This is a genomic window from Streptomyces sp. GQ60 (assembly GCF_059758875.1).
Genome location: NZ_JCAXEG010000007.1, coordinates 1 through 113454, shown reverse-complemented (window position 1 = coordinate 113454; position 113454 = coordinate 1). Strand labels below are relative to the sequence as shown.

98 protein-coding genes, 14 tRNA genes, 1 other RNA gene and 3 pseudogenes (1 of these 116 only partly in view) are annotated in these 113454 nt (G+C 72.1%); 67 read left to right on the top strand and 49 right to left on the bottom strand.

What is annotated here, in order from left to right; genetic code table 11:
* The 14 genes and pseudogenes from AC6CKD_RS19315 to AC6CKD_RS19250 all read left to right on the top strand — a co-directional run.
* A protein-coding gene (locus tag AC6CKD_RS19315; protein ID WP_498328689.1) for a LysR family transcriptional regulator crosses the window boundary here: on the top strand, positions 1 to 725 show its 3' portion. Its footprint begins 181 nt before the window's first position; only the last 725 of its 906 coding nucleotides appear in the window; its start codon lies beyond the left edge, outside the window; it ends in the stop codon at positions 723 to 725.
* Positions 726 to 833: 108 nt separating this feature from the next.
* Positions 834 to 1388, top strand: a complete 555-nt coding sequence (locus AC6CKD_RS19310; protein WP_498328688.1) for a cysteine dioxygenase family protein — start codon at positions 834 to 836, stop codon at positions 1386 to 1388.
* Entirely contained in the window at positions 1388 to 2446 is a 1059-nt protein-coding gene (locus tag AC6CKD_RS19305; RefSeq protein ID WP_498328687.1) for a YeiH family protein, read from the top strand. The genes AC6CKD_RS19310 and AC6CKD_RS19305 overlap by 1 nt, the downstream gene beginning before the upstream one ends.
* A gap of 134 nt (positions 2447 to 2580) precedes the next feature.
* Positions 2581 to 3534: a trypsin-like serine peptidase gene (locus AC6CKD_RS19300; protein ID WP_498328686.1), complete on the top strand. Its 954-nt coding sequence runs from the start codon at positions 2581 to 2583 to the stop codon at positions 3532 to 3534.
* A gap of 57 nt (positions 3535 to 3591) precedes the next feature.
* Positions 3592 to 3676: transfer RNA gene (locus AC6CKD_RS19295), tRNA-Ser, on the top strand.
* A gap of 612 nt (positions 3677 to 4288) precedes the next feature.
* Positions 4289 to 4687 (top strand): DUF6344 domain-containing protein, encoded by a 399-nt coding sequence (locus AC6CKD_RS19290; protein ID WP_498328685.1) that lies wholly within the window; start codon positions 4289 to 4291, stop codon positions 4685 to 4687.
* 730 nt (positions 4688 to 5417) lie between these two features.
* Positions 5418 to 5729, top strand: coding sequence for a hypothetical protein (locus AC6CKD_RS19285; protein WP_478687658.1), 312 nt, complete (start codon positions 5418 to 5420; stop codon positions 5727 to 5729).
* Between the two features lie 182 nt (positions 5730 to 5911).
* Positions 5912 to 7069 (top strand): acyl-CoA dehydrogenase family protein, encoded by a 1158-nt coding sequence (locus tag AC6CKD_RS19280; RefSeq protein WP_498328684.1) that lies wholly within the window; start codon positions 5912 to 5914, stop codon positions 7067 to 7069.
* Positions 7066 to 8121 (top strand): bifunctional MaoC family dehydratase N-terminal/OB-fold nucleic acid binding domain-containing protein, encoded by a 1056-nt coding sequence (locus AC6CKD_RS19275; protein ID WP_498328683.1) that lies wholly within the window; start codon positions 7066 to 7068, stop codon positions 8119 to 8121. The genes AC6CKD_RS19280 and AC6CKD_RS19275 overlap by 4 nt, the downstream gene beginning before the upstream one ends.
* Positions 8121 to 9191, top strand: a complete 1071-nt coding sequence (locus tag AC6CKD_RS19270) for an acyl-CoA dehydrogenase family protein (protein ID WP_498328682.1) — start codon at positions 8121 to 8123, stop codon at positions 9189 to 9191. Before AC6CKD_RS19275 ends, AC6CKD_RS19270 begins: the two co-directional genes overlap by 1 nt.
* Positions 9188 to 9586 (top strand): MaoC family dehydratase, encoded by a 399-nt coding sequence (locus tag AC6CKD_RS19265; protein ID WP_498328681.1) that lies wholly within the window; start codon positions 9188 to 9190, stop codon positions 9584 to 9586. The genes AC6CKD_RS19270 and AC6CKD_RS19265 overlap by 4 nt, the downstream gene beginning before the upstream one ends.
* Positions 9583 to 10749 (top strand): lipid-transfer protein, encoded by a 1167-nt coding sequence (locus AC6CKD_RS19260; RefSeq protein WP_498328680.1) that lies wholly within the window; start codon positions 9583 to 9585, stop codon positions 10747 to 10749. Before AC6CKD_RS19265 ends, AC6CKD_RS19260 begins: the two co-directional genes overlap by 4 nt.
* A 145-nt stretch (positions 10750 to 10894) precedes the next feature.
* Positions 10895 to 11427, top strand: a pseudogene (locus tag AC6CKD_RS19255) (SigE family RNA polymerase sigma factor).
* A gap of 140 nt (positions 11428 to 11567) precedes the next feature.
* Positions 11568 to 13217, top strand: a complete 1650-nt coding sequence (locus tag AC6CKD_RS19250) for a long-chain fatty acid--CoA ligase (protein WP_498328679.1) — start codon at positions 11568 to 11570, stop codon at positions 13215 to 13217.
* Positions 13218 to 13229: 12 nt separating this feature from the next.
* Here AC6CKD_RS19250 and AC6CKD_RS19245 read toward each other — a convergent pair whose 3' ends face one another.
* From AC6CKD_RS19245 to AC6CKD_RS19235, 3 genes are all read right to left on the bottom strand, one after another.
* Positions 13230 to 13808, bottom strand: coding sequence for an antibiotic biosynthesis monooxygenase (locus AC6CKD_RS19245; protein ID WP_422523459.1), 579 nt, complete (start codon positions 13806 to 13808; stop codon positions 13230 to 13232).
* 13 nt (positions 13809 to 13821) lie between these two features.
* The gene (locus tag AC6CKD_RS19240; RefSeq protein ID WP_498328678.1) at positions 13822 to 17283 is read right to left on the bottom strand and encodes a PAS domain-containing protein; all 3462 of its coding nucleotides are present in this window, start codon (positions 17281 to 17283) and stop codon (positions 13822 to 13824) included.
* Positions 17284 to 17402: 119 nt separating this feature from the next.
* A complete protein-coding gene (locus tag AC6CKD_RS19235; protein WP_498328677.1) occupies positions 17403 to 17831 on the bottom strand; it encodes an SSI family serine proteinase inhibitor in 429 nt (142 codons plus the stop codon).
* Positions 17832 to 18017: 186 nt separating this feature from the next.
* On the opposite strand from AC6CKD_RS19235, the gene AC6CKD_RS19230 reads away from it, so the two are divergent.
* The 11 genes and pseudogenes from AC6CKD_RS19230 (at position 18018) to AC6CKD_RS19180 (ending at position 25059) form a co-directional block, all read left to right on the top strand.
* Positions 18018 to 18108: transfer RNA gene (locus AC6CKD_RS19230), tRNA-Ser, on the top strand.
* 245 nt (positions 18109 to 18353) lie between these two features.
* Positions 18354 to 18426, top strand: a tRNA-Arg gene (locus AC6CKD_RS19225).
* 239 nt (positions 18427 to 18665) lie between these two features.
* Positions 18666 to 19031 carry a PH domain-containing protein gene (locus AC6CKD_RS19220; protein ID WP_254381969.1) on the top strand — a complete coding sequence of 122 codons (366 nt, stop codon included), beginning with the start codon at positions 18666 to 18668 and terminating at the stop codon, positions 19029 to 19031.
* Between the two features lie 102 nt (positions 19032 to 19133).
* Positions 19134 to 19568, top strand: a complete 435-nt coding sequence (locus AC6CKD_RS19215; RefSeq protein ID WP_498328676.1) for an Lrp/AsnC family transcriptional regulator — start codon at positions 19134 to 19136, stop codon at positions 19566 to 19568.
* Entirely contained in the window at positions 19565 to 20458 is an 894-nt protein-coding gene (locus AC6CKD_RS19210) for a DUF2797 domain-containing protein (protein WP_498328675.1), read from the top strand. Before AC6CKD_RS19215 ends, AC6CKD_RS19210 begins: the two co-directional genes overlap by 4 nt.
* Positions 20459 to 20563: 105 nt before the next feature.
* The gene (locus AC6CKD_RS19205; protein WP_498328674.1) at positions 20564 to 20905 is read left to right on the top strand and encodes an antibiotic biosynthesis monooxygenase family protein; all 342 of its coding nucleotides are present in this window, start codon (positions 20564 to 20566) and stop codon (positions 20903 to 20905) included.
* Positions 20886 to 21767, top strand: a complete 882-nt coding sequence (locus AC6CKD_RS19200) for an amidohydrolase family protein (RefSeq protein WP_498328673.1) — start codon at positions 20886 to 20888, stop codon at positions 21765 to 21767. The genes AC6CKD_RS19205 and AC6CKD_RS19200 overlap by 20 nt, the downstream gene beginning before the upstream one ends.
* Positions 21768 to 21843: 76 nt before the next feature.
* The gene (locus tag AC6CKD_RS19195) at positions 21844 to 22611 is read left to right on the top strand and encodes a response regulator transcription factor (protein ID WP_498328672.1); all 768 of its coding nucleotides are present in this window, start codon (positions 21844 to 21846) and stop codon (positions 22609 to 22611) included.
* 173 nt (positions 22612 to 22784) lie between these two features.
* On the top strand, positions 22785 to 24413 hold the full coding sequence (locus tag AC6CKD_RS19190) for a sensor histidine kinase (RefSeq protein ID WP_498328671.1): 1629 nt from the start codon (positions 22785 to 22787) through the stop codon (positions 24411 to 24413).
* Positions 24349 to 24510: pseudogene (locus tag AC6CKD_RS19185) on the top strand (glycosyltransferase family 2 protein); the annotation flags it as partial. The gene AC6CKD_RS19190 and the pseudogene AC6CKD_RS19185, both read left to right, overlap by 65 nt.
* A gap of 12 nt (positions 24511 to 24522) precedes the next feature.
* Positions 24523 to 25059, top strand: coding sequence for a TetR/AcrR family transcriptional regulator (locus AC6CKD_RS19180; RefSeq protein WP_498328935.1), 537 nt, complete (start codon positions 24523 to 24525; stop codon positions 25057 to 25059).
* Between the two features lie 9 nt (positions 25060 to 25068).
* On the opposite strand, the gene AC6CKD_RS19175 is transcribed toward AC6CKD_RS19180, so the two are convergent.
* Together AC6CKD_RS19175 and AC6CKD_RS19170 are read right to left on the bottom strand one after the other, a co-directional pair.
* Positions 25069 to 26604 (bottom strand): MDR family MFS transporter, encoded by a 1536-nt coding sequence (locus AC6CKD_RS19175; RefSeq protein WP_498328934.1) that lies wholly within the window; start codon positions 26602 to 26604, stop codon positions 25069 to 25071.
* A gap of 83 nt (positions 26605 to 26687) precedes the next feature.
* Positions 26688 to 27095 (bottom strand): MarR family winged helix-turn-helix transcriptional regulator, encoded by a 408-nt coding sequence (locus tag AC6CKD_RS19170; RefSeq protein ID WP_498328933.1) that lies wholly within the window; start codon positions 27093 to 27095, stop codon positions 26688 to 26690.
* Between the two features lie 233 nt (positions 27096 to 27328).
* Here AC6CKD_RS19170 and AC6CKD_RS19165 point away from each other — a divergent pair, with 233 nt between their 5' ends.
* A complete protein-coding gene (locus AC6CKD_RS19165; protein ID WP_498328670.1) occupies positions 27329 to 27568 on the top strand; it encodes a hypothetical protein in 240 nt (79 codons plus the stop codon).
* 18 nt (positions 27569 to 27586) lie between these two features.
* Here AC6CKD_RS19165 and AC6CKD_RS19160 read toward each other — a convergent pair whose 3' ends face one another.
* From AC6CKD_RS19160 to AC6CKD_RS19115, 10 genes are all read right to left on the bottom strand, one after another.
* The gene (locus AC6CKD_RS19160; RefSeq protein WP_498328669.1) at positions 27587 to 28390 is read right to left on the bottom strand and encodes a hypothetical protein; all 804 of its coding nucleotides are present in this window, start codon (positions 28388 to 28390) and stop codon (positions 27587 to 27589) included.
* Between the two features lie 85 nt (positions 28391 to 28475).
* The gene (locus AC6CKD_RS19155) at positions 28476 to 29330 is read right to left on the bottom strand and encodes an RNA polymerase sigma factor SigF (RefSeq protein ID WP_243341827.1); all 855 of its coding nucleotides are present in this window, start codon (positions 29328 to 29330) and stop codon (positions 28476 to 28478) included.
* Positions 29331 to 29576: 246 nt separating this feature from the next.
* Positions 29577 to 30515, bottom strand: coding sequence for an RNA polymerase sigma factor SigF (locus AC6CKD_RS19150; RefSeq protein WP_498328932.1), 939 nt, complete (start codon positions 30513 to 30515; stop codon positions 29577 to 29579).
* A gap of 355 nt (positions 30516 to 30870) precedes the next feature.
* Positions 30871 to 31032, bottom strand: coding sequence for a hypothetical protein (locus tag AC6CKD_RS19145; protein WP_214954785.1), 162 nt, complete (start codon positions 31030 to 31032; stop codon positions 30871 to 30873).
* Positions 31033 to 31420: 388 nt separating this feature from the next.
* A complete protein-coding gene (locus tag AC6CKD_RS19140; RefSeq protein ID WP_498328668.1) occupies positions 31421 to 31741 on the bottom strand; it encodes a hypothetical protein in 321 nt (106 codons plus the stop codon).
* 143 nt (positions 31742 to 31884) lie between these two features.
* Positions 31885 to 31971: transfer RNA gene (locus tag AC6CKD_RS19135), tRNA-Ser, on the bottom strand.
* Between the two features lie 57 nt (positions 31972 to 32028).
* Complete coding sequence (tadA, locus tag AC6CKD_RS19130) at positions 32029 to 32457, bottom strand: tRNA adenosine(34) deaminase TadA (RefSeq protein WP_498328931.1); 429 nt, start codon at positions 32455 to 32457, stop codon at positions 32029 to 32031.
* Between the two features lie 77 nt (positions 32458 to 32534).
* Complete coding sequence (locus tag AC6CKD_RS19125) at positions 32535 to 33119, bottom strand: tRNA adenosine deaminase-associated protein (protein ID WP_498328667.1); 585 nt, start codon at positions 33117 to 33119, stop codon at positions 32535 to 32537.
* Positions 33120 to 33406: 287 nt separating this feature from the next.
* The gene (locus tag AC6CKD_RS19120; RefSeq protein WP_243341832.1) at positions 33407 to 33580 is read right to left on the bottom strand and encodes a hypothetical protein; all 174 of its coding nucleotides are present in this window, start codon (positions 33578 to 33580) and stop codon (positions 33407 to 33409) included.
* A gap of 198 nt (positions 33581 to 33778) precedes the next feature.
* The gene (locus AC6CKD_RS19115; protein ID WP_498328666.1) at positions 33779 to 34732 is read right to left on the bottom strand and encodes a universal stress protein; all 954 of its coding nucleotides are present in this window, start codon (positions 34730 to 34732) and stop codon (positions 33779 to 33781) included.
* 192 nt (positions 34733 to 34924) lie between these two features.
* On the opposite strand from AC6CKD_RS19115, the gene upp reads away from it, so the two are divergent.
* Positions 34925 to 35560 (top strand): uracil phosphoribosyltransferase, encoded by a 636-nt coding sequence (upp, locus tag AC6CKD_RS19110; protein ID WP_250738518.1) that lies wholly within the window; start codon positions 34925 to 34927, stop codon positions 35558 to 35560.
* Positions 35561 to 35642: 82 nt separating this feature from the next.
* On the opposite strand, the gene AC6CKD_RS19105 is transcribed toward upp, so the two are convergent.
* Together AC6CKD_RS19105 and AC6CKD_RS19100 are read right to left on the bottom strand one after the other, a co-directional pair.
* Positions 35643 to 36287, bottom strand: coding sequence for a LytR C-terminal domain-containing protein (locus AC6CKD_RS19105; protein WP_498328665.1), 645 nt, complete (start codon positions 36285 to 36287; stop codon positions 35643 to 35645).
* Positions 36288 to 36442: 155 nt separating this feature from the next.
* Positions 36443 to 36739 carry a type II toxin-antitoxin system VapB family antitoxin gene (locus AC6CKD_RS19100; protein ID WP_112446725.1) on the bottom strand — a complete coding sequence of 99 codons (297 nt, stop codon included), beginning with the start codon at positions 36737 to 36739 and terminating at the stop codon, positions 36443 to 36445.
* Between the two features lie 88 nt (positions 36740 to 36827).
* Between AC6CKD_RS19100 and AC6CKD_RS19095 the strand changes: the two genes are divergently transcribed.
* Together AC6CKD_RS19095 and opcA are read left to right on the top strand one after the other, a co-directional pair.
* Positions 36828 to 38399 (top strand): helicase HerA-like domain-containing protein, encoded by a 1572-nt coding sequence (locus AC6CKD_RS19095; protein WP_498328664.1) that lies wholly within the window; start codon positions 36828 to 36830, stop codon positions 38397 to 38399.
* 62 nt (positions 38400 to 38461) lie between these two features.
* Entirely contained in the window at positions 38462 to 39397 is a 936-nt protein-coding gene (opcA, locus tag AC6CKD_RS19090; RefSeq protein WP_498328663.1) for a glucose-6-phosphate dehydrogenase assembly protein OpcA, read from the top strand.
* On the opposite strand, the gene AC6CKD_RS19085 is transcribed toward opcA, so the two are convergent.
* Both AC6CKD_RS19085 and AC6CKD_RS19080 read right to left on the bottom strand, forming a co-directional pair.
* On the bottom strand, positions 39343 to 39819 hold the full coding sequence (locus AC6CKD_RS19085; RefSeq protein WP_498328662.1) for a cupin domain-containing protein: 477 nt from the start codon (positions 39817 to 39819) through the stop codon (positions 39343 to 39345). The two genes, opcA and AC6CKD_RS19085, sit on opposite strands and share 55 nt — an antisense overlap.
* Positions 39820 to 39873: 54 nt before the next feature.
* Entirely contained in the window at positions 39874 to 40530 is a 657-nt protein-coding gene (locus tag AC6CKD_RS19080) for an HhH-GPD-type base excision DNA repair protein (RefSeq protein WP_498328661.1), read from the bottom strand.
* Between the two features lie 108 nt (positions 40531 to 40638).
* Between AC6CKD_RS19080 and AC6CKD_RS19075 the strand changes: the two genes are divergently transcribed.
* From AC6CKD_RS19075 to AC6CKD_RS19065, 3 genes are all read left to right on the top strand, one after another.
* The gene (locus AC6CKD_RS19075) at positions 40639 to 41451 is read left to right on the top strand and encodes a VOC family protein (RefSeq protein ID WP_498328660.1); all 813 of its coding nucleotides are present in this window, start codon (positions 40639 to 40641) and stop codon (positions 41449 to 41451) included.
* A 283-nt stretch (positions 41452 to 41734) separates the two neighbouring features.
* Positions 41735 to 44500, top strand: coding sequence for a PKD domain-containing protein (locus AC6CKD_RS19070; protein WP_498328659.1), 2766 nt, complete (start codon positions 41735 to 41737; stop codon positions 44498 to 44500).
* A gap of 169 nt (positions 44501 to 44669) precedes the next feature.
* Positions 44670 to 45587 (top strand): universal stress protein, encoded by a 918-nt coding sequence (locus AC6CKD_RS19065; RefSeq protein WP_498328658.1) that lies wholly within the window; start codon positions 44670 to 44672, stop codon positions 45585 to 45587.
* A gap of 24 nt (positions 45588 to 45611) precedes the next feature.
* Here the strand turns inward: AC6CKD_RS19065 and AC6CKD_RS19060 are convergent, their stop codons facing one another.
* The 5 genes from AC6CKD_RS19060 to AC6CKD_RS19040 all read right to left on the bottom strand — a co-directional run bounded on the left by AC6CKD_RS19060 (position 45612) and on the right by AC6CKD_RS19040 (position 51246).
* Positions 45612 to 47312, bottom strand: a complete 1701-nt coding sequence (locus tag AC6CKD_RS19060; RefSeq protein WP_498328657.1) for an aspartate:alanine exchanger family transporter — start codon at positions 47310 to 47312, stop codon at positions 45612 to 45614.
* 157 nt (positions 47313 to 47469) lie between these two features.
* Positions 47470 to 48246: an SDR family oxidoreductase gene (locus AC6CKD_RS19055; protein WP_498328656.1), complete on the bottom strand. Its 777-nt coding sequence runs from the start codon at positions 48244 to 48246 to the stop codon at positions 47470 to 47472.
* 92 nt (positions 48247 to 48338) lie between these two features.
* Positions 48339 to 49232 (bottom strand): RNA polymerase sigma-70 factor, encoded by an 894-nt coding sequence (locus tag AC6CKD_RS19050; protein WP_498328655.1) that lies wholly within the window; start codon positions 49230 to 49232, stop codon positions 48339 to 48341.
* Positions 49233 to 49252: 20 nt separating this feature from the next.
* The gene (locus AC6CKD_RS19045) at positions 49253 to 49942 is read right to left on the bottom strand and encodes a histone deacetylase (RefSeq protein WP_498328654.1); all 690 of its coding nucleotides are present in this window, start codon (positions 49940 to 49942) and stop codon (positions 49253 to 49255) included.
* 404 nt (positions 49943 to 50346) lie between these two features.
* Positions 50347 to 51246, bottom strand: a complete 900-nt coding sequence (locus tag AC6CKD_RS19040; RefSeq protein ID WP_498328653.1) for a DUF4365 domain-containing protein — start codon at positions 51244 to 51246, stop codon at positions 50347 to 50349.
* A gap of 293 nt (positions 51247 to 51539) precedes the next feature.
* Here AC6CKD_RS19040 and AC6CKD_RS19035 point away from each other — a divergent pair, with 293 nt between their 5' ends.
* Positions 51540 to 51941, top strand: coding sequence for a hypothetical protein (locus AC6CKD_RS19035; protein ID WP_498328652.1), 402 nt, complete (start codon positions 51540 to 51542; stop codon positions 51939 to 51941).
* Positions 51938 to 52366, top strand: coding sequence for a type II toxin-antitoxin system VapC family toxin (locus tag AC6CKD_RS19030; RefSeq protein ID WP_498328651.1), 429 nt, complete (start codon positions 51938 to 51940; stop codon positions 52364 to 52366). The genes AC6CKD_RS19035 and AC6CKD_RS19030 overlap by 4 nt, the downstream gene beginning before the upstream one ends.
* A gap of 133 nt (positions 52367 to 52499) precedes the next feature.
* On the opposite strand, the gene AC6CKD_RS19025 is transcribed toward AC6CKD_RS19030, so the two are convergent.
* Positions 52500 to 52587: transfer RNA gene (locus tag AC6CKD_RS19025), tRNA-Ser, on the bottom strand.
* A 151-nt stretch (positions 52588 to 52738) separates the two neighbouring features.
* Between AC6CKD_RS19025 and ffs the strand changes: the two genes are divergently transcribed.
* From ffs to AC6CKD_RS18995, 6 genes are all read left to right on the top strand, one after another.
* An RNA gene (ffs, locus tag AC6CKD_RS19020) (signal recognition particle sRNA small type) lies at positions 52739 to 52837 on the top strand.
* 121 nt (positions 52838 to 52958) lie between these two features.
* Positions 52959 to 55223, top strand: a complete 2265-nt coding sequence (locus tag AC6CKD_RS19015) for a DNA polymerase III subunit gamma and tau (RefSeq protein ID WP_498328650.1) — start codon at positions 52959 to 52961, stop codon at positions 55221 to 55223.
* 60 nt (positions 55224 to 55283) lie between these two features.
* On the top strand, positions 55284 to 56537 hold the full coding sequence (gene purD / locus AC6CKD_RS19010; protein ID WP_498328649.1) for a phosphoribosylamine--glycine ligase: 1254 nt from the start codon (positions 55284 to 55286) through the stop codon (positions 56535 to 56537).
* A 309-nt stretch (positions 56538 to 56846) separates the two neighbouring features.
* Complete coding sequence (locus tag AC6CKD_RS19005) at positions 56847 to 58463, top strand: hypothetical protein (RefSeq protein ID WP_498328648.1); 1617 nt, start codon at positions 56847 to 56849, stop codon at positions 58461 to 58463.
* Between the two features lie 288 nt (positions 58464 to 58751).
* Positions 58752 to 60239, top strand: coding sequence for a N,N-dimethylformamidase beta subunit family domain-containing protein (locus AC6CKD_RS19000; RefSeq protein WP_498328647.1), 1488 nt, complete (start codon positions 58752 to 58754; stop codon positions 60237 to 60239).
* 121 nt (positions 60240 to 60360) lie between these two features.
* A complete protein-coding gene (locus AC6CKD_RS18995; RefSeq protein ID WP_498328646.1) occupies positions 60361 to 61263 on the top strand; it encodes a phosphoribosylaminoimidazolesuccinocarboxamide synthase in 903 nt (300 codons plus the stop codon).
* A gap of 109 nt (positions 61264 to 61372) precedes the next feature.
* Here AC6CKD_RS18995 and AC6CKD_RS18990 read toward each other — a convergent pair.
* From AC6CKD_RS18990 to AC6CKD_RS18965, 6 genes are all read right to left on the bottom strand, one after another.
* A tRNA-Gly gene (locus AC6CKD_RS18990) sits at positions 61373 to 61445 on the bottom strand.
* Between the two features lie 24 nt (positions 61446 to 61469).
* Positions 61470 to 62081 (bottom strand): response regulator transcription factor, encoded by a 612-nt coding sequence (locus AC6CKD_RS18985; protein WP_266907114.1) that lies wholly within the window; start codon positions 62079 to 62081, stop codon positions 61470 to 61472.
* A complete protein-coding gene (locus tag AC6CKD_RS18980) occupies positions 62078 to 63322 on the bottom strand; it encodes a sensor histidine kinase (RefSeq protein WP_498328645.1) in 1245 nt (414 codons plus the stop codon). Before AC6CKD_RS18980 ends, AC6CKD_RS18985 begins: the two co-directional genes overlap by 4 nt.
* A gap of 128 nt (positions 63323 to 63450) precedes the next feature.
* Positions 63451 to 63523, bottom strand: a tRNA-Gly gene (locus AC6CKD_RS18975).
* 78 nt (positions 63524 to 63601) lie between these two features.
* A tRNA-Gly gene (locus AC6CKD_RS18970) sits at positions 63602 to 63673 on the bottom strand.
* A gap of 86 nt (positions 63674 to 63759) precedes the next feature.
* The gene (locus AC6CKD_RS18965; protein WP_356511550.1) at positions 63760 to 64077 is read right to left on the bottom strand and encodes a histone-like nucleoid-structuring protein Lsr2; all 318 of its coding nucleotides are present in this window, start codon (positions 64075 to 64077) and stop codon (positions 63760 to 63762) included.
* A gap of 355 nt (positions 64078 to 64432) precedes the next feature.
* Here AC6CKD_RS18965 and purS point away from each other — a divergent pair, with 355 nt between their 5' ends.
* From purS to AC6CKD_RS18935, 6 genes are all read left to right on the top strand, one after another.
* Positions 64433 to 64684 (top strand): phosphoribosylformylglycinamidine synthase subunit PurS, encoded by a 252-nt coding sequence (gene purS / locus AC6CKD_RS18960; protein WP_008740952.1) that lies wholly within the window; start codon positions 64433 to 64435, stop codon positions 64682 to 64684.
* Positions 64685 to 64686: 2 nt separating this feature from the next.
* A complete protein-coding gene (gene purQ / locus AC6CKD_RS18955) occupies positions 64687 to 65391 on the top strand; it encodes a phosphoribosylformylglycinamidine synthase subunit PurQ (RefSeq protein ID WP_388509088.1) in 705 nt (234 codons plus the stop codon).
* Complete coding sequence (purL, locus tag AC6CKD_RS18950) at positions 65388 to 67637, top strand: phosphoribosylformylglycinamidine synthase subunit PurL (protein WP_498328644.1); 2250 nt, start codon at positions 65388 to 65390, stop codon at positions 67635 to 67637. Before purQ ends, purL begins: the two co-directional genes overlap by 4 nt.
* Positions 67638 to 67759: 122 nt before the next feature.
* Positions 67760 to 68299 (top strand): hypothetical protein, encoded by a 540-nt coding sequence (locus tag AC6CKD_RS18945; protein ID WP_498328643.1) that lies wholly within the window; start codon positions 67760 to 67762, stop codon positions 68297 to 68299.
* A 42-nt stretch (positions 68300 to 68341) separates the two neighbouring features.
* The gene (locus AC6CKD_RS18940; RefSeq protein WP_498328642.1) at positions 68342 to 69133 is read left to right on the top strand and encodes a maleylpyruvate isomerase family mycothiol-dependent enzyme; all 792 of its coding nucleotides are present in this window, start codon (positions 68342 to 68344) and stop codon (positions 69131 to 69133) included.
* Between the two features lie 48 nt (positions 69134 to 69181).
* The gene (locus AC6CKD_RS18935) at positions 69182 to 70009 is read left to right on the top strand and encodes an META domain-containing protein (RefSeq protein WP_498328641.1); all 828 of its coding nucleotides are present in this window, start codon (positions 69182 to 69184) and stop codon (positions 70007 to 70009) included.
* Between the two features lie 103 nt (positions 70010 to 70112).
* Here AC6CKD_RS18935 and AC6CKD_RS18930 read toward each other — a convergent pair.
* Both AC6CKD_RS18930 and AC6CKD_RS18925 read right to left on the bottom strand, forming a co-directional pair.
* A pseudogene (locus tag AC6CKD_RS18930) lies at positions 70113 to 71539 on the bottom strand (sulfatase-like hydrolase/transferase).
* 140 nt (positions 71540 to 71679) lie between these two features.
* A complete protein-coding gene (locus AC6CKD_RS18925) occupies positions 71680 to 71775 on the bottom strand; it encodes a putative leader peptide (protein ID WP_323187867.1) in 96 nt (31 codons plus the stop codon).
* Positions 71776 to 71923: 148 nt separating this feature from the next.
* On the opposite strand from AC6CKD_RS18925, the gene purF reads away from it, so the two are divergent.
* Both purF and purM read left to right on the top strand, forming a co-directional pair.
* Positions 71924 to 73441, top strand: a complete 1518-nt coding sequence (gene purF / locus AC6CKD_RS18920; protein WP_243341158.1) for an amidophosphoribosyltransferase — start codon at positions 71924 to 71926, stop codon at positions 73439 to 73441.
* A 161-nt stretch (positions 73442 to 73602) separates the two neighbouring features.
* A complete protein-coding gene (purM, locus tag AC6CKD_RS18915; RefSeq protein WP_498328640.1) occupies positions 73603 to 74673 on the top strand; it encodes a phosphoribosylformylglycinamidine cyclo-ligase in 1071 nt (356 codons plus the stop codon).
* Between the two features lie 151 nt (positions 74674 to 74824).
* Here the strand turns inward: purM and AC6CKD_RS18910 are convergent, their stop codons facing one another.
* Together AC6CKD_RS18910 and AC6CKD_RS18905 are read right to left on the bottom strand one after the other, a co-directional pair.
* Positions 74825 to 75091, bottom strand: a complete 267-nt coding sequence (locus AC6CKD_RS18910) for a DUF3073 domain-containing protein (protein ID WP_266878982.1) — start codon at positions 75089 to 75091, stop codon at positions 74825 to 74827.
* Between the two features lie 299 nt (positions 75092 to 75390).
* Positions 75391 to 76485 carry a Leu/Phe/Val dehydrogenase gene (locus AC6CKD_RS18905; protein ID WP_498328639.1) on the bottom strand — a complete coding sequence of 365 codons (1095 nt, stop codon included), beginning with the start codon at positions 76483 to 76485 and terminating at the stop codon, positions 75391 to 75393.
* A 196-nt stretch (positions 76486 to 76681) separates the two neighbouring features.
* Here AC6CKD_RS18905 and AC6CKD_RS18900 point away from each other — a divergent pair, with 196 nt between their 5' ends.
* Both AC6CKD_RS18900 and bldC read left to right on the top strand, forming a co-directional pair.
* On the top strand, positions 76682 to 77536 hold the full coding sequence (locus tag AC6CKD_RS18900) for a DUF8083 family protein (protein ID WP_498328638.1): 855 nt from the start codon (positions 76682 to 76684) through the stop codon (positions 77534 to 77536).
* A 646-nt stretch (positions 77537 to 78182) separates the two neighbouring features.
* Positions 78183 to 78389 carry a developmental transcriptional regulator BldC gene (gene bldC / locus AC6CKD_RS18895; RefSeq protein ID WP_003949541.1) on the top strand — a complete coding sequence of 69 codons (207 nt, stop codon included), beginning with the start codon at positions 78183 to 78185 and terminating at the stop codon, positions 78387 to 78389.
* Between the two features lie 776 nt (positions 78390 to 79165).
* Here bldC and AC6CKD_RS18890 read toward each other — a convergent pair.
* A tRNA-Asp gene (locus AC6CKD_RS18890) sits at positions 79166 to 79239 on the bottom strand.
* A gap of 69 nt (positions 79240 to 79308) precedes the next feature.
* The gene (hrpA, locus tag AC6CKD_RS18885; RefSeq protein WP_498328637.1) at positions 79309 to 83244 is read right to left on the bottom strand and encodes an ATP-dependent RNA helicase HrpA; all 3936 of its coding nucleotides are present in this window, start codon (positions 83242 to 83244) and stop codon (positions 79309 to 79311) included.
* Positions 83245 to 83403: 159 nt separating this feature from the next.
* Here hrpA and AC6CKD_RS18880 point away from each other — a divergent pair, with 159 nt between their 5' ends.
* From AC6CKD_RS18880 to AC6CKD_RS18870, 3 genes are all read left to right on the top strand, one after another.
* Positions 83404 to 83877 carry a hypothetical protein gene (locus AC6CKD_RS18880; RefSeq protein ID WP_498328636.1) on the top strand — a complete coding sequence of 158 codons (474 nt, stop codon included), beginning with the start codon at positions 83404 to 83406 and terminating at the stop codon, positions 83875 to 83877.
* 72 nt (positions 83878 to 83949) lie between these two features.
* Positions 83950 to 84699 carry a DsbA family protein gene (locus tag AC6CKD_RS18875; RefSeq protein WP_498328635.1) on the top strand — a complete coding sequence of 250 codons (750 nt, stop codon included), beginning with the start codon at positions 83950 to 83952 and terminating at the stop codon, positions 84697 to 84699.
* Positions 84696 to 85538, top strand: a complete 843-nt coding sequence (locus AC6CKD_RS18870; protein WP_498328634.1) for a cytochrome c biogenesis CcdA family protein — start codon at positions 84696 to 84698, stop codon at positions 85536 to 85538. Before AC6CKD_RS18875 ends, AC6CKD_RS18870 begins: the two co-directional genes overlap by 4 nt.
* A 42-nt stretch (positions 85539 to 85580) precedes the next feature.
* Here the strand turns inward: AC6CKD_RS18870 and AC6CKD_RS18865 are convergent.
* From AC6CKD_RS18865 to AC6CKD_RS18850, 4 genes are all read right to left on the bottom strand, one after another.
* Positions 85581 to 85657 (bottom strand) — tRNA-Phe (locus tag AC6CKD_RS18865).
* Between the two features lie 22 nt (positions 85658 to 85679).
* Positions 85680 to 85753 (bottom strand) — tRNA-Asp (locus AC6CKD_RS18860).
* Between the two features lie 39 nt (positions 85754 to 85792).
* Positions 85793 to 85865 (bottom strand) — tRNA-Glu (locus AC6CKD_RS18855).
* Between the two features lie 122 nt (positions 85866 to 85987).
* Positions 85988 to 86338: a metallopeptidase family protein gene (locus AC6CKD_RS18850; protein WP_498328633.1), complete on the bottom strand. Its 351-nt coding sequence runs from the start codon at positions 86336 to 86338 to the stop codon at positions 85988 to 85990.
* A gap of 173 nt (positions 86339 to 86511) precedes the next feature.
* On the opposite strand from AC6CKD_RS18850, the gene AC6CKD_RS18845 reads away from it, so the two are divergent.
* The 6 genes from AC6CKD_RS18845 to AC6CKD_RS18820 all read left to right on the top strand — a co-directional run bounded on the left by AC6CKD_RS18845 (position 86512) and on the right by AC6CKD_RS18820 (position 91768).
* Complete coding sequence (locus AC6CKD_RS18845) at positions 86512 to 87015, top strand: FluC/FEX family fluoride channel (RefSeq protein ID WP_498328632.1); 504 nt, start codon at positions 86512 to 86514, stop codon at positions 87013 to 87015.
* On the top strand, positions 87012 to 87386 hold the full coding sequence (gene crcB, locus AC6CKD_RS18840; protein WP_498328631.1) for a fluoride efflux transporter CrcB: 375 nt from the start codon (positions 87012 to 87014) through the stop codon (positions 87384 to 87386). The genes AC6CKD_RS18845 and crcB overlap by 4 nt, the downstream gene beginning before the upstream one ends.
* A gap of 203 nt (positions 87387 to 87589) precedes the next feature.
* Positions 87590 to 88072 (top strand): hypothetical protein, encoded by a 483-nt coding sequence (locus tag AC6CKD_RS18835; protein WP_498328630.1) that lies wholly within the window; start codon positions 87590 to 87592, stop codon positions 88070 to 88072.
* A 280-nt stretch (positions 88073 to 88352) separates the two neighbouring features.
* Complete coding sequence (locus AC6CKD_RS18830) at positions 88353 to 90821, top strand: DEAD/DEAH box helicase (protein ID WP_498328629.1); 2469 nt, start codon at positions 88353 to 88355, stop codon at positions 90819 to 90821.
* Between the two features lie 417 nt (positions 90822 to 91238).
* Positions 91239 to 91538 (top strand): hypothetical protein, encoded by a 300-nt coding sequence (locus tag AC6CKD_RS18825; RefSeq protein WP_498328628.1) that lies wholly within the window; start codon positions 91239 to 91241, stop codon positions 91536 to 91538.
* Positions 91539 to 91695: 157 nt separating this feature from the next.
* Positions 91696 to 91768: transfer RNA gene (locus AC6CKD_RS18820), tRNA-Lys, on the top strand.
* A 137-nt stretch (positions 91769 to 91905) separates the two neighbouring features.
* Here AC6CKD_RS18820 and AC6CKD_RS18815 read toward each other — a convergent pair.
* Complete coding sequence (locus AC6CKD_RS18815) at positions 91906 to 92775, bottom strand: S41 family peptidase (protein WP_498328627.1); 870 nt, start codon at positions 92773 to 92775, stop codon at positions 91906 to 91908.
* Positions 92776 to 92835: 60 nt separating this feature from the next.
* On the opposite strand from AC6CKD_RS18815, the gene AC6CKD_RS18810 reads away from it, so the two are divergent.
* The 4 genes from AC6CKD_RS18810 (at position 92836) to AC6CKD_RS18795 (ending at position 96341) form a co-directional block, all read left to right on the top strand.
* The gene (locus AC6CKD_RS18810) at positions 92836 to 93351 is read left to right on the top strand and encodes a GNAT family N-acetyltransferase (protein ID WP_498328626.1); all 516 of its coding nucleotides are present in this window, start codon (positions 92836 to 92838) and stop codon (positions 93349 to 93351) included.
* A gap of 233 nt (positions 93352 to 93584) precedes the next feature.
* Positions 93585 to 93658, top strand: a tRNA-Met gene (locus AC6CKD_RS18805).
* A gap of 154 nt (positions 93659 to 93812) precedes the next feature.
* Positions 93813 to 94994, top strand: a complete 1182-nt coding sequence (locus AC6CKD_RS18800) for a PP2C family protein-serine/threonine phosphatase (protein WP_498328625.1) — start codon at positions 93813 to 93815, stop codon at positions 94992 to 94994.
* A gap of 282 nt (positions 94995 to 95276) precedes the next feature.
* On the top strand, positions 95277 to 96341 hold the full coding sequence (locus AC6CKD_RS18795) for a M23 family metallopeptidase (RefSeq protein ID WP_498328624.1): 1065 nt from the start codon (positions 95277 to 95279) through the stop codon (positions 96339 to 96341).
* Here the strand turns inward: AC6CKD_RS18795 and AC6CKD_RS18790 are convergent.
* From AC6CKD_RS18790 to AC6CKD_RS18775, 4 genes are all read right to left on the bottom strand, one after another.
* The gene (locus AC6CKD_RS18790; RefSeq protein ID WP_498328623.1) at positions 96292 to 97596 is read right to left on the bottom strand and encodes a PrsW family intramembrane metalloprotease; all 1305 of its coding nucleotides are present in this window, start codon (positions 97594 to 97596) and stop codon (positions 96292 to 96294) included. The two genes, AC6CKD_RS18795 and AC6CKD_RS18790, sit on opposite strands and share 50 nt — an antisense overlap.
* Positions 97597 to 97639: 43 nt before the next feature.
* Positions 97640 to 98395: a tRNA (guanosine(46)-N7)-methyltransferase TrmB gene (gene trmB, locus AC6CKD_RS18785; RefSeq protein ID WP_498328930.1), complete on the bottom strand. Its 756-nt coding sequence runs from the start codon at positions 98393 to 98395 to the stop codon at positions 97640 to 97642.
* Between the two features lie 196 nt (positions 98396 to 98591).
* Complete coding sequence (gene lhgD / locus AC6CKD_RS18780) at positions 98592 to 99791, bottom strand: L-2-hydroxyglutarate dehydrogenase (protein ID WP_498328929.1); 1200 nt, start codon at positions 99789 to 99791, stop codon at positions 98592 to 98594.
* 81 nt (positions 99792 to 99872) lie between these two features.
* Positions 99873 to 101423 carry an NsdA family TPR-like regulatory protein gene (locus tag AC6CKD_RS18775; RefSeq protein ID WP_498328622.1) on the bottom strand — a complete coding sequence of 517 codons (1551 nt, stop codon included), beginning with the start codon at positions 101421 to 101423 and terminating at the stop codon, positions 99873 to 99875.
* A 647-nt stretch (positions 101424 to 102070) separates the two neighbouring features.
* Here AC6CKD_RS18775 and AC6CKD_RS18770 point away from each other — a divergent pair.
* A complete protein-coding gene (locus AC6CKD_RS18770) occupies positions 102071 to 104416 on the top strand; it encodes an asparagine synthase-related protein (RefSeq protein WP_498328621.1) in 2346 nt (781 codons plus the stop codon).
* Positions 104417 to 104474: 58 nt separating this feature from the next.
* Here AC6CKD_RS18770 and AC6CKD_RS18765 read toward each other — a convergent pair whose 3' ends face one another.
* Together AC6CKD_RS18765 and AC6CKD_RS18760 are read right to left on the bottom strand one after the other, a co-directional pair.
* The gene (locus AC6CKD_RS18765) at positions 104475 to 106442 is read right to left on the bottom strand and encodes a sigma-70 family RNA polymerase sigma factor (protein ID WP_498328620.1); all 1968 of its coding nucleotides are present in this window, start codon (positions 106440 to 106442) and stop codon (positions 104475 to 104477) included.
* A gap of 200 nt (positions 106443 to 106642) precedes the next feature.
* Positions 106643 to 107443 carry a TetR/AcrR family transcriptional regulator gene (locus AC6CKD_RS18760; RefSeq protein ID WP_498328619.1) on the bottom strand — a complete coding sequence of 267 codons (801 nt, stop codon included), beginning with the start codon at positions 107441 to 107443 and terminating at the stop codon, positions 106643 to 106645.
* Positions 107444 to 107789: 346 nt separating this feature from the next.
* Between AC6CKD_RS18760 and AC6CKD_RS18755 the strand changes: the two genes are divergently transcribed.
* Both AC6CKD_RS18755 and AC6CKD_RS18750 read left to right on the top strand, forming a co-directional pair.
* Complete coding sequence (locus AC6CKD_RS18755) at positions 107790 to 109181, top strand: NAD(P)/FAD-dependent oxidoreductase (RefSeq protein WP_498328618.1); 1392 nt, start codon at positions 107790 to 107792, stop codon at positions 109179 to 109181.
* Positions 109182 to 109328: 147 nt separating this feature from the next.
* Positions 109329 to 111164, top strand: coding sequence for an ATP-binding SpoIIE family protein phosphatase (locus AC6CKD_RS18750; RefSeq protein ID WP_498328928.1), 1836 nt, complete (start codon positions 109329 to 109331; stop codon positions 111162 to 111164).
* 74 nt (positions 111165 to 111238) lie between these two features.
* Here the strand turns inward: AC6CKD_RS18750 and AC6CKD_RS18745 are convergent, their stop codons facing one another.
* Positions 111239 to 112525 (bottom strand): MFS transporter, encoded by a 1287-nt coding sequence (locus tag AC6CKD_RS18745; protein WP_498328617.1) that lies wholly within the window; start codon positions 112523 to 112525, stop codon positions 111239 to 111241.
* Between the two features lie 111 nt (positions 112526 to 112636).
* Between AC6CKD_RS18745 and AC6CKD_RS18740 the strand changes: the two genes are divergently transcribed.
* Complete coding sequence (locus AC6CKD_RS18740) at positions 112637 to 113173, top strand: MarR family winged helix-turn-helix transcriptional regulator (RefSeq protein ID WP_327253600.1); 537 nt, start codon at positions 112637 to 112639, stop codon at positions 113171 to 113173.
* The last annotated feature ends 281 nt before the right edge of the window (positions 113174 to 113454 follow it).

Here is a 113454-nt window from a genome sequence, read left to right as displayed (position 1 = left end):
CCGGGGAGTCCATGTCCCGGCACGCCGAGACCATCCTCGGCAGTCTCTCCGCAGCCGAGGCCCAGCTGAAGGCGTACGCCCGGCTGCGGACCGGCCGCGTCCGGCTGTGCGGCTTCCCCAGCGCCAACGTCACCCTGGTCCCGGAAGCACTGAGCAGCCTGGCCAAGGAGCATCCGGGCATCCAGGTCGAGCTGCTGGAGGGGGAACCCCCGGACTCCTTGCGCCGGCTGGAGCGGGGCGAGTGCGACATCACCCTCGCCTTCACCTATCCCGGCCTGCACGAAGAGGTGCCGGAGGAGGTCGCCGAGGTCAGGCTCATGGAGGACCAGCTGACGGTGCTGCTGCCGACCGGGCACGCGCTGGCCCGGCGCCGGGCCGTGCACCTCGCGGACCTCTCGGAGGAGCGGTGGATCGCCGGCTGCCCGCGCTGCCGGGCGAACCTGCTGCACGAATGCGCGGAACTCGGCTTCGTCCCCGACATCCGGTTCGCCACCGACGACAACCTGGTGGTCCAGAGCCTGGTCGCACAGGGCCTCGGCGTAGCCATGATGCCCGCGCTGGTGCTGCCCTCGCTCTCGCTGAGCAAGGTGTGCGGGCGGCCCCTGCTTCCGGCCGCCCGCCGTCACATCGCCGCGCACGTGTACCGCGACCATCTGCGGGTCCCGGCGACGGCCGTGGTGCTGGACGCCCTGAAGCAGGCGGCCTCGAACCGCGTGGGCTGCTGAACCGGCCCACTGGAGGATCCGGCTCCGCTCCCACCCATAAGCCGGTCTTGGGATTTCACCTCATAACTGTCGTTGGACGTGATGGGTGGGCTCCTCGACGCTCCCCATATGACCACCAGCACGCCGGCCCGAACGACCGCGAGGATGGCCGCCCTCGTCCATGAGATACGTACCGTCGTGGAGCGGGGGCTGGCCCCCGACCTGACCGCCTACCTGGTCGGCGAACGCCTCGCCCCGCACCTTGGGGTGGCCGGTCTGCTCGCCGCCGAGCAGCGGGAAGGGCATCCCGACCGCTACCGGCAGCACGTCCTGCACGCGGAACCGGACGGCAGTTTCTCCGTGGTGGCCCTGGTGTGGCTGCCGGGCCAGGAGACGGCGATCCACGACCACGTCTCGTGGTGCGTGGCCGGGGTGCACGAGGGCGAGGAGAGCGAGCTCCGCTACCGCCTGGCGCCCGCCACGGCCACTACCGGCGCCCGGCTGGTGGCCACCGAGCACGTGGTCAACGGCCCGGGTGACGTCTGCGGGTTCGCCCCGCCCGGAGACATCCACAAGGTCCGCAACTCCTGTCGCACCAAGGCGATATCCCTGCACGTGTACGGCGCCGACGTCGTGCGCCTGGGCAGCAGCGTCCGCCGCGTCTACACGCTTCCGACCGACTGATGGCCCTGCTGAACCGCCCGGTGCGCGGGGCGGAATCACCGGATCCGATCGTTGTTTCACGTGAAACACCGTCATCGTGGCCCGGGTTGGGCCTCGCGGCGGCCGGGGTCCTGGTGGCCTGGTCGGCGCACCGGCTGGCACCTTGGGCGCCGATGCTGACGATCTCGGTGGTGCTCGGCATCGCCGCGGCTCACCTCCCCGGCCTGCGGGGTTTCGTACGGGGCCCCGCGCGCCCGGGCCTCTCCCTGGCCGGTCGGCGCCTGATGCGGATCGGCATCGTCCTGCTGGGCCTGGCCCTGGGTCTGGACGAGGTGCTCCGGCTGGGTTGGGCCACCGTGGCGATGGTGGCCGCGGTGGTGGCGGCGACCTTCCTCGGCACCCTCTGGCTCGGTCGGCGGCTCGGGCTCCCCGGGGATCAGCCGCTGCTGATCGCCACCGGGTACTCGATCTGCGGGGCCTCCGCCATCGGCGCCGTCAGTCAGGTGTCCGGCAGCGACGAGGAGGACGTGGCCTCCTCGGTGGCCCTGGTCACCCTGTGCGGCACCCTCGCCATCGCGGTCCTCCCGCTCCTCCAGTCCCCACTCGGCCTCTCCGACCCGGACTTCGGCCGCTGGGTGGGCGCGAGCGTCCACGACGTCGGCCAGGTGGTGGCGGCCGCCCAGACGGCCGGCCCCGGCGCCCTCGGCGAAGCGGTGCTGGTCAAACTGATGCGCGTGGCGATGCTGGCCCCGCTGGTCGCGGCCGTGGCCTTCTCGGTACGGTCCCGCAGGCGCGGGCTGCGCACGCCCTCGGGCCGCAGGCCGGCTCCGGTGCCGCTGTTCGTGGCGGGGTTCCTCGCGGCGGCCGCACTGCGCGCCACCGGGGTCCTGCCCGACGTAGCGCTGGAATGGGCGCACACCGCCCAGGAACTGCTGCTGGCCGCCGCCCTGTTCGGCCTGGGCAGCGCGGTCCACCTGCCCACCTTGTCCCGTACCGGCGGCCGGGCCGCCCTCTTGGGCCTCGCGGCCTGGGTGGTGGTGGCCGGAGCCTCGTACGCGGGTGTTCTCCTCACCACCTAGCCGGAGTTGGCCATTTCCTGGCCGGAACCGACCGAACGTTCCGACTGGTGCCTGACATCTCGCTCCCGGCATGCCACTCTGCCCCCGATCCGCACCGACAGCTCTTCATCCGGACACGGCAGAAGGAGTCATGCGTGAATCGCCATCGGACAGCCATATCGGTCCTCCTCGCGACGGGATCCCTGCTCGCGGGCGCGGTGACGGCGGCCTCTCCCTCGGCCGCCGAGCAGCGCCCCGCCCCGGGCGCCTGGACGGCCGAGCGGATGCGGGCCGCCACCCCGCTGGACATCACGGCGGCCCCGGGCACGGCCGCCCGTACGGCGCCCACCACCGCGGAGCGCCCCACGACGATCGCCCCGACCCCCGCGAGCGCCTCCCCCGCGGTGTCCGCCGTCTCCCCCGCGGCCTTCCCGCAGCCGGGCGGAGCCTGGGCGTCCGGTGGCGCGGTGGTCAAAACCTCGGGCCGGGTCTTCTTCACCTTCAACGGGAAGAGCGCCTCGTGTTCGGGTGACTCGGTCACCAGCGCCAACGGCAGCACGGTGATCACCGCCGGCCACTGCGTGAAGTACCAGGGCGCCTGGCACACCAACTGGATCTTCGTCCCGGGATACGACAACGGGAACGCGCCCTACGGGCAGTGGACGGCCACCAAGACCTTCGCGACGGACCAGTGGGTGGCGAGCGAGGACATGAACATGGACGTCGGCCTGGCGGTCGTCGCCCCGCTGAACGGCCGGACCCTCAGCCAGGTCGTCGGAGCCCAGGGCATCGTGTTCAACGGCGGCTACAACAAGAAGATGTACGCCTTCGGCTTCCCGGCGGCGGCCCCGTACGACGGCAGCAAGCTCGTGTACTGCAGCGGCAACACCGGCAAGGACTTCCTGCTGACCAAGGACCACAGCATGCCGTGCAACATGACCGGCGGCTCCAGCGGAGGCCCCTGGTTCCAGGACTTCAACGAGGCGACGGGCCTGGGCACCCAGGTCTCGGTGAACAGCTTCGGCTACACCTTCCTGCCGAACCGGATGTACGGCCCGTACTTCGGCAACGAGGCGAAGGCGGCCTACGACAAGGCCCAGACCGCCTGACCCCCCGAGAATCCCCAGCGCCGCCCACCCCCACCGCCCGGTACTCTGTACCCGCCAGGTGGGTTGCCCGAGCGGCCTAAGGGAACGGTCTTGAAAACCGTCGTGGCGCGAGTCACCGTGGGTTCAAATCCCACACCCACCGCACCAGGCAGGGCCGAGGCCCCGCCCGGAAGGGGTGCCACCGATCAGGTGGCACCCCTTCCGCGTTCGGCCTTGGCCGTCATCCGCTCCTTGCCCGGCAGGGGTGTTCGAGGGGCCGATCTTCTGGTTCTCGTCCGCGAAGCGGCACATCTCGCGTTCGTACCCCGCGAAGCCGGTGCCGTGGTCGCCGCGTAGTAGCCGAGGTCCCGGATGAAGTGCTCCTCGGGGCCGAAGACCAGCGGACCGACGTCCGGGCCGGCTCCATCGTCAATGCGGCGGGCAAGCGGGTGGCGACCATGGACGGCGACACTTCGCCGGCCGAACCTGGTCCCCCGACCATGAGAACAAGATCCGCCGCGCCGTGGTGGAGCGTGCTGCGCGGGCTGAGTGGATGTCAACAGCCGCCTGTAGATCGGGATATGGCTACTTTGCCGCGGAGGTTCGTCCCGGCTTCACGTGGGGGTTCAAAGGGTGCGGAATTATGCGATTAGACCCTTTGGGTGGTGTTTGTCGGAAGATCGGCGCGGGGCGTGGAGGCGCTCCGCTTGCGCCCGCATCATGACGAATGTATTCAGATCCACCCGTCGGAACATCGCGAAACGAGGGACCCGTCATGGCTCACCGCAGCACCATCACGTCGATCTGGACCACCGTCCTCGCGGCCCTCGTGGCCCTCCTCGCCTCCCTCGGCTTCGGTGGCAAGGCCGCCCAGGCCGCCGCCACCCCGCTCTCCTCCTCCCCCGCCGCCGCCCCCGCGGCCGTCGCTGCGAACCGGCCGGCCTTCATGGCGCGGCGGACCTGGCGGGCCATGATGCGCGGCGGTTCGCTCCCGCCCACCATCAAGCAGCGCATCCGCGCCGAGGCCCACGGCAAGACCCCGTCCGTCCGCCGCTCCACCACCGCCCTGGCCGCCGGCTCCGAGCCCGGTGTGGACGACGGCGTCCGTAGCGCCGCGATCACCGCAGCGGTCCGCGTCGGAGCCGCCCGCCGGGAGATGGCGCTCGCCGCGTAGCGCGCGTCACGGAGTGCGCATACCGCGCAGACGCGGGACCCGTCGACCGCAGGACCCGTCGACCGCAGGACGCAGGACGCAGGACGCAGTGCGCGCAGGTGCAAGGTGTAGGGCCCAGTGCGCGGCGCCCCGTACGCAGGACACGACGGCACCCCGTACTCGTACCGGTGCCGGTAACCAGACACCCCCAGCAGGCCGCACCGCGCAGGATCGGCGCAGGATCAACGCAGGAGCAAGGCAGCAGAACGCGAGAGCAACGCAGCGCAGGCGCTGGAGCCCGGTCGGTCGGTGTGTGTGGGCCGCGACCGCGGATCGCGCCGTGAAGGTGCCCCGGAGCGGGGCACAGCGGAATGGCCCCGGCGAGCGCCGGGGGCGTGCAGGGGGCGTGAAGCTTGGCAGCGCAGGGCCGCAGGCCCGGGAGACGGTGGGGTTCCCGGACGGCGCGGCCCTTTCGGCATGTCCGGGGCCGGACGGTTTGGCGGAACGGTTCGCCCCTTGCGCGGCAGGGGTTTCAGCGGGTCGCACGGCGTTGACCTGGGGCGCCGGGGGCGCGAAGGGGGTTTATCCGATGTTGGTCATGCTTGCGGGGGAATAGAGGGCTCCGGGGTGGTTCGCCGGGGATTCGGTGGGCAACTCTGGTCTCGCGACGTCGTCACCACACGGAACGACCGAGGCGGTCGGCCAACTGCCTTGGAGCACACCCCACTTCGGTTTTCTGGAGGATAAAGACATGGCAAGCATCCGTACCGCCCGCGTCATCGCCGCCGTCGCCGCTCTCCCCCTCGCCGTCGCCCTCTTCGGCGGGGTGGCATCGGCCGACAACGGCTCCTTCGCGAACGACGGATCGAATGCGAGCGTCGCCAGCATCATCGGCAGCGGCGTGGGTGGCAACAACCACGGCAACTCCTCCACCTCGCAGCAGGTGGCCACCGGGTCCGGCGCGTCCAACCAGAACAACACCGCGCAGGTCAACGGCTCGGCCTTCACCGCGATCGATCAGCACAACTCCAACGTCTCGGTGAACTTCTACCCCTGGTGGTAGCCGCGGCCTGAGCCGCACCGACTGTTGAGGGCGCCCGTGCGACCGGACCGGCTGGGGTCCGGTAGTGCGGGCGCCCTCGGGCGTTCTCCGTGCTCCGTCACAGCGCCCCGGCCTTGACATCCACCCGGAATCTGACGGACAGTCAGTTCCACTTGATGATGTGATGCCGGGAGGCCAGCGCCGTGCACCTCGCCCCTACCGAAGGCCAGTTGCGGCTCCGCGCAGAGCTGCGGGAGTACTTCGGAAACCTGCTGCCGGACGGGGTGCCCGAGGGCCCCGCCGAGCAGCGCGCCCTACTGCGCCGGATAGGCGCCGACGGACTCCTCGGCCTCGGCTGGCCCGTCGAGTACGGAGGCCAGGGCCGAGGCCCCGACGAGCAGTTCGTGTTCTTCGACGAGGCCTACCGGGCCGGCGCCCCCGTCTCCATGGTCACCCTCAACACCGTCGGCCCGACCCTGATGAAGTACGGGACGCAGGAGCAGAAGGACTACTTCCTGCCCCGGATCCTGAAGGGCGAGCTCGTCTTCGCCATCGGCTACTCCGAGCCCGAGGCCGGCACCGACCTCGCCTCGCTGCGCACCAAGGCCGTCCGGGACGACGGGGGCTGGGTGATCGACGGCCAGAAGATCTTCACCTCGAACGCCCAGAACGCCGACTGGATCTGGCTCGCCTGCCGCACCGATCCGCAGGCCCCCAAGCACAAGGGCATTTCCATCATCCTGGTGCCGACCGACGACCCCGGCTTCTCGTGGACCCCGATCGACACCGTCGGCGGGCTGACCACGACGGCCACGTACTACGACTCCATCCGCGTGCCCGCCGGCAACCTCGTCGGCCCCGAGCACGGCGGCTGGGGCCTGATCACCAACCAGCTCAACCACGAGCGCGTCGCCCTCGCCGCCATCGGCATGCAGGCCGAGGACTTCTACCGGGGGGCGCTCGACCACGCCCGCACCCCGGACCCGGTCACCGGCGACCGCCCGGCCGACCGCCCGTGGGTGCAGTCGCGGCTCGCCGAGGCCCACGCGCGCCTCGCCGCCGTACGCCTCCTCAACTGGCGCCTCGTCCAGGACGTCGGCGCCGGAACCCTGGCACCGGGCGACGCGAGCGGCGTGAAGTTCCTGGGCACCGAGTCCACCGTCGAGGTGTACCGGATCTGCCAGGAGGTGGTGGGGGAGGAGGCGCTCATCCGGGGACCGGGACCCGCGGTCTTCGCGGGCGGCGAGCTGGAGCGGATGAACAGGGCCGCCCAGATCAACACCTTCGGGGGCGGCGTCAGCGAGGTCCAACGGGAGATCGTCGCCATGATGCGGCTCGGCATGAAGGGAAGGAAGCGATGACCGCCAGGCCCGCCCCGCCCGCCACCGGAGCGTCGAACGCGGAGACGGAAGCCGCGCGCTTCCACACCCTGCTCGCGTCCTTCGAAGGACAGCCCGCCGCCATCGCCGGCCGGGGCAAGGACGTGGTCAACGAGCCGATGATCCGCCACTGGTGCGAGGCGATGGGCGATGCCAACCCCGCCTACGCCGGGCCGGACGCCATCGCCCCGCCCACCATGCTCCAGGCCTGGACGATGGGCGGGCTCTCCGGACACGGCGACCGCTCCTCGGCCTACGACGAGCTCCTCGCGCTGCTCGACGGCGCGGGCTGCACCTCGGTCGTCGCCACCGACTGCGAGCAGGAGTACCTGAGGCCGCTGCGCCCCGGGGACGCGATCACCTTCGACGCCGTCATCGAGTCGGTGTCGCCGCGCAAGACGACCAAGCTGGGCACCGGCCACTTCGTGACCACCCGCATGGACCTCCGCGCGAACGGCGAGCTCGCCGGGACGCACCGCTTCCGGATCCTCAAGTACGTCCCGGCGGCGAAGAAGCCGGCCGAGCCGAGCAGCACCACCAAGCCGAACAGCACCACCGAGCCGAACAGCACCACCAAGCCGAACAGCACCACCGAGCCGAGCAAGTCCACCGAGCCGAATAAGCCCGCCAAGCCCGCCCAGCGCCCCCGCCCCGTGATCAACCGCGACAACCGGGGCTTCTGGGACGGAGTCCGCGAGCACAGACTGCTGATCCAGCGCTGCACCGCCTGCGCGGCGCTCCGCTTCCCCTGGCTGCCCGGCTGCAATACCTGCGGGAGCCAGGCCTGGGACACGGTCGAGGCGTCCGGCGCCGGCACGGTGTTCTCGTACGTGGTCATGCACCATCCGCCCTTCCCCGCCTTCGACCCGCCCTACGCGGTGGCTCTCGTCGAACTCGCCGAAGGGGTCCGCATGGTCAGCAACATCACGGGTGTCCCGTACGACAAGGTCCGCATCGGGCTGCCCGTGCGGCTGGAGTTCCTGCGCGTGGACGAGGAACTGGAACTGCCCGTCTTCCGGGGGAGCGAAGCCTGATGGATTTCCACCCCACCGAGGAGCAGGCGGCCGCGGCCGGACTGGCCGCCCGGATCTTCGGCGACCTTGCCACCCACGACCGCCTCGGCGCCGCCGGCACCGGCAGCGACGCCGAGCTGTGGAAGGCCCTCACCACCGCCGGACTGACCGCCGCCGTCGAGGACGTCGGCCTGCTCGGCCTGGTGCTCCTGCTGGAGGAACAGGGCCGCACGACCGCGCAGGTCCCGTACGCCGCCACGTGCGTCTACGGGATCCTCGCCCTGACCCGGCACGGCAGCGACGAGCAGCGCGCCCGGCTGCTCCCCGCGCTCGGCGCCGGCGACGCGGTCGCCACCGGAGCCTTCCCGGGCCGCGGCCGGATCACCGCCTCGCCGGACGGACGGCTCACCGGCGGCGCCCCGGCCGTGCCCTGGCTGCGCGAGGCCACGCACGTCCTGGTCCCGGACACGGGGGGAGCCCTGTGGCTCGTACGGACGGACGCGCCCGGGGTGCGCACGGAGCCGGTGGAGACCACCGCTCCCTGGTCCGCCGGAAGCCTGACCCTGACCGACGCCGAGGCGGAACGGGTCGGCGGGAAGGGCGCCTACGCGGACGTTCTGGCCGTCGCCCGGACCGCCTTCGCCGGCCTCCAGGCGGGCGTCTGCGCGGGCTCGCTGGCCCGCGCCGTGGAGTACACCTCCACCCGCGAGCAGTTCGGCCGGCCGCTCTCCACCAACCAGGGGGTCATGCTGCGCGCGGCCGACGCCCACATGGACACCGAGGCGATACGCGTCACCGCGTACGAGGCGGCCTGGCGCGTCGACGAGGGGCTCCCGGCGGGCGAGCACGTGCTGACGGCGGCCTGGTGGGCCTCGGAAGCCGGCAAACGGGTCGTCCACGCGGGCCAGCACCTGCACGGCGGCATGGGCGCGGACCTCGACCACCCCGTCCACCGGCACTTCCTGTGGGGACGCCAGCTCGACGCGTACCTGGGCTGCGGCAGCGAACTGCTGGCCGAGCTGGGAGCGGCCCTGTCCGAAGACACGCCCGAAGACACGCCCGAAGAAACGCCCGAGGGGGACGAGGCATGAACATCGGCGACACACTGCCGCCGCTGGAGATACCGGTCAGCCGCACCCTGATCGTCGCGGGCGCGATCGCCTCCCGGGACTACCAGGACGTGCACCACGACGCGGTGCTCGCGCGGGAGAAGGGCTCCCCGGACATCTTCATGAACATCCTGACGACCAACGGTCTGGTCGGCCGGTACATCACCGACCACCTCGGCCCGAGCGCGGTCCTGCGCAAGGTCGCGATCCGTCTCGGTGCCCCGAACTACCCCGGCGATACCATGACGCTGACCGGCACCGTCACCGCCCTCGACGGGAACACCGCCGAGATCCGCGTGGTCGGCGCGAACGGCATCGGCCACCACGTCACGGGCACCGTCACCGTCACCCTCGGCACCCCGGAGGACACGGCATGAGCGTCCGCACCCGTGACCAGCTCGGCGGCCGCGCCGCCATCGCCGGCATCGGCGCGACCGAGTTCTCCAAGGACTCCGGCCGCAGTGAGCTCAAGCTGGCCGTCGAAGCCGTGCACGCGGCCCTCGACGACGCCGGGCTCACCCCCGCCGACGTGGACGGCATGGTCACCTTCACGATGGACACGAGCCCCGAGATCACCGTTGCCCAGGCGGCCGGCATCGGGGACCTCTCCTTCTTCTCCCGCATCCACTACGGCGGCGGCGCGGCCTGCGCCACGGTCCAGCAGGCCGCCCTCGCCGTCGCCACCGGTGTCGCGGAGGTCGTGGTCTGCTACCGCGCCTTCAACGAGCGCTCCGGCCGCCGCTTCGGCTCCGGCGTCCAGCAGCGCGAGCCCTCGGCGGAGGGCGCGGCGCTCGGCTGGTCGCTGCCCTGGGGGCTGCTCACCCCGGCCTCCTGGGTGGCCATGACGGCCCAGCGCTACCTGCACGCCTACAACCTCACCCCGGAGGCGTTCGGCCACGTCGCGGTCACCGACCGCCGGCACGCCGCGAACAATCCGGCCGCGTACTTCTACGGCAAGCCCATCACCCTCGCCGACCACGCCGCCTCGCGCTGGATCGTCGAGCCGCTGCGGCTGCTGGACTGCTGCCAGGAGACGGACGGCGGCCAGGCCATCGTCGTCACCACCGCCGAACGGGCCCGTGACCTGCGGCAGAAGCCCGCCGTGATCACGGCGGCGGCCCAGGGCGCGGGCCGCCGCCAGGAGGCCATGTCCTCCTTCTACCGGGACGGCCTCACCGGGCTGCCGGAGATGGACGTGGTCGCCCGCCAGCTGTGGCGGACCAGTGGGCTGCGGCCCTCGGACATCGACGTCGGCATCCTCTACGACCACTTCACGCCGTTCGTGCTGATGCAGCTGGAGGAGTTCGGCTTCTGCGCACCGGGGGAGGCGGCCGATTTCGTGGCCGCGGACGCGCTGCCGCTCAACACCCACGGAGGCCAGCTCGGGGAGGCGTACCTGCACGGCATGAACGGCATTGCGGAGGCGGTCCGCCAGTTGCGCGGCACCTCCGTCAACCAGGTCTCCGGAGCCGCCCACACCCTGGTCACCGCCGGTACCGGGGTCCCGACCTCGGGCCTGATCCTGGGCGCGGACGGCTGACGCCGCCTGCCGACCCCTCCGGGCGGCCGCCCACCTCCTCCACCTTCAGGAGGTGGGGCAGGCCCCACCCCTACAACCTGAGATGGATCCCGCTTCGGCACTTGCGGCCGATCCGGTGGGGCCGCGCCGCTCCTAGCGTGGAGGCATGACCACGCCTGTGTGCACGCTCGCCTCGAATCCGACGCCCTACCCGTCGTTCTCGGCGTACGTCCGGACCCGCGGCACGGTCCTGATGCGCACCGCGCGCTCGCTCACCGCCAACCCCTGCGACGCCGAGGACCTGCTCCAGACGGCACTGGCCAAGACCTACGTGCATGGGACCGCATCGAGGACCACCGCGCCCTGGACGGCTACGTCCGGCGGGCCCTGGTCAACACCCGCACCAGCCAGTGGCGCAAGCGCAAGGTCGACGAGTTCGTCTGCGACGAGCTCCCCGAGGCCGACGAACCGCCGGCCGCCGACCCCGCCGAGGCACAGGCGCTGCGCGACGCGATGTGGCGCGCGGTGACCCGGCTGCCCGACCGGCAGCGGGCGATGGTCGTCCTGCGCTACTACGAGGACATGAGCGAGGCCCAGACCGCCGAGCTGCTCGGAGTCTCCGTGGGCACCGTCAAGAGCGCCGTCTCCCGGGCGCTGGTCAAGCTCCGCGAGGACCCCGAACTGACACCCGTCCGCTGAGTCCGGCCCCTCCGCCCGATGTTTCACGTGAAACAGCGGCCGTGTTTCTACTCTTGGGTAGTGACATGCCGACCGGTACGTGCGCAGAATCGCAGCATCCGTAGCCGCCGCAGCGCCGCAGCGCCCACCGGGAGGACGCTTTGCTCAGCACCATGCAGGACGTACCACTCCTCGTCACCCGCATACTGCAGCACGGGATGACGATCCACGGGAAGTCCCAGGTCACGACCTGGACCGGAGAGGCCGAGCCGCACCGCCGCAGCTTCGCCGAGATCGGGACCCGTGCCACGCGCCTGGCCAACGCCCTGCGCGACGAACTGGGTGTCCAGCAGGACGACCGCGTCGCGACCCTGATGTGGAACAACGCCGAGCACGTCGAGGCGTACTTCGCGATCCCCTCCATGGGGGCCGTCCTGCACACGCTGAACCTGCGGCTCCCTCCCGAGCAGCTGGTCTTCATCGTCAACCACGCCGCCGACAAGGTCGTCCTGGTCAACGGCACCCTGCTGCCGCTGCTCGTCCCGCTCCTGCCGCACCTGCCGACCATCGAGCACGTCGTGGTCGCGGGCATCGGCGACCGCTCCGCGCTGGAAGGCCTCGGCGCGCGCGTGCACGAGTACGAGGAACTCCTGGCGGGCCGCCCGGACACCTACGACTGGCCCGAGCTGGACGAGCGCCAGGCCGCCGCCATGTGCTACACCTCCGGCACCACCGGGGACCCCAAGGGCGTCGTCTACTCCCACCGCTCGATCTACCTGCACTCGATGCAGGTCAACATGACCGAGTCGATGGGCCTGACCGACAAGGACACCTCCCTCGTCGTCGTCCCGCAGTTCCACGTCAACGCCTGGGGCCTGCCGCACGCCACCTTCATGACCGGCATCAGCATGCTGATGCCGGACCGCTTCCTGCAGCCCGCCCCGCTCGCCGACATGATCGAGCGGGAGAAGCCCACGCACGCGGCGGCCGTCCCCACGCTCTGGCAGGGGCTGCTCGCCGAGGTCACCGCCAACCCGCGGGACCTGACCTCGATGAAGCACGTCACGATCGGCGGCGCGGCCTGTCCGCCGGCCCTGATGGAGGCCTACGACAAGCTCGGCGTGCGCCTCAACCACGCCTGGGGCATGACCGAGACCTCGCCGCTGGGCACCATGGCGCACCCGCCGGCCGGGCTGACCCCCGAGCAGGAGTGGCCGTACCGCATCACCCAGGGCCGCTTCCCGGCGGGCGTCGAGGCCCGCCTGGTCGGCCCCGGTGGCGACCTCCTGCCCTGGGACGGCGAGTCGGCGGGCGAGCTGGAGGTCCGCGGCAGCTGGATCGCGGGCGCCTACTACGGCGGCGTGTCCGGCGAACCGACCCGTCCCGAGGACAAGTTCGGCGCGGACGGCTGGCTCAAGACCGGAGACGTCGGCGTGATCAGCCCCGACGGCTACCTCACCCTCACCGACCGCGCCAAGGACGTCATCAAGTCCGGCGGCGAATGGATCTCCAGCGTGGAGCTGGAGAACGCGCTGATGGCCCATCCCGACGTCGCCGAGGCGGCGGTCGTCGCCGTCCCCGACGAGAAGTGGGACGAGCGCCCGCTGGCCACCGTGGTCCTGAAGGAGGGAGCCACCGTGGACTACGCGGGACTGCGCGCCTTCCTCGGCCAGTCGATCGCCAAGTGGCAGCTTCCGGAGCGCTGGGCGATCGTCGAGGCGGTGCCGAAGACGAGCGTCGGCAAGTTCGACAAGAAGGTGATCCGCAAGCAGTACGCGGAAGGCACCCTCGACGTCACCAAGCTCGACTGAGCCCCACCGGGGCTACTGCCCGCGCGTGAGCCAGGGCCGCAGCAGCTTGCTGATCGCCGGCATGGCCACGTAGGTCATCAGGGTGCTGAAGACGACGGCGAACGCGGCCGTCCGCAGCACGAAGTTCAGATTCACCAGGTACGGCCCGAGCAGCGCGTTGCCCGCGAGCGAGATCGGGAAGATGGCCAGCCCCGAGCTGATCGCCATCTTCCACCGCGGGGGCGCGGGCCGGGCCGTACCCGGCTTCGCGAACCAGGTCTCCATGCCGTGCAGTTCGCGCCGGGCTATCTCGGTGTGGTGGTGTCCGAGGCAGTTCGAGAACCAGGCGGCGCGCTCGGCCGAGTCCTGCCACCGCTGGAAGGCCGCCTGGTTGCGGAACCGGTGCACCAGGAACCAGGGCCCGCCCTCGACGGCCGGCCGGAACAGCCCGTACCCCAGGTGGTCGGGGAAGGCCGAGGCCGTCTCCAGGATCCCGTGGGCCCAGGCTTCGAAGTTCTCCTCGTGGCCCGGATCAACCTGTCGCGCGATGAGCAGGCTAACCTCCCCGTTGTCTGCGGGGACGGTCTGCTCGCTCGTGTCGATGATGGCCATGCGGCCAGAATGACTAGTTGGTGCCGATCTTGGCCAGCAGGTCCACGATGCGACCCTGCACATCGGCCGAGGTGGACCGCTCGGCGAGGAACAGCACGCTCTCGCCCGAGGCCAGCCGCGGCAGTTCGGCCGGCTCGATCCCGGTGGCCGTGTAGACGACCAGCGGGGTGCGGTTCAACTGCCCGTTGGCGCGCAGCCAGTCCACGATCCCGGCCCGGCGGCGGCGCACCTGCATCAGGTCCATCACCACCAGGTTCGGCCGCATCCGGGTCGCCAGCTCCACGGCGTCCGTATCGGCGTCGGCCCGCGCGACCTGCATGCCGCGCCGCTCCAGGGCCGCGGTCAGCGCGGTCGCGATCTCGTCGTGCTCCTCGATCAGCAGCACCCGGGAGGGGTGCTGCTCGCTGTCGCGGGGCGCGAGCGCCTTGAGGAGCACGGCCGGATCGGCGCCGTACGCGGCCTCACGCGTGGCGTGCCCCAGCCCGGCCGTCACCAGTACGGGCACCTCGGCGGCCACCGCGGCCTGGCGCAGCGACTGCAGGGCGGTCCGGGTGATGGGCCCGGTCAGCGGGTCCACGAACAGCGCGGCGGGGAACGCGGCGATCTGCGCGTCGACCTCCTCGCGGGAGTGCACGATCACCGGGCGGTAGCCGCGGTCGCTGAGGGCGGCCTGCGTCTGCGCGTCGGGAGCCGGCCACACCAGGAGCCGGCGCGGGTTGTCCAGCGGCTCGGGCGGCAGCTCGTCGTCCACGGGACGCGGTACGGGCCGGTTGACCACCTCGACGGCGCCACCGGGCCCGTCCAGCGGCTCGGGACCCTCCGCGGAGCCGGCCTCGGGGGCTCCTATGGCGAAGGCCCTGCCTTCGGGCGCGGGCTCCGCGAGCCGCCGCCGCCGGCCGGAGCCGTTGGTGTCGGTGGCCCCGCCGCCCTGGCCGAGGCTGCCCAGCGCGCGGACGCTGATCGGCGCCCCGGCGGCCTCGGCGGGGGTGTCCTGCGGCTGCCGGGCTCCGGGTACGGCGAGCTGCCCGCTGCCCGCCTCGTCCTCGGGGGCGGTACGGGCCGCCGGAACCGGCCAGGCCGGGGTGGCGGGCAGCGCACGCCGCCGCCCTGTGGGATGCGTCTCGGGGGCTACGGGGCCCTGCGCGCCCGCGTCCGGCTGCCCGGCGGCGGCTTCGGCGCCCTCGGAGCCGGTGCCGGGCGCGCCCAGTACCCGGCGCCCGCGCCGCCCGCCAGAGGCTTCGGCGTCCGCCTCGGCGGGAGCGGCGGCGGAGCCGGCCATGGCGGGGGCCTGCGGGGCCGGCGTCGGCCCGGCGGGCAGCGCGAAGCCGCCTTCGGGGGCGATCGGCCGTACGGGAGCGGGAGAGGACGGCGGCGTGGGCATCGTGGCGGGGACGGGCCCCGGCATCGGCGCGGGCGTCGGCCCGAGCCCGGTCGCCGGCACCGGACCACCACCCGGCTGCGCCGGTGCCGCCGCGCCCAGGGCACGCCGCCGCCCGGCGGGGTGCTCCGTCAGCGGAACGGGGAGACCCGGGAACGGGGGGACCGGCGCGGGAGCCACCGGCATGGGAGGGAGCGCGGGCATGGCGGTCGCCTGCGGGGGCACGGGCCGCCCGGGACCGCCCGGCTGGTCGCTGCCGCCACCGGAGTCGCTGCCGCCCGTGCCGTTGCCGCCGTCGCCGTTCTGGCCGCGGCGCCGCCCCGTGCCGCTCCCACCCAGGCCCGCCGGGTTCACGGGGGACTGGGCGAGTTCCGCCGGAGCGCCGTCGCCGGACCGGGCGACGGCCGAGGCGTCGCCGCCGCGGCGGCGCCCGGACGGCAGGGCGAGCGCGCTCCCGCCGTCGGAGTCCTGGGCCGCGTCCCGCGCGGCGCCGGTGCCCGCGTCCGTGCCGGCACCGGCCTCGTCGTCGAGGAACGCGTCCACGCCGCGCCGGGCCCGCCGGCCGCCGGAGACCTGCCCCGGGCCGCCCTCGGTACCCGGCTCGGCCGGGGGAGCCTCCACCGGCTCGGGCAGGGTGACCGTCCCGGCTCCCGCACCCAGCGGCAGCTCCAGTACGTACGCCCCGCCGGGCGCGCCGGGCACTTCCACCGTCTGCAGCACACCGCCGTGCGCCTCCACGATGCCCCGCACGATCGGCTCGTGCACCGGGTTGCCGCCCTCGTACGGTCCGCGCACCTCGATCCGTACGACCTCGCCGCGCTGAGCGGCCGCCACCACGATCGTCGAGTCCATGTACCCGCTGCCCTGGCGGGTCTTGCCGGTGGCGTCCACCCCGGCTACGTCCGCGACCAGGTGCGCGAGGGCGGTCGCGATCCGCTCCGCGTCCACCTCGGCCTCGATGGTCGGGGCGTGCACGGCGAACTGCGCGCGCCCGGGACCGATCAGCTCGACCGCGCCGTCGACACCGGCCGCGACGACCCCGTCGATCAGCACCTTCTTCTTGTCGAGCTTCTCGCCGCCCGCGTCGAGGCGCTGGAAGGCGAGCACGTTGTCGACCAGCGTGGTCATCCGTGAGTAGCCGGCGGCCAGGTGGTGCAGCAGCTGGTTGGCCTCGGGCCACAGCTGTCCCGCGTCGTCGGCGGCCAGCGTGGAGAGCTCCCCGCGCAGCTCCTCCAGCGGCCCGCGCAGGGAGTCTCCGAGGACGGACAGGAGCTGGGCGTGGCGCGCGGCCAGCGCGTCGTAGGAACGCCGGTCGGTGAAGGTCATGACGGCGCCGACGAGCTGCTCCCCGTCCCGTACGGGAGAGGTGGTCAGGTCCACGGCGACGGGCTGCCCGGCCTTGTTCCACAGCACCTGGCCGCGGACCCGGTGCTTGCGTCCGCTGCGCAGGGTGTCGGCCAGCGGGGATTCCTCGAAGGGGAACGGCGAACCGTCGGCGCGCGAGTGCTGGACCAGCCCGTGCAGTTCGCGGTTGCCGAGGTCGGTGGCACGGTAGCCGAGGATCTGGGCGGCGGCCGGATTGACCAGGACGACCCTGCCGTCGGTGTCCGTACCGACGACGCCCTCGGCGGCGGCGCGCAGGATCATCTCGGTCTGACGCTGGGAGCGGGCCAGCTCGGCCTCGGTGTCCACCGTCTGCGAGAGGTCCCGTACGACGAGCATCAGCAGCTCGTCGCCGGTGTACGAGGGCTGCGGCTCGCGGTAGGCGTCACGGCCGTCGAGATGGGCGGCGGTGACCTCGACGGGGAACTCGCTGCCGTCGGTGCGGCGCGCGACCATCCGTTTCGGGCGGGCGCGGCCGCCCTCGTCCTCGCCGGGCCGGCGCATGGAGCCGGGGATCAGCTTGGAGTCGAATTCGGGCAGGAGGTCGAGCACGCCCCGGCCGACGAGCCCGGTTCCCGGGCTCTCCATGACCTCAAGGGCGATCGAATTCGCGTTGACGACCGTGCCGTTGGCGTTGACGAGCAACAGCGCGTCCGGAAGAGCGTCGAGTATTGCTGCGAGGCGAGCAGCGCCTCGGGATGGCCTGCTGCTCACGACGAGCTTCCTCCCTGACCACAACTACCGGCATGTCACGGGAGGAGTCTAAGCGCACGGGCTCCCGGCGAGGGGGCGGATGGCCGGCGCATACCGCCCGAGCGGCGCATCCTCCCAGGTCAGGAACGCCCACGCGGAAGCACAGGTTCCAAGTCGTTCCACCGGCGGATCTCGCATCCGTTCGTCCGGCGGAACTGGGACTCCACCCTGCGGCCGTGCCACGTTCCGGTGATCCGGGCGGTGGCGCGGCCGCCGTCCTGCATGGTGCACAGCTGATTCTTGGGCTCGGGAGTGAAGGGGTCCTTCCCTTCGCGCGAGAGGGCTTCGAGGCGGGCGCAGGCTTCGTCGGCCTGCGGGTGGTTCCCGCCGGGCGGGTCGCACTCCAGCCGGTACTCACCGTCGGCCCGCGGGTTGCCCGTGTCGGCCACGACGATGGTGAGACGGTCCGGCGCTGCCAGCAGCCGGCTGAGCGGCGGCAGCGGGGGCAGGGGGCCCGCCGCCCCCGCGGCCAGGGCGGAGGCGACGGCGAAAGCGGCGAGACGCAGCATGGGGAACTCCAGGTCGTCCGTACGTCGTACGACAGACCAACGACGAGGCGGCGCCGACGTTCCGCACGCGGGGGTGCTTAAGGCTTTGCTCTGCGGGCCGCCCTCCTTGTACCGTGGGAGCGGATTGGTGACGGGCCCCTGGCCTGTGTCATCATCTGCACGCACCTTCGTACGCGAGGGTGTGCTGGAGGCGTCGCCTAGTCCGGTCTATGGCGCCGCACTGCTAATGCGGTTTGGGGCTTACCCCCCATCGAGGGTTCAAATCCCTCCGCCTCCGCACTTCACGAAGCCCCGGTCCTTGCGGACCGGGGCTTCGGTGCGTTCGGGGCCCGGGAGATGGGAAGGCGGGATCTGACCGCGCGGACCTGCGCCGAGGGCACCCCCGACTGCCAACCGGATGATCTTCATCTGGGTCGTTTCCGCAGTTCAGGCCGGGTATGCCTAATGGATTTCGCGTCCCGGCGAGGTCCATGTATTGTTGTTCTCGCAAGGCCAACGGGGCGCAAAACCCCGGCCAGCCAAGCACTCGTAGCTTAACGGATAGAGCATCTGACTACGGATCAGAAGGTTGCAGGTTCGAATCCTGCCGAGTGCACAGCCCAAGAGGCCCCCCGGTTCACCGGGGGGCCTCTTGCGTTGCGGTTCTTCTTCTCCTTCTTCCTGTCCGCCTGTCTTCCCCCTCGTCCTCCTCCTCAGTGATGAGGCCTGGCTCCGGGGGACCACGGGGAGAGATGGCTCTGCCGGGGGACGCGGGGTGATGAAGGGCCCGGATACGGTTTCCTGGAGATCGACCCGTCGGGGGATCGGCTCACCGGGAAAGCAGGGGGAACGCACATGGGACTGTTCGGGAACGCGCACGCAGTGGATCCGGCGTCGGCGCACCGCGAGTACGCGCGGCTGCTGGGGCAGGGGGAGCAGGTGCACGCCGCGTATCTGCTGATCCGCGACACGATCCTGTTCACCGACCGGCGGCTCGTGCTCATCGACAAGCAGGGGCTCACGGGGAAGAAGGTGGAGTACCACTCGATTCCGTACCGGAGCATCACGCACTTCTCCGTGGAGACCGCCGGCCACTTCGATCTGGACGCGGAGCTGAAGATATGGCTCTCCGGGAGTTCGGCGCCGATAGCCAAGACCTTCACCAAGGGCGTCGACATCTACGAGGTCCAGGCGATCCTGACGCAGTTCGTGGCCCGGTAGCCGGGGGCACGGGAGGGGCCGAATGCTGTTCGGTCCAGGGGTGCGATTTCAGGATCAGGCACCGTCTCCGCGAGGGTTTGCAGGGACGTGGGAGGAACTTCGGTGGACGACATCGACCGGGCGCTGATCCAGCGCCTCCAGGAGGACGCGGCCCAGCCGTACGCGGCGCTGGCGGCCTCCGTCGGGCTCTCCGCGGGCGCCACCCACGAGCGCGTACGCAAGCTGCGCGAGCGGGGGGTCATCCGGCGGACCACGGTCGAGGTGGATCCGGCGGCCGTCGGCAGCGGGGTGCTGGCCTACGTGATGGTCGACTCCACGGCCTGGATGGGCGACTCGCGGGCCGCCTTCGAGGGCATCGCGGAGATCCAGGAGGCGCACATCATCGCCGGTAGCGCCTCGGTCATGGTCAAGGTCCGCACGGCCACCACCGAACAGCTGCAGGACGTCCTGCGCCGCCTCTACGCCATCGACGGTGTCAGCGGCACGCAGGCCACCGTCGTCCTGGAGACCTTCTTCGAGCGACCGCTCCCCCTGTGACCTGGTGGTGCACCGGCCTCCGGTGGGACGACGGCCGGCCCGCGATCGGCTGGTACGGGCAGGGGCCGGGGCGGGGGGAGCGCGCCAGCCTCCTCGCGTACGGGCAGCCGCTCGCCTTCGCCGCCAGGGCGGAGCGCCGCTGCCTCGGCGTCCGGCGGGCCGGACGGCGGACGCCGTGCCCGACGGAGCGCACCGTGGCCGGCCGGACCGGGAACGCGCAGTGCCCCGAGTGCGCCGGCCTGGACCGTTCCTTCTCCGTGGCGGCCGACACCAACGCCGGTGATCCGCGTACCTATCGGGTGTACCTCGCCTGGTTCGGGGCCGGGCTGGTCAAGGTAGGCATCACCGCGGAGGAGCGCGGGTCCGCCCGGCTGCTGGAGCAAGGGGCGGTGACCTGGTCCTGGCTGGGGCGGGGGCCGCTGATGGCCACCCGTCGGACGGAGGAGCTGCTGCGGGCCGCGCTCGGAGTGCCGGACCGGATCGCCTATGCCCGTAAGCGGTCCGTGCGGGGAGAGCTGCCGCCGGGGCCCGAGCGGGCGGCGGAGGTCGCGGCCCTGCACGCGCGGGCGGCCGCGCTGGAGGGGTGGCCGGAGTCGCTGGAGCGGCTGGAGTGCGAGGTGACCGACCACGCCGGGGTGTTCGGGCTCGACGCCCTGCCCGTCCCCGACCGGGTGATCACCGAAATGGTGCCCGGCGGAACCGTCGCCGGCCGGCTCGTCGGTGCGGCAGGGCCCGATCTGCACTTCGCCGACGGGCTGGTGGTGGACACCCGGCTGCTGGCGGGGTGGGAGCTGGTGGCGCCCGGAGAGGGCGGCGGCGCCGAGGTGCCCGTGGCCGGGATCCCGAGCGCCGGACGGGACACGGCTGCCGCGCAGGACGGGCTGTTCTGACCCGACGGGGCGAGTGGCGGGGCAAGGTCAAAACTTGGATCCCTTTGGCCGTCCGAGCCGTTTTCTGGTGGACATGCCAGGCACCGGCCGCAGAGGGTGGTGGTCATGACCATCCAGCCTGTGCAGGCCTTCGAACCGCCTTATGTCATGAGTGTGTTCGCGAGTGTCCGGACCGCCGAGGACAGCGGATACCCCGAGACGCTCGACCGGATGACCGAGCTCGTCAGCGGCAATCCGGGTTTCCTCGGCTATGAGTCCGCGCGCACCCCCGGAGGGCTCGGCATCACCGTCGCCTACTTCCGGGACCACGAGTCCCTCGCCCTCTGGCGCAAGGACATGGAGCACCAGGCGGCGATGAAGCAGGGCCGCGCCGACTGGTACGAGAGCTACACGCTGCACATCGCGACGGTCGAGCGGAGCCACGGCTTTGTCCGCGAAGACGGCTGAGGCCGTCCGGGCGTTCCGGGAACGGCTCGGGGTGCCCGGGCTGGTCGACGTACACACCCACTTCATGCCCGAGCGGGTCCTGGACAAGGTGTGGGACTACTTCGACGCGGTCGGCCCACTGACCGGCGTCGAGTGGCCCATCACCTACCGGCACGAGGAGGAGCAGCGGGTCGCGCTGCTCAGGGATTTCGGGGTCCGGGCCTTCACGGCCATGCTCTACCCGCACAAGCCGGCCATGGCCGCCTGGCTCAACGCCTGGTCCGCCGATTTCGCCGCCCGCACCCCCGACTGCCTGCACACCGCGACCTTCTTCCCGGAGGACGGGGCGCGGGAGTACGTCGGCCAGGCCGTCGCGGCGGGGGCCCGGGTCTTCAAGGCACACCTTCAAGTGGGCGGGTACGACCCCACCGACGACCGGCTCGACCCGGTCTGGGGGCTCCTCGCCGAGGCCGGGATCCCGACGGTCGTGCACTGCGGTTCCGGGCCCGTCCCGGGGAAGCACACCGGACCCGAGCCGATCGCCCGGCTGCTGTCCCGCCACCCCCGGCTGCCGCTGATCGTCGCGCACATGGGGATGCCGGAGTACGCCGACTTCCTCGACCTCGCCGACCGGTACTCCGAGGTCCGCCTCGACACCACCATGGCCTTCACCGACTTCTCGGAGCAGTTCGGCGGCTTCCCGCCGCAGGACCGCGGCCGCCTCGCGGACCTCGGTGACCGGATCCTGCTCGGCACCGACTTCCCGAACATCCCCTACCCCTACGAGCACCAGCTCGACGCCCTGGAACGGCTCGGCCTCGGCGACGCCTGGCTGCGCGCCGTCTGCCACGACAACGGAGCCCGGCTCTTCCACCTGGCCTGAGGGGCGGGAGGGGTTTCTCAGGGAATTCACAGGTTCAGGCAAGAGCGCTCTCACGGGTGGCGGCCAGCGTGTACGCATGACTGCGACGACCACTTCCCACGCGTCCACGTCCACCGGCAACCACACGGCCCTCGTCCGGCCCGACGGCACCCCGTGCCGGGTCCTCGTCGTGGACGACGAGGCCGCCCTCTCCGAGCTGCTCTCGATGGCCCTGCGCTACGAGGGCTGCGAGGTCCGCAGCGCGGGCGACGGCGCGGGCGCGGTGCGCGCGGCACGGGAGTTCCGCCCCGACGTCGTCCTGCTCGACATCATGCTCCCCGACATGGACGGGCTGGCAGTCCTGGGCCGCCTCCGCCGGGAGCTCCCGCAGGTCCCGGTGCTGTTCCTGACCGCCAAGGACTCGGTCGAGGACCGCATCGCGGGTCTGACGGCGGGCGGCGACGACTACGTCACCAAGCCCTTCAGCCTGGAGGAGGTCGTGGCCCGGCTGCGCGGCCTGGTCCGGCGCTCCGGGGCGGCGCAGGCCGCGCGCGGCGGGTCGGTGCTGCAGGTCGGCGACCTGCGGCTCGACGAGGACAGTCACGAGGTGACCCGGGGCGGCCAGGACGTCCACCTGACCGCGACCGAGTTCGAGCTGCTGCGCTACCTGATGCGCAACCCGCGCCGGGTGCTGAGCAAGGCGCAGATCCTGGACCGCGTGTGGTCCTACGACTTCGGCGGTCAGGCCAACGTCGTCGAGCTGTACATCTCCTACCTGCGGCGCAAGCTGGAAGGTGGCACCGGCCTCCCGCCGATGATCCACACCCGGCGCGGCGCCGGCTACCTGATCAAGCCGTCCGACTAGTGGCGCACGGCGAGCCCAGGCCGGCCCGCCGTGCGCGCGAAGCCGCCGAACCGGCGGACGTACGGGCGTCCGCGCGCTCCCGCCGTCTCCGTCGGCCCGGCCGGCCCGGGCGTCCCGCCAGCCCCCGCCGACCCCGCCGGAGCTGTCGTCCGTGGTCGCTGCGGACCCGGCTCGTGGTCTCGGCGGTGGCCCTCATCGCCGTCGTCGGCGCGGCCATCAGCACCGTCACCACCGTCGCGCTGCGCTCGTACCTGGTCGACAAGGTCGACGAACAACTGTGCGTCTCCGTCGAGATGGCGAGCCGGCCGGGCGCCGGCAAGCTGACCCGGGAGAGCAACCTCGGCATCGTCCTGGCCCCCGGATCCCCGCTGGGCGCCGTCGGGGTCCGCCTCGACTCCGCGGGCAAGATCATCGACAGCGTCCGCAGCCAGCGCAGCGCCGCCGTCGGCGGATCAGGGCCCGGCGGCCACCCGCCCCTCACCGCGGAGCAGGCCTCCGCCCTCGCCGGGGCCGCCCGCCAGGCAGCCGACGGCCCTCCCGGCGACCCGGTTGAACTGCACCTGCCCGGCCTCGGCGGCTACCGGGCACTGACCGCGCCCGACGGCAGCGCCGACCACGTCGGCAGCGTCGTACTCGGGTTTCCGCTCTCCGAGGTCGACTCCACCGTGCACACCCTGATCGCGGTGGAGGTCTTCGTGACCCTCGCCGGGCTGATCGCGGCTTCCCTCGCCGGACAGGCCCTGGTCGGTGTCGCCCTGCGGCCGCTGCGCCGGGTCGCCGCCACCGCCACCCGGGTCTCCGAACTCACCCTGCACAGCGGCGAGCCCGCCCTGCACGAGCGGGTCCCCGACGCAGAGGCCGACCCCCGTACCGAGGTCGGGCAGGTCGGCGCCGCCCTCAACCGGATGCTGGGCCACGTCTCCTCGGCCCTGACCGCACGCCAGCAGAGCGAGACCCGGGTCCGGCAGTTCGTCGCCGACGCCAGCCACGAGCTGCGCACCCCGCTGGCCTCGATCCGCGGCTACGCCGAACTGACCCGCCGGGGCCGCGAGGAGCCGGGCCCCGACACCCGGCACGCCCTGGGCCGGATCGAGTCCGAAGCCGCCCGGATGACGGGCCTGGTGGAGGACCTGCTGCTACTGGCCCGGCTCGACGCGGGCCGCCCGCTGTCCACCTCCGACACCGACCTGGCCCCGCTGGTCGTGGACGCCGTCAGCGATGCCCGGGCCGCCGGCCAGGACCACCACTGGCGCCTGGAGCTCCCCAGGGAACCGGCGCCCGTCCACGGCGACCCGGCCCGGATCCAGCAGGTGCTGGTGAACCTGCTGGCCAACGCCCGGACCCACACCCCGCCCGGCACCACCGTCACGGCGCATGTTTCACGTGAAACATCCACCGTCCGGCTCCGGATCGAGGACGACGGCCCCGGCATTCCGCCCGAGCTGCTGCCCCACGTCTTCGAGCGCTTCGCCCGCGGCGACGCCTCCCGCTCCCGCTCGGCGGGCTCCACCGGCCTCGGCCTGGCCATCGTGGCCGCCGTCGTCTCTGCCCACGGCGGCCAGGTCGGCGTCCGCAGCACCCCTGGTCACACCTCCTTCGAGGTCCTGCTCCCCCTCGCCACCCCCGTGGCTCCCCCTGCCGCACAGCCGGACCCACAGCCGGAGTCGGAGCCGGACTCACAGACGGGCCACAGGGTCAGCACACAGCGGTGCCAGCCCGGCCCGGGAGGGTCGGAGCATGCCTACCGACACCGCTCCCGGAGCGCTCCCGGTACGGTCGCCCCTCGCGTCCGCACCGGGTGAGCCCGTCCTCGACGTGGTGATCCCGGTCTTCAACGAGGAGACGGACCTCGGTCCCTGTGTGCGCAGGCTGCACGAGCACCTCACCCGGACCTTCCCGTAGCCCTTCCGCATCACCATCGCCGACAGCGCGAGCACCGATCGCACCCCCGACCCGGCCGATCCCGGCACGGCCCGGGCCGGCGTCTGGCCGGCCGCACGGCCGGCGCCGTCCGCCCGTCGGTGCGGCGAGGCCACCGCCGGACTCGACCGGGAGCGGATCACGGCCGCGGCCGTACGGCTGCTGGACGCGGAGGGGCTGGCCCGGTTCTCCATGAGGCGGCTCGCCGCCGGGCTCGGGGTCACCGCGATGTCCCTGTACCGGTACGTCGACACGAAGCGCGATCTGCTCGAACTCGCCCTGCACCGAATGCTGGACTCCACCGGCCTGCCGGACGCCACCCGCGCCGGGGCCCGGTTGGCCGTCTCCCAGTTCCTGCACGGCTGCGGAGGCACGGTCCGGCGGCCGCCCGACGGGGAGTTCGGCCTCGCGCTCAACGTCCTGATCGCCGGGACGGAGGCGCACACGGGGCGCACGTCGCCCGTCGCGCCGGCCGCCCCCGTCCCGCCGACCGCTCCCGCAGGCTCCGCCGCGCCCGCAGCCCCGTAGACCGCCCGGCTACTCCGCCGAGGCGGCGGTCGGCTCGTGGGCCGCCGGCTTCGACCTCAGGGCGACCTCCTTGATGAACACCACCAGCACCAGCGCGAGCAGCGCGGTGGGGGCGGCGTAGAGGAAGACGTCGCCGACGCCGTGCCCGTACGCGGACTCGACGACCGTGCGGAAGGGCTCGGGCAGCTTGTCGAGGTCGGGGATCGCGCCCCCGCCCGTGCCGCCGTGGCCCATGGCCGCCGCCTTCGGGCCGAGCACGGCGAGGCCGTCCTGGACGTAGTGGGTGACCCGGTTGGCCATGACCGCGCCGAGGGCGGAGACGCCCATCGCGCCACCGAGCGAGCGGAAGAAGGTGACGACCGAGCTGGCGGCGCCGAGGTCCTCGGGGGCCACCTGGTTCTGGGAGGCGAGGACCAGGTTCTGCATCATCATGCCGAGGCCGAGGCCGGTCAGCGCCATGTAGAGCGCGATGTGCCAGTACGGGGTGTCGTACCGCAGGGTGCCCAGCAGGCCGAGTCCGGCCGTCAGGAGCACACCACCGGAGACGAGCCAGGCCTTCCACTTGCCGGTCTTGGTGATGACCTGACCGGAAACGGTGGAGGAGACGAAGAGCCCGCCGATCATCGGAATGGTGAGGATTCCGGACATCGTGGGGGACTCGCCGCGGGCCAACTGGAAGAACTGGCTGAAAAACACGGTGCCCGAGAACATCGCGATGCCGACGAAGAGCGAGGCCGCCGAGGCGAGGCTGATGGTCTTGTTGCGGAAGAGGCGCAGCGGAATGATCGGATCGCTCGCCCTGGACTCGACGAGGACGAAGAGCAGGCCGAGGGCGAGCGCGCCGCCCGTCATCGCCCAGGTCTGCCAGGAGATCCAGTCGTACGAGCTGCCGGCCTGGGTCACCCATATCAGCAGGAGCGAGACGGAGCCGCTGATCAGGACGGCGCCGAGCCAGTCGACCTTGACGTCGCGGCGGACGACGGGCAGGTGCAGGGTGCGCTGGAGCACGACCAGGGCGATGACGGCGAAGGGGATGCCGACGTAGAAGCACCAGCGCCAGCCGAGCCAGCTCGTGTCGGTGATGACCCCGCCGAGCAGCGGGCCGCCGACGGTGGCGACGGCGAATACCGCGCCGAGGTAGCCGCTGTACCGGCCGCGCTCGCGCGGGGAGATCATCGCGGCCATCACGATCTGGGCGAGGGCGGAGAGGCCGCCGACGCCGATGCCCTGGACCACGCGGCAGGCGATGAGCATGCCGGTGTTCTGGGACATGCCGGCGACCGTCGATCCGAGGACGTAGATCACCAGGGATATCTGGACCAGCAGCTTCTTGCTGAAGAGGTCGGACAGCTTGCCCCAGAGCGGGGTGGACGCCGTCATCGAGAGCAGGGCGGCCGTGACCACCCAGGTGTACGAGGACTGGGTGCCGCCGAGCTCGCCGATGATCTGGGGCAGGGCGTTGGAGACGATCGTGGAGGACAGGATCGCCACGAACATGCCGAGCATCAGCCCGGAGAGCGCCTTCATGATCTGCGGGTGGGTCATGGGCGCGCTGTCGGACGTGGTCTCCGGCCGGCCGCCTTCCCGCACACCGGTGGGTGTGGTCGTAGACATGTGTTTCCTTCGGTCTAGCTGTCTGGAAGCGTGAAGCTCGATCGGAGCCGGGCGAGCAGCACGGTGAGGTGGTCGATGTCCGCGTCGGACCAGTCGGCCAGCGCCTTCTCCAGCGCGGTGGTGTGGCGGGCGCCGAGCTCGGCGAGGAGTGCGCGGCCGGGCGGGGTCAGGCGCAGGATCCGGCAGCGGGCGTCGCCGGGGTCGGTGTCGCGGGTGATCCAGCCGCGGACGGCGGTGTGCGCGACGTGCCGGCTGGTCACGGAGATGTCGATGGCGAGGTGCTCGGAGAGGCGGCTGAGCCGCATCTCGCCGTGGCGGTCGAGCACCGTGAGCACGGCCGCCGACCCGGGCGGGCAGTCGGAGGGCAGGGTGCGGGCGAGGTCGCGCTTGACGGCGCCGATGCCGGTGAGCTGGCGGGCCAGTTCGGCGTGACGCGCGGCTGGTTGCGTGGCCGGTGTGGCCTCTGCGGCCGGTGTGGTCCGTACGGGCGATGCGGCCGGTGCGGGCGGTGTGGTCTCCACGGGCGGCGTGGCCACCGGGTCCCCCCTCCGAATGTCGTTGCTTCGGGCAACCATAGAAGCAGATGGTTGTTACAGGCAAATGAATCGCAGGGTGGGGCGGTAAAGGAATCGGAAAACCCGCTAGGGTCCTGCGCATGGCTGCGAATCACGACTCGAACCACAACTCACAGGCTCCCGAGGGTGACTACGACCCCGCGGGCAGCACCCAGATGTTCCGGGCGTTCGTCGAGGAGCCGACACCGGCCCCCGCCGTCCCGGGCTCGCGCATGCAGAACCGTGCCGCGCGCAAGTCGGGATCGGGCGCGGGACTGTGGATCGGCCTCGGCCTCGCCGCGGTGGTCCTGATCGCCGTGGTGGCCTGGCTCGCGCTCTGAGGCCCGGCCGCCGCCGGCTCAGTTCCAGGTGGCGGTGACCTTCTGGGTCTCCACGCGCATGCCCAGGGGGACGCGCCAGGCGTCGACGCAGATCCGGTAGGTCTGCGTCTTCGCCGTGCCGCCCGCGATCGGGGCGGGCAGCGGCTGGGTCGAGTTGATCGTGGCCCAGTCGACGCCCAGGGCGCCGATGATGTGCGTCGCGAAGCTGACCGAGCCCGAACGGGCCGCGGTGCCACCGGTGTTGGTGAAGGTCACCGTGACCTGCTCGCACCAGCGTTCCGCCGTGGCGCTACGGGTGGGCGCGCCGATGCTCAGCTTCGCCGGCGTGGCCGGAGGCGGCGCCGGGGTGGACGGGCCCGGCTTCGGGGGCGGGCTCGACGGAGTGCCGGGCGTGCCGCCCGGGGCGGTGGGAGGCCTGGTGCCGGGTGCGGTGCCGGGCGGGTTCCCGGAGCCGCCGGGGGCGGTGGGCGCGCCGCCGCCCGGGTTGGTTCCGCCGGGTGGCTGTGACCCCGGGGCACTGGGCGGCGTACCGCCGGGGACCCCGCCCGGCGTGGTGCCCGGGACCTCGTCCGGGATCTCCGCCGAGGTGCTGCCCGGCGTGCTGCCGGAGGACGCGGAGGACCCCGGCACCGCCTGCGGGAGCGCCTGGAACTCGACTCCGGCCTTGGGCGCGACGTTCTCCCCGGTGCCCCCCTCGGGGCCCGGAGCGGCCGCGCCCACGGCCACGTAACCCTCGCGCGCCGGGCCCCCGCAGCCGGCCAGGGCGGCGGCGGACGTGGCGCACAGGGCGAGGAGGGCGGCTGACCGGGATGCCTTTCGCATCCCGGCAGTTTTCCTGACGTGCCGTCAATTGGGAAGCGGGTGCGCGGGATTGCCCGAGCGCACCCGCACCCGGTGACCGCGGAGGCTACTCGCCGATCAGGCCGACGCGGAGCTGCGCGAGCGTGCGCGTGAGCAGCCGGGAGACGTGCATCTGGGAGATGCCGACCTCCTCGCCGATCTGCGACTGGGTCATGTTCGCGAAGAACCGCAGCATGATGATCTGCCGTTCCCGGGGCGGGAGCTTGGCGAGCAGCGGCTTGAGTGACTCGCGGTACTCGACGCCCTCCAGTGCGGTGTCCTCGTACCCGAGCCGGTCCGCGAGCGAACCCTCGCCGCCCTCGTCCTCGGGGGAGGGCGAGTCGAGCGAGGAGGCGGTGTACGCGTTGCCCACGGCGAGGCCGTCGACGACGTCCTCCTCCGAGACTCCGAGCACGGCCGCGAGCTCCGGCACGGTCGGCGAGCGGTCGAGCTTCTGGGCGAGCTCGTCACTGGCCTTGGTGAGGGCGAGGCGCAGCTCCTGGAGTCGGCGCGGGACGCGCACGGACCAGGAGGTGTCCCGGAAGAACCGTTTGATCTCACCGACGACCGTCGGCATGGCGAAGGTCGGGAACTCCACGCCGCGTTCGCAGTCGAACCGGTCGATGGCCTTGATCAGCCCGATCGTGCCGACCTGGACGATGTCCTCCATCGGCTCGTTGCGGCTGCGGAAGCGGGCCGCCGCGTAGCGCACGAGGGGGAGGTTCAGCTCGATCAGGGTGTCGCGCACGTACGTCCGCTCGGGACTGTCCGCGTCGAGGCCGGCGAGCCGCTTGAAGAGGGAGCGGGAGAGGGTGCGGGTGTCGATCCGGGTGTCGATGGCTTCCGAGCGGTGGGACACTGCCGGCACTTCACGCTGCTTGACGAGCGTGAGCACCTGTGAGCTGCCCTGGTCTACGGACATGCCACCCCCTTGAGGTCGCGGACGGTCGCGCTTCATCTGCGCGCCCGTCGGAGGAACGCAGCCTCCACCTGAATACCGGAGGCGGGGCTGCGGCAAACGCGGTTCCAGCAGAATGTCACATGTCGGCAACACGCTGTAGCGCCATGTCGACAAGTATCTCCAGCGACAGAACACGATAGGCCTGCTCTAGGGCGGGAATCTACCGGTGTGTCAGGAAACGAGGAGAATGATCTCCACTCGATCCGGTTAGGCCTCGATCCTGTTTGCGGATCGCAGCCGGGCGAAGCTCCGGGCGAGGAGCCGGGAGACGTGCATCTGGGAGACGCCGAGCTCCGCGCTGATCTGCGATTGGGTCAGATTGTTGTAGTACCGCAGGAGGAGGATCCGCTGCTCGCGCTCGGGCAGCTGTACGAGGAGGTGGCGGACCAGGTCGCGGTGTTCCACGCCGGCCAGCTCGGGGTCCTCGTAGCCGAGGCGGTCGAGCAGGCCGGGGAGCCCGTCGCCCTCTTGGGCGGCCTCCAGGGAGGTCGCGTGGTAGCTGCGGCCGGCCTCGATGCAGGAGAGCACCTCGTCCTCGCCGATGCGCAGCCGCTCGGCGATCTCGGGGGTGGTCGGGGTGCGGCCGTGCAGGGTGGTGAGGTCCTCGGTGGCGGCGTTGACCTGGACCCAGAGCTCGTGGAGCCGGCGCGGGACGTGGACGGTGCGGACGTTGTCGCGGAAGTAGCGCTTGATCTCGCCCACGACGGTCGGCATGGCGAAGGTCGGGAACTGCACCCCGCGCTCGGGGTCGAACCGGTCGATCGCGTTGATCAGCCCGATCGTGCCGACCTGGATCACGTCCTCCATCGGCTCGTTGCGGCTGCGGAAGCGGGCTGCCGCGTACCGGACGAGCGGGATGTTGGCCTCGATGAGGGCCCCGCGGACCCGGGAGTGCTCGCTGGTGCCCGGCTGCAGGTCCTTCAGCTGCCCGAACAGGACCTGGGTGAGGGCCCGGGTATCGGCACCCCGGCTCTGCGGCCTGGGGGCGACCGGGGGCTGCTCGGGGGCCTCCTGCTGGGGCGGTACGTGGGACTCCTGCGGCGGGGCCGGCGGGGAGGCCGGGGCCGCCGCGGAGGCCGGCGGCTGGGCTCGCGGCGGGCCCTGGTGCGGAGCCTGCGGCGGGCCCTGGTGCGGGCCCTGGTGCAGGGACTGCGGGGACCCCTGGTGCAGGGACTGAGGGGACCCCTGGTGCGGAGGCTGCACGGGGTCCCGGTGCGGTTCCTGCGGGTGCTCATGCTGCGGGTCCTGCTGGGGCGGCACCTCGGGCGCAGTACTGGCCGGCACGGTCACGCCACCCCTTCACGTCACGTCATCAACTCATCCGTCAAAAGCGGTCATAGCATCACAAGACATGTGCACTGTGTGCAAGCACCGTATATCGCCGTGTTGAGGGCAAGTTGGGCATAACAGGGCATCTTGCCCCGTGTGTGGGAACGCAAAAAGCCCCCCACCCGTCGGAGTGGGGGGCCGGGAAGTCCGGAAACCGCTTCAGCGTACGGGTTCAGCGCACCAGTTCGGTCATGAACTCGCCGATCGCCGTTGCGGCATCCGAGATTCCCTGGAAGCCTATTTGCACCATATCGGCGGCTTTTTTGGGCTGAGTGATGATGACGAAGAGGACGAAGACGACGAGGGCGCCCGAGATCAGCTTCTTGGTTTCCACGTGCGCTGTCGGCCTCCCCAACCGGTCCTGCAAGGTCGGCAGAGTCTATCCGGTCAGGTTCGAACACTCACCTGCCCTTTAAGGACCAATGACCCGGTGACGCAGGCCCTTTGCCGGTGTGCCGACGGCTTCGGAAGGCGCAGTATTGAACACGAGCCCACCGGTTCTGGCAGGAAATCGGTGAGCGAGGGACAGGACCTCACTGCGGGGTCCGAGCCGCAAGCTTCCCCCCTGACTGCGGCTCGGACTGGCAGGTTCCGTCCTCATCGGGGGAAGTGGCTTGTCCCCCCGATGCCACTTCCCCCGTCCCAACCGTTGAAGGTCCCGACTCAGGTCGGGGCCTTCTTCGCGTTGTCCGCCGAACGGCGGGGGGCTCCGCGTCTCCCGCTTACTCCAGGCCGCCGGCCAGGTCGGCGATGGGCTGGACGGGCGCGATCACGGGCGCGAGGTGGTTCGGCAGCTCCATCAGCTGGTTGAGCTGGTTCAGGCCGCCGCTGAGCTGCCCGCCGATCTCCTGGACCGAGGACGGGCTCGCCCCCTCCGGCATGCCCTGCGGCGCCGGCAGGTCCGGGAGGGTGAGCGGTGCGATCGGGGCGGCGGAGGCGGCGGGCGCCGCGAGGCCCGCGGCGGCCCCGGCGAGGGCGAGGGCGGCGAGGATGCGCTGGGTCTTGGTCATGCCGTGACAACGGCCGAGGGCGCGGGCGGTCACGCGGATGTCCCTCGTACGCCGAAACCGCGCAAGCCCAGAACCACGGAACCCCGGAATCCCAGGACCCCGGAATCCCAGAACCCCCAGGACCCCCGGAAACGCCGAGAGCCCCGACCCTTGCGGGGCGGGGCTCTCGGTCAGAGCGGTAGCGGTGGGATTTGAACCCACGGATAGCTTGCACCATCACACGCTTTCGAGGCGTGCTCCTTCGGCCGCTCGGACACGCTACCGAGAGAGAGCTTAGCCCAAGGAGACCCGTGCTCTGAAATCCATACCCCCGGCACCCCTCAGAGGTCGCGGAAGAAGTCCGTGAGCTGCTGCGCGCACTCCCCCGCGAGTACGCCCGCGATCACCTCGGGCCGATGGTTGAGCCGGCGGTCCCGTACGAGGTCCCACAGCGATCCGGCGGCGCCCGCCTTCTCGTCGGCCGCCCCGTAGACGACCCGGGCCACCCGTGACTGCACGAGGGCGCCCGCACACATCACGCACGGCTCCAGGGTCACCACGAGGGTGCATCCCGGGAGCCGCCATTCCCCGAGGGCGGCGGCCGCCCGGCGCAGCGCCAGTACCTCGGCGTGCGCCGTCGGGTCTCCGGTCGCCTCCCGCTCGTTGTGCCCGGTGGCGAGGAGCTTCCCGTCCGGGCCGAGCACCACGGCGCCGACCGGCACGTCGCCGGCCGGCACCGCCCGGGCCGCCTCCTGGAGCGCCAGGCGCATGGAGTCCTGCCACGGGTCCCGTACGGGATCGGGTGCGTACGGGGTGGGCTGCGGGGTGTGGTGGTGTGCGGGGATCACTAGCGGACGGACTCCAGGACCTCGGTGGCGCCGAGCGATTCGGCGATCTCCGAGAGGGCGTCCCCGTCCAGGGTCATCAGTTGTTTGTGGCTCACCCCGAGGTCGTCGAGCAGCCTGGGATCGCCGAGCGGCCCGGCGGGTGCCGGTTCGGATCCGGCCCGTACGTCGTGGCCGGCGTCCGAGTCGTCGTCTTCCTCCTCCTGGTCTCTGTCGGGGGGGCCGCCGTCCGGGTAGGAGGCGACCACCTCGTCCTCGCCGTCCTCGGTGCCGTCGAGGTCCAGCCCGTCGAGTTCGTCGTCCTCGTCGTCCTTGCCGAGCAGCTCGTCGGTCAGCATCGAGCCGTAGGAGCTGCGGGAGGCGGCGGAGGCGTTGGACACGTAGTAGCGCGGGTCCTCCTCGCCGTCCACCCGGACGACCCCGAACCAGGTGTCCTCCTGTTCGATGAGGGCTACCACCGTGTCGTCGTCGACAGAGGCGGAGCGGGCGAGATCGATCAGATCACTCAGAGACTCGACATCGTCGAGTTCCATGTCGCTCGCTTCCCACCCGTCTTCGGTGCGCGCGAGCAGTGCGGCGAAATACACCGTGACTCTCCCACTGGTCATAGGCGTGCCGGTTGGAGGTCCCCCCGGCCGGAGGTGGGTGGGGGTGGAACGGCCGCCGTGCTCGCCGTTTCGTACCCCGCCCAGTCGGCATCGTGGCAGAAACGGAGCCATTGCGAGAGGTCTTCCGCGCCGTGGCGCTGGCCGCGCGTGTTGTACGGGGCCTCGTGCCGGGGGCGCGACGGCGGTCGCGCGGCGGCCGTACGGGCGCCGGGCAGGGCTCCCGACGGGACCCCTGCCGGGGCCTCCGCAGGGCCCCGCCGCGGGGCTCACCAGCGGAAGGTGCGCATGCGCATCTGCTGGCGCATGCGGGCGGCGCGGGCGCGCCTGGGCTGCACCCGGTCGCGCAGTTCCCGGGCCTCGTGCAGGTCGCGGAGGAACTGCGCGCGCCGGGCTCTGCGCTGTGCCGTGGTCTCCAGTGGCTCGTGATCGTCGTCGGGCATGGGTCACCGCCCCTGGCTGGTCCGGTCCGGTCCGTCCCCCCGAACCCCCACCTTCCCTCCGACCGTCCGTTTGATGCCACCTTCTGCAACGGCTCGGCAGGAATTCGGTCGGATTCCGACAATCCCGGCGGCGCCGACTTCGTGGATTCGATCCGCGGGCTCCGCGTCGGCCTCCGCGGCGGACTGCTGCGCGGACTCCTACGCCGAGCCCTCCGGAGATTCCGGCAGGGTCGGGACGATCGCCACCGGCCCGTGCGCGTGCTGCAGCACGGCGTTGGCGACCGAGCCGATCATCAGGGACCGGATGTGCCGGCGCGGGTGGTGGCGGCCGACGACGACCAGCGCCGCCGACTTCGAGGTGTCGACGAGGCGCCCGGCCGCGTCCCCGGGTACCGCGGCCTGTTCGACGGGCACGGTCGGGTACGTCGCCCGGAACGGTGCGAGCCGCTCCGTCTGGGAGCGGAGCATCTCCCGCTCGGCCGGCACCGCGTCCTCGTCCTCCCCCGTCAGCGCCTCCGGCGGGATCACCGCGAACGGGCTGTCGATCACCATCGTCGGCGACGGCGGGATGCTGTACGCCGACACCACCTGGAGCGTGGTGGCCCGCGCGGCCGCCTCCGCGAACGCGAAGTCCAGTACGTTGTCGGGCGTCTCCGCGGCGTGCAGTCCCAGCACCACCCGCCCGGCCGAGGGCTGGGCGGCGCCGTCCACTGCGCGCGCCTCGTGCGCGACCACGACCACCGGGCAGGCGGCGCTGGTCGCCACGGCGCGGCTGTTCGAGCCGAGCAGCAGCGCGGCGAAGCCGCCGCGGCCCCGAGAGCCCATCACCAGCATCCGGGCGCCCTCCCCGATGTCCCGCAGGGCCTCCGGGACCGAGCCTTCCAGGGACTCGTAGAGGACTTCGGCGGGGAGCGGGCCCCCCGCCGCCAGGTGGGCCCGTATCCGCACGCTGACGGGATCCTCGACCTCATCGGGCTCGGCGCGGTCGTGCAGGGAGGACCGGCGTGCCGCGTACAGCTGGACGCTGTCGGACAGCACGTGGGCGACGACGAGCCCGGTGCCGTGGCGCAGTGCCGCAGCCCTTGCCCACTCCAGGGCCTTGAGGCTGTGTTCGGATCCGTCGACTGCGGCGATCACCCTTGCGTTGGTCATCAGTCCAGCGTGCTGGGGGTCCGGGCGGGTCGCATCTCCAGGGGTTTCCGGGCGTGGCCGCCGCTTCGGGCGCGAAGGGGCGGGCGCAGCGCGTAGCCTTTTGGGGTTGGTCGCGCGGTTGCGGCCGTTTTCGCAGGTAGCGGCGTCGAAGGTCGCAGGTGGAAGCCCGGCGGCTGAGTCTTGGAGGATGTTGTGCGTTTGCAGGTCGTGGATCACCCGTTGGTGGCGCACAAACTCACCACCCTGCGCGACAAGCGCACCGACTCCCCCACCTTCCGGCGGCTCGCCGACGAGCTGGTGACCCTGCTGGCGTACGAGGCCACCCGGGACGTGCGCACCGAGCAGGCCGACATCGTCACCCCGGTCGGTCCGACCACCGGCGTGAAGCTCTCCTACCCGCGGCCGCTGGTCGTACCGATCCTGCGCGCCGGTCTCGGCATGCTCGACGGCATGGTGCGGCTGCTGCCGACCGCCGAGGTCGGCTTCCTCGGCATGGTCCGCAACGAGGAGACCCTGGAGGCCTCCACGTACGCGACGCGCATGCCGGAGGACCTCTCGGGCCGCCAGGTCTACGTGGTGGACCCGATGCTCGCCACCGGCGGCACGCTCGTCGCGGCGATCAAGGAGCTCATCAAGCGCGGTGCGGACGATGTGACCGCGGTGGTGCTGCTGGCCGCGCCGGAGGGCGTCGAGATCATGGAGCGCGAGCTCGCGGGCACGCCGGTGACGGTGGTGACGGCCGCAGTGGACGAGCGGCTCAACGAGCACGGCTACATCGTGCCGGGGCTGGGCGACGCGGGCGACCGCATGTACGGCTCGGCGGAGTAGCCCACACACAGCGTGAAAGCCCGGCCCCCGCTTCGGAGGCCGGGCTTTTCCCATTCGGTCAGCCGGTCAGCCGGTCAGCCGGTCAGCAGGTCTTGGCGGGCGCGGGCTGGGGGTTGGCCAGGGCGGCCAGGGCCTTGTCCGCGTCGGCCTTCGGCGTGAGCTCCGTGAATGCGTCGCCCAGGATCAGGTCGATGTCCGCGGTCTCGCGGGTGTCGGTCTGCTGGGTGGCGCCGGCGAGGTTGGCGCCCAGGACGGAGAAGGCGGCCTTGTCGGTCTGCGGGGAGCCGAGCAGTATCCCGGCGCCGGGGACCTTCTTGTCGAAGTCGGCGGGGGCGTTGCCGACCTTGCCGACGGTGAAGCCGCGGCTCTTGAGCTCGTCGCCGACGGCCTTGGCGAGGCCCGCGCGCGGGGTCGCGTTGTAGACGTTGACCGTGATCCCGCCGGGAGGCGGGAGCACGACCTGCGGCGCGGCGGAGGGGGCGGAGCCCGCCTTGGGAGCGGAAGTGGCGCAGTCCTTGGCCGCGGCGGCGGTCTTGCGTTTGTCCGCGTCGCCGCCGAACACATCGATGAGCTGCACGGCCCCGTAAGCGATCAGGGCCAGCCCGATGATCGATCCGAGCACCACGAGGACGATCCGGCGGCGGCGTCGAGGGCGGGACATGCGGGGGTAAGCCGCTCCCGTGACCTTGTACTTTCCGCCCATGCCAGGGGGAGTGAGCATGCTCATGTGCGCAGCGTAATGCCGTCCGCTGCTGATGCCCACTGAATCATCTGTTGATAGGGCAAGGCTGACCCGAAAGGCGCAACCGGGACCTATCCGACACCCGGGCGGGGCCTATCCGACACCCGGGCGGGACCCGCCCGGCGCCCGGGGAGGGCGGGTCAGCCCAGTTCGAGGACGCGCGCGTGCAGGACCTGGCGCTGTTGGAGCGCGGCGCGGACGGCGCGGTGCAGACCGTCTTCCAGGTACAGGTCGCCCTGCCACTTCACGACGTGGGCGAAGAGGTCCCCGTAGAAGGTCGAATCCTCGGCGAGCAGCGTTTCGAGGTCGAGCTGGCCCTTGGTGGTCACAAGCTGGTCGAGCCGGACCGGGCGCGGGGCTACGTCCGCCCACTGCCGGGTGGTTTCCCTGCCGTGGTCGGGGTACGGCCGCCTATTTCCGATGCGCTTGAAGATCACACGGAAAGCCTACCGGGCAGGGGCCTGCGGGCGCAGCCTTGTGATGACGGTGCAAAGGTGGCGAAGAGTGCTATTTCGGGAGTGACATATGAGCCAGAGCACCGCCGCCGCGTCCCCTGCCGGCCAGATCGCCGCGGGGTACGCCTTCACCGGACCCGCGCTCGATCTGGGGGCCCTGCTCTGGGACGGGGCCTGCCTGCCGGAGCACCAGATCCGCATCCCGCTGTCGATGCTCAACCGGCACGGACTGGTCGCGGGGGCCACCGGAACCGGCAAGACCAAGACGCTGCAGCTCATCGCCGAGCAACTGTCGGCCCAGGGCGTTCCGGTCTTCCTCGCGGACATCAAGGGCGATGTCTCGGGGATCTCCGCGCCCGGCACGGCCAACGAGAAGATCGAGGAGCGGGCCAAGGACGTGGCCCAGGAATGGGAGGGCTCCGGCTTCCCCAGCGAGTTCTACTCGCTGGGCGGGATCGGCCCGGGAATCCCGCTGCGGTCCACCGTCACGAGCTTCGGTCCGGTCCTGATGTCCAAGGTGCTCCAGCTCAACCAGACGCAGGAGCAGTCGCTGGGGCTGATCTTCCACTACGCCGACACCAAGGGCCTGGAGCTGATCGACCTCAAGGACCTGCGGGCGGTCGTCGCGTTCCTCGTCTCGGACAAGGGGAAGCCCGAGCTGAAGGGCATCGGCGGCCTCTCCACGGTGACCGCCGGGGTGATCCTGCGGGCGCTCACCGCCTTCGAGCAACAGGGGGCCGCGGAATTCTTCGGCGAGCCCGAATTCGACACCAGTGAATTCCTCCGTACGGCGGCGGACGGGCGCGGACTGGTCTCCGTACTGGAGCTACCGGCGGTCCAGGACAAACCGCAGCTGTTCTCCACTTTCCTGATGTGGCTGCTGGCGGACTTGTACACGGATCTTCCGGAAGTCGGCGATCTGGAGAAGCCCAAGCTGGTCTTCTTCTTCGACGAGGCGCACCTGCTGTTCAACGGGGCCTCGAAGGCCTTCCTCGAAGCCATCACGCAGACGGTCCGGCTGATCCGCTCCAAGGGCATCGGCGTCTTCTTCGTCACCCAGACCCCCAAGGACGTGCCGGCCGACGTGCTGGCGCAGCTCGGCAACCGGGTGCAGCACGCGCTGCGCGCCTTCACCCCGGACGACGCGAAGGCGCTGAAGGCGACGGCGAAGACCTTCCCGAACTCCGACTACGACCTGGAGGAGCTGCTGACCCAGCTGGGGACGGGCGAGGCGGTGATCACGGTGCTCAGCGAGAAGGGCGCGCCGACCCCGGTGGCGGCGACCCGGCTGCGGGCCCCGGAGTCGCTGATGGCGCCGATCGACGCGGCCGCGCTGGACCGGGCGGTGAAGTCCTCGCTGCTCTACTCGCGGTACGCGGAGCCGGTCGACCGGGAATCGGCGTACGAGAAGATCAGCGCCGAGCAGGCGGCGGCCGAGGCGGAAGCCGAGGCGGCGGCGGCCGCGGCCGAGGCGGAGAAGCAGGCGAAGGCGGCCGCGAAGGCGGCGCCGAAGCCGGACCCGTCGCTGGCGGAGCAGGTGGTGGGCAGCGGGCTCTTCCGCTCCCTGGCCAGGTCGATCGGTACGCAGCTCGGCCGCGAGATCTCCCGGTCCCTCTTCGGTACGGCCAGGCGGCGCCGCTGAACCGCGCGGGCGGGCGGGGGATTCCGTAGCTGGCGCACCGTCCGGCCTGCGAGACTCGGAGCATGCGGACCGAACTCACCGATACGACATCCAGCAAGGTCAACCGGGCCCTGCTCGACGCGCGACGGGCCGTCGGGAGTCCCACGATGGGGCTCGTGCTGAACCTCGTCGTCGCCACGGACGAGGAGAACGCCTACGACGCCGTCCGCGCGGCCTCCGAGGCCTCGCGGGAGCACCCCTGCCGCATCATCGCGGTGATCAAGCGCACCGCGCGCGGCTCGCACCGGCTGCGGCAGAACCGGCTCGACGCCGAGCTGCGGGTCGGCTCCGACGCCGGGTCCGGGGAGATCGTCCTGCTCCGGCTGCACGGGACGCTCAACGAGCACGCGGGCTCCGTGGTGCTCCCGCTGCTGGTGCCGGACGCGCCCGTGGTGGCCTGGTGGCCCGCCGAGGCCCCGGCCGCGCCGGCCCGGGATCCGCTGGGCGCCCTCGCGCAGCGCCGGATCACGGACGCCGAGGCGGCCGCCGACCCGGTCGCCGCGCTCGACGGCCGGGGCGGCGCCTACGAGCCGGGGGACACGGATCTGGCCTGGACCCGGCTCACCCCGTGGCGGTCGCTGCTGGCAGCCGCCCTGGACCAGAAGCCGCTCCCGGTGACGGGCGCGGCCGTGGAGAGCGAGCCCGGCAACGCGAGCTCCGAGCTGCTGGCCCGCTGGCTGGAGGACCGGCTCGGCGTACCCGTGGAGCGGGTGGCGACCGAGGGCCCCGTCATCACCCGGGTCCGGCTGACGACCACGGGCGGGGAGATCCGCGTGGACCGCCCCGACGGGGTCCTGGCCACCCTGCTCCTGCCGGGCAGCCCCGACCGCAAGGTGGCGCTGAAGATCCGCAGCAGCGCCGAGCTCATAGCGGAGGAACTGCGACGGCTCGACGCCGACGAGATCTACGCTTCGGCGCTGCGCTTCAGGCGGCCGGCCCAGGCCTCGCTCTCCGCGTAGTGGTTGTCGTAGACGGGCTGGCTGTCGATGATGTCCTGCACCGTGGCCTCGCCGGCCCGGACCCGGCCCAGCAGCCGGTAGTAGTCGAAGCGGCCCATGCCGGGGGTGAAGCCGACGAAGACCTCCGCGGTGCTGTCCGCCGCCGGGGCGAAGGCGTGCTTCACGCCGGGCGGCACGGCGAGGAAGTCGCCCTTGGTCAGGGTGTGTATCTCGTCGCCGAGCAGGACGTCGAGGGTGCCGTCCGTGACGTGGAAGAACTCGGTCGCCTTGGTGTGGAAGTGCACCGGAGCACCCGCCGCGCCCGCCTCGAAGGTGGCCGTGTTGCACGTGAGCTCGGCGGTGTCCGTGAGCAGGGTGATCAGGCTGCCGGGGCCATCGGAGATGGTCTCGGCAGTGGCGGCGCGCGTCAGGTTCTCAGTCATGATCACGAGCTTAGGGGTCGGGTCCGACAACGGGCGGGGCACTCGCCCGAACCGTCAATTCCGTTTGGTGGCACCGCCGGTGGCCGCTTTCTCGGCCTTCGCGGCGGCCTTCGCCTCCTGCTTGTGCGCCCGTACCTTGGCCAGTGATTCCGGCCCCGTGATGTCGGCCGCCGACCGGTAGACGTTCGCCGGCCCGTACACGCCGGCCGCCTCGCGCCAGCCGCGCGGCCGCACCCCGAACCGCTTGCCGAGCAGCGCCAGGAAGATCTGCGCCTTCTGCTCCCCGAAGCCCGGCAGCGCCCGCAGCCGCTCCAGCAGCTCGGCGCCGGTGTCCACATCGGTCCACACCGCCGACGCGTCCCCCTCGTAGTGCTCCACCAGGTACGCGCACAGCTGCTGCACCCGCTTCGCCATCGACCCCGGGTAGCGGTGCACGGCCGGCTTCTCGGAGAGCAGCGCGGCGAAGGCCTCCGGGTCGTAGGCGGCGATGGCGTGCGCGTCGAGGTCGTCGGAGCCGAGGCGCCGGGCGATCGTGTAGGGCCCCGAGAACGCCCATTCCATGGGGACCTGCTGGTCCAGCAGCATCCCGACCAGTGCGGCGAGCGGGCTGCGCCCGAGCAGCTCGTCGGCCTCCGGCTGCTGGGCGAGACGGATGGTGACCCCGCCGGCGCCGGCGCCGGCGCCAGCGTCTGCGTCTGCGTTCTTGTCCATGTCACCAGGGTCCCGCGCGGAGGTGCTCCCCGCGCGATTGTCGGACCCCGCGCCTAGCGTGAGTACCGAGACGGGTCACGTCGTACACGACACAGGAGTCGATCGATCATGGCTGAGTTCACGGAAGGCGCGCCCTGCTGGGCGGACGCGATGTTCTCCGATCTGGAGGGCGCGAAGACCTTCTACGGCGACGTGCTGGGATGGACCTTCGGAGAGTCCAGCACCGAGTACGGCAACTACACGCAGGCCTACTCCGACGGCAAGGCCGTCGCGGCCGTCGTGCCGCCGATGCCGGGGGCGGACGCCCCTTCGCAGTGGTGTCTCTACCTCGCCTCGTCCGACGCCGCGGCCACGGCCGCGAAGATCAAGGCCGCCGGCGGCGAGCTCCTGATGGAGCCGATGCAGGTCGGCTCCTTCGGCACGATGGCCATCGCGAAGGAGCCGAGCGGCGCGGTCTTCGGCGTCTGGCAGCCGGGCGACCACAAGGGCTTCGAGAAGATGGGCGAGGCGGGTGCGTACTGCTGGGCCGAGTTCTTCTCGCGCGACGTGGCCAAGTCGGACGCGTTCCTCCCGCAGGTCTTCCCGTACGAATCCCAGCAGATGGACGCCGGTGACGACCCGGAGACGGCCGGGATGGACTTCAAGGTCTTCAGCCTGGGCGGCCCGGAGAACCCGGTGCTGGGCCGGATGAACATGGGCACCGACTTCCCGCCGGAGATCCCCTCGTACGTCCAGGTCTACTTCGCCGTACCGGACTGCGACGAAGCGGTCGCGAAGACCCGGGCCCACGGCGGCAAGCTGCACTTCGGCCCGATGGACAGCCCGTTCGGCCGCTTCGCGGCGGTGACGGACCCGCAGGGTGCGGCGTTCGCGGTGATCGACGTGACGAAGACGGTCGGCGAGATGCCGGAGTTCGCCTGACGGACGGAGCGGGGGCCGGCCACGGCCGGGGCGGGCCCCCGGTTCCGGCTCCGAGCAGCACCTGGGCGAGATTCGGGCAGCCCGACGTGGTTGACGGGCCGGATCGTCGGTTAGGCCGTTGACCCGGGGGTTTCGCGCCGTGGATGATGATCGAACGCTTCTGTGGATCGCGTGCGCCCGACTGTCTCTTTGGGGGGGACAGGACTTTTACCAGTTGTGCGGCGCCGCACCCGCATCGACAGCGGACTCACACGTGTCGCTTCTTCCTGAAGGAAAACTGCTGGTGCGTTCAAACCGTGCGGCTGCCTCGCTGACCGCAGGCCTTGTCACTCTTCTCGGTGTTCCGGCGGCATTCGCCGCCGAGACTCCGACCGACCTCTATGTACGAGTCGGTTCCAACTCGAACTGCTCCGACACCGGGACCGGTTCGCAGGCCGCTCCCTTCTGCTCGATCGCGGCGGCGGCCAAGGCGGTCCTGCCGGGCCAGACCGTGCGCATCGCGCCGGACCTCATCTACACCGATGCCGTCACCATCAACCGCTCGGGCGAGCCGGGCAAGCCGATCACCTTCGTCGTCGAGGGCGACGGCGCGGGCGATCACCGGGCCGTCCTGGACCGGCGCCTGACCATCGACGGGGCCTCCCACGTGGTGATCCGCGGGCTCGACACCACGAAGGGCGTCCGCGTCGAGAACTCCCACGACGTCACGCTGGAGAGCCTCCGGGCCGCGTACTTCGGCGAAGCGAACTCCCTCGCGATCGGCAAGGAGAGCACGGACGTATCCGTCCGCTGGAGCCAGTTCCACGGCGCCCGCGTCGACGGCGGTGCCCAGCGCACGGTGCTCAGCCGGAATACGGCCTACAGCCACAGGCAGTCGCCGGTCCAGGTGGTGGACGCGCCCGGCACCGTCCTCACCAACAACACCGTGATGGGTGCCTGCGAGGCGGCCATCTCGGTCAGCGGCGGTTCGACCGGCGCGTCGCTCGCCAACAACCTGCTCTACACCGCGAAAACCGGCGGGACGTGCACGTCCGCCGCCGATCAGCGGACCGGCATAGCGGTCGCGCAGAGCGCGACGCCCGGCACCCGGGTCGACTACAACCTGATCACGGGCAACACCGCCACCCCACTGGTTCCCTACAGCTGGGCCGGCACCGGTTACCCGACCGTGGCGGCGTTCAAGGCCGGCAGCGGTCAGGGCGCGCACGAGATCCTCCGCTCGACGGCCGAGGGCGTCGGCCTCGTCGAGGGCTCGCCCACGATCGACTCGGGCGACGCCACGGCTCCGGGTGCGCTCCCCGTCTCCCCCGGCGGCATGTCGATGGCGGACGACCCGAACGTGCCCAACACCGGCAAGGACGGCGGGTACATGGACCGCGGGTCCGCCGAGTTCCGGGAGCTCATGCGCGGCGTCAGCCTGACGGTGGACCAGGCCTGGGCGCCGGTCGGCACGGTCGTGAAGGCCTCGGCCCAGGTGGACAGCCGGTGGCCCGTGGACGTCACGTACCACTTCGACTTCGGCGACGGGACGGCCCCGGTCGTCACCGAGAAGGCCACCGCCGAGCACACGTACGCCACACCGGGCGACTACGTGGTGAAGGTGCGGGCGGTCAACGCGGCCGGGGAAGAGGTCTCCAAGGAGAGCGGGCCGGTCAAGGCCACCCCGGCCACCCCGCTGACCGCGGCCTTCACGAGCGAGTCGGTTCTGCCGGACTCGACCAGCCCGGACGAGCGCGTCCGCCCGCTGACCGTCAAGGTCGACCGCGTGGGCAGCGCGACTCCGTGGCCGGTCCAGTCCATGACCGTGGACTGGGGCGACGGGTACACGAGCTACGGCAACGCCGCCGGAGTGGTCACGCACAAGTTCGGCGCACCTGGCGAGCGCAAGGTGACGATGACCCTCGAGGACTCCAAGGGCGGGAAGTCCACGGTCAGCAAGACCGTGAAGGTCGACTACGCCCCGTCCGGCTACACCGCCACCGAGCCGTTCCGCATCGAGGACACCCGGCAGAGCAACGCGCCCATCGCGGGCGGTATCCGGAGGGGCGTGGTGCTGCCCGTCGGCACCAACATCCCGGGCCACGCCCTCTCGGGAGGCATGGCTTCGGTCGTCCTGAACGTGACGGTCACCGGCGCCACCGAGGACACCCACCTCACCGTCTGGCCCCAGGGACAGGACCGCCCGGCCACCTCGAACCTCAACGTCCGTGCGGGCGGCACCTCCTCCAACACCATCACGGTCCCCGTCGGCAGCCAGCCGATGCCCAGGGACCTCTGGGTCCAGCTGAACTCGGGCAAGGCCACGCTGATCGTGGACTTCGTCGGCTACTACCAGCCCAACGCCGGCGACCGCTTCTCCCCGCTGACCCCGACGCGCGTCCTGGACACCCGTACGACCGGCGGTGCGCTGGGCGGCGGCAAGACCCGCACGGTGAAGGTCGCGGGCGTGAACGGCATCCCGGCCGACGCCAAGGCCGTCGCGCTGAACCTGACCGGCGCGGGCGCGACCCAGCCGGCGCACGTGATCGCGTACCCGAACCCCGCGAAGCGTCCGACCACGTCGAACCTGAACGTGGAGCCGGGCAAGGACAAGTCCAACCAGGCCATCGTCCCGGTCGGCCCCGACGGCACGATCACCCTGTTCACGAACAGCGGCTCGACGCACCTGGTCCTGGACGCGGTGGGCTACTACGGCAAGGACGGCAAGGCGCTCTTCACCCCGGTCGTCCCCAAGCGCCTGGCCGACACCCGTACGACCGGCAAGGTCGCCCCGGGCGCCACGACCACGGTCACGGGCCTGCCCGCGAACGCCCTGGGCGCGGTCCTGAACGTCACCGCGACGGACTCGACCGGCCCGGGCTTCCTGACGGCGTACGCCTTCGGCGGCAAGCTCCCCGGTGCCAGCAGCCTGAACACCCTCCCCGGTTCCACGGTCCCGAACCACGTGATCTCCCCGGTGGGGACGGGCGGCAAGGTGAGCGTCTTCAACAGCTACGGCGGCTCCAACCAGGTGATCACCGACCTGCTCGGCTACTTCACGCAGGGCTGACCGCGGCGCGGACCGATTCCAGTGGGGCAGCTCCGGTGGAGCTGCCCCACTGGCGTGTCCCGGGGAAGGTTTTCGGAAAACCCCACGAAGGGGGCAAAAGCGGCAGTTGGCGTAGCGTCGTAGGTGCGACCAGGAATTGGCCGCGGCATGTGAAGGAAGGGTGCCGCCGATGTCCGTCCCGCTTGCTCAGCCCGATCAGCCCGATCAGCCCGACCGGCCCGATCAGCCCGATCAGCCCGACCGGCCCGACCGGCCCGCCCCGTCCACGCCGCCCGCCGGCCCCGTCCTCGCCGGGTTCGACGGGTCCTCCCGGAGCCTCGCCGCCGCCCGGTGGGCCGCCCGTGAGGCCGTTGCGGCCGGGGCCCCGCTCCGGCTGCTCCACGTGGGCCAGGCCTGGCCGACCGTCCAGCCGATCTCCGTGGAGTTCCAGCCCGTCCTCGGCGCGAGCGAGCACGTGGCGAGGACCGCGCTGACGGCCCTGGTCGGGGAACTCCGCGCCACCCACCAGGGCCTGACCGTCGAGGCGGCCACCGCCGAGGGCGGACCGGGCAACGAGATCCCCCGGGACGCCGCCCAGTCGCACGCCGGGCTGATCGTGCTCGGCGCGAGCGGCGAGGACCGCCACGTCGTCCCGCGGCTCGGCTCCACCGCGCTGCACGCCGCGGGGCGCGCCGAGGTCCCGGTCGTCCTGGTGCGGGAGCCCGCCGAGCGCGCGCCGCACGGACACGGGGTGGTCGTCGGGGTGGACCCGGCGGGCGACCACGCCGCGGTACTCGACTTCGCGTTCGCCTGGGCGGCCAAGCACGCGCTGCCGCTCCGCGCGGTGCACGCCGTGACCACGGGCCCGGCGGCCCCGGAGCCGCTCGAAGCGGTGGTGACCGCGGCCGGCGCGCGCTACCCGCGGGTCCCGGCCGAGTGCGTGACCCGCCCCGGCGCCCCGGCGCAGGTCCTGCTCGACGAGTCCGAGCGGGCCGACCTCCTGGTCGTGGGCCGCCGCCACCACCGCCCCCTCCACGGCATGGGCCCCACGGACCACGCGATGGCCCACCACGCCCACAGCCCGGTGGCCCTGATCCCACACGGCTAGGCTTCGCCGCGCTCCTGCGGCCGGCTATCGCCGCAGCAGCACGATCACCGACCCCCACATCGTCAGCAGTACGTTGCCCAAGGCGTACGGCACCGTCGTGCCCAGGGCCGGGATCTGGCTGCGGGCGCGTTCCGTCAGGGCTCCGAGGGCGGCCGTCGTGGTCTGGGCTCCGGCCAGGGCGCCGAGCAGGATCGGGAGGGGGAGCCGCTGCACGAAGTGCCCGTAGGCGAATCCGGCCAGCAGCGGCACGCTCGTCACGGCAGCGCCCCAGAGCAGCAGCGGCCAGCCGGCTTCGCGCAGGCCCGGGACGAAGCTCGGTCCGGCGTTGAGGCCGACGACCGTCACGAACACGCACAGGCCGAGCGTGCCCATCAGCCACTGCGCCGCCGACGGCAGGTTCCCGTACGTGGGGTACTTGCTCCGGATCCAGCCGAAGACCAGCCCCATCAGCAGCGCCCCGGTGGAGGTGGACAGGGACAGCGGCGCGCCGGCCGCGTGCAGCGCCGGGATGCCGAGGCAGCCGCCGAGGAACAGCCCGAGCGCGATCCACACCATGTCCGTCGCGAAGCTGGTCGGCACCGGCTTGCCCAGCGCCGCCGCGGCCGCCTCCACCCGGCTGCGCGGCCCCGTGAGGACCAGGGTGTCGCCCCGCTCCACGGTGGTGTCGAGCCGGACCCGCAGGTCGGCGCCGGCCCGCCAGTGCCCGTCGACGAAGACGCCCGGCATGAACTCCTCGTGGCGCAGGGTGCGGATGGTGCGCCCGCTGAGGTTCCGGTCGGTGATGACCACGTGCAGGGACTCGGTGCGGTAGGCGAGCAGCTCGAAGTCGTCCGTCTCCATCCCGATGTGCGTGCGCGCGTCGTACGCGACGAGGTCGCCGCGGACCGCGCTGACGGCCAGGACGTCCCCGATCTCGACCCGGGTGTCCGCGGCGTGCTCCAGGATCTCCCCGGCCCGGCGCAGCCGGGTGATGTAGAGCCGCCGCCCGGCGGCCTTCTGCTCCGCCTCGAACTCCCCGAGCGTGCGCCCGGCGAAGGCCGCCACGTCGACGGCGTACGCGCGCAGCACGTGCTTGTAGTAGCCCTCCCCGGCGTCGGGGTCGTCCTCGGCGGCCTCCAGGTCGGCGGCGAGCACGGCGCTCTCGGCCGCGAGGTCCCGGCGCAGGAGGCGGGGCAGGAAGCCGGCGAGGAGCAGCGCGGGCAGGACCGTGCCGAGGGGGTACGTGACCGCGTAGGCGACGGCGATCAGGTGGGACTGGTCCCGCGCCTCGTCCGCGCCGACGCCGGGCAGGTGGGCGATGGCGTCGGAGCCGACGCCGATGACGGCGGACTGGGTGAGGCCGCCGCCGAGCAGACCGGCGGAGAGGCCCGGCCCGTAACCGGCGAGGGTGGCGAAGGCCCAGGCGGAGGCGAGTCCGGTGACGCAGACGATGAGGGCGAGGACGACCTGGGGGAGGCCGTCCTTGCGCAGGGCGCGGAAGAACTGCGGGCCGACGTCGTAGCCGAGGGCGAAGAGGAACATGAGGAAGAAGACGGACTTGATCGGACCGTCGATCTCGACCTTGGCCTGGGAGCCGATCACCAGGCCGGCGACGAGGCATCCGGTGACGGCGCCGAGGGCGATGGACTTGTACCGGAGGCGGCCGAGCAGGAAGCCGACGGCGATGGTCAGGAAGATCAGCAGCTCGGGATGGGGCTGGAAGATCTCCGTCCTGAGCCAGTCCATCCACGCCACCCGCCACTCACCCGCTTCCCGCGCGACCTCCTCGGCCGTCTCGGGCAACGGTATGTGCCGGTATGCCCACCCGCACGTTCGGCGCGCACCGGCAGCGGGGTCAGCGGGGCCAGGGAGCAGCGGGGTCAGGAGGCAGGGGGTCGCGGGGTCAGCGGGCGACCCGCTCCGCGAGGTACTGCTCCCAGGTGCGCCTGCCGAGCGCGTGGCCGGGGGCGGTCAGGTGGCCGGCGCGCCAGGCGGCCCCGATCCTGCCGGGAACGCGTACCGGGAGGACGGCGCGGTGCTTGCCGGCGGCGCGCAGCCAGTCCTTGGCGAGGCCGGCGGCCGGGTACACGGTCGGGCCGGCGAAGTCGGGCACCCGGCCGGCCGGCTCGCCCAGGGCCAGTTCGACCAGCCGGTCCGCCACCTCGCCCGCGTCGGCCGGCTGGCAGTCGGTGCCGGACGGCACGAGGACCACGGGGAGTTTCGACAGGACCCCGAGGGCGAGGTCGAGCAGCGCGGGGAACTGGTTGGCCCGCAGGTTGGTCCAGCCGATCCCCGAGCCGGCGAGCAGCCGCTCGCCCTCCAGCTTGACCCGGAAGTACGGGTAGGGGATCCGGTCGACGCCGACGATCGAGATGTTGACGACGTGCTGGACGCCGGCCCGCTTCGCGGCGTCCAGCAGGTGCCGGAAGCCGGGGACGTCGTTCTTGAAGTGCCGGATGTCGCTCGCGCAGTGGATGACCGTACGGACCTCCGCGAGCGCCTCGTCGAGTCCGGCGCCGCTGGTCAGGTCGCCGGTGTACCAGTCCACGCCGGCGTCGTCCGGCAGCGCGGCCCCGCGCGTGAGCGCGCGGACCGGGCGGCCGGTGCGGCGGACCCGGTCCAGGACCTCGCGGCCGAGCATGCCCGTCGCTCCGGTCACCATGATCGTGTCGTTCTTCATCGGTCCCAGCCTTCCGAAGCCGCTGTCGCGGTGCTGTCGCCGTGCTGTCCCGTTGCTGGCGCCGGCGCCGTCACTGATGAAGAACCGACGGGTCAGGCGTTCTGTGACAGCTCTCGGAGCTGAGTCGCGAGAAAGGCGAGTTTGTCCGGGTTCAGAACGAGCCGGATGCCGGTGATCCCGCTCTCGCCGAGCTCCAGCGCCCCGAACGCGGTCAGCTCGCCGTCCGCCCAGCCGACCACCGCCGGAACGCCGTTCACCTCGGCGAACCCGATCTGCGCGCCGTTGACCCACCGGGAGAAGAGGCCGACCAGGAAACGGGCCGCCTTGTCCCGCCCGGCCACCGGCCGGCTCGACGCGCTCGCCTTGCCGCCGCCGTCCGACCAGACGACCACCTGGTCGGAGAGGAGCTGCTCCAGCCGGTCCATCGCGCCCTCGGACGCGGCGGCCAGGAACCGGGCGAGCAGCTCGTCGTCCTGCTCCCGCGAGGCGGTGAACCGCGTCCGGCCGTCGGCCAGGTGCTGCTTGGCCCGGCGGTAGAGCTGGCGCGCGTTCGCCTCCGGGCAGCCGAGTACGCCCGCGATGTCCCGGTGGCTGTATTCGAAGGCGTCGCGCAGCACCACGGCTGCCCGCTCGGGAGCCGACAGCCGCTCCATCATCGTCAGCACGGCGAACGACACCGAGTCCCGCTGCTCCGCCGTCTCCATCGGCCCCAGCGCCCCGGCACCGGTCCCCACCGGCTCAGGGATCCAGGGCCCGAAGTACTCCTCGCGCCGCACCCGGGCGGAGGCGAGCCGGTTCAGGCACAGGTTGGTGACCACCTTGGCCAGCCACGCGCCCGGCGCGGCCACCTGACCGGGCTCGACTCCGTGCCAGCGCAGGTACGCGTCCTGCACGGCGTCCTCGGCCTCGGCCGCCGAGCCGAGCATCCGGTACGCCAGCGAGAACAGCCGTGGCCGGTGGTTCTCGAATTCCCGTCCCGTGTCCATGACCTCACGCTAGTGCGGGCCTACGCCCGGCTCCCCGACGCCCCGCTCCGTCCCGCGAGCAGGTCGAGCACCTGTCGCGGTGTCCAGTGGCCGGCCGCGCCCGGGCAGGCGCACAGGTACTCGGCGATCTCCTGCTCCTGCCAGGGTCCCGACTCCAGCAGGCCGCCCGCCAGGTACCGCAGGTACGCGGCGGACGGCACGAGCGGCTCGACGTCCCGGAGGGACCACGGCGCGGTGAGCGTCAGCACGGGGATGCCGTCGACCGTCCCCGGGCAGATCAAGGTCTCGTACCGGCCGCCGCCCGACTCGTCGCGGCCGTCGCGCAGCACCTTGGCGAGGTCGAGGTCCGTCCCCGGCTCCCGGTACATCTCCTGCGCGGCGATGTCCGAGATCTGGCCGACGGTCACGAGGTGGGCGCGCCCCAGCAGGCGGCCGGTCGCCGACGGGTCGTAGAAGCCCCTGCCCCCCGTCCACACCGGGGACTCGGTGGCGAAGTAGAGGCATCCGTCGAGCTGGACGGCGATCGACCGCTCCGGCGCCCGGCGGTCCCGGCAGCCGGGATGGGAGCGCGTTCCACCGGGCGGCGTTCCACCGGCGATGTAGGCCGCCAGCCGGTCCATGTGCATGTTGGAGCCGTACGAGGCGTACCAGACCCGGCCGTGGCTCCTCGGTGCCTCGACGCCGAGCGGAACCGCGGTGTGGACGACCATGCTGTTCCTCGCCTGCGGGAAGGGGAGCACCAGTTCGCCAGTATGCGAGGAGAGACGCAAAGAGCCCCACCGCAAGCGGTGGGGCTCTTCGACGTATTGCCCGGTGAGAGCAATGGCGGAGGATACGAGATTCGAACTCGTGAGGGGTTGCCCCCAACACGCTTTCCAAGTCTCCTCAGCGCTGTCCGCTGAGGTCCGTACCCGTTCTGACCTGGTCCGAGACGAGTCGGTGGGCAGCGGCTGGACCTGGGCGGACGGGGCTGAATGAGACCAGAACTGAGACCATTCCGGGCTCCGGGCTGCGTAGCCGGGACCGCGAGTGGGGGGACCGCGTTATCCGAGGTGGAGAGGACCCCACCCGATCGTGGCATCGCGGAGTCAAGTAGCGGACTGCTGCTGGAGCACTAGTTGGTCTTGAGAGATCCTGCGAGTGCCTTGTTCTTCACGATCTTCTGCATTCCGGGTCTCTTCGCGACCCGCTGCATCCGTTCCCAGGCCCGGATGTCTTGGAAGTGGTCGGGCACTTCGACGTCCCGGACGCGGGCGTGCTCGATGAGGATGTTGACGATCGTCACCGTCCGGCCGCGGCCGGGGAGGGCACTCCCTGCCAGGTAGGCAGCGATTTTGTCCTCCTCGTACCCGGTTCTGGCAGAGATGAGTTCCACACTTGGTGAACCGGCAAGACGCCGCAGAGAGCGCAGTCGGTTCGCGAGCGCCGTCCTGAAGTCGCGCGGACTCGCCCCGGCGAGGCCTTCTTCGGTGCTCCCCATGAGTAGATCGATGGAGCCGGCCAGTTCGTAATCCGCGAGTCGGACGGATTTTTTCCTGGCTTCCTCCGGCCGGTCCGGATCCGTCGGGGAGTCGCTTGATCTGGTGCGGTGCCGTGCGGGTCTGCTGAGCGCCTCGGCGCAGATCTCATCCAACTGCTGCGTCTCAGGGACGAAGATCTTGTAGTTCCGGCCGGTGGGCTTGAGCGTCTCGCCATCGACATGCTGCCAAAAGATCTGCTCAGTGGCGGGGTTGAACAGCATGATGACGACTGGGAGCGAGTGCTTGTGCCAGTACACGACGTGGCGCGTATCGCAGTAGTACCACCAGCCCCCCTCCCCCGGAGAAGCAAACTGACTGGCCCCTGACTTGAGCTGAACGGCAAGGAGCCGACCGGTTCCCAGGCCGACGCTGCCAGGAGCCAGGCCCGCGGTGTCCACCACCTCAAGGTGGGCATCGACCCCGATGTCGCTAGTTTCCTGTTCCCGGAAGAGCCAGCCCAGTTGCGTGGACACCAAGTAGGCGGCGCGGGACACACCAGCCCGGTCGACCAGGTGGGTGGAATGAACGTTAGGCACAGAGCATCCCCATCCGACGTGCTCCGGAGCGCAGCGAGCGACAAGGGCACCAAGCGTAGGCGGTCGGACCGACAGGGCGGGAAGCTCGCTCCCTCTGGTTCAGCAGCGCCTCCCGTGGCTGGGGCGCTGCCCGCTGACCGTAGTCGGTTGTTCATCCTGAACCCTGGGCCTTCCAGGCCTGTCCCCGTGAGGTCGCTGAACATGTGCAGCCACTCTTGGTGTGCCGTGGGTGTCGCGGCCGGACGCAGTCGATGGCGACTCTGCGGATGGGCCCGGTCAAAGCCCAGATTCCGGTCGTTTCGGCCCTCTCCAGAGCCACCCGTCCTAGGGTGGTCTTCAGGCATGAGTACCTGGACCACAGCGTGGAGGAGCCGATCATGAGCACTGCCCCGAATCTGCCGCTCCCGCCGCGCAGACCTGAGGAGCTTCATCCGCTCCGGACGATCCGGGAGATCCGGGAGTCTCTGCCTGAGCAGCAGCTCGGGCACTTCGATGCCGAGCTCGCCGACACCGACATCGATGCTCTGCCCGACATGCTTCACCGCTGGGCGACCCTGGGCAGCGACGGGTTTCTCGAACGGCTCACGGCGGCCCCGTTCGAGGGGCTGGAGTTCGGGCAGCGGTCCTACGACGACGAGGCGGATGGCGAGTGATCTATCTGCTCGACACCAATGTGGTCGCCGAGATCACCACCCGGCCGAAGCCTGCCCAGGCCGTCGTCGCCTGGGCTCGGTCGGTTCCAGCTCCTGCCCTCTACCTGAGCGTCATCACGGTCGCGGAGATCGAAGCGGGCATTGAGGGAACACCTGATCCGGTGCGGCGTACCGCTTTCGAGCTGGCGCTCATGGACATCCGTGATCAGTACCGCGACCGGATCGCCGCCGTTGGAGAGCGGGAGGCACTCGCCTACCTCGCTCTTCACCGGAGGCTCAAGAGTGCCGGGACCAGCATCGATCCCCCCGATGCGCTGATCGCTGCCACCGCCCTGGCGCACGGCTGGACGCTGGTGAGCCGGAACATCAAGCATCTGGCGCGATCAGGCGCACTCCTGCTGAACCCATGGGAGTACGAGGGATAGGCCATCGAGGTCGGGATCTTGTAGATCGCCCGGTTGTGCGGCAAATAAGTGAGACTGGAACTGAGACCACGGAACGTCGAAGGGCCCCACCGCAAGCGGTGGGGCCCTTCGACGTATTGCCCGGTGAGAGCAATGGCGGAGGATACGAGATTCGAACTCGTGAGGGGTTGCCCCCAACACGCTTTCCAAGCGTGCGCCCTAGGCCACTAGGCGAATCCTCCGCGGCAAACAATACAAGACGTTGAGGGGTGCTCGCGAACGTGATCGCCGGGCGGGCCCGGGCCGGGGTCCAGGTCGGGGTCCAGGTCGGGTCGGGTGGAGCTCCGGACGGGGTCCGGCTCGATTCCGGGGCCCTCCATCCGCTAGGGTGGGGCCAGCCCCTCACGTGGCGCTATCTCACCCAACTCCCCCAGGGCCGGAAGGCAGCAAGGGTAAGTGGGCTCTGGTGGGTGCGTGGGGGGCGCTTTGCGTTCCGGGACGGGTCGGGCCGGCCGGGCCGCTCAGCCGCATCGCGGCGGACCGCGGGGGACCGCCGAGGGCCGGGCGGGTCTGCGGGCCGCCGTTGTCGGTGGGCCCGGATAACCTCGTATACGTGTCGTCCCTTGCGCTGTACCGCCGCTACCGCCCCGAGTCGTTCGCCGAGGTCATCGGGCAGGAGCATGTCACTGACCCGCTGATGCAGGCCCTGCGCAACAACCGGGTCAATCACGCGTACCTGTTCAGCGGGCCGCGAGGCTGTGGCAAGACCACCAGCGCGCGCATCCTCGCCCGCTGCCTGAACTGTGAGCAGGGCCCCACGCCCACCCCCTGCGGGGAGTGCCAGTCCTGCAAGGACCTCGCGCGCAACGGGCCGGGGTCCATCGACGTCATCGAGATCGACGCGGCCTCGCACGGTGGTGTGGACGACGCCCGTGACCTGCGTGAGAAGGCCTTCTTCGGGCCCGCCTCCAGCCGGTACAAGATCTACATCATCGACGAGGCGCACATGGTCACCCCGGCGGGCTTCAACGCCCTGCTGAAGGTGGTCGAGGAGCCGCCGGAGCACCTCAAGTTCATCTTCGCCACGACCGAGCCCGAGAAGGTCATCGGGACCATCCGGTCCCGGACGCACCACTACCCCTTCCGGCTCGTGCCCCCCGGCACCCTGCGGGACTACCTCGGCGAGGTCTGCGGCCGCGAGGGCGCCCACGTCGAGGAGGGCGTGCTGCCGCTCGTCGTCCGCGCGGGCGCCGGCTCCGTCCGTGACTCCATGTCCGTCATGGACCAGCTCCTGGCCGGCGCCACCGCCCAGGGTGTGACGTACGCCATGGCCACGTCGCTCCTCGGGTACACCGACGGGACCCTCCTCGACGCCGTCGTGGACGCGTTCGCCGCCGGGGACGGGGCCGCCGCCTTCGAGATCGTCGACCGGGTGGTGGAGGGCGGCAACGACCCGCGCCGCTTCGTCGCCGACCTGCTGGAGCGGCTGCGCGACCTGGTGATCCTGGCCGCCGTGCCCGACGCCCGGGAGAAGGGGCTCATCGACGCCCCCGCCGACGTCGTCGAGCGGATGCAGGCCCAGGCCTCCGTCTTCGGGGCCGCCGAGCTGTCGCGGGCCGCCGATCTGGTCAACACCGGGCTCACGGAGATGCGCGGGGCCACCTCGCCCCGGCTGCAGCTGGAGCTGATCTGCGCCCGCGTGCTGCTCCCCGCCGCCTTCGACGACGAGCGTTCCGTGCAGGCGCGGCTCGACCGGCTGGAGCGCGGGGGTGCGGCCTCCGCCGCCGCTGCCTTCGCCCCGGCCCCCGCCATGGGCTACGTACCCGGGCCGGAGGCCCACGCCATGGCCCCGGCGACGGTACGGCCCCCCGCGCAGCCGGCTCCGGCGCACCAGGCCCCGGTCGCCCAGGCTCCGGTGCACCATGCTCCCGCCCCGGCCCCCGTGGCTCCGCCCGAGCCGGTGGCCGCCGCGGCTCCGGCCGCGCCCGCCGCCGCGCCCGGAGCCTGGCCCGGCGCCGCGCAGCCCGGCGGCGGCGCCCCCGGTGCCTGGCCCGGCGCGGCCACCCCCGGCGCCCCCGCGGCCCCGGCCTCCGCCCAGGCCCCCGCCCCGGCCACCGCCCCGGCTCCGGCCGCCGCCCCCGCCGCGGGTGCCTGGCCCGGCGCGGCCACCCCCGGTGCCCCGGCAGCCCCCTCGGCTCCTCCGGCGGCCCCCGCCCAGGCCACCGCTCCGGCGGCGCCCGCCGCCCCGGGACCCGGTATGGCTGCCGGCGCCGGGCAGATCCAGGCGATGTGGCCGGCCGTCCTGGAGGCCGTGAAGAACCGCCGACGCTTCACCTGGATCCTGCTCAGCCAGAACGCCCAGGTGGCCGGCTTCGACGGCACCACCCTCCAGCTCGGCTTCCCCAACGCCGGAGCCCGGGACAACTTCGCGAGCAGCGGCAGCGAGGACGTCCTCAAGGCGGTGCTCGCCGAGCAGTTCCAGGTCACCTGGAAGATCGAGGCCGTCGTCGGCGGGGGCGCCCAGCCCATCACCCCCGTGTCCGCGTCCTCGTACGGCGCTCCGCCCGCGCCCGCCTACAACCAGCCGCCGGCCCAGCAGGCCCCGCAGCAGCCGCAGCAGTCCCAGCCGCCCCAGCAGTCGTACCAGCAGCAGCCGCAGCAACAGCCCCAGCAGCCGCAGCAGTCGTACCAGCAGCAGCAGTCCCAACAGTCCCAGCAGCACCAGCCGCCCACCCACCAGGCGCCCCCGCCGGTCGCCCCCGAGGACGACATCGCGGAGGCCGACGACCCGGACCTCGTCGACAGCGCACTGAGCGGGCACGACCTGATCGTGCGCGAGCTCGGCGCCACCGTTGTAGAGGAATATACGAACGACTAGGGGGTCCGACTTGGGTGCCCGCACGAAGGGCACCCGCGAGCGCGGGCTAGTCTTCATCGCGTGAAGGTCCTCGTCATCGGCGGCGGCGCCCGCGAACATGCCCTGTGCCGCTCTCTGTCCCTCGATCCCGACGTCAACGCGCTGTACTGCGCTCCCGGCAACGCCGGCATCGCCGAGGTGGCGGAGCTCCGCCCCGTCGACCCGCTCGACGGCGATGCCGTCGCCCGCCTCGCCACCGAGCTCCGCGCCGACCTGGTCGTCGTCGGCCCGGAGGCCCCGCTCGTCGCCGGGGTCGCCGATTCCGTGCGCGCGGCCGGCATCCCCGTCTTCGGCCCGTCCGGCGAGGCCGCGCAGCTGGAGGGTTCCAAGGCCTTCGCCAAGGACGTGATGGCAGCCGCCGGAGTTCCGACGGCGCGCAGCTACGTGTGCACCACCCCGGAAGAGGTGGACGAGGCCCTCGACGCCTTCGGCGCCCCGTACGTGGTCAAGGACGACGGCCTCGCCGCCGGCAAGGGCGTCGTCGTCACGGACGACCGGGCCGCCGCCCGCGCCCACGCGCTGGGCTGCGACCGCGTGGTCATCGAGGAGTTCCTCGACGGCCCCGAGGTCTCGCTCTTCGCCATCACCGACGGCGTCACCGTGCTGCCGCTCCAGCCCGCGCAGGACTTCAAGCGCGCGCTCGACGGCGACGCGGGCCCCAACACCGGCGGCATGGGCGCGTACTCCCCGCTCCCCTGGGCCGACCCGAAGCTCGTCGACGAGGTCATGGCCACCGTCCTGCAGCCGACCGTGGACGAGCTGCGCCACCGCGGCACCCCCTTCTCCGGGCTGCTCTACGCGGGCCTCGCGATCACCTCGCGCGGGACCCGGGTCATCGAGTTCAACGCCCGCTTCGGCGACCCCGAGACCCAGGTGGTCCTGGCCCGGCTGCGCACCCCGCTCGCGAGCGTGCTGCTGCACTCCGCCAACGGCACCCTGGACGCCCTGCCCCCGCTCAGCTGGCGCGAGGACGCGGCCGTCACCGTGGTCATCGCCTCCCACAACTACCCGGAGACCCCGCGCACCGGGGACCCCATCACGGGCCTGGCCGAGGTGGCCGAGCTGGACGCCCCGCACGCGTACGTCCTGCACGCCGGGACGCGCAGCGAGGGCGACGCGGTCGTCAGCGCGGGCGGCCGCGTGCTGTCGGTGACGGCGACCGGTTCCGATCTGGCGGAGGCCCGGGACAGGGCGTATAAGGCGGTCGCGCGGATCGGGCTCGACGGCTCGCAGTACCGCACGGATATCGCGGCGAAGGCCGCGGAATCCCGCTGACCGGCGGCATCCGGCGGGATTTCACGGACGCGGGCCCGGTGCGCACTCGGTGCGGCCGGGCCCGCGCGCATGCTCGCGTACGAGTGCATCCAGCCGCGTTCGAACGCACCCACCTTTACCCAAAGCCATTCCATCGGGTGATCGTCACCCGGTCTGCCTGACGGCCGCCCCCGCCCCAACTATGGTGCGGCGCAAGCATTCCGGCACTCATTCCGGCACATGGCCCACCGGCATTGCGATGTCAGTGGCTGGTGTCACAGTGGGGGAGTGAGCAAAGCCGCCGCGTGGCAGAGGGGGTGAGGTCCGGCCGTGTCCGGAACCGGTTCGATCGCTGAAGTGGGTACGCCGTCCGCGCGTTCCCGTGCCTTGGCCGTGCTGCGTGTGCGCAGCAGGGCACTGGCCGTCGGGCTGCTGCCCGCCGCCCTCGCCGTGGTGCTGGTGAGCGCTCGCTCGACGGGCCGGCTCGCCGGTGACCCCTGGCCGGCCGTGACCCTCGCCGTGTGCGCCGTCGCCGCGTTCGTCCTGCTCGTCGGCGGGATCTTCGCCGCCGTCGTGCTGCGGGCGAGCCCCGCCATGACCCCGACCGTGCCGCTGTCGGAGGCCGCCGCCCCCGATCTCTACCGGCTCGTGCGGGACCTGGCGGACCGGATGGACGTCCCGGCGCCCTCCGCCATAGCCCTGACCCCCGACTGCGACAGTTGGCTCGAGGACCGGACGCACGCGGCGCACCGCCGTGCCCGCGGCCGCACGCGCATATCAGGTGGGGCCGCCGGAGCCGGCGGCCCGGAGTCCGAGCCCGGCGCCGCCCCGGTGCTGGTGATCGGCTCGCCGTTCCTGTGGTGGATGAGGGTCGCGGAGCTCAGGGCCGTCCTCGCACCCGTAGTGGCGGGTACGGGCCCCTCGGCGCACCCGGACATAGCCGATGCGCGCGGATTCGTACGGGGCCTCGACGCCGCCGTGGACGTGGGCGGCCGGCGCTTCCTCGGCTGGATCGCCGCCCCCGCCCGGCTGCTGCTGCGGCTGTGCCGGGTGGACGCCGCCGAGATGGAGCGCGGGGTCGCAGCCGCCGCCTCGGACCGTGCACAGGGTGTGGACTACGCGCTGCGCATCGTCGCCCAGGAGCAGGTCGGGCTGGCGTACGCCGGCTGGGACCGGCTGCTGACCCGCGTCGCCCTGCCCGCCTGGCGGATGGGCCGCTGGCCCGCCCACCTGGACGCGGGGGTCGTCTCGGCACTCACCGAGCTGTCCCGGCGCGACCGGCTGGCCGACGGGTTCACCTCACGGCTGGGCGAGCGCCCGGCGTGCGACCTGCTGGACCAGCCGGGTGCGGTGGACGAGGCCGCCTCGCTGCTCGCGGCCCGGCTCTTCCACGGCGGTCCGGCCGAGACCGGACCGGACTGGTCGCCGGTGGACTGGGCGGCCTATCCGGAGGAGGTCGTCGACCGCAAATGGCGCACGGAGGCGGCCCGCCTGCTGGCCGCACTGGACGCCCTGTCGTCTTCGTCGGTGCCCGCCGCCTCCACCGTGGAGCGGGTGCTGAGCCACCTCGCGGAGGCCGACGCCGACGCCCTGGCGGGCCGGCTGAGCGGTGACCTGGCGCGGGAGGCCCTGCCCGTGGCGGCGGCCGCCGCCTCGGGCCGTGGAGCCGACGCGCTGCCGCTGTTCCCGCTGGAGGCTCCGCGCAGCGGCCGGGACCTGCTGGCGGACCACGTCGTGGCGCTGGTGTGCTGCGCCGCCGTCGACTCCGCCGGGGGCGAGCCCGGGCTGGACTGGCTGGACGGGCCGGTCCTGCTGGTCGCCGGGGTCCGGCGGGCCGATCTCGCCGGGCCGGTGCTGTCGCTCGTCGAGGACCGGGACCCCGGCCCGCTCCGGGACTGGCTCGCGGAGGTCGGCGTACGCCCGGAGAAGCCGGTCCGCCTGGTCTAGGCCGTCTCTTTCGGATCGTGCCCGGCCCGATCCGAAAGAGACGGCCCAGCCCGGGCCGCCCGGCCCCGGCCGTTCCGCCCGGCCGCCCGGCCCCGGCCGTTCCGCCCGGCCGCCCCGAGGCTCCGCCGCCCGGCCCTCCGGCCCCTCGGGCCCCCCACGCCCCAGAACCGGGCGGCAGCCAGATCCCCGTTGAACTTTTCGCGACGAACGGTGACGGAGTGCGTGCGTTATGTGATGTGCTGGGGATCGGTCGTGGCATTTGGGGGAGCGAGGGAGGGGAGCAGCGGTATGGGTGCGGAGCAGATCCGGCGTTGGGAGTCAGGTGCGCTCGCGCACGCGGTGACCGATCCCTTCGGCCAGGGCCCCCTGCCGTGGTTCCGGGGGAGCGAGCTCTACTACGACGACAGCGGCCAGGTCGTGCCCTGGTACGTGGACCCGGCCGTCGCCGCCGGGCCGGGCCAGCAGATCCCCCGTGCCCGGGGCGCCGGCGGCCCCCGCACCGCCGACGACGTGCACCGGCAGATCAAGGGGTTCGCCTCCACCGGAGCCGTCACGCCCGGTGAGGCCATCGACTTCCACATCACCGTGGATCCGCCCCAGCAGTTCTCCGTGGACGTCTACCGCATCGGGCACTACGGCGGCGACGGCGCCTCCAAGATCACCACCAGCCCCCGGCTCTCCGGTATCGTCCAGCCGGCTCCCCTGACCGCCGACCGCACGGTCTCCTGCCACCACTGGTGGCTCTCCTGGCGGCTCCAGGTCCCCTCGTACTGGAGCATCGGCGCCTACGTGGCCGTCCTCACGACCGCCGACGGGTACCGCTCGCACATCCCCTTCACGGTGCGCGACGACCACCCCGCCGATCTGCTGCTCCTGCTCCCCGACATCACCTGGCAGGCCTACAACCTCTACCCGGAGGACGGCAGGACGGGCGCGAGCCTCTACCACGCCTGGGACGAGGAGGGCCGGCTGCTCGGCGAGCGCGACGCCGCCATCACCGTCTCCTTCGACCGCCCCTACGCCGGCGCGGGCCTGCCCCTGCACGTGGGCCACGCCTACGACTTCATCCGCTGGGCCGAGCGCTACGGCTACGACCTCGCCTACGCCGACGCCCGCGACCTGCACGCCGGCCGCGTCGACCCCACCCGCTACCGCGGCCTGGTCTTCCCCGGCCACGACGAGTACTGGTCCGGCCCCATGCGCCGCACCGTCGAGCGCGCCCGCGACCACGGCACCTCGCTCGTCTTCCTCTCCGCCAACACCATGTACTGGCAGGTCGAGCTCTCCCCCTCGCCCTCCGGGGTCGACGACCGGCTCCTCACTTGCCGAAAACGCCGCGGTCCCGGCCGCCCCAGCCTCTGGCGCGAGGTGGACCGCCCGGAGCAGCAACTGCTCGGCATCCAGTACGCGGGACGGGTTCCCGAGCCCGCGCCCCTCATCGTGCGCAATGCCACGCACTGGCTCTGGGACTCCACGGGAGCCGTCGAGAACGACGAACTGCCCGGCCTGGTCGCGGGCGAGGCCGACCGGTACTTCCCGCGCACGCAGCTCCCCGAGCACCAGAGCCGGATCCTGCTCGCGCACTCCCCGTACGAGGACGGCGAGGGCCACCGCCGCCACCAGGAGACCTCCCTCTACCGGGCCCCCAGCGGCGCGCTCGTCTTCGCCTCGGGAACCTTCGCCTGGTCACCGGCCCTGGACCGCCCCGGGCACGTGGACGAGCGGGTCCAGCGGGCCACCGCCAACCTCCTCGACCGGATCTGCAAGAGGGACTGACCTCTCTGCTGACCTCTCTGCACGAGGGACTGACCGGGGGACCCGCGGACCCGTTGTCCGCGCCCGTGGGCAGGTGCGGGAGAATGGGCCGCGCGCTCGTACAGAACCACAGGGAGACTCCGTGCCCGGATTCGTCGAAAAGCCCGAGCCGGTCCAGGTGCCCGGCCTCGTCCACCTCCACACCGGCAAGGTCCGCGACCTCTACCGCGACGAGGACGGCCATCTCGTCATGGTCGCCAGCGACCGCATCTCCGCCGCCGACTGGGTGCTGCCCACCGAGATCCCGGACAAGGGCCGGATCCTGACCCAGCTCTCCCTGTGGTGGTTCGACCAGCTCGCGGACCTCGTCCCGAACCACGTCATCAGCGCGGAGCTGCCCCCCGGCGCCCCCGCCGACTGGGCGGGCCGCGCCCTGGTCTGCCGGAACCTCGACATGGTCCCCGTCGAGTGCGTGGCCCGCGGCTACCTGACCGGCTCGGGCCTCGCCGAGTACGAGAAGACCCGTACGGTCTGCGGACTGGGCCTGCCCGAGGGCCTGGTCGACGGCTCCGAGCTGCCCGGCCCGATCTTCACCCCGGCCGCCAAGGCCGAGGTCGGCGAGCACGACGAGAACGTCTCCTACGAGGAGGTCGCGCGCACCCAGGGCGCCGAGACGGCCGCCCTGCTGCGCCAGACCACCCTCGCCGTCTACGGCCGGGCCCGGGACATCGCCCGCGACCGCGGGATCATCCTGGCGGACACCAAGTTCGAGTTCGGCTTCGACCAGGACGGCAACCTGGTCGCCGCCGACGAGGTGCTGACCCCGGACTCCTCCCGCTTCTGGCCGGCCGATCTGTGGGAGCCGGGCCACAGCCAGCCGTCCTTCGACAAGCAGTACGTCCGCGACTGGCTGGCCTCCCCGGCGTCCGGCTGGGACTCCAAGGGCGAACTCCCGCCGCCCGCCCTCCCGCAGGAGGTCGTGGAGCAGACCCGCTCCCGGTACGTCGAGGCCTACGAGCGCCTCACCGGCCAGACCTGGGCCTGAGGCCACGCGCGGCGAAGGGGCCCCGGAAACGGGGCCCCGGAGCCGGGCCGGAACCGGCCCCGGACACGAAAGAAGCCCCGGTCCGAGGACCGGGGCTTCTTCACTGCTGAGCGGACAACGCGACTCGAACGCGCGACATCCACCTTGGCAAGGTGGTGCTCTACCAACTGAGCTATGTCCGCAGGTGCGCCGTAGCGCGAGAACTACTATACCCAACCCCGGGCCCGTGCGAGACGCACCGCCGTGTGCCGGTTCTCGGCACCCAGCTTCGTCGCCGCCGAGGACAGGTAGTTCCGCACCGTCCCCGGGGAGAGCGAGGCCCGCTCCGCGATCTCCGCGATCGGCGCCCCGTCCCCCGCCAGTTCCAGCACCTCGGCCTCGCGGGCGGTCAGCGGGGAGTCGCCCGCGCTGATCGCGTCGGCCGCCAATTCCGGGTCCACGTACCGGCCTCCGGCGTGCACGGTCCGGATCAGCTCGGCCAGCCGCTGCGCCGAGACGGTCTTCGGCGCGAAGGCCCGTACGCCCGCGGCGAGGGCCCGCTTCAGGTGACCGGGCCGGCCGTGGCTGGTCACGATCATGGTCTTGCAGTCGGGGAGTTCGGCCCGCAGGGATGTGGCCACGCTCACACCGTCGGCCCCCGGCATCTGCAGGTCCAGCACCGCCACGTCCGGCCGGTGGGCCCGCGCCATGGCGAGCGCCTCCGGCCCCGAGGCGGCCTCGGCGACGACCAGCAGGTCGTCCTCCAGTCCCAGCAGCGCGGCGAGCGCGCCCCGGATCAGGTGCTCGTCATCGGCCAGCAGTACGCGTACGGGGCTCATGCCCGCGCCTCCAGTTCTCGGATCGGCCCGGCCGCCGGACCGGGGATCTGCGCCCGCAGCCGGAACCGGCCGCCGTCCACCGCGCCGGCCTCCAGCGTGCCGTCCAGTACCGCGAGCCGCTCCCGCAGGCCGGCCAGCCCCGAGCCCGGCGGCCCGGCCGGGGCCTTGGGGGCCCCGTCGTTCTCCACCACCAGCGTGAGCGCGCCCGAGGGGTCCGCGGTCAGCCGGATCGCGCAACTGCGGGCGTCGCCGTGCCGCAGGATGTTCGTCGTCGCCTCGCGCACCACCCAGCCGAGCGCCGACTGGGCCTCGGCGGGCAGCTCGCGGCCCTGTTCGTACTCGACCAGGCAGTCCATCCCGGCCGCGCGCAGCACCCCGCGCGCACCCTCGAGCTCCACCGCGAGGTTCGCCTCCCGGTAGCCGCGGACCACGTCGCGGACCTCCTTCTGGGACTCCCGGGCGATCCGCTGCACCTCGATCATCTGGTCGACGGCTTCGGGGCGTTCGCGCCGGGCGAGCTGCACGGCCAGCTCGCTCTTGAGGGCGATCACCGCGAGGTTGCGGCCCATCACGTCGTGCAGGTCCCGGCCGAACCGCAGCCGCTCCTCGGCCACCGCGAGCTGTGCCCGCACCTCGCGGGTCCGGTCCAGCTCGTACACGGCGTCGAGCAGCCAGCCGGAGAACCCGCAGGCCGCGCAGAGGAAGGCGCTGGTCAACAGCACCCCGACGGCCACCCCCGCGGACCCGCCGGCAGAGACGCCGAAGGCGAGGGACGCCAGACCCACGAAGGCGGCCGCGGCCGGGGGCACGTAGCGCATCTGCCGGACCTTGGGCAGACACAGGACGAGCGTGCCGGTGGTGAAGCAGGTCATGCCGGCGATGACGGTCGGGGTCACGGCCGGATCGCCGGTGAGGCCGGCCGCGTCCACACCGAGTACGCCCAGGCAGGCGGCGGCGGTCAGGGCGGTGACGGAGGCCGCGAGCCGCACCGGGCGCTCGCGCCGGCCCAGGATCCAGTCGAGCGACCGGGAGGAGAGGAAGCCGACGAGCAGGGAGTGCGCGCACACCGTCAGGAAGAGCGCGACCGCGACCACCGCGGAGGCATTTCCGTCCATCGAGCCCAGCACGGCCAGTCCGACCGACGCGATCTCGATGACCACGAAGAGGTGGAAGGACCAGCGCGTGTACAGCTCGACCTTCCCCGCGCTGCTGCGGTTCTTCCACCACCCGCTGTGATTCATGGCCCCAGTCTCGCGGGCTCCGGGCCGAGGAGGCCATGACACCTGTCATGGATCTCGGCTCAGGGCGATCCGGATAGCCGGGACGCACGACAAAGGCCCCGGTCAATGACCGGGGCCTTCATACGCTGAGCGGACGACGCGACTCGAACGCGCGACATCCACCTTGGCAAGGTGGTGCTCTACCAACTGAGCTACGTCCGCATGCTTCCCACGACAAACTGCCGTGCGATGCGTGCATCACTCTACCTGATCCACAACCGTGGTCGGTAAAGCGAGCAGAGCGGGTGACAGGGATCGCACACTGCGCCTTCCCCCTGGAAGGGGGATGTTCTGCTACTGAACTACACCCGCACGACTTCGGAGTCCGGCCTGCGGCCTCGCCCCTTGGCGTGATCCACACACTAGCGGACCGGTAGGGGTGGATGGCAAATCGGCTCTCAGTGAGCGGCGTTGTACTCCTCGTACACCTTCTTGGGGATCCGCCCGCGGGGCGGGACGTCGAGCTGGTTGGAGCGCGCCCAGGCCCGGACGACCGCCGGGTCGGGGGCGATGGCGGTGTGCTTGAAGGTCTTCCCCGAGCGGGCCTGCCGGCGGCCGGCGGCCACGAACGGGGCGAGGCTCTTCCGCAGTTTCTTTGCGTTGGCCACATTGAGGTCGATCTCGTACGACTTACCGTCCAGCCCGAAGACCACCGTTTCCGATGCATCTCCGCCATCGATGTCGTCGGAGATCGTGACTACTACGCGCTGCGCCACGGATATCGGTCCCTTCGTGCGACGCCGCTCCCCGCTGACGTGCGTGCACGGAGCGGTGATGTCGCCTGTGTGGATGTTTCGGAAGAATGCATCTTTCTGGCGTCGCCGTCCACCGGAAAATGCCGGTGGGACGGAGGAATCCTTTGTACCCCGATTCTCATTGCATTGCGAAGCCCAGTTAATTATCTCCGCGTGTCCCGACGCAATGCCGGGCGCGTGGTTTTCCGGCGGATTTTGCGAAGCGTTGGTGAAGCGGAAACGACCGGAGGATCGTACAAGAGCCATATCTACCCGCGTAGAAATTTCTGCCGGGTACGCTGAGGGAACCGCCTTCGCACCAACCACCTCATCGGGAGTGCCAGTGGCACGCGTCGTAGTCGACGTCATGCTCAAGCCGGAGATCCTCGACCCCCAGGGCCAGGCGGTGCAGCGTGCACTGCCGCGCCTGGGCTTCGAAGGGATCGCCGACGTTCGCCAGGGGAAGCGCTTCGAACTGGAGGTGGAGGGACCGGTCGACCAGGCCGCCCTCGACCGCATCCACAAGATGGCCGAAACCTTCCTCGCCAACACCGTCATCGAAGACTTCACCGTGAAGGTCGAGGCCTGACGGTGACCACTCGCATCGGAGTCGTCACGTTCCCCGGAACGCTCGACGACCGTGACTCGCTGCGCGCCGTGCGCCTCGCGGGAGCCGAGCCCGTATCGCTCTGGCACCGCGACAAGGACCTCCACCAGGTCGACGCGGTCGTCCTCGCGGGCGGCTTCTCCTACGGGGACTACCTGCGCGCCGGAGCCATCTCCCGCTTCTCGCCGGTGATGGAGAGCATCATCGAGCAGGCCAAGGGCGGCATGCCCGTCCTCGGCATCTGCAACGGCTTCCAGATCCTCACCGAGGCCCACCTGCTGCCGGGGGCGATGCTCCGCAACAACCACCTGCACTTCATCTGCCGCGACCAGAAGCTGCGGGTGGAGAACGCGGAGACCGCCTGGACCGGCGACTACACCGCCGGCGAGGAGATCTCCGTACCGCTCAAGAACATGGACGGCCGCTACGTGGCCGACGAGCGGGTGCTGGACGAACTGGAGGCCGAAGGCCGAGTGGCCTTCCGGTACGTGGTCCGCGGCGAAGCCGCTGATGGATGCGGTAACCCCAACGGCTCGCTGCGCGACATCGCCGGCATCACCAATGCCGCGGGCAACGTCGTCGGCCTCATGCCGCACCCCGAGCACGCGGTCGAGCCGCTGATCGGGACGGGCCGCACCGACGGCCTCCCGTTCTTCACCTCGGTCCTGAAGAAGCTGGTCAGCGCATGAGCCTCGACACCGTCAAGAACGCCACCGAGACCCCGGACGCCTCCCAGCCGTGGAAGGAACTCGGCCTCAAGGAGGACGAGTACGCCCGGATCCGCGAGATCCTGGGCCGCCGTCCCACCGGCGCCGAGCTCGCCATGTACTCCGTCATGTGGTCCGAGCACTGCTCGTACAAGAGCAGCAAGGTCCACCTGAAGCAGTTCGGCGAGAAGGTCCCGCAGAACGACGCCATGCTCGTCGGCATCGGCGAGAACGCCGGAGTCGTCGACGTCGGCCAGGGTTACGCGGTCACCTTCAAGGTCGAGTCGCACAACCACCCCAGCTACATCGAGCCCTACCAGGGCGCGGCCACCGGCATCGGCGGCATCGTCCGCGACATCCTCGCCATGGGCGCCCGCCCGGTCGCCGTCGTCGACCCGCTGCGCTTCGGCGCGGCCGACCACCCCGACACCAAGCGCGTCCTGCCGGGCGTCGTCGCGGGCATCGGCGGCTACGGCAACTGCCTCGGCCTGCCGAACATCGGCGGCGAGGTCGTCTTCGACGCCTGCTACCAGGGCAACCCCCTCGTGAACGCCGGCTGCATCGGCGTCATGAAGCACGAGGACATCCACCTCGCCAAGGCCTCCGGCCCGGGCAACAAGGTCATCCTCTACGGCGCCCGCACCGGCGGCGACGGCATCGGCGGCGTCTCCGTCCTCGCCTCGGAGACCTTCGACGACACCAAGCCGACCAAGCGTCCGGCGGTCCAGGTCGGCGACCCCTTCCAGGAGAAGCTCCTCATCGAGTGCACCCTGGAGATCTTCAAGGAGAAGCTGGTCGCCGGCATCCAGGACCTCGGCGGCGCCGGGCTCTCCTGCGCCACGAGCGAGCTGGCCTCCGCCGGTTCCGGCGGCATGCGCGTCGAGCTGGACACCGTCCCGCTGCGCGACGCGACGCTCTCGCCCGAGGAAATCCTCATGAGCGAGTCGCAGGAGCGCATGTGCGCGATCGTGGAGCCGCAGTACGTGGACCGCTTCATGGAGATCTGCGAGAAGTGGGACGTCATCGCCACCGTCATCGGTGAGGTGACCGAGGGCGACCACCTGGAGATCTTCTGGCACGGCGAGCTCATCGTGGACGTGCCCCCGGGCACCGTCGCCCACGAGGGCCCCGTCTACAACCGCCCCTACGCGCGCCCCTCCTGGCAGGACGCCCTCCAGGCCGACGACGCGGGCAAGCTGCCGCGGCCGCAGACCTCCGAGGAGCTCCGCGCGCAGGTCCTGGCCCTGGTCTCGTCGCCGAACCAGGCCTCGAAGTCCTGGATCACCGACCAGTACGACCGCTTCGTCCAGGGCAACACGGTGCTCTCGCAGCCCGAGGACGCCGGCATGGTCCGCATCGACGCGGAGACCAACCTCGGCGTGGCCATGTCCACGGACGGCAACGGCCGCTACGCGAAGCTCGACCCCTACACGGGTGCGCAGCTCGCACTGGCCGAGTCCTACCGCAACGTGGCCGCGACCGGCGCGAAGCCCCTCGCGATCTCCGACTGCCTGAACTTCGGCTCCCCCGAGGACCCGGACGTCATGTGGCAGTTCGCCGAGGCCTGCCGCGGTCTCGCGGACGGCTGCCTGGAGCTGGGCACCCCGGTGACCGGCGGCAACGTCTCCCTCTACAACCAGACGGGCGACATCGCGATCCACCCGACCCCGGTCGTGGCGGTCCTCGGTGTGATCGACGACGTCAACCGCCGTACGCCGATGGCGTTCGCGGAGGCCGGCCAGCTCCTGTACCTGCTCGGCGACACCGCCGGGGAGTTCGGCGGCTCCGCCTGGTCCGAAGTGGTCCACCAGCACCTCGGCGGCATGCCGCCCAAGGTGGACCTGGGCCGCGAGAAGCTCCTCGCGGAGATCCTCATCTCGGCCTCGCGGGACGGCATGATCGACGCCGCGCACGACCTGTCCGACGGCGGCGTGATCCAGGCGCTCACCGAGTCCTGCCTGCGCGGCGGCAACGGTGCGCGGATCGTGGTGCCGGAGGCGCTCGACGCCTTCACCTTCCTGTTCTCCGAGTCCGCGGGCCGGGCCATCGTGGCCGTCCCGCGCAGCGAGGAGCTCCGCTTCACCGACATGTGCGGTGCGCGGGGCCTTCCGGCGACCCGGATCGGTGTCGTCGACGGCGACGAGATCGAGATCCAGGGTGAGTTCACCCTCCCGCTGGCGGAGCTCCGTACCGCCCACGAGGGGACGATCCCGGCGCTGCTCGCCTGAGCAGCCGGCCTGCACGAACCGCGCAGCCCCCGCCCGGAACCGTTCCGGGCGGGGGCTCGTCCGTTCCGGCAAGGAGCCCGCGCCGACTGCGGTGGCGGGCAGGCGGGGGAACGGGGGCGCAGATGGCGCACAGTTGGGGTCGATGGCTCTTCGGGGCCGGGATACCGGTGATCGTGGCCGCCGTAGGCGTGGGCGGCTGGCTCGTCTACGACAACACCGGGGACCGTGCGCGGAGCCGGGCGGAGATCATCGAGAACTGTCAGGGGCTGGTCGATCCGGATGCGGTGATGGGTTTCGGCATGCCCCGGGTGGAGGCGGGCGCCACGGCTGACCAGTCGTGTGTGCTGTTCCGTGAGGGAACGTTCGAGGGCCAGAAGCAGATGGACGAGTTCGTCTCCGTCGCGGTGGTGGCCACCAAGGACGCCGAACCGGGCGGAAGCCGGTTCGACTACGGGCCCTTCAGCGTCACGGCGACCGCGAAGTGCGCCGACCCGGCCAGGTCCGGCGGAGTGACCGCCCTGCGGGCGACCGCCGCCGGCGAGGGCGACGGCCGGGGCAACAGGGGGCGCGGCTTCCTGTCGGGGCTGGCCCGCGAGGCGGCCGTGCGCGCCGCGGCGAAGGCGGGCTGCGAGACCAGCCTGCCCTCGGCCCCGACGGGCTGAGGTGTGCCGCCCGGCCGGTCCGGGCGGCGTAGGGTCGGCCCCATGCCGCCCGCCAAGAAGAAGCCGCGCACCTACGACCACGCCCGGACCCGTACGGCCGTCCTCGCGCAGTTCGGGCATGTACGGGACGCCGTACGGGAGTTGGACGAAGAGCAGCTCGCCCGGCCCAGCGGGGTCGGGGGCTGGTCCGTCGCCGAACTGGCCGCGCACATCGCGTGGATCGCCGAGTCGTTGGCCGGCGGCCTCGCCCGGCCGCCCGCCGCCGTCGCCGAACTGTCCGCCGCCGAATGGCCCTTCGCGACGGCCTCGCTCGCCGGGAAGATCGCCGAAGCCGCCAAGGAGACCCTGGAGGGCGCCCCGCTCGCCGAGCTCTACGACCGGGTCGGCGCCCGGCTGGCCGAGGCGCTCGACGCGAACCCCGGCGGCCGCGTGCTGGACCTGTGGATCGGGGCCATGACCCTGGCCGACTTCCTGGTCACCCGTACCGTCGAGCTCGTCGTGCACACCGACGACCTGAGCCGCGCCACCGGACTGGACATCCCCGTGGACCGCCAGGCCCTGGCCGCCTGCACCCGGCTGCTCGCCGACGCCCTCGCGCTCAAGGCCCCGGGCGGGGCGGTGGAGTTCCGCGTCCCGCCGTTCGCGGTGGTGCAGTGCGTCGAGGGGCCCCGGCACACCCGCGGCACCCCGCCGAACGTCGTGGAGACCGACCCGCTGACCTGGATCCGGCTCGCCACCGGCCGTACGGGGTGGGCCGACGCGCTGGACGCGGCCCAGGTCCGGGCCAGCGGCGAGCGCGCCGACCTCTCGGCGCTGCTGCCCCTGATGAGCTGACCGGGCGAAGCCGTGGAACCGCCGGGGCGCGGTCCGCGTCACACCGGCATGCGTACGCTGCCGCTCCTCCCCGCCGCCCTGGTCGCCGTGCTCGCGCTGTCCGCCACCGCCACCGCCTGCGGTGACGACGGCGGCGCGCCGGGCACGCACCCCGCCCGCGGGTTCTCCGGATCCTGGTCGGTCGAGAGCCTGACCGTCGACGGCAAGACGCTGAAGGGCCCCGCCGCCGCCCGGCTGTCCGTGGAACGGGGCAAGGGCTACGAGGCCGAGGCCAACGGCAACTACGGCTGCAACGGCTTCACCGCCGCCGTGGTCTTCGACTCGGTGGCCACCATGACCGTGACGCCCGGTGCCCACACGGACATGGCCTGCGCGGACCTGCCGTTCGAGACGGCCTTCGCCAGGCTGTTCCGGGGCCCGCTGACCGTCGAACAGGGCCGGGGCGAGATCACGTTGAAGAACTCCGAGGGGAACGCGATCGCCCTGAGCTCGAAGCCCCCGGCCCCCGACGCCCCGCTCGTGGCCACGCACTGGACCGTCGACTCCCTGACCAAGGGGGAGACGGCCTCCTCGGTTCCGGCGGGCGCCGAGGGCCGGGCCCGCTTCAGCCTGGCCGCGGACGGCACGGCGAGCGGCAACCTCGGCTGCAACCGGTTCAGCGCGAAGGCCGTCGTCGAGGGGAACAAGCTCACCTTCGGCCCCCTGACCAGTACCCGGATGGCCTGCGAGGGCGGACCCGGAGAGGTCGAGCGGGCCCTCACCGAGCTGTTCGGCGGCGGACCGCTCGACTGGAGGATCCAGGGCGACGCCCTCACCCTCACGGCGCCCGGTTCGGGCACCGGCATCACCGCGAAGGCGGCCTCGGCCGTCGAGTGACCCCTGGTCTCCGGACGGCGGCCCGTCCGTGGTCCACAGCCGTCCATCCACAGCCGTCCATCCACAGGCTGTGGACCACGTCACGGGCTCCCGCCCGCCCCGATCAGCCGGGGTAAGGCAGCAGCGCCGCCTTGTCGGCCTGCTCGCGGATGTTCCCGGCCAGGTTGAAGAGCTGGTCGCGGCCCGCCTTGCCGCGGTAGTACTTCCAGTCGCCGCGGCGCGGCGCCCGCTCCCCGCGCACCCGCCAGAACAGGTTCCGCTCGGCCACCTTCTCGCCGCGCAGCAGGTACCCGGCCAGGCTGACCCCGTCCAGCGGGTACGCCGGGTTCGCGCGGGCGCCCGCGAGTTCCAGCAGGGTGGCCGTCCAGTCCGGGGTGAACACCGGCAGGTGGCTGACCTGGCCGCCGTCGAGCCGGGCCGGCCAGCGCACGATGTTCGGGACGCGGATGCCGCCCTCCTGGAGGGAGGCCTTGTTGCCGGCGAGCGGCCAGTTGTGGGAGAAGCGCTCGCCGCCGTTGTCGCTGGAGAAGAGGACCAGGGTGTCCTCCTCCTGGCCGGAGCGCTCCAGCGCCTTCAGCACCTCGCCGATCGAGCGGTCGAGGTCCTCCACCATCTGCCCGTACTTCTCGATGGACCCGCCGTCCTCGTGCCACAGGGCCCGCCGGTCGCCGGCCTTGATCCGGCGGGTGACCTCGGCGCTCGCCCCGGTGTCCCCGTCGGCGATCCACGGCCAGTGCGGGGTGGTGAAGTCGAGGTTGAGCAGCCACGGCTCGTCCCCGTGGTCGCGGGAGACGTACTCGGCTGCGCGTTCGGTCAGGATCCGCGTGTAGTACCGCAGGTCCTTGTACTCGGCGTCGCCCTCGTAGAGGTCGTACGAGCCGTCGCCGGAGAGCTTGGAGTAGTACTCCAGGGCCCCGCTGAAGTTGCCGAAGAACTCGTCCCAGCCCGACTTGGTCGGGCTGTAGTCGGGCAGGGAGCCGCAGTGCCACTTGCCTATCAGCGCGGTCGCGTAGCCGGAGCCGCGCAGCAGCGAGGCCAGCGTCGGGTGGGTCGGCTCCAGGCCCGCCGACTTGTCGGCGATGGGCTCGGCGAGCCCGCCCTTGGCGCGGCCCGGGAAGGGGGCACCTCCCATGCCCGTCCAGGGCTGTGGGGGAGGCCGGTGTACAGGCTGAAGCGGGTCGGGGAGCAGGTCGCGGAGCCCGCATAGGCATCGGTGAAGCGGACGTCCTGGCGGGCGAGCCGGTCCAGGTTCGGGGTCTTGATGTGCGGGGAGCCGTAGGAGGACAGGTCGGCCCAGCCGAGGTCGTCCCCGAGGATGAACAGGATGTTCGGGCGGCGGGAGCGGCGCCCCCGCTCGGCACGGAACTCCCGTTCGCCTCCGGCCGGCAGGGGCTCCGCGTGCCGCGCTCCGGCGGCCGGCGCCGCGTGGGCCGGGGCGGCGGCGCCCAGCCCCACCGCCGCGGCGGCCGCGGTCGCGCCGACCGCGCCGCCGAAGGCGCGCCGGGACAGGTTGGGTTCGTACGAGGTCACGGGTACTCCAGAGCACGGCCCGCCGGCCCTCCGGCCCGGGTAGCTCCGGGCAGCGCGGGACGGCGCAGGGCACGGCGGAGCAGATAACGGACGGAAAGCGGCGGGGAAAGGAGAAAAGGAAAGGGAAATGCGGCGTGCGACTACGCAGAACAGCGACAGATGGCGCTGGCGACACGGACGAGGTCCACGTGTCGGCGCGCGACGAGGGTGACGGTGCGGTCACCGAGAGGCTGCATGAGCCGGAGCTTGTACGAAACCACAGGCGACTGTCAACCAGGGCAATCCGGATATTGAGACGAACAGGTTCCGTCACCCTCCGTGCTGTGACATTTCCCGGGCATCCCCAATTCGGACCAGTGGTCGATCTCGCCTACACTCGGAGACGTGCCTCGTGGTGATGGACGACTCAACCACGACCTGCTCCCCGGCGAAAAGGGCCCCCAGGACGCTTGCGGCGTCTTCGGTGTCTGGGCTCCGGGTGAAGAGGTCGCCAAGCTCACCTACTTCGGACTGTATGCACTGCAGCACCGTGGACAAGAGTCCGCGGGTATCGCTGTGAGCAACGGTTCCCAGATCCTCGTCTTCAAGGACATGGGCCTCGTTTCCCAAGTCTTCGACGAAACCTCTCTCGGCTCGCTCCAGGGTCATATCGCGGTCGGTCACGCCCGCTACTCGACCACTGGCGCCTCCGTCTGGGAGAACGCCCAGCCGACCTTCCGCGCGACCGCCCACGGCTCCATTGCCCTGGGTCACAACGGCAACCTGGTGAACACCGCCGAGTTGGCCGAGATGGTCGCCGACCTCCCCCGTCAGGACGGCCGTGCCACCCAGGTGGCGGCCACCAACGACACCGACCTGGTCACCGCCCTGCTGGCCGGCCAGACGGACGACGACGGCAAGCCCCTGACCATCGAGGAGTCGGCCACCAAGGTCCTCCCGAAGGTGAAGGGCGCCTTCTCGCTCGTCTTCATGGACGAGGGGACGCTCTACACCGCCCGTGACCCGCAGGGCATCCGCCCGCTGGTCCTCGGCCGCCTGGAGCGCGGCTGGGTGGTGGCGAGCGAGACCGCCGCCCTCGACATCTGCGGCGCCAGCTTCGTCCGCGAGGTCGAGCCGGGCGAGCTGATCGCGATCGACGAGAACGGTCTGCGGACCTCCCGCTTCGCTGAAGCAAAGCCCAAGGGCTGTGTCTTCGAGTACGTCTACCTGGCGCGCCCGGACACGGACATCGCCGGCCGGAACGTCTACCTCTCGCGTGTCGAGATGGGACGGCGCCTGGCCAAGGAAGCCCCGGCCGACGCGGACCTGGTGATATCGACGCCGGAATCGGGCACGCCCGCCGCCGTCGGCTACGCCGAGGCCAGCGGGATCCCGTACGGCGTCGGCCTGGTCAAGAACGCCTACGTCGGCCGGACCTTCATCCAGCCCTCGCAGACGATCCGCCAGCTCGGCATCCGTCTCAAGCTCAACCCCCTCAAGGAAGTCATCCGGGGCAAGCGCCTGGTGGTCGTCGACGACTCCATCGTCCGCGGCAACACCCAGCGCGCCCTGGTCAAGATGCTCCGCGAGGCCGGCGCGGCGGAGGTCCACATCCGGATCTCCTCGCCGCCGGTGAAGTGGCCGTGCTTCTTCGGCATCGACTTCGCCACCCGGGCCGAGCTGATCGCCAACGGCATGACGGTCGACGAGATCGCCACGTCGCTGGGCGCGGACTCGCTCTCGTACATCTCGCTCGACTCGATGATCGAGGCGACGACCATCCAGAAGCCCAACCTCTGCCGTGCCTGCTTCGACGGCGTGTACCCCATGGAACTGCCCGACCCGCAGCTCCTGGGCAAGCAGCTCCTGGAGACGGAGCTGGCCGGCGGCACCGACGCCGCCGACGCGCTCCGGCGCCCGTAGGGCCTGAGACAACGCCACGGTCCGCGGGCTCGCCCGAGCCCGCGGACCGCAAGCCCTCCAGGCCCCCCTCATCCCTGCTCAACCTGCGCGAGGCCTTCTCTTTCAGGCTTTTCCGGGGCCTCGCACCACTCGCAGCAACGACACGAAAGCTCTCTCCTGTCATGACAGAGAAGACCACCGGTGCCAGCTACGCAGCCGCGGGCGTGGACATCGACGCGGGAGACCGCGCCGTCGAGCTGATGAAGGAGTGGGTGAAGAAGACGCAGCGCCCCGAGGTCCTCGGCGGCCTCGGCGGATTCGCCGGCCTCTTCGACGCCTCCGCCCTCAAGCGCTACGAGCGCCCCCTGCTCGCCTCCGCCACCGACGGGGTCGGCACCAAGGTGGACATCGCCCGCCGCATGGGCGTGTACGACACCATCGGCCACGACCTCGTCGCGATGGTCATGGACGACATCGTCGTCTGCGGCGCCGAGCCGCTCTTCATGACCGACTACATCTGCGTCGGCAAGGTCCACCCCGAGCGCGTCGCGGCCATCGTCAAGGGCATCGCCGAGGGCTGCGTCCTGGCCGGCTGCGCCCTGGTCGGCGGCGAGACCGCCGAACACCCGGGCCTGCTGGGCCCGGACGACTTCGACGTGGCGGGCGCCGGCACCGGCGTCGTCGAGTACGACCGGCTGCTGGGCGCGGACCGCATCCGTACGGGCGACGCCGTCATCGCGATGGCGTCCTCCGGTCTTCACTCGAACGGGTACTCACTGGTCCGCCACGTCCTCTTCGACCGGGCCGGAATGTCCCTGGAGGGCCACGTCGAGGAGCTCGGCCGGACCCTCGGCGAAGAGCTGCTGGAGCCCACCAAGATCTACTCGCTGGACTGCATGGCCCTCACCCGTACGGCCGACGTGCACGCCTACTCCCACATCACGGGCGGCGGCCTCGCGGCGAACCTCGCCCGGGTGATCCCGGACCACCTGCACGCCACGGTCGACCGCTCGACGTGGACCCCCGGCGCGATCTTCGACCTGGTCGGCAAGGCCGGTCAGGTGGAACGCCTGGAGCTGGAGAAGACCCTGAACATGGGCGTCGGCATGATGGCCGTGGTCCCGCAGGAGTCGGTGGACGTGGCCCTGACCGCCCTGGCCGACCGGGGCGTCGACGCCTGGGTCGCGGGAGAGATCCTGGACCGCGGCGACCACACCGAGGGCGCGACGATGACCGGCGACTACGCGAGCTGACCGGTTGCGGGAGCGCCGCTCCCACCTGCGCGAACAGCACGGAAACCCGGCCCGGGGCGATGCCCTGGACCGGGTTTCCGTACATGTGAAGCTGTGTGCCGCTGCTGAGGAAGAGGATCAGCGCACCGCGTGTCCGACGCCGAGTGGCGCGTCAAGCACCGCGACGGTAGACGGACGGACCGGACTCTTCGTCCTCGTCGTCGTCATCGCTGTTGTAGCGCTCCGCGTACTTGGCGTACGGGTCGTCCTCGTCATCATCATCAAGCTCGTCATCGACGACCGGCTCGCTGACAGGCAGCGGTTCCGTGTGCGATGCGCCCAGCTCATTGGCCAGACGCGACAAGTCAGTCCCGCCGCTGCTGTACTTCAGCTGGCGGGCGACCTTCGTCTGCTTGGCCTTTGCCCGGCCGCGCCCCATGGCTCGACCCCCTCGGTGACGGGGCTCGACGGCCCCAGAGTCTGACACGCGTTCATGGTTCGGAGCGGGCTCTCCGTGGAGAGACCGTCCGTAGGGGTTTAACGGTACCTGCTTCCGCGGCCATACGGTACGCCGCCCGCATGACGCGCCCCGGTGCAGTACCAGCAAGGCGCCCCGTCCTCGCTGGTCAGCTGCGATTTTAGCCCTTTCCTGACGGGCGACCCGCCGAAGCGCAGTGAGTTCCGTCTCGCTGCGCCCCGGCGGGCCGCCCCGGAAGCCCCGTCAGGGCCCCGTGAGGGTCAGGCGGTGCGTGCCGTGCGGGCGTCCGCCATCCGCTGCTCGGCGATGCGGTCGGCCGCCGCGGCCGGCGGAATCCCGTCCGACTTCGCACGTGCGAAGATCTCCAGGGTGGTGTCGAAGATCTTCGCGGCCTTGGCCTTGCAGCGGTCGAAGTCGAAGCCGCGCAGCTCGTCGGCGACCTGGATGACCCCGCCCGCGTTGACCACGTAGTCCGGCGCGTAGAGGATCCCGCGGTCCGCGAGGTCCTTCTCGATGCCCGGGTGGGCGAGCTGGTTGTTCGCCGCGCCGCAGACGATCTTGGCGGTGAGGGCGGGCACGGACTCGTCGTTCAGTGCCCCGCCGAGCGCGCAGGGGGCGTAGATGTCCAGGCCCTCCACGCGGATCAGCGCCCCGGTGTCGGCGACGGCGGTCACCTTGCCCGGGTGCTTGTCCAAGATCCGCTGCACGGACTCGGCGCGGACGTCCGTGATGACGACCTCGGCGCCGTCCTCCAGCAGGTGCTCGACCAGGTGGTGGCCGACCTTGCCGACGCCCGCGACGCCGACCTTGCGGCCGCGCAGGGTCGGGTCGCCCCACAGGTGCTGGGCGCTGGCGCGCATGCCCTGGAAGACGCCGAAGGCGGTGAGGACCGAGGAGTCGCCGGCGCCGCCGTTCTCGGGGGAGCGGCCGGTCGCCCAGCGGGTCTCGCGGGCCACGACGTCCATGTCGGCCACGTAGGTGCCGACGTCGCAGGCGGTCACGTAGCGGCCGCCGAGGGACTCCACGAACCGGCCGTAGGCCAGCAGCAGTTCCTCGGACTTCAAGACGTCCGGGTCGCCGATGATGACGGCCTTGCCGCCGCCGAGGTCGAGGCCGGCGAGCGCGTTCTTGTACGACATGCCGCGCGAGAGGTTCAGCGCGTCGAGGACGGCCTCCTCGTCGGAGGCGTACGCGTGGAAGCGCGTACCGCCGAGGGCCGGGCCCAGGGCGGTGGAGTGGATCGCGATGACGGCCTTCAGGCCGGAGGCTCGGTCCTGGCACAGCACGACTTGCTCGTGGCCGCCCTGTTCACTGCGGAACAGGGTGTGCAGGACGCCGTCGGTCATTTCGGTCACGGTGGTGACTCCCATGGATGAGATGCGGCGGGAAAGACGCCCGCCCTGCGGGTGGGGGAGGGCGTGCTGGGAGCAGCGTAAGACCTCGGGGGCCCTGCGATCCTCCCGGTCCGGAGATCGGGACACTCACGGGTGGGAGGCGGGCGGGCGACCGCCCGTCGGAGTAGCGCCGGGCGGGGCGGGGGAGTACGAGAGCGTGAGCGAATCCCCCGATCCCCGGCTGCCGTCCGCCCGCTCGGCCCCCGTCGTCCCCTACGCCTCCTACCTGCGGGTCTACGAGCCCCTGACGGCCTTCCCGGAGCCCGAGCGCACCCACTGGGCCGACTACGCCCGGCGCGGGGCCACCCCGACGGCCCAGGACGAACTGCGCCGGTCGCTGGTGGATTTGGTACGGGTGCCCGTGGTCGGGGTCCCGGCGCACGAGAGCGCGGACGCCTTCACCGCCGAGGTCGGCGGAGTCCTGCTGGTCTGCCCCTGGCGTACGAGGCTGCGCGGCTGGCTCGCGCTCCAGGAGCTGGTGGCCGAGTTCCCGCTCCCGGTGCTGGACGCCGCCCTGCCGGCGGCCGCGCGCCGCCGGGCGGCCGAGGAGTACGAGGACTGGCGCGGGCGGAACCCCGATGCGCGGCCGTGGATCCGTACGGGTGTCTGGCAGGTGCCGCTGCGCTGGTTCGTGCTGGTGGCCGACGAGGAGCGGGAGTACGTGCCGGGCGAGGGGCTGCGCTACCGGACGCCGATGGTGCAGGCCCGGCGCCGGCTCGCACGGGGGCTGCGGACCCTGCGGGAGGCGGAGGGGTACGGAATGCTCGCCGAGGGGCTGGTGGAGGTCGGGAGCTGGCTGGAGGAGTTCCACCCCCGCTCGATGGTGGAGCTGGACTACGGCGGGCTGCTGCACGCCCTGCCGGAGGACCGGCTGGAGGCCGACCACTCGGCGGCGGACCTGGCGGCGGGGCTCGCGGCCCTGCGGGCGGGGGACCGGGACGGGGCGGCGCGGACGTACGGGGCCCTGGCGGAGCGGTGGCGGGCGGTCCGGGAGAGACTCTTCGCCAACTGAGTCGTCAGGTTCCGGAACCAGGTGATCTCCGTGATGCCGGTGATGTCCGTTATCCGGGTGATCCGGGTGATCCGGGTGGTTCGAGTGACCTGCGCGACTCGAGTAGCGACTCAGGACGCGGTTGTCCATCCGCCGATCGGCCGAGCACGGAAGAGAACGGCCAGCTCAAGACCGTGATGCCCTCTTTTGGGTCTTTGTTCCGGGACCTACGTCCCGATACGGGCCATTGGCCCAAGCGTGACGGACCGCACTTTCTACACCCTTGCGCCCTTCCCCTACCCTCGTGCCAAAATAGGACAAGGAGTCCGGGGAGGGTTCCTTCCGTCCAACTAAGGGCGGAATGCTCGGTATTGCACTCTACGGGGGGTCTGACGACTCCTGATCGCTCTGTGACTGATCGTCACAGTGGGGTGACTGTCCGTTATGGGACGGTCCATCGGCTTCCGCCGCTGATGAACACCTCGGAGGGCAATTCCATCGGTTTGGCCGTCACGGCTGGACGGATGGTGTAGTTGTAGTGCCGAGGACAAGCCGTTCGTCCTATAACCGACTCGGTCCGCGTATGTCCATTTCGGGCAACGTGGGCCAAGGTGCAGAATTTAGAGGAAAGAACCGAGATGGTTCGGTTCTCCCGAGGAGGCCGCTCATGACCGCTCGCACCCCTGATGCCGAGCCGCTGCTGACCCCGGCTGAGGTTGCCACGATGTTCCGCGTGGACCCGAAGACGGTCACCCGTTGGGCCAAGGCTGGCAAGCTCACGTCCATCCGCACCCTGGGTGGACACCGCCGCTACCGCGAGGCTGAGGTCCGCGCACTGCTTGCGGGAATTCCGCAGCAGCGCAGCGAGGCCTGAGGTTCCGCAGCACCCCTTATTGCCGGGTCTATATCGGGTCCCCCAATCCGATGAGCCCCACATAGCTTCAAACGACCGGACCTGCCCCAACGGGTTCATCAGTCGTTCGATCGCGCTGGACTCCGCCGGGTCCAGCGCGATCTTTTTTATGCCCTGGTCAGGGGATTATCGAGCTGGTGTGCGGAGTCGGCCGGGGTAGGTGCAATGGCACATATAAAATCGAGAGGGCGTATGGACCCCATAAAAGAGTGCGTCTCAAAAACGCATGGGGTGACTCCCGTCACAGATGATCACTCTTGTGGATCAGGCAATGCACCCCGTAAAGGGACGTGTCGCGCAGGGCGCGTCATCCGGACGGGCGATTTTTCCCGCGGCCGGGCCGGCCGGAGGAGGCGCGGGCCGCGGGCGGCTCCGGGCGCTGCTCCGGCCGGCCGGGCTGCGGGCGCGCTCCGGCGGAACGTCCGGTGGGGCCGCCGACGGGGCTTTGGGCGAGGTGCGGGCGGAGTGTTCACCCGCGGGCCCGCGGCGGGCCTCTGGGTGCCCCTCGGGGCGCCGCGGGGGAGCCGGGTGGGGTCCAGCGCGCCTCAGGAGCCCAATCGGGGCCGTGGGGCGGGCTGGTGGGCCGCCGGGCCGGGAGGTCTCGTCTTCGGGCCTGATACCCGCCCGGCAACCGTCCCGCAACCGTTCTGCAGCCGTCCCCACAACCGTCCCGCACCCCGGTACCCGGAAACGCGTCAGGGCCCGCATCCCTGGGGATGCGGGCCCTGACGATCTTGCGAACCTGACGGGACTTGAACCCGCGACCTCCACCTTGACAGGGTGGCGAGCTAACCAACTGCTCCACAGGTCCTTGATTTGCGGCCGTTGGGCGGCTGCGAATCAGACTGTACCGCAGCTCAGGGGGTGCAGTCGAACCCGATCACCGAGCAGGCCCCGGGGCCGCCGCGTCCACCGCCTTCACGATGCGCTTGTCGGAGACCGGATAGGCCGTTCCCAGGGCGTGCGCGAAGTAGCTGACCCGCAGTTCCTCGATCATCCAGCGGATCTCGGTGACCTCCGCCGGGACCGGCCTGCCCTTCGGCAACTGCTCCAGCAGCCACAGGTACTCGTCCCGCATCTCGTGCACCTTCTCCATGCGCGTCGTGTCGCGCTGGACACCCGTGGGCATCTGCTGGAGCCGCCGGTCGATCGCCACCAGGTAGCGCATCAGGTCCGGCAGCCGGCGCAGCCCGGTCAGCGTGACGAAGCCGGCCGGCATGAGGGCCGCGAGCTGCGTCTTGACGTCCTGGACGTTGGCCACCAGGGCGAGGCTGGCCGTGGTCTTCAGGCGGCGTTCACAGGCCTGCCAGGCGGCCAGCACCTGCTGCACCTGCGTGATCGTCCGTACGGTCGTGTCCACCAGGTCGGTCCGCACGGCCTCGTAGAGCTTGCGGAAGCCCGCCTCGTCCCACGCCGGTCCGCCGTGCCGCGCGATCAGGTGGTCGGCCGCCGCGGTGGCGCAGTCGTCGAACAGCGCCTGGATGGAGCCGTGCGGGTTGCGCGACAGCGCCAGCTTCTGCTGGTTGCTCAGGTGGTCCGAGGCGAATTTCGCCGGGTTCACCGTGATGTTGAGCAGGATCAGCCGACGGGTGCCGAGCCGCATCGCCTGCTGCTGCTCGGCCTCGGTGTCGAAGAGGCGTACGGAGACGCTCGTACCGGCGTCCACGAGTGCCGGGTACGCCTTCACGGGCTGGCCGGCCCGGCGGGTCTCGAAGACCTTGGTCAGCGTGCCGATCGTCCAGTCCGTCAGCCCGGTCTTCTCCACCGACTCCCCGCCCTCGCGCTCGGCGCTGGCCGCGGCGGCCTGCGAGAGGGCCTGGCGGGCCTTGGGCTTGAGCTGGAGCCGCAGGGCCTCCAGGTCCTTGGCCTCGGCGAGGTTCTTGCGGCGCTCGTCGACGATCCGGAAGGTGATCTTCAGGTGGTCGGGGATCCGGGCCAGATCGAAGTCCTCGGCGCTGACCGGGACCCCGACCATCCGCTGGAGCTCCCGGGCCAGCGTCACGTGCAGCGGCTCCTGTAGCGGGTGCGAGGTGGCGAGGAAGCGGGTCGCGAAGTTCGGCGCGGGCACGTAGTGCCGGCGGATCGGCTTCGGGAGGGACCGGATCAGCTCGGTGACCACCTCCTCGCGCAGGCCCGGGATCTGCCAGTCGAAGCCCTCGTCCGTGACCTGGTTCAGCACCTGGAGCGGGATGTGGACGGTCACGCCGTCCGCGTCCGCGCCCGGCTCGAACTGGTAGGTCACCCGGAACTTGAGCCGGCCCTGAGTCCAGGAGTCCGGATAGTCGGCCTTGGTGACCCCGGCCGCCTTCTCCGTCAGGAGCATCTCCCGCTCGAAGTCGAGCAGTTCGGGCTCGTCGCGCTTCTTGTGCTTCCACCAGGAGTCGAAGTGCGCCCCGGAGACCACGTGCTCGGGGATCCGCTGGTCGTAGAAGTCGAAGAGCGTCTCGTCGTCGACCACGATGTCGCGGCGCCGGGCCCGGTTCTCCAGCTCCTCCACCTCGGTGAGGAGCTTGCGGTTGTCGGCGTAGAACTTGTGGTGGGTCCGCCAGTCGCCCTCGACGAGGGCGTTGCGAATGAACAGATCGCGCGAGACCTCGGCGTCGATCCGGCCGTAGTTGATCTTCCGCTGGGCGACGATCGGCACGCCGTACAGCGTGACCTTCTCGAAGGCCATCACGGCCGCCTGGTCCTTCTCCCAGTGCGGCTCGCTGTACGTGCGCTTGATCAGGTGCTGGGCGAGCGGCTCCACCCACTCCGGCTCCACCTTGGCGTTGACCCGGGCCCACAGCCGCGAGGTCTCCACCAGCTCGGCCGACATCAGGAACTTCGGCTGCTTCTTGAACAGCGAGGAGCCCGGGAAGATCGCGAACTTGGCCGACCGGGCGCCCAGGTACTCGTTCTTGTCCGTGTCCTTCAGCCCGATGTGCGACAGCAGACCGGCGAGCAGGGAGATGTGCACGCTCGTCTCGGGGGCGTCGGCCTCGTTGACGTGGATGCCCATGGTCTTGGCGACCGTACGCAGCTGCGAATAGATGTCCTGCCATTCGCGGATCCGCAGGAAGTTCAGGTACTCCTGCTTGCACATCCGGCGGAAGGAGGACGAGCCGCGCTCCTTCTGCTGCTCCCGGACGTAGCGCCACATGTTCAGGAAGGAGAGGAAGTCGCTCGTCTCGTCCTTGAACCGGGCATGGTTCTGGTCGGCCTGCGTCTGCTTGTCCGAGGGCCGCTCGCGCGGGTCCTGGATGGACAGGGCCGCGGCGATGACCATGACCTCGCGGACGCAGTTGTTCTTGTCCGCCTCCACCACCATGCGGGCCAGGCGCGGGTCCACGGGCAGCTGGGAGAGCTGGCGGCCCATGGGCGTGAGCCGCTTCTTGTGGTCCTTCTCGTCCGGGTCGAGCGCGCCGAGTTCCTGGAGGAGCTGCACGCCGTCGCGGATGTTGCGGTGGTCCGGCGGGTCGATGAAGGGGAACTCCTCGATCTCGCCGAGGCCGGCCGCGGTCATCTGGAGGATGACGGAGGCGAGGTTGGTGCGCAGGATCTCGGCGTCCGTGAACTCCGGACGGGTCAGGAAGTCGTCCTCGGAGTAGAGGCGGATGCAGATGCCGTCGCTGGTACGGCCGCAGCGGCCCTTGCGCTGGTTGGCGCTGGCCTGCGAGATCCGCTCGATGGGCAGCCGCTGGACCTTGGTGCGGTGGCTGTAGCGGGAGATGCGGGCGGTGCCCGGGTCGATCACGTACTTGATGCCGGGGACGGTGAGGGAGGTCTCGGCGACGTTGGTCGCGAGGACGATCCTGCGCCCGGTGTGCTGCTGGAAGACGCGGTGCTGCTCGGCGTGCGAGAGCCGCGCGTAGAGGGGGAGCACCTCGGTCAGGCGGAGCTTGCGCTTCTCCAGCGCGTCCGCCGTGTCGCGGATCTCGCGCTCGCCGGAGAGGAAGACCAGGACGTCGCCCGGCCCCTCCGCCTGGAGCTCGTCCACGGCCTCGCAGATCGCGGTGATCTGGTCGCGGTCGCTGTCCTCGGAGTCGTCTTCGAGGAGTGGGCGGTACCGCACCTCGACCGGGTACGTCCGGCCGCTGACCTCGACGATCGGGGCCTCGCCGAAGTGCCGGGAGAAGCGCTGCGGGTCGATGGTCGCCGAGGTGATGATCACCTTGAGGTCGGGACGCTTGGGCAGCAGCGTGGCGAGGTAGCCGAGCAGGAAGTCGATGTTCAGCGACCGCTCGTGGGCCTCGTCGATGATGATCGTGTCGTACGCGCGCAACTCGCGGTCCGTCTGGATCTCGGCGAGCAGGATGCCGTCCGTCATCAGCTTCACGAAGGTCGCGTCCTGGTCCACCTGGTCGGTGAACCGGACCTTCCAGCCGACGGTCTGGCCGATCTCGGACTTCAGCTCCTCCGCGATGCGCTCCGCGACCGTGCGGGCCGCGATCCGGCGGGGCTGGGTGTGCCCGATCATGCCCCGGACCCCGCGCCCCAGCTCCATGCAGATCTTGGGGATCTGCGTGGTCTTGCCGGAGCCGGTCTCGCCCGCGACGATCACGACCTGGTGGTCGCGTATCGCCTCGGCGATCTCGTCCTTCTTCTGGCTGACGGGAAGGTTCTCGGGATACGTGACGTCGGGCTTCCGCGAGGCGCGCGCGGCCAGTCGCGCGGCGGCCGTTGCGGCCTCCGCGGCGATCTCGTCGAGCACGGCCTGCTTGGCCTCGGGCTTGCGGATGCGGCGGGCGCCTTCGAGGCGGCGGCCGAGGCGGTGCGCGTCACGGAGGGAGATCTCACCGAGAAGCGTCTGCAGGGCGGCGAAGGAAGTAGACATACCTGGTCGAGGATCTCACCCGTAGGTGCCGGGTGGCGAACGCATTTGTGGGGCCGACCCGTACCATTTCGGGACGAGTCCGCCGAGCGTTACCCCGATGTGTCCCCCCGACGTGTCCCCAGCGATGTCCCACCGACGTCCCAGCGAGAGGCCGCCCCGATGTCCCGCAGCCGCCGCCTCCGGTGCGTGTTCGCGGTGCTGCTGGGCTGGGCCCTGCTGGCCGGGACCTTCCAGGCGGCAGCCGCCCCGGCGGCGCAGGCGGCTCCGGCGGTCCCGCTGGTCCCGGCCGTCTCGGCCGTCTCGGCCTCCGGGGCGGGGTCCGTGCGGGCCTCGGTCCACGCGGCGGCGGGCTCCGCTCACGTCGCGGCCTTCGCGTCCGCCTCCGTCTCCGCGTCCGTCTCCGCCTCCGCCGGGCCGGGCGGGCCCGCCTGTGACCCGGGATCCGCCGGCCGGGACGGCGTACCAGCCCTGCCGGCGCGGGCGGGGCCCGACCAGGCGCAGGCCCAGGCCCCGCCCGCGCGGCTCGGGCCCGAGGTGGCGGTCCCGTCGCGGGCGGCACCCGTACGGGTCCTCGTACGCGGGCCCGGCCAGTGGGCGCCGTCGCCGCTGGAGCTGTCCGTGATGCGGGTCTAGGAGGACCGGCCGCATCAGCCGCCGGTCCGCCCGGCCCGCCCCTCCCGTCCCGCACAGCTCTGGAGCACCCGCATGTCCCCTTCTCCCTCTCCTTCCTCTTCCTCCCGCAAGCCCCTGCTGATCTCCGCCGGGGTCGCCCTCGCCGCCGTCACCCTCGGCCTCGTCTCCTGGCAGGCCACCAAGCCCGAGGACAGCGCCGCCGGCCCCGCCCGGCCGTCCGCGGCTTCCGCTCCGGAGACCGGATCCACCACGGACCCCGTCGCGCAGCTCAAGGCGCTGGCCCGCCGGGAATCGGGGGACAAGCTGGCCGTCGGCCGGGCCGACGCCCCCGTCGTCCTGATCGAGTACTCCGACTTCAAGTGCGGCTACTGCGGCAAGTTCGCCCGAGACACCGAGCCCGAGCTGGTGAAGAAGTACGTGGCGGACGGCACCCTGCGCATCGAGTGGCGCAACTTCCCGATCTTCGGCGCCGACTCCGAGGCCGCCGCCAAGGCCGCCTGGGCGGCGGGCCAGCAGGACCGCTTCGCGCAGTTCCACGCCGCCGCGTACGCCGAGGGCGCCAAGGAGAAGGGCTTCGGCGCGGAGCGGCTGACCGAGCTGGCGCGCGACGCCGGGGTTCCGGACCTGGAGCGCTTCACGAAGGACATGGCCGGGGAGCAGGCCGCCGCCGCGCTGGCCAAGGACCGGGAGGAGGGGTACCGCATCGGCGTCACCTCCACCCCGTCCTTCCTGGTCAACGGGCAGCCCATCGCCGGAGCCCAGCCCCCGGCGGCCTTCGACGCCGCCATCGCCAAGGCCAAGGCGCAGGCGGCCGCGAAGTGACCGACGTCGGATACCTGGCCGCCCTGCTCGGCGGCCTCCTCGCGCTGCTCAGCCCGTGCAGCGCGCTGCTGCTGCCCGCCTTCTTCGCGTACTCCATCGACTCCACCTCGCGGCTGCTGGCGCGCACCGGGATCTTCTACGCGGGCCTCGCGAGCACCCTCGTACCGCTGGGGGCGGCCGGTTCGTACGCCGGGCGGTTCTTCCACGGCCACCGCGAGGGGCTCGTGCTGTTCGGCGGCTGGCTGATCATCGGGCTCGGGCTCGCCCAGATCCTCGGGCTGGGCTTCGTCTCGAAGCGGATCTCGGAGCTGTCGGGAAGGATCCGGCCGACCACCGCCCTGTCGGTGTACGCGCTGGGCGCGGTCTACGGCCTGGCCGGCTTCTGCGCCGGTCCCATCCTCGGCAGCGTCCTGACGGTGGCGGCGGTCAGCGGCAGCCCGGTCTACGGGGGCCTGCTGCTGGCGGTGTACGCGCTGGGCATGGCCGTGCCGCTGTTCGTGCTGGCACTGCTCTGGGAGCGCTTCGACCTGGGACGCCGACGCTGGCTGCGCGGCCGCGCCTTCTCGGCCGGCCGCTTCGAACTGCACACGACCTCGCTGGCCTCGGGCCTGTTCTTCATCCTGCTCGGCGCGCTGTTCCTGGCGTACGACGGGGCGAGCGCCCTGCCGGGGCTGCTGGACGTGGACGATTCGTTCGCGGTGGAGCAGCGGGTGCAGGCCGTGGCGGACGCGGTTCCGGACTGGGCGCTGCTCGGGCTGGTGGCCCTGGCGGCGGCGGGCACCGGCCTGGCGCAGTGGCGCCGGCGGGCCCGGATGGCGGCGGAGGCAGGTACGGAATGACGAAGAAGGCCCCGTCCGATGGACGGGGCCTTCTCGATTCCCTGGTGGCTGGGGCCGGGGTCGAACCGGCGACCTATCGCTTTTCAGGCGATCGCTCGTACCAACTGAGCTACCCAGCCACGAAACCGTTTCCGGCTTCAGCGAACCTGACGGGACTTGAACCCGCGACCTCCACCTTGACAGGGTGGCGAGCTAACCAACTGCTCCACAGGTCCTTGCAATGTGCGAGAACAAGTCTCGCACACGGTAATGCGTACCCCCAACGGGATTCGAACCCGTGCTACCGCCTTGAAAGGGCGGCGTCCTGGGCCACTAGACGATGAGGGCTAAAGGCCCGCCGGGCACTTTCCAGCGCGTCGGGGACGTGAGAAGCATATGGGATCCCGGGGGCGATCGCCAAAACGGTTTCGGCGGGCGGGTCCGGGGCGGGCCGGACCCGGCCCGAGCGGTCAGCCCCAGCCGAGTTCGTGGAGCCGCTCGTCGTCGATGCCGAAGTGGTGGGCGATCTCGTGGACCACCGTCACGGCGACCTCGTGGACCACCTCGTCGGTGTTCTCGCACATCCGCAGGGTCGGCCCCATGTAGATCGAGATCCGGTCGGGCAGGACCCCGGCGTACCACTCGCCGCGCTCCGTGAGCGGGGTCCCCTCGTAGAGGCCGAGCAGGTCGGGGTCGTCGGTGGCGGGCTCGTCCTCCACGAAGACGGCCACGTTGTCCATGACCCGGGTCAGCTCCTCGGGGATCGAGTCCAGCGCTTCGGCCACCAGCTCTTCGAACGCGTCACGCGTCATCTCCAGCACGGGGCCATTCTCCCGTGCCGCGGTCCGATTGCGCCGGACCGTTTCCCCCGGCTTCCCCGGACCTCCCCCGGACTCCCGCCGCTTGCCCGTCTCGGACCCGGCGGCTCCTTTCCGGCGGGCCCGGACCCGGCGCGCGAGAATGGGCCGGTGGCGACAGACGAGGCGGAGCGCGGATGACCCGGCCGGCCGAGGGGGCCGAGGCCATCGACCCGGACGTGGACCTGCACGTGCCGGCGCAGCGCGCCGAACCGCAGCGCCGGGTGCTCGCCGCCGTGGCGGCGGGCGGTGCCGTGGGGGCCGCTGCGCGGTACGGGGTCGGGCTGCTGTGGCCGGCCGCTCCCGGGGCCTTCCCCTGGGGGACCTTCTGGATCAACGTGGCGGGCTGCGCGCTCATCGGCGTCCTCATGGTGCTGATCAGCGAGGGCGGCCGGTCGGCGCATCCCCTCGTACGGCCCTTCCTCGGGGTCGGGGTGCTCGGCGGGTTCACCACCTTCTCCACCTACGCGGTGGACTTCGCGCGGCTGCTCGACGCCGGTGAGGCCGGTACCGCGCTGGCGTACGCCGGGCTCACGGTGGCCGGGGCGCTGAGCGCGGTGTGGGCTGCGGCCGTGATCACCCGGCGCGCGGTCGGCGACGGCCGGGGGCGGGGCCGGGGCCCGGACCGGGGGCGGGGATGAACTGGCTGATCGTCATGGTGGGCGCCGCCGTCGGGGCGCCCCTGCGGTACCTCACCGACCGCGCGGTGCAGGCGCGGCACGACTCGGTCTTCCCCTGGGGGACCTTCGCGGTGAACGCGGCCGCCTCCCTGGTGCTGGGGGCGCTGACCGGGGCGGTGCTGGACGGGGCCGCCTCCTCGCGGCTGAACCTGCTGCTCGGTACGGGGCTGTGCGGGGCACTGAGCACCTACTCGACGTTCTCCTACGAGACGCTGCGCCTTGCGGAGCGGGGCTGGAAGTTCCTGGCGGTGGCGAACGTGGCGGCCTCGGTGCTGGTCGGGCTGGGTGGGGTCACGCTCGGTCATCAGGTGGCGGGACAACTGTTCGCCTGAGGGCGCGCCGCCCGCCCTCCTTGCGGCGTGTTGGGGCGTGTCCCTTACGGGGCGCAGGGAGTTGGGCACACTGACCCGCTCACCGCGGACCCTTGCCAGCGTTCCGGAGGTGCCCCGTGCGCCAGTTGTCCGCTTCCCTCCGATCCCCCCGGTCGCTCCGCCTCGCCGTCGCCGCGCTCGCGGTGGTGGTGACCGCCGGGTGCATGAGTGTCGGGGAGGACGCCGCGAAGCCCGGGCCCTCCGCGCCGACGGGCCTCCAGGGCGGCAAGTCCGGCGGCGGCTCCTCGTCCGGGAAGAGCGCCGGGACCCAGGGCGGCGGCCCCGGGGCGAAGGGCGGTACGGGGAGCCAGGACGGCAAGGCCGGGGCGCCGGGCAGCGTCTCCGGCGCGGCCGGGGCCTCCCCCAGTCCGGGCGCCCCGGCCGGTCCGCCCGGGGCCCCCTCACCGTCGGCGGGTCCGGGGGGCGGAGTCGGCGGCCAAGGCCCCCAGCAGCCTCCGGCGGGCGGTTCCGGGTCCGGCTCGGGCTCCGGCGGAGGCGGCTCCTCCGGGGGCGGCCAGCCCGCCTCCCCGACCCCGGAGCCGCCGAGTCCCGCCCCGCCGGTCACCCCGCCGCCCGTGACGGAACCCACACCGAGTCCGGAGCCGCCGAAGCCGGAGCCGACGGGTGATCCGGGCACCCAGCCGTAGGCCTGATCCCGGCTCCGTCCCGGCTCGATCCGCCCGCCGAGGTCTGGCGGGCGGATGGTGTTTTCGCAGGTCAGAGCCTTCTTCGGGGGAGGGACTTGCCAGACCCCGGGGAGGGTGCGTATGGTTATAGATCGTTTGATCCCATTGCCCGGCGCCGACTCCGAAGAGCGCCGCGTGGCGCGTACTCTCCCCAGCCGTGGCTGACCGCATTGAGGCGGTCGATTTGCGAATTCACGGAGTTTGGGCGCGTGCCGAGACTCCGGAAGGTTTCGCATTTCGCATGTCCATTTCCAGTTCTGACCGTTCCGTCATGCCCGAGAACGACTCCAACGAGATCGTCGACGCCGAGACCCTCGCGGTCACCGAGGCCATCGAGGCCGTAGTCGCCGACGAGATCATCGAGGCCCTCGAGGCCGACGTGACGAACCACGGGTCCGACGAGTCCGACGAGTCCGACGACTCCTTCGAGGACTCCACCGACTCCACCGACGCGTTCGACGACGAGGCCGCGGCCGACGACGCCGACGCCGAGCCCACCCTGACCTTCGGCGACCTCGGTCTGCCGGAAGGCATCGTGCGCAAGCTCGCGCAGAACGGTGTCACCGCGCCCTTCCCGATCCAGGCCGCGACCATCCCGGACGCCCTGGCCGGCAAGGACATCCTCGGCCGCGGCCGCACCGGCTCCGGCAAGACCCTCTCCTTCGGTCTGCCGACCCTGGCCTCGCTGGCCGGCGGGCACACCGAGAAGAAGAAGCCCCGCGCGATCATCCTGACGCCGACGCGTGAGCTCGCGATGCAGGTCGCCGACGCTCTCCAGCCCTACGGCGACGTGCTCGGCCTCAAGATGAAGGTCGTCTGCGGCGGTACCTCCATGAGCAACCAGATCTTCGCTCTGGAGCGCGGTGTCGACGTCCTCGTCGCCACCCCGGGCCGTCTGCGCGACATCATCAACCGTGGCGCCTGCTCCCTGGCGAACGTCCAGGTCGCGGTCCTCGACGAGGCCGACCAGATGGCGGACCTGGGCTTCCTGCCCGAGGTCACCGAGCTGCTCGACCAGATCCCCGGCGGCGGCCAGCGCATGCTCTTCTCCGCCACCATGGAGAACGAGATCGGCACCCTGGTCAAGCGCTACCTGACCAACCCCGTCACGCACGAGGTCGACAGCGCGCAGGGCAACGTCACGACCATGACGCACCACGTCCTCGTCGTGAAGCCGAAGGACAAGGCGCCGGTCACGGCCGCCATCGCCGCCCGCAAGGGCCGCACCATCATCTTCGTCCGCACCCAGCTGGGCGCCGACCGCATCGCCGAGCAGCTCATCGAGTCCGGCGTGAAGGCCGACGCGCTGCACGGCGGCATGACGCAGGGTGCCCGTACCCGCGTCCTCGCCGACTTCAAGGACGGCTACGTCAACGCGCTCGTCGCCACCGACGTCGCCGCCCGCGGCATCCACGTCGACGGCATCGACCTGGTCCTGAACGTGGACCCGGCCGGCGACCACAAGGACTACCTGCACCGCTCGGGCCGTACCGCCCGCGCCGGCAAGTCCGGTGTCGTCGTGTCGCTGGCGCTTCCGCACCAGCGCCGCCAGATCTTCCGCCTGATGGAGGACGCGGGCGTCGACGCCTCGCGCCACATCGTCCAGGGCGTCGGCGCCTTCGACCCCGAGGTCGCCGAGATCACCGGTGCCCGTTCGCTGACCCAGGTCCAGGCCGACTCCGCGAACAACGCCGCGAAGCAGGCCGAGCGCGAGGTCGCCGACCTCACCAAGCAGCTCGAGCGCCTGTCGCGCCGTGCCGTCGAGCTGCGCGAGGAGGCCGACCGCCTGGTCGCCCGCTCCGCTCGCGAGCGCGGCGAGGACCCGGACGCCGCTGTCGCCGAGGTGGTCGAGGCCGCCGAGGCCGAGGTCGCGGCTGCCGTGGCCGAGCCGGTCGCGGAGGAGCGCCCCGCGTTCCAGAGCCGTGACGACCGCGGCAACTACGAGCGCCGTGACAACCGTCGCGACGACCGCGGTGACCGTGGCGGCGACCGTGGCGGCTTCCGTCGCGACGACCGTGGTGACCGCGGTGGCGACCGTGGCGGCTTCCGCTCCGGCGGCGACCGTCCCACCGGTGGTGGCTTCCGTCGCGACGACCGCCCCTCGGGCGGCTTCAACCGTGACGACCGCGGTGGCGACCGTGGCGGCTTCCGCTCCGGTGGCGACCGTCCCACCGGTGGTGGCTTCCGCTCGGGCGGCGACCGTCCGGCCGGCGGCGGCTTCCGCTCCGGTGGCGACCGTCCGGCCGGCGGCGGCTTCCGCTCCGGCGGCGACCGTCCCACCGGTGGTGGCTTCCGTCGCGACGACCGCCCCTCGGGCGGCTTCAACCGTGACGACCGCGGTGGCGACCGTGGCGGCTTCCGCCGCGACGACCGTCCGTCCGGTGGCTTCAACCGTGACGACCGCGGTGGCGACCGTGGCGGCTTCCGCTCCGGCGGCGACCGTCCCACCGGCGGTGGCTTCCGCTCGGGCGGCGACCGTCCGGCCGGCGGTGGCTTCCGCGCCGGCGGCGACCGTCCCACCGGTGGTGGCTTCCGCCGCGACGACCGTCCCACCGGCGGTGGCTTCCGCGCCGGCGGCGACCGTCCGGCCGCCGGCGGCGACCGCCCGTACGGCCGCCGCGACGACAACCGCCCCTCCGGCTCCGGCTCGACCGGTGGCTCCTCCTTCGGCCGCCGCGACGACAAGCCCCGCTGGAAGCGCAACGGCTGAGACCAGCCGCTGAACTGATCGCCTGACAGGGCCCCTACGACACCCGTCGTAGGGGCCCTGTCGGCGTTGTTGCCAGGCTCCGCAGCCTTTGTGCCGGGGGGCACGGCGAACGTGATGCGCGGAGGGGTCCCCCGCTCTTGCTGGGGGACGGTCTGTGCCACGCTCGCGCGTACTGGGCGCCGCCGCGCTCGCTCTGGCCGTGGGGTTCGGGGTGGTGGGCGCCGCACCTGCCACGGCGGGTCCCGCGGCTCCCGACGGGCGGCTGTGGAAACAGGGACGAGCGGTCCCCTCACGATCAATGGTCTGGCCTCGGGGTGGACGGAGACCCTGACACTGCCGCAGGGGTGGCGGCGCCGGAGAAGATCGGGTCCGCGCGGTTCAAGGTCCGAGCCTCGGACGCCAAGGGCCCTGGGCACGGTGGTCCTGCGCGAGCGAGCCGACCTCGGCGTGACCCGCAGGGTCGACGTCCCCTCGTCAACCACGATCGCGGTCCGGCCCGTTGGTGACTGGCTCGTCGACCAGGTCCGATACACATCGAGCCAGGCACTCGTGGCACTGCCCGTCAACGGTGGTGCGAAGCGCACCCTGTTGACCCGCACCGTGGACACCCCGCTGGTACTTGGCGCCGACGGTGCGGCTCACGTCGCAGGCGGCCCCGACTCCACCCACGGGGGAATCCAGAGCGTCACCCCGGCCCCGACGGTGTACCGGTGGTGAAGCAGAGCCTGCGCGTCACACCGAACCCCGCGGACCGCGTGGGCCTGGCTTTCGCCCAGCCGGCTTCGTGAGCCGCACCGACATCGCCGGGCCGGACAGCCGATTTACGATCGGCTGTCCGGCGCTCTGCGGCTATGCTCTGGGGTGAGCACGCCGAGGGCCATTAGCTCAATTGGCAGAGCAGCGGACTTTTAATCCGTTGGTTGTCGGTTCGAGTCCGACATGGCCTACTGCTCCCCGGGCCGAGGGAAAGCCTCTGACCTGGTACTTAGGGACCACCTACCGACGTTGGTAGGTGGTCCCTAAGTCGTTCCCGGGCCCGTGCGCGAGTGATGCGCGAGCGATGCGCGTGCGTCCCCAAGCCCCGCTACGGCCTCGTAGGTGTGAGGCCGTTGAGCCAGCGGGCTGCGGCTTCGAGTGTCCGGTCCTGGCCGTTGCCGAGGCTGCGGGTGTCGTCCGGGACCGCTTCGTCGGGCGGGAGGGGGCCGTTGTGGATCCGGCCGGTGCGATCGGCCTCACGGGCCTGTGTCAGGAGGATGAGCGCGCCGTCCGGGAGGGGGTGGGAGTCGTTTCCCGTGGGGACGCCGCGGGTTGCCTGGCCGAAGCTCCGGGGGTCGGGGCGGCCGCGGAAGGCGATGGCCACGGCTTCGGCCGCGCTCGCGGTCCGGCCGTTCGTGAGCACCGCCACCGCCGGAGCGGCACGGGCCGGCGGGGCGGCGGGGCCCCAGGTGGCGAGGTACTGGCGCGGCGTGCCGTTCTCGATCATCCACGGCGTCCGTTTTCCGTCGGCCTCCACGAACGCTCCGACGTCCCCGTCACCGAGGAGGGGCCCCACCGCGGCGAGCCGTCCCCACATGTCCCCGCCCGTGTTGCCGCGCAGGTCCACGATCCACCCTCCGGCCCCTTGTGCGTCGGTCTCCGCGACGGCCTTCCGGGCCTGCTGCACGTAGGCCGCGGCGGCGCGGTCCGACGACACCGCGGGCAGGGACAGGTAGCCGATGGAACCGGTGAGCATCCTTGCCTCCGGCAGCGCGGAGGTGCCGGGTGCCGGGCTCAGCGCCTGCTCGGCTTCCCGGGGGGTCATGAAGTGGCTGTGGCGGTCCCCGAGGGCCCGCAAGGCCTGCCTGACGGCCCCGTACGTATCGGCGGGTGCCTGGGCGCTTCCCGCGCGGGCGAAGGCCTCCCGGCGTACGGTCGGCCAGTCGATGTCCGCCGTGAAGAGCGAGTTGCTCTCCATGGCCTTGCGCGGCCGAAATCCGGGTGCGGTACGCGGGGTGCGGTTGGTATTCCCTGGAGCATGGAACCGCTGCGCACCCGACGCCTCGTCCTCCTCCCGCTCGATGCGGCCCGGGCCCGGCGCCTCGCCGCCGGACTGCCGGGCCCGGAGGACCGCCGGGCCGAGGGGTATCCGGACGCCGGGGACCGGGCCGGGGCCGAGCGGTACCTGCGGGTACTGGCCGACACGGGGGACCCCGCACCGTACGGGGCGTTCGAGATCCAACGCCGCTCCGACGGACCGCTGATCGGCGGCGCGGGGTTCCACGGCCCCGCTGACGAGGATGGCCGGGTGACCGTCGGTTACGGGCTGGCCCCCGCCGTACGCGGTCGGGGCTACGCCGCCGAGGCCCTGCGGGCGCTGCTGGAGCACGCCCGCACTCACGGCGCGCTCTCGGTGGCGGGCGACACCGACCGGGAGAACACGGCCTCGCAGCACGTGATGACGGCCGCCGGCATGCTCCCCGTCGGTGAGGACGCGCGGCTGGTGTACTACGCGGTGAGCTGGACGCGGACGCCGACAGTCGACGGCACGTGAGCGCCTGCGGCTCACAACGCCCCGCCCGGTCCGCCGGGTGGGGCGTTTCCGCGTCCTGAGGGGGAGTCAGAGGGGCGGTCGGGCGCGTGCGGCCCGGACCCGCCCACGGAGGCCGATCGCCCCCAGCTGGCCGGTTTTACGGCTCTGACCTGCGGTGATGTGCTGTTCCGGAGTGGCTCGGGCGTTAATTGGCGGGGGGCTCCCCCCGGATGGCGTAGAGTTGGGTTTACCGACGCGGGGTGGAGCAGCTCGGTAGCTCGCTGGGCTCATAACCCAGAGGTCGTAGGTTCAAATCCTGCCCCCGCTACTCAGTACGAAGGCCCGGTCCCCTTGGGGGACCGGGCCTTCGTCGTGTGCGCGGTGCGCGTCCCGTCACTCGAACGGTCCCGCCCGGGTCGCCGTACGGGCCCTGCTGCCCCCAGCCTTGGGGGGCGAGGCGGACCGGGCGGCAGGAGAGCAGCGTGGTGGGGCTGGGCCGGCAGGGCAGGGGCGAGCGCGTCTTCGGCGCGGTCGCCGGCAGCGCCGTGGTCCGCCGGATCGTCAAGATGCTCCCGGGCACCCTGATCGCCCTCGGCTTCCTCTTCGACCTGCTGACCCCGCCCAGCTTCACCGGCTCCCCCTTCTTCTCAGCCGCCCCGCTCATCGCTGCCCCGCTGTTCACGCTCCGGGCCACCGTCCTCACCGGGGTCGTGGCCACCTTCGCCGTGGCCGTGCTGCACGTCTACTACGGCACCACCTTCAAGGTGGAGGCCATGACCGAGCTGGTCACCGTCCTGACCGTCTCCGGGCTGGCCACGCTGATCAACATCGTCGTGCGGCGCGGTACGGAGCAGCTCGCCTCCGCGCGCGGCATCGCCGAGGCCGCCCAGCGCGCCGTGCTGCCGACGCCCGCCGAGCGGATCGCGGGCCTCCAGGTCTCCGCCTCGTACGAGGCCGCGCAGGCGGACGCGTTCATCGGCGGCGACCTCTACGCCGTGCAGGACACCCCGTACGGGGTGCGCCTCGCGGTGGGCGACGTACGGGGGAAGGGGCTCGGGGCCGTCGAGGCGGTGGCCGTGGTGCTCGGGGCGTTCCGGGAGGCGGCCGAGAGCGAGCCCACGCTGGAGGGGGTGGCCCGGCGGCTGGAGCGGGCGCTGGCCCGGGAGGGGAACCGGCGCGACAGCCTCGACGCGGTGGAGGGGTTCACGACGTGCGTGCTCGGCGAGATCCCGCCGGGTGCGGGCCTGCTGCGGCTCGTCAACCGCGGCCACCCCGAGCCGCTGCTGCTGTACGCGAACGGCGGCCTCGCGGAGCTGGCGCCCGCCGAGCCGGCGCTGCCCCTCGGCATGGGGGAGCTGGGCGGCTGGCCGGACCACGCGCAGGCGTGGCCCTTCCCGGAGGGCGCGACGCTGCTCCTGTACACGGACGGGCTGACCGAGGCCCGGGACGGGACGGGGGCCTTCTACGATCCGGCGGCCCTGCTGCGCGGGCGCGTCTTCCCCGGACCCGACGAGCTGCTGGGCGCGCTCGCCACCGATGTCCGCCGCCACACGGGCGGCGCGACGACGGACGACATGGCCCTGCTGGCGGTGACCAGGCCGGGTGTGCGGCAGCCGAACCGGCGGCGGACCGTGCGGGTGATCCCGAAACGGGACGGAGCGTGACCGGAGAGGTGCGTTCGGCAAGCTATCTGACGGACCATCAATGTGAAGATGTGGCGCGAGAGGTGGGAGAGGTGGCCGTTTTTTGCCCGGGTTGATCACCGAGTGTGGTGAGAAGTCCAGGCCAGAGCTGTACGGGTGGTGGCTGATTGTCGTGAACGATCAATCGCAACTGCTTGGAATCACTCCCCTTTCTCTATTACCGTTCGATAACGCAGAGCGGTCGTCCCAGCCGTCGCAAGAGACGGCACCGTGCGCGTGCTCGCCCATGAGGAGTGTGCCCCGGTGGCCTCCAACTCGCCTGCCCCTGAAGGCATCGACGTCCAGGAGCAGCCCACCGCCGGAGCCTGGGGCGAGTGGAACCCGACCGAGGACTCGGCCCGGCCGCCCCGCGGCAAGCACCGCGTGCTCAAGCAGCGCGGGGGACTGGCCCGTTCCTCCACCGTCCTCGGCGTCGGCGTGATCGCCGCCGTCGGCGCGGGCGGCATCGCCACCGCGCAGGACCGGCCCCAGGTCGCCATATCCCTGCCGTCGCTGCCCTCCCTCCCGGAGGCCCTCGGCGGCGCGGACCAGGACTCCGCCGACGGGGACGCCGTCGCCGCGCGGTCCGCGGAGCCGGCCCGGTCGGGGATCATCCCGCAGCAGGCCGACCGCCGATCCGACGCGGGCGAGCTGCTGCGCAGCCGCATCCTCCAGCAGGCCGAGTCCCAGCAGGAGGCCGCCGCGGCCCAGGAGCGGGCGGAGGCCGAGCGGGTGGCGCAGGAGACCGCGGCGCAGCAGGCCCGCGATGCCCAGGCGGCGAAGGAAGCGGCCGAGAAGGCCGCGGCGGAGGCGGCCGAGAAGGCCGCGGCGGAGGCGGCCGAGAAGGCCGCGGCCGAGGAAGCACGCCAGGCGCTGGCGGCCAAGGAGGCCGCCGAGGCCAAGGCCAAGGCGGAGAGCGCCGCCCGGTCGGCCGGATCCTTCTTCCTGCCCACCTCGGCCTACACCCTCACCTCGCACTACGGCGCCTCCGGCTCGATGTGGTCCTCCGGCCAGCACACCGGCCTCGACTTCGCCGCCCCGACCGGCACCCCCGTCAAGGCGGTCGGCGCCGGCAAGATCACCTCGGCCGGCTGGTCCGGGGCGTACGGCTACCGCATCGTGCTGGAGCTCCCCGACGGCACCGAGATCTGGTACTGCCACCTGTCCTCGATGTCGGTGACCGGCGGCTCCGTCGCCGGGGGCGACACCATCGGCCGGGTCGGCGCGACCGGCAACGTCACCGGCCCCCACCTCCACCTCGAAGTGCGCAAGGGCGGCGTCACGGTGGACCCGCTGTCATGGCTGAAGGCACGGGGCCTGAACGTCTAGGACCCGGTACGAGGCCCAGGGCCGGCCCGTCGAGGGGGCCCAGGGGATCGAACCAGGGCGGGAGCAACTCCTCCAGCACCGCGGCCCGGGACAGCGCCGGGCCCGCCGTCGCGCGGCGCAGCCACAGCCGGCGCAGCAACTCCCGCTCCCGCCCGGTGAAATCCGGCTCCCGGGCCGCGCCTGCGCCGCGCGCGCGGTGGCGTAGCAGAGCCAGGGCCGCGGCATCGGCTTCGTACAGGGCGACCGCCCGTCCCGCGGGCCGGCCCCCCGTGCTCCGGGCCAGCGCGCGGGCCAGGGAGCGCGCGGGCATCGACACCAGCGCGGGCACCTCGGCGGGGCTCAGCCAGCCGGCGGCCGCGTACACGGCGAGCTCCCCGGCGACCGCCCGCAGTCGGCGGCGCCGTATCCACACGGCCAGCCAGGCCAGCAGCCCGAACGCCGGGACCATCACACAGCCGTAGACCACGTAGAACCCGGACTCGCCCAGGTCCGAGGAGCTGTTCCACAGGGCGTGCAGCCCCATCGCCGAGGCCAGACCGAGCAGGGGCAGGCCGATCCGGCGCGTACGGCGCACCGCGAGCGCGGCGGCGCCGAAGCCGAGACCGGTGGCCACGGTGAACAGCGGATGGGCGAACGGGGACATGACGCCCCGGACGAAGAACGTCGCCGCGGTCACGGAGTCCAGCACGCCGGTGCCGTTCGCGACGTCCTCGTCGAAGGCGTTGCCGAAGTAGAGGATGTTCTCGGTGAAGGCGAAGCCGGTGGCGGTGAAACCGGCCATCACGAAACCGTCGGACGGGCCGGTGAACTGGCGTCTCCCGAACAGGAACACCAGCAGCAGGGCGGCCGCCTTGGCGCTCTCCTCGACCACCGGAGCGATCGCCACCGAGCCGAGCCGGTCGGCACCGGAGGGATCGGCGGTGGCCGCGGCTATCCACTCGGTCGCGAAACTGTTGGCCAGTATGGCGATCAGCGCCGCGGCGCACGCCCCCCAGCCGAAGCAGAACGCCAACTGCGCCCACGGATGCGGTACGGCCCGCCCCACCCAGCGGAACGTGGCCAGGAGCGGCGCCACCGGCACCAGGGCCAGGCCCAGACCGACGAAGAAGCCGGGCGTGCCGGTCTGTTCGCGTACGAGTTCCAGGATGGCGACGCCGCAGACGCCGAGCAGCACGACGAGTACGTAGGTCCGCACGGCGCCGGGGGTACGCGGCACGCGGCGCAGCAGCCGCAACGGCCGGGTCGCTCGGGGCACGTGATGACTCTACCGAGCGGACCAGATACGCGGAGTGATGTGCTCAGTTCTGGGCGTTACCCGTGCGCCGGAACAGCAGATCGTGTACGACGTGTCCCTTGTCGAGGCCCTGGCCCTCGAAGCGGGTGAGCGGCCGGAAGTCGGGCCGGGGCGCGTAACCGCCGTCGGCCTGGGTGTTCTCGAACTCCGGCTGGGCCGTCAGGACTTCGAGCATCTGCTCGGCGTACGGCTCCCAGTCGGTCGCGCAGTGCAGGATCGCCCCGGGCGCCATGCGGGTGGCGGCCAGCGCGAGGAACTCGGGCTGGATCAGGCGCCGCTTGTGGTGGCGGGCCTTGGGCCACGGGTCCGGGAAGTACACGCGGAGCCCGGCGAGGGAGGCCGGGGGCAGCATCTCGCGGAGCAGGATGATGGCGTCCCCGTTCGCGACGCGCACGTTGGTCATCCCGCCGCGTTCGGCGAGGGCGAGCAGATTCCCCTGCCCGGGGGTGTGCACGTCGGCGGCGAGGATCCCGGTCCCCGGGTCGGCGGCGGCCATCTGCGCGGTGGCCTCGCCCATGCCGAAGCCGATCTCCAGGACGACGGGGAGCCCGTCGAACATCTTCTCGAGGTCGATCACGTGGTGCCCGTCGATGTCGAGCCCCCAGGTCCCCCAGAGCCGCTTCAGGGCTTCACCCTGCCCGGTGGTCACCCGGCTGCGCCGGGGCTGGAAGCTCCGGATCCGCCGCTCGTGGTGCGACCCGGCCGGATCGGGGGCGGGCCCGTCGGGGAACCGCGGCTCGGTACGCCACTTCGGGGGCACGTAGCTGGAGGTCGCCTCCGGCGCGGGCTCGGCGGCGGGATTCTGGGGACTCAGAGACTCAGACACAATCCCCGGATTCTACGCGCGCCCACCCCCGCCCACGGAGCGGCGCCGTCGCGGGGGGCCACCCGGCGGACCCGCGCAGCGGTGATCCCGGCGCCGGCCGGCCGGCGGGGCCGAGGCCGACCCTGCAGGGCTACGCGCTGCGCAGCGCCGTGAGCGCGCGCCCGGCGATCTCCCGCCCGATCGGCAGCGAAGCGGTGGCCGCGGGCGACGGCGCGTTCAGCACGTGCACCGCCCGCTCCCCCTCCCGGATCAGGAAGTCGTCCACCAGCGTCCCGTCCCGCAGCACGGCCTGTGCCCGCACCCCGGCCGCCGCGGGCACCAGGTCCTCCCCGCGCACCGCCGGCAGCAGCCTCCGTACGGCCTCGACGAACGCCGCCTTCGACAGGGACCGCCGCACCTCGCCCGCCCCGTACCGCCAGTGCCGCGCGGCCATCCGCCAGGATCCCGGCCAGGCCAGCTCGTCCGCGAGGTCGCGCGGCCGCACCACGCCCCAGCCGTACCCCTCGCGCGCCAGCGCCGGCACCGCGTTCGGCCCGACGTGGACCCCGCCCCCGATGCCCCGGGTCAGATGGACGCCGAGGAAGGGGAACGCCGGGTCCGGCACCGGATAGACCAGCCCGCGCACCAGCTCGGGCCGGACCAAGTCGTAGTACTCGCCCCGGAACGGCAGGATCCGCATCCCCGGGTCGTCCCCGGCCAGCCGCGCGATCCGGTCGCACTGCAACCCGGCGCAGTTCACGAGCACCCGCGCGCGCACGACCAGTCCGTCGCTCGTCCGCACCGCCACGCCCGACGGCCGCCGCGAGATCAGGTCCACCGCCCCGCCGTAGACGATCTCCGCGCCCGAGGACTCCGCGAGCTGCTGCGCGACCCGCCCGTAGTCCACGATCCCGGTGGTCCCGACGTGGATCGCGGCGAGCCCGCGCACCTCGGGCTCGTACTCCGAGATCTGCGTCGGCCCCAGCTCCCGCACCGGGATGCCGTTCTCCCGGCCCCGCTGCACGAGCGCGTGCAGCCGCGGCAGCTCGGCCCGCCCGGTGGCGACGATGAGCTTGCCCGTCACCTCGTGCGGGATGCCGTGCTCCGCGCAGAACTTGACCATCTCGGCCGCACCGCGCACCGCGAAGCGCGCCTTGAGCGAGCCCGGCTTGTAGTAGATCCCGCTGTGGATCACACCGCTGTTGCGGCCCGTCTGGTGCCGGGCGGGGCCGTCCTCCTTCTCCAGGACGACCACCCGGGCCCCCGGAGCGAGCCCCGCGAGGGCATGCGCCGTCGACAGGCCGACGATCCCGCCGCCGATCACCAGCACATCGCAGTCCAGCCTGCCCATGCCGCCCACGCCGCCGCCCACACTGACACCTCCCACCCCTGCATAGTGCACCCCGCCACTGACAAGGGGGCCACGCGGGGCCTATGCCGGGGTTACCAGCAGAGGCCTGGCCCGCTCGCGCAGTTCGGCGACGCGCGGTTCGTCCCCGTACGGCTCCAGCCTGTGCAGGAGGTCCCGTACGTACTCCGTCGTCCGCGCCGACGTGATCCGCCCCGCGACCTCCACCGCCCGGGTCCCCGCCGCGCACGCCGCGTCGAGGTTCCCGGACTCCAGCTCGGCCACCGCGCTCACGACGAGCCGCAGCCCGTGTGATCGTACGTACTCCTCCGTCGGCCGGGACAGTGCCTGTTCCGTGAAACGCCTTACCTGGCGCGGGAGTTTGAGGTCGCGGTAGCACTCGGCCGCGTCCGCCGCGAAGCGGTCGTACGAGTAGAAGCCCAGCCAGGTCGGATCGGCGTCGCCGTCCCGGGCCCGTTCCAGCCAGCCCTCGGAGGCCCGCAGCGCGGCCCCGGCGGCCGCCGAATCGCCCGCCTTGGCGTGCGCCCGGGCCTCGACGAGGCGGAAGAAGCTCATCGTCCGCGCGGTGGCCAGGCCCCGGTTGCGCTCGACGGCGGCCTGCGCGAGGTCCACGCCCTCGTCCGGGAAGTCCCGGTAGGTGGCCTGCAGGGACATCGACGCCAGCACGTATCCGCCGAGCGGTACGTCGGCCGCGGCGCGGGCCAGGCGCAGCGCCTGGATGTAGTAGCGCTGGGCGGCTTCCTGCTGCCCGGTGTCGAAGGCCATCCAGCCGGCCAGCCGCGTCAGTTCGGCGGTGGCGCCGAAGAGCGCGCGGCCCACCTCGTCGGTGTAGGAGCCGAGCAGCAGCGGCGCCGCGTCCACCCGCAGGCATTCGGGGACCATCGAGGAACGCCAGTCGCCGCCCCCGTACTTGGAGTCCCAGCGGCGGGCGTCCTCGGCGGCCTCGCGCAGCTTGGTCACATCGCTGTGGCCCACGCGCTGCGGGCCCCCCGGGTCGGGTGCGGCGGGAGCGGGCGGCGGCGGAGTTTCGCGCGAAGGCTGGGCGGGCACACCCCCGACATGGGCGCCTGCACGGGCGCCGGGCGGTGCCGGAAGGCCTTCCGGCGGGGCCGCGCCCGGCACCGGTTCGCGTGCCACCGGTTCGCGTGCCACCGAGCTGTCGGCGGGAGATATCAGCCAGCGTGAGGCCGGCGTCGCGTACGCCGACACGGAGAAGGAACCGGCGAGCGACTGCCAGATTCCGCCACCCCCGCGCCGGCCGGCGAGGTCGAGCCGGTAGAGGTCGGTGGCCGAGCGCACGGCCGCGCCGACGTCGCGCGGGAAGGACAGCCCCACCTCGGGCGCCGGATCCGCGTCCGCGAGACCGATCTCGTGCAGCGGCACGGGCCGGCCGAGCTTCGCGCCGATGGCGGCCGCGATCAGGTGCGGGGCGGCGCCCTGCGGCACCATGCCCTTCGACACCCACCGGGCCACCGACGTCTTGTCGTAGCGGAGGGTCAGACCGCGCTGAGCGCCGAGGTCGTTGACCCGTCGGGCCAGCCCGGCGTTGCTGATGCCCGCGAGGGCGAGGACGGCGCCGAGCTTCTCATTGGGCTCGCGGAGCTCCCTGGACATGCGCCACCCCTCGTCACACGCGGAACGTTGACGCCGCCGGGGCATAGGCGCCCGGCATTTCGTAAACCCAGCGTAGTTCCCCGCCTCCCAAGCGTTAAGGCCTCTTGTTCCGTATGGCGGGATTGTTGTCCGTATGCACAGTCCGGCAGGGTCCCGGGGCCGGGGCGCACGTGTCAGCACGTGCTCCACCCGTGTGGCCGTGCGCCCGCCCGTGCGCTCTGGCCGCTGCGGGGGCCCGGCGATTCGATGTGCGGTGCGTGGGTCGGCCCGTCGCGTGGACCGGGCGGGCCGGGGGACGCCGCTGCCTCAATCCCCGCGGGTGGCGGAACGGTCCGGGGGGTGGATCCCGCCCTCCGGACCGCGCTCCGCGGGGCGGGGCCGGGCGACGGAGCCGCGGGGCTGCCGGCAGAGCTCTCAGTACGGCCGAAGAATGGCCGAAACCGACCTATGGGGCGGTCGGAACGGAACGCCAAATACCGCATGGTCGGGGCGTGTTCGTTTATACGTGCGCCCCCCTTAGCCACTCCCGCACGCCTGTCTCGTGGCAGCATGGACCCCGAGCCACCCGGGGTCCCTCCGGCCGCGCGCTGAGCGCCGGCCGCGCGGTTCGCACCCCGGTCAGGTGCCCACGGGCTGGGGAGGCGGCGGTGCGCTGGTTGGTGGGGTGGAGCAGTATCGCCGCGAGCTTCGGCACGGCCGGACGGGTCGCGGGGCACGGCGCTGCGCGAGGCTCCGACCAGGGCGCCTACGGGGCGGGCTACGGGTCCGGCGCAAGCTACGGCTCCGGTTCCGGTGCGGGCTACGGATCGGCCTCGGGGTACGGCTCCGGGAACGGCCACGGCGCCGGGAACGGCTCAGGGAACGGCTCCGGTTCCGGCCCCGGCGGCTGGGCCGACGGCCCCGTCCGCGGCGGGCTCGCCGACGCCGGCCACCCCGACGAACCCGGTGCCGCCCACGCCGACCGCACCGTGGTCCCCGTCGGCGCCCAACTCCTCTGGGGCGATCCCGACCCCCTGTGGGCCGTCGGGGACTGGCGCCCGGACGAGATCCGCACCCTCACCGCCGATCCCGCTGACCCCTTCACCCGCCTCGCCGTCTTCGGCTGCTGCGGCGCCACCGACGAGGAACTGCGCCGCGCCCTCTACGCCGCCCGCGGCGGTGCTCTGCGCCACCTCACCCAGTGGCCCGGCAGCTACACCGCCGTCGTCCAGGCCGGCCGCCGCATCACCGTGGTCGGCGACCTGGCCGGTGCGCGGCCCGTGTTCTACACGCCCTGGGCGAGCGGGACCGCGTACGCCACCGCCGCCCTCCCGCTCGCAGACCTGATCGAGGCGCAGCTCGACATCGGCCATCTCGCCGCCCTATTGGCTTGTCCCGACAGCCCGGAGGCGCTGGGCGACGGCACACCGTACGTCGGCGTACGCCGTATCCCGCCCGGCCACGCGCTGATCCTGCGCGAGGGCTCGCGGGAGATCACCGGGTACGAGCAGGTGGCCTCCCTCGCGGTGGCCGCCGCCGCGGTCGACCCCGACCTCGCGGTGGAGGGCGTACGGGAAGCGTTGGTCGACGCGGTGCGCGCCCGGCTCACGGCTCCGCGGCATGCTCCCGAGACGCTGCCCTACGACCCCGGGCCCGTCCCCGGAATGGGCCCGGCCGACCGGCGGGCCGCGCGCGGCGCCCCCGCGCCCGTCCCCGGAGTCGGCGCGGACCTCTCCGGAGGCAGCGCCTCCGCGACCCTCGCCCTGCTCGCGGCCGGCCTCCCGGGCGCACCGGGCGCCCTGCTCGGCCGCACCGGGGAACGCCTCCTCGCCGTCACCTTCAACGACCTGGCCACCCCCCGGGGCCGCGAACCCGAACTGGAACGCGCCCACGCCATCGCGGCCGACCCCCGCCTGCACCACGTGGTCGTGGCCGCCGCCGAGGAGGCCCTCCCCTACGCCGACCTCGACGGGCCGCTGACCGACGAACCGGGCCCCTCCCTGGTCTTCGCCGCCCGCGAGCGGCGCCGCCTGGCGGCCGGCTCGGCCGACCACTTCACCGGCCACGGGGCCCGCCAGGTCCTCGACGCCCACCCCGCCCGGCTCGCCGACCTCCTGCTCGACCGGCGCCGACGCCACCTGCTCCGCCCCACGCTGGCCCTGGCCCGCTCGTCCCCGTCTCCCGGCGACTCGCCCTTCGTCCCCTTCTTCGTACCCATGACCGTGTACGCGGCGGCCCGACGCCTGGCCCGTACGCCGTACCGCGCCGGCATGGAGGCGGCGGCGGCCCGCCTCCGCGACGGGGTCGCGGCCGCGGGACCCTCCTCCCCGGTGGACGCCTCGCTCGCCGCCCTGACCTGGTCCCGGCCGGGCCCCGCGGCGGCCTGGCTGACGGGCGAGGCCCTGGCCGAGGTGGCGATCCGCCTCACCGCCGCCGCGGGCCGCCCTCCCCTCTCGCTGCGCCCCGGGGAGGCCCGGGCCCGCGCCGTCCTGGCCCGGCACGCCGCCGACCACCGGGTCTTCGAGCAGGCCGTCGAGGTCCGCAGCCAGCGCCTGCACGCCCCGTTCCTGGACAACCAGGTCGTACGGGCCGCCCGGGCCCTGCCCGAATCCCTGCGCGTGCAACCCGGCGCCAGGGCGGCGGTGCTGCGCGGGGTCCTGTCCTCGGCCGGGGTCCGCGACCTCCCTCCGGGGTGGGGCGCCACGGCCCACGCCCCCAACGAATCGGCGACCCGCCTGGGGCTGCGCGCTGCCCTCCCGCACCTCCTGACCCTCTTCACGTCCCCGCTCCTGGCGGACGCGGGCCTGATCGAAGCCCGGGTCGTCCGTCAGGCCCTGCTGGACGCGGCGGACGGCCGCCCGGTCCCGCTCGACGGCGTCGCCGAACTCGTCTCGATGGAACTGTGGCTGGGCCGCCTCCTGGCCCGCCGGGGCACCTGCTGGACCGGCACCTCCACCCCCCGCCGCAGAGCGGTGCCCACGGGGGTCCCCCTGCGGCGCCCGGCCCTGTCCTGACCGGTGGCCCTGGCCCTGGTTCGGGGGGCCCCGGCCGGCGGCGCGGCCACCTCAGCCCTCAGCGGCAGCTGATGACGGAGTCGGCCCAGGTCGCCAGCGTCGGCAGACGGCCGCCCCCGGCGCGCTCCACGACCAGGCGCAGCGTCTTGTGCCCGGAGAGGGAGACGGACACGTTCGCCGCCGGGTCCTCGTAGCCCAGGGCCCGGGACTGCCACAGCCGCTGCCCGTCCGCGTACACGGAGAAGCGGACCGTGCCGTTCGTGAGCAGCGACATGCCGTCCACACCGGCCCGCGCCGAGAAGGCGGCGCAACTCCGGTTGAGGGTGATCTCCACGGAGGAACGCGAGTTGACGGTGATCCCGTGCGAGAAGCGCTGCCCGCCGATCACCGGCCCCCAGCGCTGCCACACCCAGCTGCTCCGCCAGGTCTCGATCTCGGGGCCGTCGTGGTTCCCGTACGCGGACTGGCCCAGCGAGGAGAGCCGGAACCCTTGCGGGGCCTGCGGCGCGGGCTTGGGAGGCGTCGGCCTGGGGGGCGGTACGGGACTCGGCGTGGGGCTCGGCTTCGGACTCGGGGCCCGGCTGGGACCCGGAGCGGGCGAGGACCGCTCCGGGCTCCGCGAGGGAGACGGCGCGGCCGGCGCGACGGTCACCGGCGGCGTCTGCTTCTTCGGGGGCGGTACGGATGCTCGTGGCGCCGACGGCTGCGCCTGCGACGGGCCGGGCTCCGGCGCGGCGGGGGCCGGACTCCGGGGCACCGGCACGGCCACGCCCGGCGCCGGGTTCGCGCGGACGGTCGGAGCGGCGTCGTCACCGGCCAGCGCGAAAACCACCCCGGCGGCCGCGGCCACCACGACCCCGGCGGCGATGGCCGCCTTGGCCGGCAGCCCCAGCCCCTCCGAAGCCACGGCTCCGCCGACCCCACCGGCCCCGCCACCACCAGCGGCCCCACCCGCGGCCCCGGCTCCACCCGCGGCGGCCCCGGCCCCGGCTCCGGCTGTGGACCCGCCCGCGGCTGCGGCAGCCGCCCCGGCGCCACCCGCGGCGACGGCCCCGCCGGCCACCACTCCGGCGGCCTTGGCCGCGTACCCGGCGGCGAACCACCCGATGACGGCGACCGGCAGCAGCGCGGGGATGCCCGCGTTGACGTCCTTGAGCTCCCCGGCGGCGAGCCGGCACCGGGCGCACTCCTCGAGGTGCTTGCGCAGCCCCCGCTCGGCCCGCATCCGCAGACCCCCGCGGGCATAGGCTCCCAGCCGGTCGGCGTACCGGGCGCAGTCCCCGCCGGAACTCAGCGCGGTGCTCACATGGGCCTGGAGGTACGCCTGCTTGAGGCCCTCGCGGGCGCGGCTGGCCAGTACCGCGGTGGCGTTCGCGCTCAGCCCGAAGAGCGGGGCGATCGCGCTCGGCGACGCCTCCTCGACGGTGGTGTGCCAGAGCACGGCCTGCCACCGCTCGGGCAGGCTCCGGAAGGCCTGCATCGCGAGGGTCTGCTCGGCCTCGTGCATGGCCCGCACGTCGGCGCCGAGTTCGAGGGTGTCGTCCCCGCTCAGCCCGACCGCGCCGTCGCCGAACACGGAGGCCTGCTCCGCGAACAGCGCGAAGTCCTCGACCAGATGCTCCCGCTTCGCCGTCTTCGCCCAGGCGGCGGCGACCCGGCGCACGGTGGTCAGCAGATAGGCGCGCACCGACTGGTCCGGACCCGCCCCGCCCCGTACGGCCTGGAGGGTACGCGCGAACACCTCGGCCGTCAGATCGTCGGCGGTGTGCCCGTCGCGGCAGCAGGTGCGGGCGTAGCGGCGCACGGCATCGGAGTGGCGGCGGAACAGTTCCTCGTAGGCACCGTCGTCACCTCCGCGCATGCGGGCGATCAAGTCCCCGTCGGAAGGCGGGAGTTCCCCGCTCACCCCGGCGGCGTGCCGGCCGCCCGGTTCGCGCTGCGCCGGGACCTGTCGTGCCGGCAGGCTGCCCGCCCCGACCTCGCCGCCGGCGCCACCGTGTGGCTCGTCCCGCCCGTCAACGCTCATCGCGGAAGCCCTCGCACGACACACTCAACCGGTACACCGATCCAGCGTGTCACACGGCGGGCACGCGCCGAACCGGTCTCCACACCTTCCACTCATCCGGGCAAGCCCCGGCGAATCGCCGTACGGAGCCTCACCCGTTCGAGCGAGAGCCCCCAGGAAGGAGCCGGTTGACGCCCGCCACCAGAACGAGCCGTCCCGCCCTACGCCGTCCGGGACCGCAGCCCTTCGAGCAGGATGTCGAGCAGCCGCGCGGAAGCCGCAGCCTGCTGCGCCGCGTCGGGCAGCGCGGGCGCGGCCGTCGCGATCACCAGCAGCACATCGGCCACCGTGACGTCGGTGCGCAGCGCACCGGCCTCCCGGGCCCGGTCGACGAGGCGGCCGACGACCTCCAGCAGCTCGCCCGCGCCCGCGTCCTCCGACGGCTCGTCCTCCAGGCCGGTCCGCGCGGAACCGACGACGCGCAGGTCGGGCGCACCGCCGGCCGCGACGACCTGACGCTGGTGCGGAACCCGCGCGGCCTCGCCGTCCGCCCCGTCGGCCCCGTCCTCACCGGGCCCGCCGACCCGCAGCACCTGCGGAGGCAGCAGCCGCCCGGCGCCGGAGGCCACGGAGGTGCGCAGGAAGCGCGACAGCGCCTGCCACGGCTCCTCCTCCTGGCCGAGAGCGGTACGGGCCTGCTCGGTCAGCCGCGAGGTCTCCTCCTCGGCTATCCGCCGGACCAGGACGTCCTTGCTCGGGAACCGCCGGTAGACGGTGCCGACACCGACCCGTGCGCGCCGCGCGACGTCCTCCATCGGAGCCCCGTAGCCGAGCTCGCCGAAGACTTCGCGGGCTGCGCGAAGTACGTGTTCCAGGTTGCGCTGTGCGTCGACGCGCAGCGGCGTGGAGCGCCCCACGCCGTGTGTGGTGGCGCCGCCGGCCATCAGCCGCCCGTGGCTGTCGGTCGCGGAAGCGGCCGACGACAGAGCGGTGGCAGAAGCATGGAAATCGGAAATGTGCATATGTATCCCCCGGTAATCAATTGTCTCCCCCCGGAGACACTCCCCGCCTTCATGTCGAGGGGGGCCACGGTCATGAGGGCCCTGGTCCTACTCCTCGACGAGTTACGAACATAGTTGAGCCAGAGTCAATTCAGAAGAGGCAGCCCCGGACGGACCACCGCCCGATCGGAGCATTCACGCCCAATTTTCCGTTCGAAGCCTCCGGAATCACTCATTCCGTACCCTCTGACCTGCGTAGCTTCCCTTCCAACCGCACCCCCCCGACACCCTCGCCCCGCCGTCCCCTCCGGTCACACAATTTGTCGGGGCTGTGGACAAACTCCCGGCCACGTTGCGTCATGGGACGGTGAAGGCTGCTAACTCCCGGGGCACGGCCCCCGGTACCGTGCCCCGTACGCGGATCCTCATCGTCGGCGGTGGCTACGTAGGCATGTACACGGCGCTCCGGCTCCAGCGAAAGCTGAGAGCCGACGAGGCCGAGGTCACGGTGGTCACTCCTGAGCCCTACATGACGTACCAGCCCTTCCTCCCCGAAGCGGCCGCCGGCTCCATTTCGCCGCGCCACGTCGTGGTCCCGCTGCGCCGCGTCCTGCCGAAATGCCGCATCGTCATCGGCGAGGCCCGGCACATCGACCACGCCGCCCGGACCGCGACCGTCACCACCCTCGCCACCGACGAGGAGGGCGGAGGCCCCGTAGAGATCGAGTACGACGAACTGGTCCTCGCCCCCGGCTCCGTCTCGCGCACGCTCCCCATTCCGGGACTCGCCGAGTACGCCATCGGATTCAAGACCGTCGAAGAGGCCATCGGCCTGCGCAACCACGTCATCGAACAGATGGACATCGCCTCCTCCACCCGCGATCCCGCCCTGCGCGACGCCGCCCTCACCTTCGTCTTCGTCGGCGGCGGCTACGCCGGCGTCGAGGCACTCGGCGAGCTCGAGGACATGGCCCGCTACGCCGCCCGCTACTACCACAACGTCAAGCCCGAGGACATGAAGTGGGTGCTGGTCGAGGCCAGCGACCGGATCCTCCCCGAGGTCGGCCCCGACATGGGCACGTACACGATCCGCGAACTGCGCCGCCGCGGCATCGACCTGCGGCTGGGGACCCGGCTCGAATCCTGTGAGAACCGGATCGCCGTCCTCAGCGACGGCGCCCGCTTCCCCACCCGCACCGTCGTATGGACCGCCGGCGTCAAACCGCACCCGATCCTCGCCGCCAGCGACCTGCCCAAGAACGAGCGCGGCCGCCTCGCCTGCACCTCCTTCCTCACCGTCGAAGGCGTCGAACACGCCTGGGCCGCCGGGGACGCCGCCTCCGTACCCGACATCACCGCCCCGGAGAAGGGCGTCGCCTGCGCCCCCAACGCCCAGCACGCCGTCCGCCAGGCCAAGGTCCTCGCCGACAACCTCGTATCGTCCCTGCGCGGCGGACTCCTCACCGAGTACGCCCACAAGTACGCGGGATCCGTGGCCTCCCTCGGACTCCACAAGGGCGTCGCGCACGTCTACGGCCGCAAGCTCAAGGGCTACCCGGCCTGGCTCATGCACCGCGCCTACCACCTCAGCCGCGTCCCCACCCTGAACCGCAAGACGCGCGTGCTCGCCGAGTGGACGCTCTCCGGCCTCTTCAAGCGTGAGATCGTCTCGCTGGGATCCCTCGAACACCCCAGAGCAGAATTCGAACTCGCGGCGGGCGGAGGCCCCAAGGACCCTCCGAAGAAGACCGAAGGCTGATGCTGTCAGTCCCGTCGGCCACACTGGACGTGTGACCATAGGTGGGCTCACACCTGCACAGAGTGACATCAGCGTGACATCCGAGTGCCACCCGATCGCCACCGAGTGACACAGCGACCACGAGCGACACCACGAGGCTTGAACGCAGTGAACTTCACGCGCTGGAGCGCCCGGTTTCCCGGAACGCAGCGTCGCGCCGCCGCCCGCTCCGAACATGCCGCCGCCCAGGCCAAACGGGGCGAGGGCTCGGTCCCGGCCGCCCGCGGCGCCGCCGGCCATTCTGCGACCGGGCCGGACGGCTGCCCCGCCGACCCCACGGTCCGCGGCACCGGTTCCGCCCCCGCCACCGGATGCGCCACGGCCGCGGCCGACGGTACGGGGGCCCCCGCGCCCTCCCTCGACGAGCTCTCCGTACGGGACGTCCTCGACCGCCTCCCGGCCCTCGTCGCCCTCGTGCACGGCCCCGAGCACCGCGTCGCCTATGTCAACGACGCCTACACCGCCGGCTTCGGCACCCGAGCCCCCGGCGCCCCCGCGCACCTCGCCCTCCCCGAGCTCGGCGAGCTCGGCCTGCTCCCGCTCCTCGACCAGGTCCAGCGCAGCGGCAAGCCCCGTACGGCCAAGAACCGCAGCGCGCCCGGCGGCACCAGCTCGTACACGGTCACCTGCACCCCGATCGAGTTCCCCAAGACCAAGGCCGACGCCGACGGATCGCACGCCCAGGCCCCGGCGAACGCCCACACCGGCACCGGCGGATCCGAAGGCGAAGCGGAAGCCCACACCGGCACCGGCGTCCTGATCCACCTCGCCGACGTCACCGACCACGCCGAAGCCGCCGAACGGCTGCGCGCCAGCGAGCGCCGCCAGCGCGAGGCCGCCGTCACCCTCCAGCGCTCCCTCCTCCCCCAGGAGCTCGAACAGCCCGACGACCTGCGCGTCGCCGCCACCTACCAGCCCGGCGGCACCGAAGCCGCCGTCGGCGGCGACTGGTACGACGTCATCACCCTCGGCGCCGGCCGCACCGCCCTCGTCATCGGCGACGTCATGGGCCGGGGCGTCCGCGCCGCCGCCGTCATGGGCCAGCTCCGCACCGCCGTCCGCGCGTACGCCCGCCTCGACCTCCCGCCGCACGAGGTCCTGCAGCTCCTCGACGGACTGGCCGCCGAGATCGACGCCAGCCAGATCGCCACCTGCGTCTACGCCGTCCACGACCCCAACGAGGGCCTCCTCGCGTACGCCTCCGCCGGCCACCTTCCGATCCTCGTCCGCGACGAGGACGGCACCGTCCGCCGCGCCGCCGACCCCACCGGCCCGCCGCTCGGCACCGGCGGCTGGCTGCACACCTCGGGCACCATCGCGCTGGGCCCCGGCTCCACCGCCGTCCTCTATACGGACGGCCTGGTCGAGCGCCGCGGCGAGGACATCGACGAGGGCGTCGCCGCCCTGGAGCGCGCCCTCTCCGGCGCCCAGGGCACCCCCGCCGTCATCTGCGACCGCCTGATGCGCGCCCTCGGGGTCGACGCCGACCACGACGACGACGTCGCCGTGATGGTCCTCCAGCAGCCCGCCCGCACCGGCGCCGACGCCGAGCTCTTCCACAACGCGGCCCTGGAACTCCTCGGAGGCATCGAGGCCGCCCCCCGCGCCCGAGCCTTCGCCCAGGGCGTCCTGGCCTCCTGGCGCTTCCCGGTCGAGCTGTGCGACCTCGGAGTCCTCGCGGCCAGCGAACTCGTCGCGAACTCCCTCCAGCACGGCACCCCGCCGATGCGCCTGCGCCTGCGCCGCACCGACCGCCGGCTGATCATCGAAGTCACCGACGGGGACGACCACCTCCCGCGCCGCCGCCGCGCCGAACCGGCCGACGAGACGGGCCGCGGGATCTCCATCGTCGCCACCATCGCCTCGGCCTGGGGCTCCCGCCGCACCCCGGGCGGCGGCAAGGCCGTCTGGTGCGAGTTCGCCCTCCCCGACAAGGCCCCGTAGCGCACACGAAGAAGGCCCCGGTCCACCGGACCGGGGCCTTCTCTGTGTCTCGTACCCGTCTCGTACCACTGCGCCTACGCGGGCACGGGCTCGGCGTCCTTCACCCGCTTGACCACGACGGTGCTCCCGGCCAGCGACGGATTGTCCTGCACGGGCGTCAGCTGCTTGCCGAGCCGCAGCGCCAGCCCGGCGATGCCGAGCGAGACCATGACGAAGATGCCGATGTAGAGCATGGGCACACCCGCGGCCAGCGGCACACCGAGCGGCCCGAGCGCCAGAGCGAGCTGCTTGACCAGTGCGAAGGCCGAGTTGTACTGGCCCACGGACCCCTCCGGCGCCAGGTCGGCCACCAGCGGCGCCAGCGTCGGCGACAGCATGGCCTCGCCGATGCCGAAGAGCGCGTACGTGGTCACGAACGCGGCGGCGGCCATGACCGCGCTGCCGTGCCCCAGCCCGGAGAAGGCGGCGATGATCCACGCCACGGTCCAGAGCAGACCGACCAGCGCGATCACGCGGGACCGGCGGTGGTTCTCCACCAGCCGCAGCACGACGAACTGCGCCAGCACGATCGCACCGGTGTTGGCGGCGAGCGCGAACCCCAGCGTGGACGGCGAGATCCCGGCGGCCTCGGTACCGAAGGCGGCAAGACCCGACTCGAACTGTCCGTAACAGGCGAAGAACAGAACAAAACCGAGGATGCAGAACTGCACCATCGCCTTGTGCTCCATCAGCCGCTTCCAGCCGCTGCCCGCCTGGGCGGCGTCCTTGGCCAGCGCCGTGCTGATGGCCGGCACCTGCGGCATGCGCACGGTGGCGATGACCCCGGCCAGCACCAGGAACATCACGGCCTCGATGCTGAAGAGCAGGGTGAAGCTGCCGGGACGGCTCTCGTCGACGATCAGGCCGCCGATCAGACCACCGATGCCCAGACCCAGGTTCTGCATGAAGAACTGGAGGGCGAAGGCACGCGTCCTGGTGGACGGGGTGGAGCACCGCACGATCATCGTGGCCAGCGCGGGCTGCATGACGGCCTGGCCGGCACCCAGCGCGAGCGCGGAGAGCAGGATCGCGACCACGCCCGTGGAGAGCCCGAGCGACAGCGCGCCGAACGAGGCGACGACGGCCGCACCGATGACGACGGGGACCGGACCGCGCCGGTCGATCACCCGCCCGGTGAAGGGCAGCGCGAGAAGCGCACCGAGGGCGAACGCCATGAACGTTCCCGTCGCCCACATGGGGTCCAGCTCTCGCACCTTCGCCGCGTAGACGTAGAGGAACGGAACCGTGAAGCCGATACCGAACGCGGTCAACGCGTTCCCGGCCTGGATCCGCCGCATCGCAGCGCCCATCACCCTGGTCACTTCTCACCACCTTGATTGCTGAAGCTTGAAGACTTCATACCTAAAGTTCGATGCTTAACACTACACACCGAAGGAGTTAGACGCCAACGGGCTCATGCCATACTTCGGACCATGGGTGACACCCCCGACGGCACTGCGCCCGTCCACGAGCCGAGCCTCGACGAACAGATCGCCGTCTATCAGCGCGAGTTCCAGGACCTCGACCCCCAGGTCGAGAAGGTCGTCTCGGCCCTCAGCCGCCTGAACCGCCGCATGAACGTCGCCTACGGCCGCCAGACGGCGGCCCTGGGCATCAGCAACGCGGAGTGGGAGGTCCTCAAGGCCCTCGTCCTCTCCGGAGCCCCGTACCGGATGGGTCCGAGCGAGCTCGCGAAGCAGCTGGGCCTCACGCCGGCGGCGATGACCCACCGGATCGACCGCATGACCGCGGAAGCACTGGTCACGCGCGAGCGGGACGAGAACAACCGCGTCCGCGTGATCGTGGAGCTCACCGCGGAAGGCCGGAGCAAGTGGCTGGACGCGATGCGCGCGGCGACGGTCTTCGAGGAGGACCTCCTCCAGGACCTCTCCACCGCGGAGCGAGGGGTGCTGGGCGACATGCTCACCCGCCTCCTGGACCGCGTAGAGGACCTCCAGTCCCCGCACTGACCGCCTAGTGGCCCGGCGTCAACCCCCGGGTTTGACACGGGCCCGACGGATCCGTAAGGTTCTTCGAGTTGTCCCTGAGCCGAAAGGTTTCGGAGGCGACGAATCCCGCCGCCTCGTTGCGGCACCCAACTCAGCACGATCTCCCACTGGGAACGCATTCGGCATGCCCGAATTCATTCCTGAAGGTCGATTATGAATCGCCCGGGAAATCCACTAGAGTTCTGGGAGTCGGAAGGGCCCAACAGCCCGGAAGGCAAAACCCGCTGACTGGGAGTCAGGCC

What these genes read in the sequence shown, in the direction of transcription:
- AC6CKD_RS19310 (WP_498328688.1), top strand. Translation starts at nt 834, where the DNA reads ATGACCACCAGCACGCCGGCCCGAACGACCGCGAGGATGGCCGCCCTC.
- AC6CKD_RS19305 (WP_498328687.1), top strand. Translation starts at nt 1,388, where the DNA reads ATGGCCCTGCTGAACCGCCCGGTGCGCGGGGCGGAATCACCGGATCCG.
- AC6CKD_RS19290 (WP_498328685.1), top strand. Translation starts at nt 4,289, where the DNA reads ATGGCTCACCGCAGCACCATCACGTCGATCTGGACCACCGTCCTCGCG.
- AC6CKD_RS19285 (WP_478687658.1), top strand. Translation starts at nt 5,418, where the DNA reads ATGGCAAGCATCCGTACCGCCCGCGTCATCGCCGCCGTCGCCGCTCTC.
- AC6CKD_RS19275 (WP_498328683.1), top strand. Translation starts at nt 7,066, where the DNA reads ATGACCGCCAGGCCCGCCCCGCCCGCCACCGGAGCGTCGAACGCGGAG.
- AC6CKD_RS19270 (WP_498328682.1), top strand. Translation starts at nt 8,121, where the DNA reads ATGGATTTCCACCCCACCGAGGAGCAGGCGGCCGCGGCCGGACTGGCC.
- AC6CKD_RS19265 (WP_498328681.1), top strand. Translation starts at nt 9,188, where the DNA reads ATGAACATCGGCGACACACTGCCGCCGCTGGAGATACCGGTCAGCCGC.
- AC6CKD_RS19260 (WP_498328680.1), top strand. Translation starts at nt 9,583, where the DNA reads ATGAGCGTCCGCACCCGTGACCAGCTCGGCGGCCGCGCCGCCATCGCC.
- AC6CKD_RS19245 (WP_422523459.1), bottom strand. Translation starts at nt 13,808, where the DNA reads ATGGCCATCATCGACACGAGCGAGCAGACCGTCCCCGCAGACAACGGG.
- AC6CKD_RS19235 (WP_498328677.1), bottom strand. Translation starts at nt 17,831, where the DNA reads ATGCTGCGTCTCGCCGCTTTCGCCGTCGCCTCCGCCCTGGCCGCGGGG.
- AC6CKD_RS19220 (WP_254381969.1), top strand. Translation starts at nt 18,666, where the DNA reads ATGGGACTGTTCGGGAACGCGCACGCAGTGGATCCGGCGTCGGCGCAC.
- AC6CKD_RS19205 (WP_498328674.1), top strand. Translation starts at nt 20,564, where the DNA reads ATGACCATCCAGCCTGTGCAGGCCTTCGAACCGCCTTATGTCATGAGT.
- AC6CKD_RS19195 (WP_498328672.1), top strand. Translation starts at nt 21,844, where the DNA reads ATGACTGCGACGACCACTTCCCACGCGTCCACGTCCACCGGCAACCAC.
- AC6CKD_RS19175 (WP_498328934.1), bottom strand. Translation starts at nt 26,604, where the DNA reads ATGACCCACCCGCAGATCATGAAGGCGCTCTCCGGGCTGATGCTCGGC.
- AC6CKD_RS19165 (WP_498328670.1), top strand. Translation starts at nt 27,329, where the DNA reads ATGGCTGCGAATCACGACTCGAACCACAACTCACAGGCTCCCGAGGGT.
- AC6CKD_RS19160 (WP_498328669.1), bottom strand. Translation starts at nt 28,390, where the DNA reads ATGCGAAAGGCATCCCGGTCAGCCGCCCTCCTCGCCCTGTGCGCCACG.
- AC6CKD_RS19155 (WP_243341827.1), bottom strand. Translation starts at nt 29,330, where the DNA reads ATGTCCGTAGACCAGGGCAGCTCACAGGTGCTCACGCTCGTCAAGCAG.
- tadA (WP_498328931.1), bottom strand. Translation starts at nt 32,457, where the DNA reads ATGCGCCTGGCGCTCCAGGAGGCGGCCCGGGCGGTGCCGGCCGGCGAC.
- AC6CKD_RS19120 (WP_243341832.1), bottom strand. Translation starts at nt 33,580, where the DNA reads ATGCCCGACGACGATCACGAGCCACTGGAGACCACGGCACAGCGCAGA.
- AC6CKD_RS19115 (WP_498328666.1), bottom strand. Translation starts at nt 34,732, where the DNA reads ATGACCAACGCAAGGGTGATCGCCGCAGTCGACGGATCCGAACACAGC.
- AC6CKD_RS19105 (WP_498328665.1), bottom strand. Translation starts at nt 36,287, where the DNA reads ATGAGCATGCTCACTCCCCCTGGCATGGGCGGAAAGTACAAGGTCACG.
- AC6CKD_RS19095 (WP_498328664.1), top strand. Translation starts at nt 36,828, where the DNA reads ATGAGCCAGAGCACCGCCGCCGCGTCCCCTGCCGGCCAGATCGCCGCG.
- opcA (WP_498328663.1), top strand. Translation starts at nt 38,462, where the DNA reads ATGCGGACCGAACTCACCGATACGACATCCAGCAAGGTCAACCGGGCC.
- AC6CKD_RS19085 (WP_498328662.1), bottom strand. Translation starts at nt 39,819, where the DNA reads ATGACTGAGAACCTGACGCGCGCCGCCACTGCCGAGACCATCTCCGAT.
- AC6CKD_RS19080 (WP_498328661.1), bottom strand. Translation starts at nt 40,530, where the DNA reads ATGGACAAGAACGCAGACGCAGACGCTGGCGCCGGCGCCGGCGCCGGC.
- AC6CKD_RS19075 (WP_498328660.1), top strand. Translation starts at nt 40,639, where the DNA reads ATGGCTGAGTTCACGGAAGGCGCGCCCTGCTGGGCGGACGCGATGTTC.
- AC6CKD_RS19065 (WP_498328658.1), top strand. Translation starts at nt 44,670, where the DNA reads ATGTCCGTCCCGCTTGCTCAGCCCGATCAGCCCGATCAGCCCGACCGG.
- AC6CKD_RS19060 (WP_498328657.1), bottom strand. Translation starts at nt 47,312, where the DNA reads ATGGACTGGCTCAGGACGGAGATCTTCCAGCCCCATCCCGAGCTGCTG.
- AC6CKD_RS19055 (WP_498328656.1), bottom strand. Translation starts at nt 48,246, where the DNA reads ATGAAGAACGACACGATCATGGTGACCGGAGCGACGGGCATGCTCGGC.
- AC6CKD_RS19050 (WP_498328655.1), bottom strand. Translation starts at nt 49,232, where the DNA reads ATGGACACGGGACGGGAATTCGAGAACCACCGGCCACGGCTGTTCTCG.
- AC6CKD_RS19045 (WP_498328654.1), bottom strand. Translation starts at nt 49,942, where the DNA reads ATGGTCGTCCACACCGCGGTTCCGCTCGGCGTCGAGGCACCGAGGAGC.
- AC6CKD_RS19035 (WP_498328652.1), top strand. Translation starts at nt 51,540, where the DNA reads ATGGCGACTCTGCGGATGGGCCCGGTCAAAGCCCAGATTCCGGTCGTT.
- AC6CKD_RS19000 (WP_498328647.1), top strand. Translation starts at nt 58,752, where the DNA reads ATGGGTGCGGAGCAGATCCGGCGTTGGGAGTCAGGTGCGCTCGCGCAC.
- AC6CKD_RS18985 (WP_266907114.1), bottom strand. Translation starts at nt 62,081, where the DNA reads ATGAGCCCCGTACGCGTACTGCTGGCCGATGACGAGCACCTGATCCGG.
- AC6CKD_RS18980 (WP_498328645.1), bottom strand. Translation starts at nt 63,322, where the DNA reads ATGAATCACAGCGGGTGGTGGAAGAACCGCAGCAGCGCGGGGAAGGTC.
- purL (WP_498328644.1), top strand. Translation starts at nt 65,388, where the DNA reads ATGAGCCTCGACACCGTCAAGAACGCCACCGAGACCCCGGACGCCTCC.
- AC6CKD_RS18945 (WP_498328643.1), top strand. Translation starts at nt 67,760, where the DNA reads ATGGCGCACAGTTGGGGTCGATGGCTCTTCGGGGCCGGGATACCGGTG.
- AC6CKD_RS18940 (WP_498328642.1), top strand. Translation starts at nt 68,342, where the DNA reads ATGCCGCCCGCCAAGAAGAAGCCGCGCACCTACGACCACGCCCGGACC.
- AC6CKD_RS18935 (WP_498328641.1), top strand. Translation starts at nt 69,182, where the DNA reads ATGCGTACGCTGCCGCTCCTCCCCGCCGCCCTGGTCGCCGTGCTCGCG.
- AC6CKD_RS18925 (WP_323187867.1), bottom strand. Translation starts at nt 71,775, where the DNA reads ATGCAGCCTCTCGGTGACCGCACCGTCACCCTCGTCGCGCGCCGACAC.
- purM (WP_498328640.1), top strand. Translation starts at nt 73,603, where the DNA reads ATGACAGAGAAGACCACCGGTGCCAGCTACGCAGCCGCGGGCGTGGAC.
- AC6CKD_RS18910 (WP_266878982.1), bottom strand. Translation starts at nt 75,091, where the DNA reads ATGGGGCGCGGCCGGGCAAAGGCCAAGCAGACGAAGGTCGCCCGCCAG.
- bldC (WP_003949541.1), top strand. Translation starts at nt 78,183, where the DNA reads ATGACCGCTCGCACCCCTGATGCCGAGCCGCTGCTGACCCCGGCTGAG.
- hrpA (WP_498328637.1), bottom strand. Translation starts at nt 83,244, where the DNA reads ATGTCTACTTCCTTCGCCGCCCTGCAGACGCTTCTCGGTGAGATCTCC.
- AC6CKD_RS18880 (WP_498328636.1), top strand. Translation starts at nt 83,404, where the DNA reads ATGTCCCGCAGCCGCCGCCTCCGGTGCGTGTTCGCGGTGCTGCTGGGC.
- AC6CKD_RS18875 (WP_498328635.1), top strand. Translation starts at nt 83,950, where the DNA reads ATGTCCCCTTCTCCCTCTCCTTCCTCTTCCTCCCGCAAGCCCCTGCTG.
- AC6CKD_RS18845 (WP_498328632.1), top strand. Translation starts at nt 86,512, where the DNA reads ATGACCCGGCCGGCCGAGGGGGCCGAGGCCATCGACCCGGACGTGGAC.
- crcB (WP_498328631.1), top strand. Translation starts at nt 87,012, where the DNA reads ATGAACTGGCTGATCGTCATGGTGGGCGCCGCCGTCGGGGCGCCCCTG.
- AC6CKD_RS18835 (WP_498328630.1), top strand. Translation starts at nt 87,590, where the DNA reads ATGAGTGTCGGGGAGGACGCCGCGAAGCCCGGGCCCTCCGCGCCGACG.
- AC6CKD_RS18830 (WP_498328629.1), top strand. Translation starts at nt 88,353, where the DNA reads ATGTCCATTTCCAGTTCTGACCGTTCCGTCATGCCCGAGAACGACTCC.
- AC6CKD_RS18815 (WP_498328627.1), bottom strand. Translation starts at nt 92,775, where the DNA reads ATGGAGAGCAACTCGCTCTTCACGGCGGACATCGACTGGCCGACCGTA.
- AC6CKD_RS18810 (WP_498328626.1), top strand. Translation starts at nt 92,836, where the DNA reads ATGGAACCGCTGCGCACCCGACGCCTCGTCCTCCTCCCGCTCGATGCG.
- lhgD (WP_498328929.1), bottom strand. Translation starts at nt 99,791, where the DNA reads ATGGGCAGGCTGGACTGCGATGTGCTGGTGATCGGCGGCGGGATCGTC.
- AC6CKD_RS18775 (WP_498328622.1), bottom strand. Translation starts at nt 101,423, where the DNA reads ATGTCCAGGGAGCTCCGCGAGCCCAATGAGAAGCTCGGCGCCGTCCTC.
- AC6CKD_RS18765 (WP_498328620.1), bottom strand. Translation starts at nt 106,442, where the DNA reads ATGAGCGTTGACGGGCGGGACGAGCCACACGGTGGCGCCGGCGGCGAG.
- AC6CKD_RS18760 (WP_498328619.1), bottom strand. Translation starts at nt 107,443, where the DNA reads ATGCACATTTCCGATTTCCATGCTTCTGCCACCGCTCTGTCGTCGGCC.
- AC6CKD_RS18740 (WP_327253600.1), top strand. Translation starts at nt 112,637, where the DNA reads ATGGGTGACACCCCCGACGGCACTGCGCCCGTCCACGAGCCGAGCCTC.